Source organism: Mesorhizobium sp. BR1-1-6 (assembly GCF_020165355.1).
Classification (GTDB): Bacteria; Pseudomonadota; Alphaproteobacteria; order Rhizobiales; family Rhizobiaceae; genus Mesorhizobium.
In genome coordinates, this window is sequence record NZ_JAIUHZ010000022.1 from 1 (window position 1) to 84274 (window position 84274).

Consider the following 84274-nt stretch of genomic DNA (forward strand, 5'->3'; position numbering starts at 1 on the left):
TGCTGCTCATCGTCAACCTGGCGCAGACATGGAGCCGCAAGCGCTATGGCTGATCCGGAGATCAAATCCTACGAGCCGCATCACGACAGCCGCTCGGCGGCGGTGACCGAAAGCCGCCCGGCGCAGGCCGTGCTGATGGCGATCGCCTTCGCCTTCCTCGGCATCTTCCTGCTGTTGCCGCTGATCATCGTCTTCAACGAAGCCTTCGCCAAGGGCGTCGGCGCCTACACCGAGGCGCTCGGCAATCCCGATACGCGCTCGGCGATCCGGCTGACGCTGCTGGTGGCGGCGATCTCGGTGCCGCTCAATGTCGTCTTCGGCATCTCGGCCGCCTGGGCGATCGCCAAGTTCGAGTTCAAGGGCAAGGCCTTCCTGACCACGCTGATCGACCTGCCTTTCTCGGTCTCGCCGGTCATCTCGGGCCTGGTCTACGTGCTTCTGTTCGGCGCCCAGGGGCTGCTCGGCGCCTGGCTGAAGGCGCATGGCATCGTCATCCTGTTCGCCGTGCCCGGCATTGTGCTGGCCACCGTCTTCGTCACCTTCCCCTTCGTGGCCCGCGAGCTGATCCCGCTGATGCAGGAACAGGGCAATGGCGACGAGGAGGCCGCGCTGTCGCTTGGCGCCAATGGCTGGCAGGCCTTCTGGTATGTGACGCTGCCCAACGTCAAATGGGGGCTGCTTTACGGCGTGCTCTTGTGCAATGCGCGCGCCATGGGCGAGTTCGGCGCGGTCTCGGTGGTGTCGGGCCACATACGCGGCCTGACCAACACCATGCCGCTGCATGTCGAGATCCTCTACAATGAATACAACGCCGTCGGCGCCTTTGCCGTCGCCTCGCTGCTGGCCGGCCTGGCGCTGGTGACGCTGGTCCTGAAGACACTGCTCGAGATGCGTTACGGCGCCGAGATCGCCGCCGCGCGTGGACATTGATGCATGTCGCCCAAAAGCGGGACCCGGTTTTGGGATAACGGCATGCAGCCACTACAAAGGGACTGTTGATGGAAGTTCGCGTTGCCAATGTGCGCAAGGAGTTCGAGCGGTTTCCCGCGCTCCATGACGTGTCGCTCGACATCAAGTCGGGCGAGCTGATCGCGTTGCTGGGGCCGTCGGGCTCGGGCAAGACGACGCTGCTGCGGCTGATTGCCGGGCTGGAGCGGCCGACGCGCGGCAAGATCTTCTTCGGCGACGAGGACGCCTCGCACAAATCGATCCAGGAGCGCAATGTCGGCTTCGTCTTCCAGCACTACGCGCTGTTCCGGCACATGACGGTCTCGGACAATATCGGCTTCGGCCTCAAGGTCCGGCAGGGCTCGACGCGGCCGCCGGCGCAGGAGATCCGCCGCCGCGCCTCCGAGCTGCTCGACCTGGTCCAGCTCTCGGGCCTGGAAAAGCGCTATCCGGCGCAGCTTTCCGGCGGCCAGCGCCAGCGCGTCGCGCTGGCGCGCGCCATGGCGATCGAACCCAAAGTGCTTCTGCTCGACGAGCCGTTCGGCGCGCTCGATGCGCAGGTGCGCCGGGAACTGCGCCGCTGGCTACGCGACATCCATGACGCCACCGGCCACACCACCGTCTTCGTCACCCACGACCAGGAAGAGGCGCTGGAGCTTGCCGACCGCGTCGTGGTGATGAGCCAGGGCCGCATCGAGCAGGTCGGCACCGCCGATGACATCTATGACAGGCCGAACTCGCCTTTCGTCTATGGCTTCATCGGCGAATCGAGCTCGCTTCCCGTCAAGGTCGAGAATGGCGAGGTCTGGCTCGCCGATCGCCCGATCGGGCTGTCGGCGCCGGACGCCGCCAGCGGCAATGCCAGGCTGTACTTCCGCCCGCACGACGTCGAATTGCTGAGCGGCTGCTCTGGCTGCATCGCCGGCACGGTGGTCGCCAGCCGCCGCGTCGCCGGCACCCGCCGGGTGGAACTCGAGATCGGCGGCGAACGCCAGCGCGTCGAGATCGAGCTGCCCGTCGACCATCCCGCGGCCCAGAAGAGCCGGGTAGCATTCCGCCCGGGCCGCTGGAAGCTGTTTCCGGCTGCTTGATATTAGACCGAGCACTACTCCAGCCAGTTCTCGATCTTGAGGTTGCGGATTCGGATGAACTCGCCCGTATTGGCCGTTACCAAAGTGATGCCCACAGCGCAGGCGTGCGCAGCAATAAAAAGGTCGTATAGTCAATGGGTTGGCCGGCGGCCTCCAGTTCTGCACGAAGGGCGCCATACTCTGCATCCGCCGGCACATCGAGCGGCAAGACCGGAATCTCAGCCAGCAATTGCTCGACTTTTTTGAGCAGCTTGGTTGATCCCTTCCTGGCACAGCCATATCGCAATTCCGAGGCAACCACGATACTTGTGCAAATGGCGTCGTCTCCCTCGCGGTCCACTGCATTGGCGGCTTTGCCAGCCGGATTTCGGATCATGTCACTGATGATGTTGGTGTCCAGCATGAACCGCATCAAAAAATGTCCTCGGATTCGACTGGCGCATCATTGATTCGGGAAGATCGTCCTCGGGGCCGAGCGGCGGCTCGTTTGCCCATTGGGCGAGCAACGCGCCGAGCCCAGCTTTGCGGATCGGCTCAATGACAAGGCGGTCGCCTTCACGGCTGATCAGGACCCTTCTCGCCGGGGAGCTCGAACTCGACAGGAATGCGCACCGCCTGGCTGCGGTTATTGCGAAACAGCTTCGCCTCCTTCGACGGCCGCGTTGTTGAATGGCGGTGTTGGGGCATGGTTGCCTCCTTTGCATATGCATATTGGGCGGAACAAAATTCTAATGACAGCGTTCATGACGACATTTTTTCTTACGGTGGCACCGCGAAACTATTGCACGTGCCTCGTCGGGCAACTGGCGCAGGACTATGGTGAGGTGATTAAGCACTACACGGAGCCTTATTTCATGAAGCGATTTCTCCTCGGCGTCGCCACCGTCGCCGGCCTGTTCCTCGCATCTTCCCAAGCCTGGTCTGCCGACAAGCTGCTCAACGCCTCCTATGACGTCGGCCGCGAACTGTTCGTCCAGGTCAACAAGGCATTCATCGAGAAGCACCCGGGCGTGAGCATCGACCAGTCGCATGCCGGCACCTCGGCTCAGGCACGCGCCATCGCCGAAGGGCTCGGCGCTGATGTCGTCACCTTCAACCAGGTCACCGACATCGACTTCCTGGTCAAGAAGGGCCTCGTCTCGGCCGACTGGCAGAAGGATTTTCCCGACAACGCCTCGCCCTTCTATTCGCTGCCGTCCTTCCTGGTGCGGGCGGGCAACCCCAAGCACATCAAGGATTGGAACGACCTGGTGCGCGACGACGTGCAGGTGATCTTCCCCAACCCGAAAACCTCGGGCAATGCGCGCTACACCTATCTGGCGGCGACCGCCTACGCCAAGGAGGCCTTCAAGGGCGACGACGCCAAGGTGAAGGAATTCATCACCAAGTTGTTCAACAACGTGCCGATCTTCGACACCGGCGGGCGCGCAGCCACCACCACTTTCGTGCAGCGCGAGATCGGTGACGTGCTGATCACGTTCGAATCCGAAACCCGCGGCATCCGCAAGGAGTATGGCGACGACAAATTCGAGCAGGTCACGCCTTCCGTCAGCCTGCTGGCAGAATTCCCGGTGGCGATCGTCGACAAGGTCGCCGACGAACATGGCACGCGTGATCTGGCCAAAAGCTATCTCGATTTCCTCTATACGCCCGAGGGGCAGGACATCGCCGCTGACAATGGCCTGCGCGCCCGCGACACGGCCGTCGCCGCCAAACACAAGGCCGACTTCCCGGACGTGCGCCTGCTGACGGTGGAAAACGTCTTCGGCGGCTGGGACAACGTCCAGAAAGAGCATTTCGCCGCCGGCGGCCTGCTCGACCAGGCCTATGGCAGCCGATAAGGTTTTCGCGGCGCGATAGCACGTTACGGTAAGCAAATCAGGAAAGCCGGCGCTTTGCCGGCTTTCGCCGTTTGCGGCAAAATATGGCAAATACGACGCCAGCCGCGCAAAAGGTTACGAAGAATCAACGCGTTTGCGCCTAACGTGCCGACAAATCGGCTTGTTCGCGAAACGGCAGCGCTCCACAAGCCCCGTCATCATTTGCACACAAACAGCCGCCAGATGCGGATTGTTGGGGCTTCATGGGTTGACTCGGGCATGCTGACTAAAAAAGGCAAATACGGCCTCAAGGCCCTCGTGCATCTGTCCGGCTTGCCGGCTGGCCAATTGGCCTTCGTCAACGACATCGCGGTCGCCAACAACATCCCGAAAAAATTCCTCGATGCCATTCTGGGCGAGCTGCGCAATGCCGGCTTCGTCCAGAGCCGCAAAGGCAAGGAAGGCGGCTATCGCCTCGCCCGCCCGGCCTCGGAGATCAAGATCGGCCATGTCGTGCGTGTGCTGGACGGGCCGCTGGCGCCGATCCCATGCGCCAGCCGCACGCAGTATCAGCGCTGCGAGGATTGCGACGAAGCGACGTGCCAGGTCCGGCACATGATGCTCGAGGTGCGCCAGGCAATCGCCGAGGTGCTGGACAACCGCAGCCTTGCCGCCATGCGCGATGCCGACAATGATGATTTTCCGGTCGAGTTGACGTCCCAGATCTAGATCCTGCGCATGCGCCGCACTTGCCGGCGTAAGTCGCATGCCGGTATGGCGCCGATCAAGGTTCAGAACCGCCGCGTCACGCGCACCGCCTCGGCTACGAGATCGGCGATCGGGTGCGTCGCATCGAGCGTCAGCGCCCGCTCATCCGCCGCCGGCGGCTCGAGAATGGCGAACTGGCTGTCGACCAGGCTTGCCGGCATGAAATGACCCTTGCGGCTGGCGACCCGCAGCCTAGCCATGGCCGGATCGATCTCCAGATAGAGGAAGACGATGTCTCGGCAAATGCCACGCAGGCGCTCGCGGTAGCTTCGCTTCAACGCCGAGCAGGCAGCGACCACGCCCCGCCCCTCACCGGCCGACGCTGCGATGCGCTCGCCGATTGCATCGAGCCAGCCTTCGCGCAGTTGATCGGTAAGCGGCTGACCGCTTGCCATGCGGGCGACGTTCTCGGGGGGATGAAGACGGTCACCCTCGATGAAGACCGCGCCCAGCGCGGTTGCCAGCGCTGCACCGACGACCGATTTGCCGCATCCGGCGACACCCATAACCACAATGGCTGGGGGTACAGAGCCGGGGGCGGCCTCCGCCATCCGCTGAGCCTTTTCGTCCACTGTCAGCGGCTTGCCGGCGCGCGGCCGTAGAGCAGCAGCATGGCGACGATGACGACGCCGTAGATGATCTGCCTACCCGCCTCCGGCATCTGCATGACCGACAGTATGGATTGCAGGAGCGTGATCAGGATGACGCCGGCGACAGTGCCGAGATAGGAGCCGCGCCCGCCAAGGATCGAGGTGCCGCCCAGCACGACGGCCGCGATCGACGGCAGGAGATAGGCGTCGCCCATCGACTGCGCCGCCTTGGAGGCGTAGCCGGCAAGCAGCACCCCGCCGAAGGCGGAGAGCCCGCCGGAGACGGCAAAGGCGATCATCACCACGCGCCTTGTGTCGATGCCGGAGAGGTAGGCGGCACGCTCGCGGTTGCCGATGCCGTAGACGGTGCGGCCAAAGCCGGTGCGGGTCAGAACGAACACCATCGCGGCGCCGATCAGCGCCCAGATGATGACCGCGTTGGGAACTCCCGGAATGGCAAAGCCGGTGGCCAGGTAGCGCATGGCGCCGGTGGCCGAATCCTGGGGCGAGAAGCCGCCGGTGTAGACCACCATCAGCCCTTGCGCGACGGCGTTTGTGGCGAGCGTAATGATCATGGAGGGAATGCGCAGATAGGCGACGCCGATGCCGTTGACGATGCCGATCAGCACCCCGCACAGGATGCCGAATGGAATGGCCAACGCAACGCCGGCCGGGCCATACGCGGCAGCGGCGCAAGCCATCATCGCGCCCGCCGCCACCGACCACGGCACCGACAGATCGATCTGGCCGAGCAGGATGACCAGCATCATGCCGGTGGCGATGACGCCGAGAAACGAGGCCACCTTGAGCTGCTGCAAGAGATATTCAGGCGACAGGAAGCTGCGCGAATAAAGACTGCCCAGCAGGAGCAGGACCACGATGCAGGCAAAGGCCGTCAACACCGCGGGGTCGGCGCGGCGAATGAATTTCGGCATGCGGCCGGCAATGCCGCCCAATGTCGTCTCGCTCACAGGAACCACTCCAGCCGGTTGCGGACTCGAAACAGGGCGAAGGCGCCGAGGCTGACGGCGATCAGCAGGATAACGCCCTGGAACAGCGGCTGCCACAGCGGATCGAAATCGAAGACGAACAACAGATCGCCGATGGTGCGGAAGGCGAGCGCGCCGAAGATCGCGCCAATGGCACTCCCCTTGCCGCCGAACAGCGAGACGCCGCCCAGCACCACGGCGGCAATGGAAAACAGCGTGTAGGAGTTGCCGCTGGCATAGGCCGCTTCGCCCGTATAGGTGAAGAACGTCAGGAACAGGCCGCCGATCGAGGCCAGCAGCCCCGCCAGCGTATAGGCTGCGAACTTGCCGCGCCGGATGGGCACGCCTGACATGTAGGCCGCCATTTCCGACGACCCTGCCGCATAGGCCGCGCGGCCAAGCACCGAACGGCTGAACGGCACCCAGATCACCAACACGACGGCCAGGAGCACAACCATGCTGGCCGGCACCACGTCAAACACACGGCCCGTCAGCGCGTCAGCCAGATCCTCGTTGACCGATCCGCCCGGGAACGGCCGCAGTAGAAGCCCGATGCCATAATAGACCGCGCCGGTGGCGATCGTGGCGACGATCGGCTGCAGCCGCCCGTAGATGACGATGGCGCCGTTGATCGCCCCGCACAGCAGTCCGACGGCCAGTACCGCCAACACGCCAAGCGCCGTCTGCACCGGCGTGCCCACCACCAGCCACGAGGCCAGGCAGTTGGTCAACAGGAAGATCATGCCGACGGAAAGGTCGATGCCCGCGGTGATCACCACCAGCGTCTGCGCCATGGCGACGAAGGCCAGCAGCACGCCCTTGTTGGCCGCCGTCTGCACGACATTGGCGGTGAAGCCGGCCGGATGGTTCGCGGTGTAGATGACGAACATGACGATGAAGATGCCAAGCGCCAGCAGCGTTCCGCGCTGCTCCGCCAACCAGTAGCGCCAATCCTTCACGCCAAAATCCCTTTCACGCGTTCGCTCCCCGGTTCACCGGGCTATCCCCGCCAGGCATGTTGAGCGCGCTTGATATCAGAGCCCGTTCGGTGATTTCGGCGCCCACCAATTCGCGCTTGACCGCCCCGTCATAGAGCACCAGCACACGGTCGCAGCAGCCGATCAGCTCGTCATAGTCGGTCGAATAGAACAGGATTGCCGCCCCCGCGTCCGCCAGCTTGCGCATCAGCTGATACAGCTCCTGCTTGGTGCCGACATCGATGCCGCGCGTCGGATCGTTGAGCAGGATGATGCGCGGCTGGCGCATCAGCCATTTGGCGATGACGACCTTCTGCTGGTTGCCGCCCGACAACGCGCCGACCGGAATGTCGAGGCCGGCCGTCTTGATCGCCAGCAGGCCGACCATGTCGTCGATAAGCCGCTGCTCGGCGGCGCGGTCTATTATGCCGCCTTTCGACAGCCGGTCGAGTGCGGCGAAAGACAGGTTCTCGCGCACCGTCATCGGCAGCATCAGGCCTTCGGTCTTGCGATCCTCGGGAATGAGCGCCATGCCGATGCCGTTCTCGCGTGCGGCGGCGGGGCTGGCGATGCCCACTGGCTTACCGTCGACCAGGATCTGGCCGGAAAGGCCACGCAGGACGCCGAAGAAAGCGAGCAGCAATTCGCGTTGGCCCTGCCCGTCGAGGCCGCCGAGGCCGACCACCTCGCCTGCCCTGACCGACAGCGAGATGTTGTGCAGGCGATCCGTCCAGGAGAGCTTGCGGGCTTCGAGCACCGGCGCGGTGGTGGCCGGCGCGAATGTCGGCTTGGGCGGGAAGATATGGCTGTATTCGCGCCCGATCATCAGTTCGACGACTTCACTGTCGCTCTTCGAGCCGGCGGGATAGCTGGCGACATTGCGGCCGTTGCGGAACACCGTGCACTGGTCCGCCAATTCGGCGATCTCGTTCATGCGGTGCGAGATGTAGAGCAGCGCCAGCCCTTCCGAACGCAGCCGCTTCAGCACGGCGAAGATCTTCGACACATCCGCCGCCGTCAGTGCCGAGGTCGCCTCGTCGAGGATCAGGATGCGTGGCTTCCTGGCCAATGCCTTGGCGATCTCGACCATCTGCCGGCGTGACAGCGGCAGGTCCTTGACCAGCGCCAGCGGATGAATGTCGGATGCTCCCGCACGCGCCAGCGCGTCCTCGGCGATGCGCCGCTGCGCCTTGCGGTCGATCATGCCGAAGCGTTTCGGCGGATCGGATATGACGATGTTGTCGGCGACGCTGAGTTCGGGAATCAGCGACAACTCCTGGAAGATGCAAACTATGCCGGCCTTGTTCGCGGCGCCCGGCGAGGCGAAGGTCGCCTCTCGCCCGTCCAGCACCATGCGGCCCTCGTCGGGCGCAACGACGCCCGCCATGATCTTGATCAGCGTCGACTTGCCGGCGCCGTTTTCGCCGAGGATGGCGTGGATGCTGCCGGCCTCGACCGACAGGTCGGCCTTCTCCAGCGCCCGCACGCCGCCATAGCGCTTCGATATGCCTTCCATGCGCAAGAGCGGAGCCGCACCGTCCATCAACCCTCCCAGGGCGCTCGAACATTCAAGAACCGGGGGCCCCGAAACGATATCCACTGGAAACTACTGATTTTCCTTGGTCTGACCCATGATTTCCTGGGCGCTGAAGTTGATGCCGCAGGTTGGGAAGGAGTTGCCGACGAAGAAATTGTCCGACTCTTTCGGGAAGTAATCCGTGCCTTCCTTCATGTTCGGATCTTCGGCGATCGCCAGCGGCAGCTTCACCTCTTGCGGCACCACTTCGCCTTCGAGCGCTGCAATCGCGGTCTTGATGGCGACGGCGACCTGGGCCGGGCCCGAGCCCGCGGAAGAGCACTTCAACCCGTCGGCCGAATGCGCCGCGCAGAACTTGCGGAAGCCGTTTTCGGTTTCACCGCCAAAGGGCACGAACGGATGCTTGGCATCGATCATCGCCTGCACGATGCCGGTGTCGCCGCCCTGGCCGGTGATGCCGTCGAATGGCCCGTTGGTGGCGATCGCGTCGGCGGTGACCTTCTGTGCCACGCCGTCGTCCCACTTGCCGGCGACTTCGGTGACGTCCCATTTCTTGCCGGAAGCGTCGAGCACCTCGTGGATGCCGTTGTGGCGATCGGTATCGACGGAGGTGCCGGCAACGCCGCGCACTTCGAGAATCTTGCCGCCATTCGGCACCTTCGCGACCAGCCATTTGGCCCACAATTCGCCGAGGCCCTTCTGGTCCACATTGACGTTGATGGCATCCTTGGTGTCGAGGATGTTGTCGAAGGCGACCAGCACGATGCCAGCCTGCTTGGCGCGCTTGATGACCGGGCCGAAAGCAGTCGGGTTCTGCGCGTCGGTGACGATCGCGTCATAGCCGGAATCGATGAAGTTGTTGATCGCCGAGATCTGCGCCGGCACGTCCTCGCCGGTCGAGACGACCTTGAATTCCTTGATCTTGGCTTTGACGTCCGGCTGGGCGGCATAGGCCTTTGCGGTCTGCACCATCTGGATGCGCCAGGTGTTGGCGATATAGCCATTGGCGAAGGCGATGCGGTATGGGCCTTCCTTTTTGGGATATTTGAAGAATTTCGTGTCCGCGCTCCAAGGCGCGAAGCAGTCGGCTTGGGCGGCCGGGCCCGGCACGATCTCGGGGCCGGCGGCCATGGCGGCCGAGTTGAGCATGACGAATGCGCTGGCGGCAACGATGCCACCTACCAGTGACTTGATCATCGATAATCCTCCCATTTTGTAATTCTGACGTCGTTTCGCGATGTGAATTTCGCACGGTCGGCTCCGGCTCCTCTTGCCTTGCCGTACCTGCCTTTCCGATGGCCAATGGTCTATGCGATGCCTCCTCCCCCGTCGTTCCCAGGCTGCTGGGAAAATAGCATATTATACATAATAAACAAGAATTAGTTGTCGCTTATGTATAATAGACAGGCGCCGTACCGTTGCATTTCTCTTTCCTGTCCGACGACGACGGTAGCGCTACCATGAACGGTGTGTAAAGCGCCCTTTCTCTTGATCGCGAAAGCGTGTTTAGCGCGCCGTGCTCTCGCGGCGCATGAGTTCGAAACCGAGATCCACGACGCGCTGCTGCGGAGGCTCGCCTCCTATCGCCGCCAGCGCCATGGCCACTGCCCGCCGTCCGATCTCGTAGCGGGGCGTGCGGATGCTGGTGACGGAGGGAAACGCCACCTGCATCATGTCGAGATCGTTGAAGCCGACGATGCCGATCCTCTTGGGCACACCGATCGAAGCGCGATGACACTCGAACAGCGCGCCTAGCGCGATGTCGTCATTGTTGCAGAATACGCCGTCGAGCGTCGGCATCTTGGCCAGCGCGTCGCGGAAAAGTTCGCGTCCCAGCGTCACACTGGACGGCACCGGCGTGGTGGTGATCAGTCGTGGATCGAATAGGCCGGCTTTCTCCACTGCCATGCGGTATCCGGCCAAGCGCCGCTGCGAGCGCGGATCCATGCGCGCACCGATGAATCCGATGCGGCGGTAACCCGCTTCGAGCAGATGCTCAGTCGCCGCCCTGCCCCCGTCCAGATGCGAGAAGCCGACCATCATATCGACCGGATCCGGGCCGGTTTCCATGACCTGGACCACCGGGCAGCCTGCATTCTCCAGCAGTTTTCGCGAGGCCGGCGTCTGGTCGATGCCGGCCACGATCAGCGCCGCCGGCCTTTGCGGCCCGAACACCTGCAGCAGCCGTTCTTCCTCGAGGCCGGAATAGTGGGTGTTGCCGAGCTGGATGCGGAAGGCGCTATCCGACAGGCTGTCATAGATGCCACGCACCACCTCGGCAAAGACGTTGTTGGTAAGCGACGGCACCAGCACGCCGAACACCTCGGCGCGGGCCGAGGCCAGCGCCCGCGCGTTGGGATCCGGCACATAACCGAGCTCGTCGACGGCGGCCTGGATCTGGCGGCGCAGGTCCTGCGAGACCCGCTCCGGCTCGCGCAAGGCGCGAGACACGGTGATGGCGCCTACGCCCGCCTTGCGCGCGACGTCTGATATGGTCGGGCGGCCGCCGCCTCGGCGCGAGCGCGGCTTGATCAAGGACAGGCTCCATGCGGTGCGTGGCCGCCAAGGCGCTGCCGCAATACGATCGACGTTGCTGTCGCCATTTCACCAGCCTGTGCCGCACCACTCACCTCTGGCGTCGCGCAGCCCCGGCCCGTTGTCAAGCCGAGGCGCTTGTGGGCGAGTGCTTCCGCTTTGCCTCAGGCCATCGCCGTCGCGCCGCGTCTTGCCTTCCAAAGCACCAGCACCATCACCAGGATGTTCAGCAGGTTCCAGGCGATGCCGTTCAGGAATGCGGCGGCGTAGGAGCCGGTCAGGTCGTAGATCCAGCCCGACATCCAGCCGCCGATCGCCATGCCGAAAATGGTCGCCATGATGACGATGCCGACGCGTTGGCCGGCCTCCCTGGCGGGCATGTATTCCCGCACGATGATCGCATAGCAGGGCACGATGCCACCCTGCGACAGGCCGAAGACCAGCGAAACGACATAGAGCGAGGCAAGCCCGTCGAAGGGAATGTAAAAGAACAGTGACAGGCATTGCAGCACCGAGCCGATAAGCAGGGTCTTCACTCCGCCGATGCGGTCGGCAACGAAGCCCGAAGCCACGCGGCTGACCACGCCGGCCGCCATCATGATCGACAGCATGTCGGCGCCATGCGCGACGCCGTAGCCAAGATCCATGCAATAGGCCACGATATGCACCTGCGGCATCGACATCGCCACGCAGCAACCAAGACCAGCAATGACGAGCAGCACCTGGAGTGCCGTTGGCGACAACGAGATCGGCTGCACCAGCCGGCTGCCCGCGGAACCGGCGGCCGCGATCGGGGCGCCGCGCCGCAGCATCAGCACCAGCGGCACCATGGTCGCCAGGCAGAAGATGCCGATGGCCACATAGGTGAAGCGCCAGCCTTCCGCCTTCATCAGGGGTGGCATGACGGTAGGCCAGATCGTTCCGGCGAGATAGCTGCCGGCCGCGGCCGCCGCCACGGCGACGCCGCGCCGGCGGTTGAACCAGTGCGAGATGTCAGCGATCAGCGGCCCGAAGATCGCCGATGTACCGACCCCGATCAGCAGGCCCTGGGCGAGCGTGAACTGCAGGATCGAGGTCGACAGCGCCGCCAGCAGGAAGCCGGCAACCAGCGCCATCGAGGAAACAAGCGCCGGGATCCAGTAGCCGACACGGTCGATGGCGCGCCCGACCAGAACGTTTCCGGCGGCAAAGCCGACCATGGTCGCGGTGTAGGGCAGAGCGGCGTCGGCCCTGTCGACGCCGAACTCGGCCTGCACGGCCGGCAGCACCACGACCACGGCCCACATGCCGACGCCGCCGACTGTCGACAAAAGCATCGACACCGCCAGCCGTATCCATGCATGCGAGCTGTCGACGACCGCATTGCCGGCTGCTGGTGAGGAGAAGATCGAGGCCAAGCTGTTTCCCATTCCGTCATCGACATTGACCATTGTCGCGGTCATGCGGCCTAGCGGCCGACGGTCCTTCCACCACTATCGGCGCATTCGCGGCGCCGAGCAGCGCCACGTGGGTAATTCCATGGTTCCAGGGTTTGCCGGTTCCGGGCTCACCGGAACGTGCGACGATGAAGGACGTTTTGCAATCGGCTCAACGCGAAGGAGATTGCCATGACCGCGAAACGGAAATGGTCGGCTGAGGTGACCGAGCACAGCAATGCCATGGATCTCGAAGACCATGTCTTCGAATCCCACGACCCGAAGAAGATCGCGGCTTCGCTCAAGCGGTCGGCCGAACACAGCGACCGGCGCAAGGCCGAACCGTTCCAGTCCGCCATGTCGATGCTGAACTTCTACATCAACCGTGCCGGCAAGAACCTGCCGGCGAAGCAGAAGAAGGTGCTCGAGGATGCCAAGGACGAACTGCGCGCGGCGTTCGGACGTGAGAAGGAAGAGTAGGCAGAAAGCCGCGTGACGGATTCCTGGAACGGCTTATCGTGACCTGATCACGCCGTCTGTGTTGGCGAGCAGCTTGCGCACCGCGGCACGCGCCGCGTCGGGCCGCTGCAGGCGGATGTTCTTCTCGATCGCCTCATGCATCTTCTGTGCGTGCTGCAAATCGTCGAGTTCCCGCGTCGTATAGGTGAAGAGATGGTCGAAGGCGGATTCGATCAGCACCCCGAGCGGCACCAGCAGGTCGTTGCCAGACGCCCGCAGGATCGCGAGATGAAAGCGCGTGTCGGCGCGGGTGCGCTCCTGCAGGCTTGGTGCCTCGCCCATCTCGCGGCAGGCCTGGCTGATTTCGGCCATCTGCTCGTCGGTCCGCCGCATGGCGGCAAAAGCCGATGCCTCCGGCTCGATGATGTGGCGGAATTCCTGCACGGTCTTCAGAAATACCTCGCGGTCCGGCGAGGTCGCGTACCAGGCAAGCACGTCGCGGTCGAGCAGATTCCAACGCTCTTTCGGCTCGACCCAGCTGCCGATCTTCGGGCGCGAGGCGAGCAGGCTTTTGGCCATCAGCATCTTGATCGCCTCGCGTACCGCCGAGCGGCTGACGCTGAAGGTCTCCGACCATTTGGCTTCGTTGGGCAGGATGGTGCCGGGCGGATAGTCGCCGCGCACGATCCTGAGCCCGATTTCGCTGGCCAGCGAGGTGTGCACGCTGGAACCCGGAATGCGCGCCGCATCGGTGCGGCGAACGCCGGCCTGACGCTCGGCCGATGCCGCTTTTGCCGGCGATTTTTCCTTGTTCGGCTTCGCGTCCCGCATAGGCTCCAGAAAGTCCGGATTGAGCAAGCTGTCAAGCACGGCAAGCGGGTTCACCCGCAAAGCCGGCTTCTGTGCACAGCTCAACCCCCGGCGGGGCCTGTTGAGATCCTCACGTATTTGCGCCAGCTGTGTTCCGGCCGAAAGCCCAACATGTCGCGCGCCTTGCGATTGGACAGCAGCGTCTCGAATTCGCCGAGCTCACCCTTGACCGGCACACCGGGATAGAAGCGCTTCAGCAGTTCCGCGGTCGGCAGGTCCGACGACGTGTCGTCATTGGCAGCGTTGAACACCTGGTAGCCGAGCCCATCCTTCTCGATGGCGCGCAGCGTGATCTGGCCGAGGTCGCGCGCATCGACATAGCTCCAGGCGATGCGCTTGCGGAAACCGGGATCGGCGAACCATTTCGGAAACAGGGAGTATTCGTGCGGTTCGATGACGTTGCCGATGCGCAATGCATAGATGTCGGCACCGTCGCGCTGCGCAAAGGCCCGTGCCGTCTTCTCGTTGACCACCTTGGAAAGGGCATAGCTGTCCATCGGATCGACGTCGTATTCTTCGTCGAGCGGGAAATATTTCGGCGTGCGCGGCTCGTTGGCGAAGACCAGCCCGTAGGTGGTCTCGCTGGAGGCGATTATCACCTTGCGGATGCCGAGCTTCACCGCCGCCTCGATGACATTGTAGGTACCGAGCGCGTTGATGCGGAACACTTCGTTGTCGGGCGTGATCATGATGCGCGGGATCGCGGCGAAATGCACCACGGCGTCGACGGGCTGGGGGCGCAGCGACGGGTCGAATTCATGCAAGCCCGCATAGCTCGACAGCGCGTTGAACACCTGCCCGCTGTCGGTGATGTCGGTGATCAGCGTGCGCACCTTGGGATTGTCGAGCGGCTTGGTGTCGATGTTGAGCACCTGGCAGCCCTGCTCCACCAGATATTGCACGACGTGGCGCCCAGCCTTGCCGCTGCCGCCGGTGAACATGATCCGCTTCATTATTCTGGTCTCCACGAAAGCTCAGGAATTATGTGTATTGTCAGACAATATTGCTTTCTGCAACCGCTTGCGGCTAAAAGAGCGGCGACATTATCGATAATCGCAACACAGGACAGACAGCATGAACACGACCGCCGCGAGCGAGAAGATCGGCTTCATCGGCCTTGGCCTGATGGGTCATGGCATCGCCAAGAACATCGTCGATAAAGGCTATCACCTGACCTTCCTCGGCCGCAAGAATCGCAAGCCGGCGGAGGATATGGCTAATCGCGGCGCCCACGAAGCCTCGACCTCCCGCGACGTGGCGGCGGCATCGACGATCGTCTTCATCTGCGTCACCGGTTCGCGTGAGGTCGAAGCCATCATTCGAGGCCCCGGCGGTCTCAAGGAAGGATTGAGAAAAGGCTCGGTCGTCGTCGACTGCTCGACCTCCGACCCGGTCTCGACCGTTGCGCTGGCCGCCGAACTCAAGGCGCTCGGCGTCAACTATGTCGATGCACCGCTCAGCCGCACGCCGAAGGAGGCTTGGGAAGGCACGCTCGACGCCATGGTCGGCGCACCCGACGCCGTCTTTGCCAGGGTCAAACCGGTGATCGAAACCTGGGCCGGCCGTATCGTCCATATCGGCGACACCGGCGACGGCCACCGCATGAAATTGCTCAACAATTTCGTCTCGCTGGGCTATGCGGCGATCTATTCCGAGGCATTGGCCTTGGCCGAGAAGGTCGGCATCTCGCCGCAGCGCTTCGACAGCGTCATCCGCAACGGCCGCATGGATTGCGGCTTCTACCAGACCTTCATGCGGTGGACGTTGGAGGGCGACCGCGACGCCCACAAATTCACTATTGCCAACGCCTTCAAGGACTTGACCTACCTCGAATCGATGGCGGGTTCTGCCGGCATTGCCAACCCCCTCGGCAACGCCACCAAGAACGCTTTCGCCGGAGCACACGCCACCGGACCGGCCGAGCAGTACGTGCCGATGCTGGCCACCCATATCGGCAAGGTCAACGGTGTCGATCTGATGCCGATGAAAGATGGAAAGAAACAGACGATTTAAGGGTGAGAAGCGGTCCGCGCACCGGATGAAAAGCCAATAGCTTGGCTTTTCGAGCTTCGAACGCCGGGAGCCTGCGAAAGGCCGCAGAAGGCTACGCATTGTCCATAGAAAGGTGATCACCAAGCGCGAGCGTCGATCACCCTCGCCCTCTTCCGATCCCTTCATCGGTATCGGCGAGTAGCTTGTGCACGGCGTTGCGCGCCGCTGAGGGGCGCTGCAAACGAATATTCTTCTCGATCGCCTCGTGCAGCCTCTGGGCCCGCCGTTGGTCGCCGACCTGCTGAGTCGTGAAGACGAAGAGATGGTCGAGCGCCGACTCGATGAGCACGCCGAGCGGCACCAGCAGATCGTTGCCGGAGGCCCGCAGGATGGCAAGATGAAAGCGCGTGTCGGCCCGGATGCGCTCCTGAAGGCTTGCCGCCTCGCCCATCTCGCGGCAGGCCTGGCTGATCTCGGCCATCTGCTCGTCGCTGCGCCGCACCGCGGCAAAGGCGCTCGCTTCCGGCTCGATGATGTGGCGGAACTCCTGTACCGTCCGCAGGAACACCTCACGGTCCGGCGCGGTCGCGTACCAGGCGAGCACGTCGCGGTCGAGTAGGTTCCAGCGCTCCTTCGGTTCGACCCAACTGCCGATCTTGGGGCGCGAAGCGAGCAGGCTTTTGGCCATCAGCATCTTGATCGCCTCGCGCACCGCCGAGCGGCTGACGTTGAACGTTCGCGACCATTGGGCTTCGTTGGGCAGGATGGTGCCTGGCGGATAGTCGCCGCGCACGATCCTGAGCCCGATCTCGCTGGCCAGCGAGGCGTGCACGCTGGCACCGGGAAAGTGCGCCGCATCGGGCCGGCGCATGGCGGCCGGACGGCGGCCGGCCTGTGCCTTGGTCCGAATGGCTCGCTTGTTTGACTTTTCGTCCGGCATCCACGTTCCAATGCGTCGGCCGTACCTGTTCCGGTCAGGAACTGTCGGGTGCGCCGATGCCATTGCCGAAAATTCGAACCACGGGCGCGCCAAAGCCGGAGCCGCTGCCCCTGAAATGCGTGTCCCTGTTCGTCAGCAGAGGTGGCGGGGCGCCCGTTGACGGGCGCCCCGATCGAGACGCCTACTTCTGGATGCAGGTGTCGACCGTATCCTTGGTGCATTCGTCGAGGCCGGTGAACACCGGATCGTCGACCTTCTTGCCTTCGACCAGGTCGATCATCACGGACGGCGCCTTGTAGCCCATCTCGAACGGCCGCTGGCCGACCAGCGCGGTGACAAGGCCATCCCGCGCGATCGCCACCTCGTCGCCGATCGTGTCGGCGGCGCCGATGACGAAGTCGTTGCTGGCCAGCTTGTCCTTCAGCGGTCCAACCAGATCGCGATAGGGCTGCGGCGCGCCGAACAGCGGCCAGCCGCCCATGATGCCGAACGCATCGAGCTTGGGGTTGGCGGCAAGGATGTCGGTCATCGCCTGCACGCCCTTGGCGCCGTCGTCATTGGTGAACACCGGACAGCCCGCCACTTCCGTCCAGCCGCCTTCGCCGGCAAGGGCTGCAAGTCCTTCCTTGCCCGACAGCGCATCACGCATGCCTTGCGCGCGGCGAAGGATGTTGTCGGCCGCCGGATTGCCCTCGATGGTGCAGATCGTGCCGCCCTTCGGCTTGGCCTTCTTTATGTATTCGCCGATCTTCTTGCCCATCAGATAGTTGTCGGTGCCGAGATAAGTCTTGCGAAGTGCTGCGTCTTCCTTGGCAAGATCGGCATCGACGGTCATGATCGGGATCGACGGGTTGGCGCTTTTGATCGTTTGCGCGATCAGCGGCGCGTTGGACGGCGAAATCGCCATCGCCACCGTGTCCGGCTTGCTCAGCATATCCTGCACGATCTGCGCCTCGCCGGCCTCGTCGGAAGTCGACGCCGGACCGGTGTAGAAGCACTCATATTCCGAGCTGGCGTTTTCCTTGTTCCATTTCTCGCAGCCCTGGTGGATCGCCTCGAAGAACGGATTGTCGAGACCTTTCACCACGATGACGAGCTGCTTCTTGGCCAAAGCCGGCCCGGCGCCCAACGCCATGGCGGCGACGGCGGCGAGCAAAACTGTTTTCCTCATGTCAGTCCTCCCTTGGAAACAGACGGACACGGCGTGCCCGCCACACAGATCGGCCGAATGCGAGATGACAGAAGCAAGCGCTCGTGCCGTCAGGCCAGGCCGATAAGTATTTTCAGATGCGACCAGCCCGGCAACGATGCCGGCACGGTCGATAATCCTCTACCGGTTGCGCCGCCAAACAACGTCGTCAAAGCCGGCATATCTTCCTCCGACGCTCAACTAATAACGGCTTGCCGCCAACGTCAATTGCTATTTGTCCTACAAAACGGATTTTTCCCGAAAGGCGGGATCTCATTCGTCCGACAATTGCCCAAATCTTATTCGTCAGACAATTGACGCCCATGCAGGCATTTGCGTAAATGACCGCGTCGCTGCTTCCGGGAGGAGCTGGGGTAGCGAACCGAAGCCGTCGCCCCTTCCGGGACAGACGGCCAGACATGGGAGGCAAAAGGCTGGTGGCGGTTCTCGAACTCACCAACATCTCGAAGCATTTCGGCGCCATCCAGGCGGTGAACGACGTGTCGCTGTCGATCGAGCCCGGCCAGGTCGTCGGCCTGATGGGTGACAACGGCGCCGGCAAGTCGACGCTGGTCAAGATGATCGCCGGCAATTTCCGCCCGAGCCACGGCACCATGCAGATGGACGGCAAGGATCTGATCCTGCACAAGCCGGTCGAGGCCCGCCAGCACGGCATCGAGATCGTCCACCAGGATCTGGCGCTGTGCAATAATTTGACGGCGGCGGCCAATGTCTATCTCGGCCGCGAACTGCGCCGCGGCGTCGGGCCCTTCCGTATCCTCGACTATGCCGCCATGTACAAGCGCGCCGGCCAGATATTCGCCGAGCTCAAATCCGAGACGCGCCCGCGCGACCTCGTCAAACAGATGTCCGGCGGTCAGCGCCAGGCGGTGGCGATCGCCCGCACCATGCTGTCGCAGGCCAAGATAGTGCTGATGGACGAGCCGACGGCGGCGATTTCGGTCCGTCAGGTCGCCGAAGTCCTCAACCTGATCCGCCATTTGCGCGACCAGGGCATCGCCGTGGTGCTGATCAGCCACCGCATGCCCGACGTTTTCGACGTCGCCGACCGCGTCATCGTCATGCGGCGCGGCAGGAAAGTCGCCGACAAGGCGATCGCCTCGAGTTCGCCCGAGGAAGTGACAGGGCTGATCACCGGCGCCATCGAGCAGGTGGTGTGAGAGCGGCAAAACCGGATTTCATTGCGCTGGCGCGTTTCGCTGCCGGCAGGAAAGGTCGATAATGGCAGTCACCCTTGATCAGACGATCGCGCAGAAACAGCACAGTTTTCTGTCGCGGCTGCTCTCCAGCCAGACGTTCTGGGTGGTGATCGCCGTCATCCTCGCCTGTATCTTCCTGTCCTTTGCCACGGATGCCTTCGCCACCCCGAAGAACCTCTTCAACATCACCCGCAACGTCACCTTCGTCGCCATTGTCGCGCTGGGCATGACCTTCGTCATCATCACCGGCGGCATCGACCTCTCGGTCGGTTCGGTGCTGTGCCTGTGCTCGATGGTGCTGGCCGTTACCATGCATGCCGGGTTTTCGATCGAAGTCGGCATCCTGGCTTCGATCGTCACCGCACTCGTCATCGGCGGCTTCAACGGCATTCTGATCGCCTATCTCGGCTTTCCGCCCTTCGTGGTGACGCTCGGCATGCTGTCGATCGCCCGCAGCCTCGCCATGGTCGCCTCCAACAACACCGTCGTCTTCCAGTTCGGGCCCGATCACGACAAGCTGCTGGCGCTGGGCGGCGGCGCCTGGCTGTTCGGGATCGCCAATCCGGTGCTCTACATGATCCTTTTGGCGCTGATCACCGGCTTCATCCTGCGCTGGACCAAGTTCGGCCGGCATATCTTCGCCATTGGCGGCAACGAGCATGCGGCGACGCTGACCGGCGTTCCGGTGCGCCAGATCAAGGTCGCCGTCTACATGATCTCGGCGCTGTCGGCGGGAATTGCCGGCATCATCCAGACCGGCTGGCTGGGCGCCGTCACGACCAATCTCGGCAACGGCATGGAGCTGCAAGTCATCGCCGCCACCGTCATCGGCGGCGCCAATCTCGCCGGCGGCGTCGGCACCGCCTTCGGCGCCATCGTGGGTGCCGCCCTCATCGAGGTGATCCGCAACAGCCTCGGCCTGCTCGGTATCAACGCCTTCTGGCAGGGCACCTTCATCGGCGGCGCGATCCTGCTGGCGGTGCTGTTCGACCGCATCCGCAACTTCAGGCGAAGCGACTAAAAGCCTGTCTTCGCCGAAGCGCCGTTCATTTCGGTCCTATCGCTCAGTCTGAAAATCGGCTGAAGCGGCCTGCCGCGAATACCGGGCGTGCGGCTATGCCTTGACGGATACGGAAAACCGGCCGCACAATCCCCAAGCAGGCGAAGGGAGGCCAGTCGCCTGCGGGAGGATATACCCATGACGGAAGCGATCAGGCTCTACTGGGGCCGGTTCGGACATGTTTCTGTCCTGAATGTCGCGAGCGACTTCGTCACCCATGCCCATGTCGAGGCACATCTCATCATCTGGCTGGAAGGCACCGCCGGCGAGATGACCATCGGCCGTGAGACGGTCCTGCTTGGACCTGGCACGGCTGCCGGCATCAACTCGCTGCAGCCGCATAGCCATGTGCTGTCGCACGACGGCACCCCAGGCCTGTTCCTCGCCTTTTACATCGACCCGGACTGGGCACGGCGGCGCCGTGACCTGCCCTCGTCCGCGCCGCTTTTCGCGCAGGCGGCAATCACGCTCGAACCCTGGCTGCACCAGGCTGCTGCCGGCCTGCTCGATCATCTGACCGACAATGAGAGCATCGACGATGTCGCCAATTACGAGATCGAGCGCTTCATCGACTCGGTGCTCGATGCCGCCGACGCTTCAGCTCCGCAGGAGCCGCGTGGCCGCGTGAACACCATGCAGGATTTCCGCGTCCGCAAGGCGATCCAGCTGATGAAAGCCAATGTCTGCGAGCGTATCTCCTTCGATGACGTGGCGCGCAGCGTCGGCCTGTCGCGGCCGCATTTCTTCGCCCTGTTCAAGGAACAGACCAGTTTGACGCCCAACGTCTACTGGAACACGCTGCGCATGGAGGAAGCGGTGCGCCAGCTCCAGTGGTCGCATGAGCCGCTGATATCGGTCGCCTGCAATCTCGGCTTCACCACCCAGGGCAATTTCTCGCGTTTCTTCCGCGACCATGTCGGCGTGCCGCCGACGCTCTATCGCGAAGCGGCGCGAGCAGTGTCCTGACGGGCCGGAAAGCGGCTATTTTCAGACTGATTGATACGTGCCCAAGACGCATTGATAAGCACCGCGACCACGATCGGCCTACCGTCCCAAGCAGAACGTTTGCAGGGGAAAGAGCATATGGCTGATGTCACCATCTCCACCGTCATCGACGCGCCGGTCGAAAAGGTCTGGGCGCGCATCCGCGACTTCAACGGACTGCCGAATTGGCATCCGCGCATGGTCGAAAGCCATATCGAGGACGGCAAGGACGCCACCACGATCGGCTGCGTGCGCAACTTCCAGCTGGCCAGCGGCGCGCGGCTGCGCGAAAAGCTGCTCGATTTCTCCGATGAGAATTTCCTCGTCAGCTATTCGATCCTGGAAACGCCGCAGCCGCTCACCAACCACAGGGCTACGCTGCAATTGCGGCGCGTCACCGACGGCGACCGCACCTATGCCGAATGGACCGCCAGCTTCGACGCAGCACCCGAAGAAGCCGACAAGCTGGCCGAGGGCATGGGCGCCAATGTCTTCCAGGGCGGCTTCAACGCCCTGAAGAGCCATTTCGCCGGCCAGGGTTGAGGAGCGGGCCGTGGCGCTGGCATTGCAGAGTTTTGCAACGGTGAAAGACGCCAGCGCGGCGCTGAAAGCCGCCGGCACGCGCTATCTCGGCGGTGGCACGCTCGTCTTGCGCGCCGCCAATGAGGGCGACGTTTCGGTCTCCGGCCTTGTCAGGTCGACCGACCCGGCCTTGTCGGTCATCGCGGTCTCCGGCGGCACGATCCGCATCGGCGCTTCGGTGACCATGGCGGCGATCGCCCGCCATCCCGAGCTCGGCCAGCTTGCCAAGGCCGCGCGTGCCGTTGGCGGTCCGGCGATCCGCAACATGGCGACCGTCGGCGGCAATCTGTTTGCGCCAAGCCCCTATGGCGATTTCGCAGTCGCCCTGCTGGCGCTGGACGCCATGGTGAGCACCAATGACGGCGAGATGCCGATGGAAGCGTTTCTGGCCAAGCGGGGCGGGAGCCGCGCGATCGTCACCTCGGTCAGCTTCACGCGGCCGGCACAGGGAAGCTTTCGATTCGTGAAGGTCTCGCGGGTAAAGCCCAAGGGCGTCTCGGTGCTCAGTATCGCCGCTATCCTGGAACAAGCCGGCGACGGCACGATATCCTCGGCGCGCATCGCGCTCGGTTGTATGGCCGACCGGCCGATGCGAGCCAAGACAGCCGAAAAAGCGCTGCTCGGCAGGACACTGGACGCGGACGGCATCGCTTCGGCACTGGCCGCCGCGGGCGACGGCACCGCACCAATCACCGACCCGATCGCCAGCGCCTGGTATCGCGCGCAAGTGCTGCCGGTTCATCTCGGTCGGCTGCTGCTCAGCTAGTCACATTCGGGGCGCGCGCTTGCCCTGCGGGGGCAGGCGCGCAAGGAGGAAGAATGGCAAAGGTTCCCGTCCAGTTCACGCTCAACGGTTCTGAGAAGGCCGAATTCGTCGAAAGCGGCACCACGCTGCTCAACGCCTTGCGCGACAAGATCGGCGACACTTCGCCGAAGGGCGGCTGCCATCAAGGCACCTGTGGCGCCTGCTCGGTGATCGTCGACGGTGAGCTCCGGCTGTCCTGTCTGACGCTCGCCGAAACCTGCAACGGCGCTGCCATCACCACCACATCGGGTCTTGCCGAAGGCGGCGTCCTGCATCCGCTGCAGCGCGCCTTTCTCGACGCCTTCGCCACCCAATGCGGCTTCTGCACGCCGGGCATGCTCATGGCGGCCAAGGTGTTGCTCGACCACACGCCCGATCCCAGCCGCGACGATGTCGTCGAAGCGCTGTCGGGCAACATATGCCGCTGTACAGGCTACGAGCCTATCATCCAGGCGGTGCTCACCGCCGCTCGCGCCAACTCGCAGAACGCGGCCTGAGGGAAGCAAGATGGAACTGCGCAAAAGCTATTTTTCGGACGTCCGCAAGGATGACCTCAACGAGATCGGCCAGCCGAGGCCCCGCTCGGATTCGCCCGGCCATGTCACCGGCAAAACCGCCTATTTCGCCGACCGCAACTTTCCCGGCATGCTGCATCTGAAGATGGTGCGCAGCCCGCACCATCATGCCCGCATCCGATCGATCGATACGTCCGAAGCGGAAAAACATCCGGGCGTGGTGAAAATTCTCACCGCCAGGGACGTCCCGCACAATGTCTACACCATCCTGATCCTGATCCAGATCGGGCCGGAGGACGAGGCGGTTCTGGCCGACGGCAAGGTGCGCTGGAAGGGCGAGGCCGTGGTGGCGGTGCTGGCCGAGACGGAGCGCGCCGCCCAGGAAGCCGCGGCCAAGGTCAAGGTCGACTACGAGGTGCTGCCGGCCGTCTTCGACATGGAGGAAGCGCTGAAGCCCGGCGCGCCCCTCGTCAACGAGTATCACGGCCAGAACTACTATCTCTATGACAGCGGCGAGTGCCGCAAGGTGCGCTTCGGCGATGTCGAGGCGGGGTTTGCCGAGGCCGACTACGTCCTCGAACAAAGCTACCAGTCCTCGCCGATAGAGCATGCGCCGACCGAGACCACCGGCTGTATCGTGGCACCGGAGGGCAATGACCGCTTCACCTGCTATACCAACACGCAGGCGATGTTCTTCACCCTCGACAACACGTCGATCATTTTGCAGATGCCGGGCAGCAAGCTGCATTTCGTCGGCGGCACGGTCGGCGGCGGCTTTGGCGGCAAGGTCGATGTCATCGTCGAACCGATCGCGATCCTCGGCGCCAAGCTAACAGGGCGACCGGTCTGTTTTACCTACAGCCGCGAGGAGGAGATGCAGATCTCGTCACCTCGCGCGGCCGAAAAGGTCGTCATCAAGGACGGCGTGATGAAGGACGGCCGCATCGTCGCGCGCAAAGTCACCGGCTACACCGACGCCGGCGCCTACTCCCGCCATTCGCCCTATGGCGCCCAGAAGGGCGCGGGGCACTATCCCGGCCCCTACACCATCCCCAATGTTTGGATCGACACGTACTGCGTCTACACCAACCGCACCCCCTCCTCCGCCATGCGCGGCTTCGGCGTCACCATCGGTGACTTCGCGCTGGAGGTGCAGATGGACAAGCTGGCGCGGCTGATCGGCATGGATCCGCTCGAATTCCGCTTCATCAACGCCTATCGCGACGGCGATATGAAGGCGCATCGCCAGCCGACCGAAGGGGCGGCCCTCATAGAGTGCATGCAGGAGGCCTCGCGCGCGGCCAACTGGCCCGTGGCTGAGAAATACATGGCAATGTCCTCCTACGCGAAGGGAGCTTGAAATGGCGATCAGGCGTGGACGCGGCGTCGCCGCGATCAATTATCCCACGGGCATGAACCTTGGCGGCGATCCCACCCAGGCGCTGGTGCATTCGACCCCAACCGGCAATTTCATGGTGACCCTATCATCGGTCGATCTCGGCCAGGGCATGAAGCAGATCATGGCGCAGATCTGCGCCGAGACAATCGGCGTGCCGACCGACCGCGTCGTCGTCGACACCGCCGACACCGACACCGGCCCGCACTGCATGGGCACTTTCGCCTCGCGCGGCACGCACCGCGCCGGCAACGCCGTCATCCAGGCGGCGAGGGAAGCCCGCCAGGTGATGCTGGAAGTGGCCGCGGAGGAGTTGGAGGTCAACGCCTCCGACCTCGAGACCGACGGTCAGGGCAACATATTGGTGAAGGGCGCGCCGCAGAAATCGATCTCGATCTTCGACGTCGCTCTGTCGGCGCATTTCAAGCGCGGCCGCTCGATCTCGGGACGCGGCATGTTCCTCATCCCGCGCTCCTATCCGGAGAAGGAGACCGGCGCGATGAAGCCATCGACCTGCTACGCGCATGCCTGCACGGTGGCCGAGGTCGAGGTCGATGACGAGACTGGCGAGGTGACGGTGCTGACAGTGAAGAACGTCTTCGAGATCGGCCGTGCGCTGAACCCCAAAATGGTCGAGCAGCAGCTGGTCGGCGGCTCCTGGATGGGCATCAGCCACGCGCTCTACGAAACGACCGAGCCCTATTATCCCAGCCGTGACCACGGCGGCACCGACTTCAACCAGTATCTGATGCCAGGTCCCGGCGATCTGGCCGAAACCGAGGTCATCGTGCTGGAGCGGCCCTCGGCAGATGGTCCTTACGGCGCCAAGGGGCCCGGCGAAATGTGCGCCAATCCACAGATTCCGGCGGTCGCCAATGCCGTTTTCGACGCTGTCGGCGTGCGCATCGACACGCTACCGATCACGCCGGAACGCATTTTGCGTGCGCTCAAGGCGCAAGCGACGACCTGAGGACCGACATGCCCGAGGTAAACGCCGAAACGGTCGCGACTTCGCCAGAAGCGGTCGCCGAGCGCCTCGCTGCCGCGCATTATCTGGCTGATGAAAGCCTGGCGACGGCTATCTTCCTGGCGATCCGGCTGGGCAAGCCGCTGCTGCTCGAAGGCGCTCCGGGCGTCGGCAAGACGGAAGCGGCCAAGGCAATCGCCGGGCTGCTCGGCCGCGATCTGGTGCGGTTGCAATGCTATGAAGGCATAGACGCCGCGCATGCGCTCTATGAGTGGAACTACCAGCGCCAGCTGCTCGCCATCCGCCATGCCGGCGAGCAAGAAGTCGATATCTACGACGACCGCTTTCTGATCGCCCGCCCGCTGCTGCAGGTCCTGAAGGCGCCGGAGCAGCGCATCCTGCTGGTCGACGAGATCGACCGTTCCGACCACGAATTCGAGGCGCTGCTGTTGGAGTTTCTTTCCGACTTCCAGATCAGCATTCCCGAGCGCGGCACCATCCGCGCCACCGCACAGCCGATCGTCATCCTGACCTCCAACCGCACCCGCGAACTCGCCGAAGCGCTCCGGCGGCGTTGCGTCTATCACTGGATAGGCTATCCCGATGCCGAGCGTGAGGCGGCCATCATCATGCTGCGCGCCGGCGATGTCGCAGAGGCAACGGCACGCGCCGTGGCCACAGCCGTGCAGACCATCCGCGCGCGTCCACTCGCCAAACCGCCCGGCATCGCCGAGGCGGTCGAATGGGCCAATGCCGCGACCATTCTCGAAAAAGGCGGCAGTCCATGGCCGGAAGCCTTCCGCCGCGCCATCGGCGTGCTGATCAAGGACGAGGAGGATCTGTCCTACATCGCGCCCGAGCTCGGCCGGATCGTCGACGAGGTGCTGGCGTGAGCCGCGACGTCATTCAGCAACGCGGGCGGGACAGCGCCCCCCTCTGTCCTGCCGGACATCTCCCCCGCGCCGCAACGCCCTTGCTCAGCTTCGCTCGCCTGCTGCGCCGCTACGGCTTCGCTATTGCCCCGGAACAAGTCTCCCGTTTCATGCAGGCCGTGACCCTGCTGGGGCCGCGCTCGATGGCGGACATCCGTGAGGCGGCCCTGGCCACACTAGCGCCGCCGCCTGACCGCCGCGACGAATTCGAAGCGCATTTCCAGAGCCATTTCTATGGCAACGCGTCAGCTGTGATCGAAGGCGATGCAGACGAGGAAACGCGCATCAAGGATGATGGCGGTGCCGACGACGAACGGATCGAGGCCGAGCAGAAACAGGAAGGCGGCGAGTTGTCTTCCGCCCTGGAGCAGTTGAGCTCGCGCGACTTCCAGCGCGACGACGACAGTCTGACCGCGTTTCGCCGAAAGCTGTCATCGGCCCTGCCCGCCCGACGTTCCTTCCGCACCGTGCGTACCCATTCGCGCGGCAAGCTCGACCTGCGCCGCTCGCTCAGGGAAATCGTCGGCGCAGATGGCGATGTCCCCTCGCCGCTGCTGCGCCGCCGCCAGACCGTGCCGCGCAAACTGCTGCTCTTGATCGATGTCTCCGGCTCGATGAAGCTGCACACCGCCGACTATCTCAAGCTGGCGCATGCCGCCGTGCAGGGCGCGGACCGCGCAGAGATCTTTACCTTCGGCACGCGGCTCACCCGCATCACCTCGGCATTGCGCATCCGCGACCGCGATCAGGCGCTGGCGCGCGCGGCGGCCCAGGTCGACGATTGGGATGGCGGCACCCGCATGGGACCGACCCTGCTGGCATTCCTCTCGGTGCCGCGCTTTTCGTCGTTCACGCGCGGCGCCGCGGTCGTCATTCTCTCCGACGCGCTGGAGCGCGGCGACCATGCCGAACTGGAGATTGCCATGCGCAGGCTTAGCGCCCGCGCCTTCCGGCTGTCGCTGGCGACCCCGCTGGCCGGCGATCCGCGCTTCCAGCCGGCGACAGCGGCGCTGCGCGCCATCCTGCCCGACCTCGACGATCTGGTCGACGGCTCGTCGCTGGCCGGCCTCACCGATTTCATCCTGTCGCTCGCACGCCCCGCCCCGGCGGCCGCGACCATCTGGAAAAGGGTATCGTGATGCAGAAAGCCATCGACGCGCATTTCCACATCTGGCGCCAGAAGGACCAACCATGGCTGGTCGGCCCGATGGTGCCGCGCATCTTCGGCCCTTACGAACCGATCCGCCGCGACTATCCGATCGATGAATTTTTGGCCGACCAAAAAGGTTCCGGCGTCGAAAAAGCCGTTTATGTCCAGACCAATTGGGCCAAGGAGGATTTCGAGAAGGAGGTCGCCTTCCTGCAGAAGACCGCTGACGAGACCGGCTGGCCGCACGCCATCGTCGGCTATGCCGACATGACGGTGGACGATGTCAGGCCGCAGATCGACCGGTTGATGAAATACAGGCTGCTGCGCGGCGTGCGCATGCAACTGCACTGGCACGAGACCCCGGCCTTCCGCTTCGCCGCCTCGGCCGACCAGGTGATCGACCCCAAGGTCCGCGCCAACGTCGCGCGGCTGAAGGATTACGGCCTGTCCTTCGACCTGCAGCTCTTCCCCGCCCAGATGAAGGACGGGCTGACGCTGGTCGGCGAAAACCCGGAGACGAATTTCATCCTGACCCACGCCGGCATGCTGACCGGCATGGAACCGGAAACCACCGAAGCCTGGAAGGCCGGCCTGCGCGCACTGTCGGCGGCGCCCAATCTCTACGCCAAGCTGTCTGGCCTCGGCACCTTCGTTCACCGCAACGACCCGGCGCTGATCGCCTACATCATCGACAATGCGATCGATATTCTTGGCAGCGACCATCTGATGTTCGGCTCGAACTTCCCGATCGAGAAGCTCTGGACTGGCCACGCCGAACTGATCAAGGCGCACCGCGATGCGGTGGAGAAGCATGGCACGGCGGCGGAAGCCGACATTTTCTGGAACGCGGCGGAGAAGGTTTACAGGCCGGTGTAGCGCGTCTTTCCTCACTTCACCTCGAACTGTGGATCGACCGGGATCTGCATTGCCGTCACCAGATGGTTGGTCTGTCCCGCCAACCCGATGATCGACACCAGTTCGCCATGCTGTGCGTCTGTCATGCCCTTGGCGCGCGCCGCCGCGGTGTGCGAATGGACGCAATAGGAGCAGCCATTGGCGGTCGACACCGCGATGTAGATCATCTCCTTGGTCAACGGATCGATGGCACTGTCTGCAACCATCACCGCCTTGAGCTGTTCCCAGATACGCTTCAGCGCCACAGGATCATTGGCCAGCCCGCGCCAGAAATTATTGACGAAATCGGATTTGCGCGTCGCGCGGATGTCGTCGAACACCGCCTTTAAGGCCGGGATTTTCTCCACCTCGGCATCGCTCAGGAGTCTGGTGGTGGCCATGGTGTTTCCTTTCGTTTTTTCAATGCCGGACGTTTGAATCGGACGCTGAACAGCCGCCGCCAATCCATTCACTTCATTCGCCTATTCGCCTTTTGCGACGCAAACAGCACCGCGAGGGTGTGTCGAGATTCAGGTCAGGCCGAGTCGAAAACGACGGGTTCCGAGAACCGGAGCGGAGCGTACTTGAAGTACGTGAGCACCGGGAGCGCAGGAAGCTGGCGTTTGCAGGCCGGCCTCACCTGAATACCGACACACTCTCTAATGCACCGCCGCATACATAATCTTCTCCTCCGTCGCCTCGGCCGGCGAAAACTCCTCGACGATACGGCCCTGGCGGCAGACCAGGATCCGGTCGGACAGGTTCATGATCTCCGGCAGGTAGGACGAGATGACGACGACGGCCAGACCCTCGTCGGCCAGCCGGTTGATGATCTGGTGGATCTCGGCGATGGCGCCGACATCGACGCCGCGCGTCGGCTCGTCGAAGATGACCACGCGCGGCTTCTGCACCAGCCCCTTGCCGATCACCACCTTCTGCTGGTTGCCGCCGGAAAGCTCGACCACGCGCGCATTGTCGTTGATCGCCCTGATGTTCAGCGTCTTGGTCCATTCGGCGGAGAGCGCGCGCATCTCCTGCTGATTGATCACCCAGCCTTTTTCGCGGCCGGCCGCCAGCAGCCCGCCGAACAGGTTCTCGGCAATGCCCATCGTCTCGAAAATGCCTTCGCTCTTGCGATCCTCCGTGACGTAGACGATGCCGTCGGCCACCGCTTCGCTCGGCACGAGATAGCGCACCGGCCTGTCGTCCAGCTCGATCGCCCCGCCGCGCAGGAAATCGCGTTTGTAGATGCCGGACACGATTTTGAACGTCTCGGTACGGCCGGAGCCGATCAGCCCGAAGACGCCGGTGATCTGGCCTTCGAAGATCGAGAACGAATTGTTGCGCACGACATTGCTCATTGAGATGTCCTGCACCGACAGAACTTTCTTGCTCGCCTTGCGCAGCCTGGCCTCGTCTCGCTGGCGATAGATCTGCCCGGACAGCATGCGCCCGACCATGGCGGCAACGATCCGGTCGCGATCGAAGGCCGACGTGTCGTCGGTGATGACCAACTCGCCGTCGCGCAGGATGGTGATGCGGTCGGCAATCAGCAGCGCCTCTTCCAGCGCATGGCTGATGAAGACGATGGAGACGCCGCGCGCCTTGAGCCGCCGGATCAGCGCGAAGAAGTGCCGCTTTTCCTCCGGCGTCAACGTCGCGGTCGGCTCGTCGAAGATGATGATCTCGGCATTGTGGTGCACGGCGCGCGCGATCTCGACCATCTGGCGCTTGGCCGCGCCAAGCGTCGCCACCATGGCGTTCGGGTCGACCGGAAAATTCAGCGACTGCAGGAACTGCTGCGCGGAAATGTAGGTGCCGCGCAGCCGGTTGAGGAATTTCTCGGTGCCGAGATAAAGATTCTGCGCCACCGTCATCGACGGCACCAGGCTGGTCTCCTGGAACACCATTGCGATGCCCGCCTCGAGCGCCGCATGCGGCGAGGCGTAAGCGATCTCGCGTCCCTTGTGGAACATCTTGCCCGAACTGGCGTCGACCACTCCGGCGATGATCTTGGTCAGCGTCGACTTGCCGGCGCCGTTTTCGCCGAGCAGCGCGTGGATCTCGCCCTTGCGCAATTCGAAGCTGACATTCTTGACCGCGGGCACGCCGCGATAATTTTTGGTGACATTCTCCAAGCGCACGATTGGTTCCATCAAAACCCCCCGGCATCGACAGCCAACACGCAGTCGCCGCCCTTCGAGGCGACGAACAGTTCGCCATCTTTTTCAACCACGCTGCAAATGCCGTGACGTATGCCGTTGGCGCGGCTGTGCAGGCTGAACCGAGGCTGCATGTTCTGGTCGAGCCTGACCACCAGACCGTAGGAGCGGCTCGGCGACCAGGGCTTGTGGATGCCCATCGTGCGGATGCCGCCGCATTGCAGCGGTTCGAGGAAGCTGCGGCTTGAGGCCAGAGCCGGTGCGATCCAATAGGCCGGCGGCACCTGCTCGATCATGTCCTGACGGTAATGCGTCTCCTGCAGCACGAATTCGATCAGCCGGTTGCGCGGCGCAAACAGGGTCAGCCAGGCGCCGCCATCGGCTGCCGGCGACAGCCGCGCGGGATAGCCGGGCAGATGGGTCAACACCGTCGAGCGGCTGCCGCTTGCCGCCTCGAAGCGGATGAGCTGATGGCGCCAGCTCTCGCTCACCAGCACATCCCTGCCGATGGGATGGAGCCCATAGGGAAAGGCGATGGCGCCGGCCACCTTGCGGAAGGTCCCGCCTGCCGCATCCTGCTTCCAAAGCGATCCGGACGCGCCTTTCTTCATCAGGTCGGCCGCCCATTGTGATGGTGCGAATTCGGCCGAGCCATTGGCCAGCCACAGCGCACCATCATCGGCATAGGCGAGCGCGGTCATGCAGCTGACACCAGCCGGTAGCGAAACATCCCTACCGCCGACCAGGAGCTTGCCGCTTTCCAATCCGACCGTCAGCTCACCCGATGGCGAGAACGCCAGCGCGGTAACGGTGGACGCAAAGGTCTCGACCAACTTGGGCGCGGTACCGGCGGCAATCGAATAGACGGCGTTGCCGCTGGAAGCGAGCAGCTTGTCGCCAGAGATCAGCAGATTGTCCGGCTCGGTCAGTTCGGCAAAAGCCGGCGCATCGTCAAGCTGCGTGTTGGGTCGGAAAGCGCCATCCAGCGGCGGGATCGTCACCGCCTTGCCGCGAAATAAATCCAGGATGGGATCGAGGATCATCGCTTTGCTCCCCAATAGGAAGCCGGGCTGGTCCAATTCGGGTCGGCGCTAGCAATCTTGTAGCGGCCGATGCGGTTGTTGAGGATGCCGCCGACGAAGAGATATCCCTTGTGCTCGCGCATCGAGGTGACCATCGGATGCGCGCCGCCCGAGAGGTCGCCCATCGCTTCGACGATGTCGCCCTGCTCCGTGAATTTCACCACGCCCCCGGTGTTGATGTTGGGGAACAGCCATTCGTCCTGCGGCAGCCGGCGTGTCATGCGCTTGCGCATGTCGGGATGGCGCAGCGACAGGTCGAAGCTCGGGGTGCGCATGCCGAGCCACGCCATCCAGTAATTGCCGTCGGAAGCGCGGTTGATGTTGTCGGGGTAGCCCGGCATGTCCCGGATGACGCATTCGGCGATGCCGGCCTTCGGCCCTTCCAGCCAGTAGCGATGCACACGGCAGGCCCAGCTCTCGGCGAAGAACAGCGACTTGCCATCATGCGCCATGCAGACGCCGTTGGTGTAGCGGTAGCCGTCGAGCAGCGTCCTGGTCGATCCGTCCTTCGGATCATAGACCAGCAGGCGGCCGGTGGCGCGGTTCTCGATCGAATCCAGCGCCCAGTCATGCGCGTCGTAGCGCTTGGTCGAGTCGGTGAAATAGATGCGGCCGTCCGGTGCTATGTCGCAGTCGTTGGGATCGCGCAGCCGTGCGTCGTCGACGACCGATGTCCAGGAGCGCGACGTTTCGGCCGACAGGCGTTTGACCTCACGATCGGGCGAGACGGAATAGAGCCCCATGGCGCCGACACAACTGATCAGATTGCCTGATTTGTCGAAGGCAAGGCCGAGCGGAAAGCCGCCGATATGAGCGAACACTTCCGACTTCACATAGCCCGGCGCGAAGAAGCGGACGATCTCGCCATGGCGCGTGCCGCAATAGAGGTGGTCGTCACGGTCGAGAATGACATCTTCCGGTCCTTCCAGTTCGCCGAGCCCGATATGGTCGGCGCCCGACAGCCTGTCGTCGAGTTCGTAGGATGTGCCGGAGCCGGGCGCCGCCGACTGCGTCTCGCCCATCCTGAGATAGACCGGCGCGACATAGACCTCGTTCAGCACCTTGTGGCGGTTCTTCAGCCAGCGGATGTCGATCGTCACCGCCACTGCCAGCATGATGCCCAGCACCATCTGGTTGGTGCCGGTGCCGTAGCCCAGCCTGATCAGGCCGTTGGTCATGGTCAAAACGATGATGGCGCCCATCAGCCCCTTGATCACCGAGCCGCGCCCGCCTCCGAGGCTGACACCGCCGACCACCGCCGCGGTCAGCGCCATGATCTCGAGGTTGAGGCCGGTGCCCGGCCCTGCTCCGCTCAGCCGGCAAGCTATGAGGAAGCCGCCGATCGAGGCGCAGAAGCCTGAGAAGACATAAGTCATGAACACGGTGCGGCGCACACGGATGCCGGCATTGTGGGCAGAGCGCCGGGAGCCGCCAACCGCCAGCACATGCCAGCCGGGCCGCGAGCGCGTCAGCGCGATATGAGTGACGATGGCGAGGATAATGGCCAGCCACATCGAGACCGACAGGCCCCAGAAGGTGCCGTCGCCGATGAAGTCGAGCACATCGGAGGTGGCTTGGGACAGCTGCACATCGGCGGCATAGGTGGTGACCAGGATGTCGAACAGCGCCCGCCCGAAAATGAAGGTCACCAGCGTGGTGAGGAAGGCGCGCAGCCTGAGGTATCCGACGAGATAGCCGTTGACGGCGCCGAAGACGAGGCCGGCGGCAAGCGAAGCGGCCAGCGCCAGCCAGATCGACTGTTCGAGGATGAAGAAGACATAGACGGCCGAAAAGCAGGACAGCGCAAAGATCGAGCCGACCGACAGGTCGATGCCGCCGCCAAGCATCACCACCGTCATGCCGGTGACGACCATCGAGAATTCACCGAGCTGGCGGGTCGATTCCTGCAGCGAGGTCAGTTTGAAGAAGCCCGGAATGATCGAACCGAACACGCCGAGTGTTGCCACCAGTGCCAGGAAGGGAATGGCATTGTCGGTCCAGCGCTTGGTCAGTATCTCGCCGACCAGATGGTCGGGCACGAGATTGTAGCGCCAGGCCTGGAGGCGTTCGCGAAAGGACATCAGGTCACTGCTATTGCGAGAGAAGAGAAAAAGGTGGCCGGGTAATCGCTCCGGAGCAATTCTCAACTTCGCCGCTGCCCCTCATCCGCCTGCCGGCACCTTCTCCCCGTGAAGACGCCCCCTCTCCCCGTTTTCACGAAGAGAGGGTAAGGTGAGGGGCAGCGCTGAGGTTGGCGATTGTCCACGTACAACCCGGCCGCCATGTTGATATCAGGCGTAAACTCGCGACCTACTTCGCCGCGGCTTCCGCTTGCAACGCCTTCAGGTCCCAGCAGCTGTCGGGCTTGAGGTCGGCCTTGGTCGTCGCCTTCTCCAGCGTGTAGATGTAGGTGTGCGACGTGCCGGCCGGCTGGCCGCTCTGCAGCAGGAACTTTATGATGGCATTCATGTCGCCCGACTGCCGGGCAAGGTCGGTCATGACAACCGCGCCATAAGTGCCGTCCTGCAGCTTGTCGCAGTCGGCCGCCTTTTCGCCGCCGCCGGTGGTGACCAGGAAAACCTTGCCGTCGAGCTTGGCGTCACGGATCGCGGCCGACGCGCCGGTAGCATCACCATCCCAGAAGTCGATGATCGAGCAGATGTCGGGGTTCTGCTGCAGCATCGTCGTCGTGACATTGCGCGAGGTGGTCGCATCCCAGTTGGAGTCGGGCTTGGCCACGACCTGAAACTCGGGATGCTTTTCCAGTACCTTCATGATGCCGGCGTACTGATAAAGGCTGGAGGAGTTCGCTTGATCGCCCTGCACAAGGCCGATCTTTTTGGACGAGTTCTCGCCGCAGCCCTTGATCGCGGCTTCCGCCTCGAGTTGGCCGAGCCGGTCCCAATCGCTGCCGACAAAGGCATCGGCCGGGAAATTGGCGGGATTGTCGACCAGGATCACGTAGGTGCCGGCTGCCTGCGCCTTCTTCATCAGCTTGGAGTAGGAATTGAGGTCGGGCGCGTGGATGATCAGCACGTCAGGCCTGGTGTCGGAGGAGATGGCATCGGTGATCGCCTGCGCGCCGGCATCGACGACCCAGTTCGGATCGCGCGTCTCGAACGTGCCGCCCCAGGCCTCGACTTCGGTCTTCAAATAGTGCGCCCAGCCCTGCGCCAGGTCGAAGCCCATCGCCAGCGGCACCAGCATGACGCGTTTGCCCTTGAGTGCCTGCGCATAGGCAGCGGGGCCCGGATCGTCGGCAGCGAAGCTCGGCGCCACGAACGCGGTGACCGCAAGCGCCGTCGCGGCGGCCATCAATGTTTTGATCAGTTTCATGTCACATCCTCTGGTTGGTCGTTGTTATTTACGGCCGGCCCCAACCGTCCGCTTTGGTCTAGTCTTCCTGTTTGAGCATGATCTTTTCCGAAAAGTTCCCACTTTTCGGGATCATGCTCTAGATGTCGCCCTGCTGCGCCGTCTGTTCGTCACGCGGATTGATGATGCCGTCGACGATGATGGCACCGAGCAGGATCGCCGCCTTGATCAGGTTTTGGTAGAGCAGCGGAATGTCGATGATGGTCATCGCATTGAGCAGGATGCCGATCAGCGCCGCTCCGACCAGCACGTTTCGCACCCCGCCTCGTCCGCCCGAAAGCCCGATGCCGCCGATCACCGCCACCAGCACGATGTCGTAGAGCAGCGTCGAGTTGACGACGCGGGTGTTGATCGAATGCAGGCTGGCCGCTGTCAGCAGGCCGGCGATCAGCGCGACGAAGGCGGAAAGCACATAGCGCAGCACCAGCATCGGCCGCACTGGAATACCGATGTTGCGCGCGGCGACCGGATTATCGCCGGCGAAATAGATGTAGCGGCCCCATTTGGTGTAGCGCAGGAACAGGAAGAACAGGAAAGCCAGTGCAGCGAAGACGAACACCTCGATGGGAATGTCGAGGAAGCGCAGGCCGCCAAGCAGTTCCACCCAATGGCCCTGCGGCACCGGAACCGCATCCTGCGTGATCAGTTGCGAGCGCACATAGCCGAAGACGAAGGAGCCGGTGGCAAGCGTCACGAAGATCGCCGGCACGTCGGCGTAAGCGACGAGAAAGCCGTTGAGCAGGCCGATGGCGAGCACGCTGGCCAGCACATAGGCGAAGGCGAGCCCGTCAGGCGTTCCTGAATTCATCAACTGCAGATACCAGGCGACCGACATCGCCATGATCGCCACCGCCGAGAGGTCGATGCCACGGCCAATGATGACGACCGCCATGCCCAATGCCAATATGCCCAGTACCGAAACCGAACGAACGATGGCAACGAGATTGTTCGGAGCGATGAAGCCCGGCAGGCCTATGGCCGCGGCAATGAACAGCATCACCGCTATGGCAAAGACAATACCTTCCTGGTTCAGGCTCTTGAAACTCGGCCGACCGATCGCGTTCATTGTCTGTCTTCACCCCGGCGGCAGCGCTGCCGCCCCTGGGAAGAAAGCTAATCGGCTCAACGTCGGTTCGTCAAATGAATCCGCGTTCAAAACACGGACTGCCGACGAGACTCGCGATGTGGACGCATTGATTGCTGATGCTGGCGCAATGCCTGGAAACTTCAGCACTTTTGGCAATTGTTTGCGCCATCCCTGCGTCTTGCGCAAGCACGACACCAAGGCGCAAGGCGAAGATGGAATTTAACCCTGCGGTGGATGGGAAAATTCGATTTCAGTTCCCGGCCATGTGGCCGGAAACCTCGGCGCCGGCGGTCCTCGGCAACACCAGGAAACGGAACGACGCCACCAGCCCGATAACGCCGATCACCAGAAAGGTGACTCGAAAATCGACGAGGTCCAGCGCCGGCTGGGCCCTGGTGATCTGCGACAGGTTGAGGATCGCCGCAGCTATCGCCACACCGAACAGCATTGCCACCTGCTGCAGCATCGAGGACAGCGTCGCCGCCGAGCTGCGCTGCGCCGCGGCGACATCGGCGAAGGCCAGCGTGTTCAGCGCCGTGAACTGCATGGAACGCGACAGGCCGGCGATCAGCATCAGCCCCACCACGAGCGCCTGCGGCGTCTGCGGCGAGATCGCCGCGCAGGCCATGATCGATGCGGACGCAATGACGCCGTTGACGACCATCACCGAACGAAAGCCGAAGTGGCGCAGCATCGGCGTCGTCACCGTCTTCATCCCGAGATTGCCGAGGAAATAGGCCAGGATCATCATGCCGGCATCGACCGGGCTCATGCCAAAGCCGACCTGGAACAAAAGCGGCAGCAGGAACGGCGTGGCGTTGATCGCGACGCGGAATATGGTGCCGGCCGCAAGCGTCGAGATGGCGAAGGTCAGCACCTTGAACGAGGACAGGTCGAGCAGCGCATGGGGCGCGCGCCGGAGATGCCGCACCGCCAACCAGCCGATGACGATCCCTGCCGCGACCAGCAGCACCGTCGGCAGCACGCCGTCGTCGGGATGCGCGATACGCTCGAGGCCGCAGAGAAGGCAAGCAAGTCCCGCCGATGTCAGGAAGAAACCCGGCCAGTCGAGTGGCTTGGGATCGGCTTCACGGTCACCGGGGATGAAGCGGGCGACCAGCGCCAGCCCGATCAGCCCAAGCGGGATGTTGATGAAGAAATTCCAGTGCCAGGAGAGATAGGTGGTGATGAAACCGCCAAGCACCGGACCAACGACAGGCGCGAACAGCGCCGGCCAGGTGATGAGCGCGGTTGCGTTGAGCAGTTCCGATTTTGACGCGTTGCGCAGCACCAGGATGCGGCCGACCGGCGTCATCAATGCGCTGCCCAGCCCTTGCGCGGCGCGCGCCGCGACGAACTCGGTGAGATTCTCGGAGAAGCCGCAGGCGAGCGAAGCCAGCGTGAACAGTGCGATCGCCATCAGGAAGATGTTGCGCGCGCCGAACCGGTCGGCGAGCCAGCCCGACAGCGGCACGAACACCGCCATGGTCAGCATATAGATGGTGATGCCGATGCTCATCGCCACCGCCGGCACGCCGAAGGAGGCGCCCATCTGCGGCAGCGACGTCGAGATGATCGTCGAATCCAAGAGCTGCATGAAGAAGGCAATGGCGACGATCAGCGCCACACGCCGCGAACTGCTGGCTGGGTCGGCTAAAACGTCAGTCTCGGGGATGGCAGTCATGACGGACCGCTTTGAACAGCATTTGGCCGGCGGCGTCCAGATCCGTGACCATTCGCGCCGGCCGGAAAAGCCGCGACGGCTTTGCCGCCAGGCTCTCCACCGATCTCGGCAAGCCGGTCAAGGCTGTGGCCGACTGGCAAAGTTGCGTCGAGGCGCCGACATCGTCGTCGAGGCCTCGCGGCTGCCGGAACCGCAGCCGCTGCTGAAGACCGAGTGGATCAAGCGTGGCACGCTGGTCGTGCCCTATGGCACGATGAGCGCGGTCCGAAATACCTGTCGCCGGTCGGCGGCGCATCGGCCGGCTTCGTGCCGCTGCAGAAGACGGTAACATCGATCCTGGCCGCCATCCGCCACAAGGCCAATCCGGTGATGCTCGATTTCCTGCCCGTCTCCGAGGGCGTCGAGGACCATGCCACGCAGACGCCGCTGGCCGTTTCGAAATGCGCCGCCATGATCGCACTGTGGCGCCGGTTGATCGCCTTCGAACTGATGGCGGCCGCCCAGGCCGTCGACCTGCGCGACGGGCAGACGCTGGCGCCGCGCATGGCCGCTATCCATAAGGCGATACGCGCGCTGGTGCCGGCGCTGAAGGAGGATCGGCCGCTCGGCATCGAAGCCGAAGCGCTTCATGCCGCGCTTGTCGATGGGAATTGGCAGCCGATCTTAGCCCAGGCCGACCTTGTCGAGGAACAGACGTAGCTCGGCCGGGTCCATGTGCACCACATGCCTGTCCTCGGGATAGACGCCGCTGTTGACGTCGGCGACATATTCGGAGAATGCGGCCACCCGCTCCGCCTGCAACCGATCATATTCAGCGGCGAAGTTGCGATAGACCTTGGAGTGTCGTGGCATGTGGCCCCGATTCTGCCCGAGGATATCTTCGGCGAACAGATATTGCGCGTCGCAACCGGTGCCCGCGCCCATCGACAGCATGATCAGCGAGGTACGCTCGGAGATCGCCTTGGCGACCTCGACCGGCACCACTTCGATTTCGGCGCCGATCGCGCCGGCGGCCTCGAGCTGTTTCACCGCTTCGAACACCTGCATGGCGGTGTCGGCGGTCTTGCCGACCGCCTTGAAGCCGCCGGTCCATGTCGCGCGGGATGGAATGAGGCCGACATGGCCGATGACGGGGATGGCATCGTCCGCCATCCGCTTTATGGTGGCGTAGCCCGCGCTGCAATAGACCGCGTCGGCGCCGGCCTTGTAGAGCCGGAAAGCCCAACGCAGGAAATCATCCGATGTGCCGATTTCGTAGAAATTGTCTCCCGGCATGGTGAACAGGCTCGGTGCCGCATCGCGGTATTGCGGGTTGAGCACGAGTTCCGGCGGCACGGAGACGATATCGACCCCTGCCCGCTCGGCAGCTTCCGCCTCGTCCAGGGTCAGCACGCGCAGCATGGTCAGCTGACGCTTGCCTTTCATGGCGCGCAGGTCGGCGACGGTCGGTCTCTTTCGGCTCATTAAACGTTCCTCTTTTGCTTGCCGCGGTGCCGGATCGGTGTGCCGCGCTTCAGATCTCGATCATCACCTTGCCAGCTTCGATCTTCACCGGATAGGTCGCAAGATTGACGCAGACCGGCGCGCCCTTGGCCTGGCCGGTCTTATAGTTGAAGCGGCCATTGTGCTTTGGACATTCGATGATGTCGTCCATCACCAGCCCGTCGGCGAGATGTGCCTTCTCATGCGTGCAGAAACCGTCGGTGGCGAAGAATTCATTCTCCGGGGAGCGATAGATCGCGAAGGTTCGGCCACCGTGGTCGAAGCGGATGACATCCTCTTCCTCGACATCGTCCACCCCACACGCTTCAATCCAATCGGCCATCTCTGTCTCCCGCAACCATTCGCGCCCCTTATTCAGCCGCCGCCGACATGTCGAACTCATGGAATTCGCCGCGATAGGGCCTGGCCGTCGGCGGCAGCTCGCGCTTGAGGTAGTAGTCCTCGTATTTCAGCTGCCTGAGCAGGACCGGCCAGACCTCGCGATAGGCATGCCACATCGACGGGTTCGGCACGGGCAGGTCGTGCTTGATCAGCTCATGCAGCCTGGGCAGCGCATGATAGGGCACCATCGGGAACATGTGGTGCTCCACATGATAGTTCATGTTCCAGTAGATGAACCGGCTGATCGGGTTCATGTAGACGGTGCGCGTGTTGAGCCGGTGGTCGACGACATTGTCGGCCAGCCCGATATGCTGCAGCAGGCCGGTGGTCACCATGTGCCAGGTGCCGTAGAGGCGCGGCAAACCAATCAGCACCACCGGTATCCATGACCTGAGGACGACCGCGACAGCGATCGTCGCAATGTACACGGCAACATGCCACCGCGCGGCCGTCACGGCCTTTGCCCATTCCATTTCCGGAACATAGCTCTTCTCCTCGTCGGACAGCTTGCCGAACGCCTGACGCACGAGCGTCGGCAGCGAATAGCGGAAATCGAGGATGCCGGTGAAGGCCAGCGCCGCCTTCAACAGGTCCGGCGGCCGCATGACGGCGATCTCGGCGTCGCGGCCGACGATGATGGTATCGGTGTGGTGGCGGGCATGGCTCCAGCGCCATTGCACGGGATTGCGCATCAGCATGAAGGAGGCGATCTGGTAGACGACGTCGTTCATCCAGCGCGTGCGAAAAGCGGTGCCGTGGCCGCATTCGTGCCAGCGCGAATCGCTCGACGAGCCGTAGAGCACGCCGTAGACGAACAGGAACGGCACCACCCACCACGAGCCCCAGAACCAGACGATGCCGGCGGCCGAGCCCAGGATCGCAACAACCCAGATGATGGTGTCGCGGATCGCCGGCCCGTCGGAACGCTGCATCAGCTCCTTCATGGCCTTGCGGGGGACATCGGTGTGGTACCATTCGGCGGAGGCCAGGCCGGTCTCGATCGCTGCCCTGGTGCTTTCACCAACCAGGCTGTAATCCCGCTTTTTTGCCATTGTCGTCACACGGGCCTCCAATCTTCTCGCACCGCCGGCAATCCGGTCCGCCGGGCGAAGAGCTTGCCTTGAATACTTGTCGCGCTCATGCCGAGCTCGCCAGTCTTGGGAAATTGCCGGAGGGGCGAGGATAATCCTGTTCGGGCTGGCGGGCGATCGCCGCAATCCTGGCTTCGGCACCGGCGATCGCCTCCTTGCCGTCCAGCACCCGGAACACGGCGTCATAGGCGCGGGCTTCGTCATGCTCCAGCCAGAGCATCTCGCCGCGTTCGCGCGCGGCGAGATCGCCCAGCACATGATGGGTCGATGGTTCGATGCCCATCGCATACTGCCCGGCCTGGAAATTCTGCCATTGATAGGCGCAGGGCAACTGGTCCTTGCGCGTCACCACTTCGAAGCCGAGACCGAGCCGGTCGTTGACGACGGCCACCGGCACCTCGCCCTTTGCGTCGGCGTCCATTTCGTGCTGCCAGACCTGCTCGCTGAACCCCATTTGCGGTTCCGGCACTGTGCGGTAGCCGACCTTCTGCGCCTCGTAACGTTCCCCGGCATGCGCCGCCCACACCACGTCCCGGATCGGTGCCAGATAACGCGAGCCCCTGTCCAGAAGTGGATGACTGACATTGACATGGTAGAAATACATATGCGGCGTGCGATTGAACCCATGGTTGACGACACGGTCGGAGAGCCGGATCTCGTTGCCGCCGACATCGGCCTCGATGCGGCGGATGAGGTGCAGGTCCTCGCCGAACACCGCCGACTGCTGCACGATGCCTTCCGCCCACAGCACGCAGCGGTCGCCATCCCAGCTCTCGCCATAGCCTGTCAGCCGCGCGGGGATCGTCCCGACGCGGCCGTGCAGCGAATGAACCACGGTCTTCTTGCCCGGATAGTTGTAGCTGTCGGCCGGAACTTCCTCACGGCCCAGTATGTGGTCGAGCCCGCAGGTCACAAGCAGACCGGAAAAGGAACGTGCCCAGGCCAGCCCCCCTTCCCCCTCATGGTCGTGCAGGCCCGGATGGCGGAAGCCGCTCGGCGAATGCCAGCCGATCGCCTGGCCGTTGAACTCGCAATCGGCGATGTCCAGTGCCCGGTCGACCAGCACCGTGAAACGCAGGCCGGAGCCGGTGCGGAATTCCAGCATGCGGATGCCGCGCTCAACCCCGTCGCCGAGCGTCATCAGACGCACCCCGGCGAATTGCGACAGCATGCCGGAGCGTTCCGAGACCTGCCGGCGCGAGAGCGTCTTGCCGTAAAGCTCTACCATGCCGTCACTGCGCCCTCTTCATCAGAGCCGACAGGTCGGCGCCGGTGATGATGCTTTCCACGGTCAGCAGATCGGTATCGGCGACCGTCTGCTCGGCAACGATCTCGCCGCGGCGCATGACGATGATGCGGTCGGCAACCTCGAACACGTGATGGATGTTGTGGGTGATGAGCAGCACCGAATGGCCGGCCTGACGCATCTCCTTGACGAAGCGCAGCACGCCATGGGTTTCCTCGACGCCGAGATTGTTGGTCGGCTCGTCGAGGATAATCACCTTGGCGGCGAACTGCATGGCCCGCGAAATGGCGATCGACTGGCGCTCGCCGCCCGACAGCGTTGAGACCAGCGCGTCGGCGTCGAGTTTCTTCGAGATGCCGACGCGCTTCAGCAGGGAGGAGGCAGCATCGCGCAGCTTGGCGAGATCGAGCGGCGCAAACACGCCCAACCATTTGAAATTGACCGGTTCGCGGCCGAGGAAGAGGTTGCGCGCGATACTGAGATCCGGCGCCAGCGACGTATCCTGGTGGATGGTCTCGATGCCGAGATCCATCGCGTCGCGCGTCGAGCGGATCGAAACCTTCTGCCCACGCACATAGATGTCACCGCGATCGACCGGGAAGACGCCGGAGATCGCCTTGATCAGCGTCGATTTGCCGGCGCCATTGTCGCCGAGCAGGGCCACTATCTCGCCTTCTCTCAGCGTTAGCGAGGCATTCTTCAGCGCGCGCACGCTGCCGAAGGATTTTTGCAGGTTCTGCAGCCGAAGCACTTCTTGCATCATCGTCAGCTCCTTGCCGCGTTTTTCTGCAGCAAAGCATGCAGGATGAGCATGGCGAGGATGATCATGCCGACGAAGATGTTGTAGGCGAGGCCGGGCACGCCGACGAGCACGATGCCGTTGCGGATGGCGCGCAGCATCAGCGCGCCGACGATGGTGCCCAGGATGGTGCCGCGTCCGCCGGTCAGCGCCGTGCCGCCAACCACCACCATGGCGATCACTTCGAGCTCATAGCCTGTGCCGGCCACCGGCGATGCGGCCGAAATACGAAAGGCGCTGATCATGCCGGCAAGCCCGGCCAGCACCGAGGTGGCGATGAACAGCCAGATCTTGACGGCGTCCGCCGGCACGCCGCGCGCCACCGCCGCGTTGCGGTTGGAACCGATGGCGCTGATCCAGTTGCCGAGCTTGGCATAGCGCAGGACGTAGATTGCGAGCAGCGACAGGCCGACGAACCACCACAGCGAGGTGTAGAAGCGGAACGAGCCGATATTGAAGCTGCCGGCAAGCAGCGTCACGAAGAAGCCAGGCTGGTCCCACGACTTCAGCGGGAAACCCTGGGTGATGTAGAGGGCCGCGCCGCGCACGATCAGCAGCATGGACAGGGTCACCAGGAACGACGAGATGCCGATCTTGGTGACGATCACCCCGTTGATCGCCCCGATCGCGATGCACAGCAAAAGTCCAGCCAGAAGGGCGACGCCGATATCCACCCCGCCGTTCTGCACCAGAAGCATCACGACCACCGGCGCCAGGCCGAATACGGCACCGACCGACAGGTCGAACTCGCCGGCCGTCAAAAGCAGCGTCATGCCGAGCGCGATGATGCCGAGCTCGGGCAGGAACGCCATCATGTTGGAGATGTTGAGCGGCGACAGGAAATTGCCGTCCGCGATCGCGAATACCACGAGAAGGACGACGAGGATGATGAACGAGGAAAATTGCGGCGAGCGCATCAGCCTCGACCTGCTCCTGGCGCTTGTTGCGCCTTCTTCCGCGGTGACTGCCATAACGTTCTGAACCATGCTGCTTGCAAGGCGCCCGCCGCCGGCGCGGCGGGCGTCCATTTTCACTTCTTGTCGTAGAGTTTGAGGATCGGCTCGACGCTCGACGCGTCGTAGAGACCGAAAGTGTGGATGTCGTAGCCGATCGGCTCGCCCGAGGCGGCAAGCCCGAGCAGTGCTACCGGCATGAAGCCCTGCGCCGATGGGTACTGCCAGGCCGCAGCGTTGACGAAACCGTCCTGGACGGCTTGCGCCGTCTCCCTGGAGTTGCCCCAGCCGACGACTGGGATCTTGCCGGCCGCAATGCCTGCGCCGTCGAACACCCGCTTGATGCTGGCCGCCACGGAATCGCCCAACGCGATGATCGCCGGCGGATTGTTGGCCACCATGTAGTCGGTCATCTTGGCGATGATGCCGGCCGGATCGGTGCCGCAATCGACCACGTCATACTTGATGCCGAGCGGGTCGAAAACGCTGGCGATGCCCTCGGTTTCCAGCTGCTGATAACTGGCGCCGGGAACCTCGACGGGCAGGAACACCTTGTCGCCCTGCTTCACCATCTTATGGTCGACGAGATATTTGGCCCAGATCACGCCGGCCTCCTTGAGGTCGGCCCCGACATAGGCCTGGCGTCCCGTCGCCGGATCGTCGGTGTTGAAGAACACGATCGGGATACCCGCGGCCTTGGCCGCCTTGACCTCCTCGGTCCACAGGCCCGGCTGCGCCGACGTGGTGGCGATGCCGTCGGGCTTGGCGGCAAGAGCCGAGTTGAACGCCTCCTTCTGCGCCGCCATGTCGCCGCCGCTGAAGGAGATTTTGCAGGTCACCTTGAGCTGGTCGCAGGCCTTGGTCGCACCTGCGTTCCAGTCGATCCAGAATGCATCCGACGGGCCGCCATGCGAAAGCAGGTAGAATGTCTTCTGGCCGTCCTGGGCTTGCGCGGCCGAACCGAAGGCAATGGCGGCAAACACGGCGGCTGCCAGTTTCAATCCGAATTTCAACATCTGGTTTTCTCCACTCAATTATTGTCATGCCGGCGCGCCGCTCCGAAAGTCGGCGCCGCGGCCTCAGAGCCCGTTGGCGCGGAACTTCCCGTCGAGGAACTTCTTGGCGCGCGGCACATCGTCCTCGGCCAGATGCTCGATGATGACGGGGATGTTCGGATGCTTTTGCGCCAGCCGCTGGAGATAGAGATCGTAGTTCAGCGAGCCCAGCCCCGGTGCCGGCAGCTCGATCTCTCCGACGCCGCGGAAAGTATGGCTCTCCATGGCATTGTCGTCGCCGATATCGGCATGCTTTTCCGACTTGTCGCTGCCCGAGCGCTTGACGTCCTTGGCGTGCGCGATCTTGATCTTGTCAGTCAGCGTGTCGAACACCTGGTTGAGGATCTGGTCCATCTTGTCGATGTTGTGGGTCTCGAAATAGTTGGTCGGGTCCATCAGCAGGCCGAGGCCGGGATGATCGACCTGCGCGAACATCCTCACCGTCTCCTCGACGGAGCCGACGACGTTGTTGACATAGGTTTCGAGCAAGAAGACCGCGCCGTGGTCATAGGCGGTCTGGGCGAGGTCCGCGATCACCTTGCGGCATTCCTCGAAACCTTCCTCGGTCTTGTTCCTGGGATGATGCACCCAGTCGGATTCGGTGTTGTAGGTGCCGGTTTCCGAGATCACGTAGGGCGAGCCGAAATGACGGGCGTTACGGATGATTTCCTTGAGATGGCCGACCCGCCTCTCGCGCTCGGCTTTGTCGGGGTGGACGATGTTGGTGTAGCCCGACACGCAGCAGATCGGCAGGTTGTGGTCGCGAAAGACGTCGCGCACCTTCTTGGCCTTGTCCTTGGTGATCTGTCCGGCCGACAGGTCGACATCCCTGAAATGCAGATCGAGCTGCACTGTGTTGAAGTCGAGCGCGCGGATCTTCTTCGCCGTCTCTTCGAGGCCGTACGGGAAATAGCCCGTGAAAATACCTGCCTGCATCATGATGTTAACTCCTCCCTGTAAGCGATTCGAGTTGTTTGCGATTTTGTTGCGGTGATCAGATGGCGATTTCGGAAAGCTTGACCGTGCGGCCAGACTCCATGGAGCGGTAGCCCGCCTCGACCAACGCCATGGTCTTGACGTTGTCGGCGACGGAAAGTGCCGGCGGCGTGCCGGTCTTCACCGCGTGCTGGAGCTGCTCCATCACGCCGATGAAGGCATGCGGGAACCACATCGTCTCCCAGCTTGGGCTGACCCATTCGCCGCCGGTCGTCTCGGCCGAAGCATAGGTCAGCGTCGAGGCAGCGCCCGTCGGCCAGCCGATCGTGCCCTTGGCGACGCCCTTGGTGCCGTCGACGCGCCAGTTGATGTGCTGGTCGTCCTTGTAGCCTTCTTGCCGCGGACCGGACCAGACATCCTCCAGCGACACGGCGAGCACGCCGGACGGGAAGCGCAGCGTCGAGACGGTGATGCCGTCGGTGTGTTCGAAAGTCGTGCGCGGATCCTTGCGCGTCAGCGTGGTGATCTCATCGGGATCGCCGAACAGGAAACGCAGCACGTCGAGATGATGCACGCTCATGTTGGCAAGCGTCAGCCGGTCGTACTCCTCGAGGAAGCCTTGCCAGTGCGGGATCGCATGCATGTCGATCTGCGCGAAGACGACGTCGCCGAGCGCGCCGCTGTCGATGATCTGCTTCAGCACGCGCATCGACTGGTCGTAGCGCATGTTCTGGTTGACCGAGAGGATCTTGCCCGCCTTCGCCGCCTCGTCGCGCAGCTTCACCGCTTCCTCGACCGACAGCGCCAGCGGCTTCTGCGCCAGGATCGCCTTGATGTGCTTCTGCTTCAGCGCGTGGCGGATCAGCGCCGGCTGCTGGTCCGGTGGGAAAGCCAGGTCGATGATCTCGACTTGCGGATCCTCGATCAGTCGTTCCGGCGTGTCGTGGACGGTCGGAATGCCCCAGCGCGTGGCGACCTTCTGCGCATTCGCCCTTGTACGCGAAGCGATCGCCACGACAGGAAAGCCTGCTTCCTTATAGGCCGCGAGATGGCATTCAGCCATGATCATGCCGGCGCCGACGCAGCCGATCTTGAATTCGCTGGTGCGAACCTTCACGTCCGGCTCGAAGCCTTTGCCTGCCATGTCTTCCTCCCAGAATTCTGTCTTCGCGGCCGTCGTCATCTCGCCAACGCGCCTCCAGATGCTGGCAACCGGAGCCGCGGCATGCGGATCGGATCAGGCATTGGAATTCCCTCCCTCGGGGCCAATGTTTCCTCCACGAGCCCATGAGGGATATTGACGGCAGTCACGGAAGGCTGTCAACATCATGAATAATCAAAACACCTCACAATCTAGCAGAAAGGCGAAGGAATGCGTCATACCGGAATCCATACACCGCTCCTGATGCCTCGATTTGATGGGAAATCTATCTTCCCACGGCGATGCGATCCTGCCGGGCGATCTGATTTAGCCCGGCGGCTTGCGCATCGGCCAAGGCCGGATACATCATTTCCCATCAGAATCGCGGATGGCGAAGAGCAGTCGCCACCCGGCCGGCGGTCGGCATTGCGTGATCCTGATGCATTGAGGAGATGAAAGACGGTGCGTTCCACCCTGACTGACATAGCCCGGGAAGCCGGCGTTTCCGCCGCCACCGTCGACCGTGTTCTCAACAACCGTCCGGGGGTGCGGGCGCGCACGCGCGAAATCGTGCTCGAAATGGCGCAGCGTCTTGGCTACATCGCCGAAGGCGCGAACGGGGCACCTCTCAAGCCCTTGTCCGGCGATGTCATCCGGCTCGACTTCGCGCTGCCGGCCGGCACCAATTCCTTCATCAAGATGCTGCATCGCCACATCGAAGCCCAAGCCTTGGCGCGGCCGGATCTCGATGTCCATATCGCCACCATTGAGGGTTTCAATCCCGACCGGCTCGCACGCCTTTTGCAGGATCTGCGCGGCCAGACGCAGGGCGTTGGGGTCATCGCGCTCGACCATCCAACGGTGCGCGAGGCCATCCGCTCGCTGTCGGCCAACGACGTCAAGGTGGTGACAATCGCCTCCGACATCCTGCATGTGCCAAGGGTCGCGTATATCGGCATCGACAACCGCGCCGCCGGGCGGCTGGCCGGCTACCTGCTCAACCGTTTCATGGGCTCGGAACGTCCTGGCAAGGTGGCGCTGTTCGCCGGCTCGCTCTCCTATCGCGGCCATGAGGAACGCGAGATGGGATTCCGGCACATATTGGCCGAGGAATCGCCCAATCTGGAGATCGTCGAAATGCGCGAGATGCTTGACGACCGCGAAAAGGCCTATTCGGAGGCATCAGCCCTTCTGGAGCGGCACCCCGACCTGGCCGCGATCTACAATGTCGGCGCGGGCAACACCGGCATTGCCCGCGCGCTCAAGGAGCGCGGCCGTGCGATATCGATGGTTTTCCTCGGCCATGAGGTAACCGAAGGCACCAAGGAGCTTCTGCTCGACGGCACGCTCGACGCGGTCATCGACCAGAACCCGCGCGTCGAAGCGCGCGAAGCGCTCAACACCTTGACCCATGCGGTCCGGAGACTGCCTTACGAATTGCACCAGCCGAGGCTCCAGGTGATCTTCAAGGAGAACATCCCGGAGATCTGACACTCTCTGAAATGGAGCGGCGCCGGAACCCCTGCCCGTTCAGCACGCCCGCTACTGGACGGCCGCGACTTCCGCGCCGGCCGCGTCGACAAAGCTCTTGTCGATCCATTTGCCGTAGTCGATCGAGCCCTTCAAAAGCCCGGCACCGGCCATGAATTTCTCTTCGCCCTTGAGCGCCTCGATCGCATCGTCGGTCAGCCTCGGATCCTGGTGGAAAACGCCGTCCGCATAGGTCTTGCGTACCGATTTCTCCGACGACTTGGTCGCCTCGACGAATGTCTTGATCGTCTCGTCGGGATGGGCATCGGCCCAGCGCGAAATCTCGATGTCGACCTTCAGCAGCCGCTTGACCAGGTCGGGATATTTCGCCGCGAAGGCACCGTTGACCGAAATAACGTTCGGCACGTTCCATTCCGGATGGGTGCTGGTGTCGAAGAGCACCCGTGCCTCGCCGGTGTCGACCAGCTTGGCCGCGGTCGAATCCGTTTCGACGAGGGCGTCGATGTCGCCGCGCAGCAGTGCCGGGCCGGATGCCTCGAAAGGCAGGTTCAATCCCTCGACATCACCGGTCGTCAGGCCGACGCTGTTCAGCGCTTTGCTGAGATTCGAGTGCCGCACCGTACCGGTGAGATAGGCGACCTTCTTGCCTTTGAGGTCCTGCAGCGTCTTCAGTGGAGAGTCGGATTTGACCACGATATACGAGCCGCCCGACCGCACATAGCTCGACAGGCCAATCAGCTTGACATCGGCGCCGGAGGCGGCGACGCGCAACGCGGGATTGTTGCCGGTATAGGTGAATTCGATGGCGCCTGTCGCAAGCGCCGTCGTCGCCTCGGAGCCGCCATTGAAGGTGACAAGTTCGACCTTGATGCCGTCCTTGGCGAACTCCTTTTCCCACCAGCCGTCCTTCTGTGCGAGGACGAATTTGAGGTGCCCCGGCGCGGTGCTGCCGATGCGGATGAATTCGGGCTTGTCCTGCGCGAAGGCGGGCATGCCGCCAAGGCCGATGACGACGGCAATGGCGCCCTTCAGGAACAGCCGGCGAAATCCGTCGAATGCAATGTTGGACATGAGGAAAATCCTTGCTGATTGGAATGAGTGAACGGCTCAGATGAGCGAGGACTCGGACTGGCCTTTCCAGGCGGTCGCCCAGCGCTCGAACCAGACGAGCAAATAGTTGACGGTGAGCCCGATGACGGTCAGCGTCAGGATGCCGGCATACATGTCCGCCGTTTCCATCATCAACTGCGAGTTCTGAATAAGGAAACCGAGGCCGGATTTGGCCGCCAGCATCTCGGCGCCGATCACCGCGAACAGCGACGACTTCACCGCCAGCCTTGCGCCGGCGACAACAGAGGGGATGCTGGCCGGCAGGATAACCTTCCGGAACAGGTCGAAGTCGGACGTACCCATCGAGCGCGCCGCCTTGATCAGCAGCGGATCGACCGACTTGACGCCGCTGATCGTGTTGACCAGCAGAAAGAAGACCGAGGAGTAGAAGGTGATTGCCACCTTCGATTCCTCGCCGATGCCGAGCAAAAGGATGAACACCGGAAGCAGCGCGAATTGCGAGGTGTTGCGCAGCGTCTGCACAAGCAGGTCAGAGACCTTCTCGAACAGCGAGTAGCGCCCCATCAGCAGGCCGAGCGGAATGGCCACCACCACGCCGAAAGCGAAGCCGATCGCAGCGCGCTGCAGGCTGATGCCGATATGTTCGACCAGAACGCCCGAGGCGAGCAGGTTCCACCAAGCGACCAGCACCTCGCTCAGCGGCGGAAAGAAGATGCGGTTCAGCCAGCCGAGCCGTGGCGCGATTTCCCACACGAGAAAGAACAGGCCGAGCAGCGGCAAGCCGTAAAGGAAAGTCCCGTGGCTCGTCCCTTTGCGCCGGACCTTGGCACTGTGGGCGGTGATGGCCGGGACTCTTGCGGCGGCCGCCGTCTCGCCGGCGCCGGCAAACAGATGAAGAGCGCCGGCAGGGCCGAACTTTTCGGTAAGATAAGCCATGGCTCTACCTCCTCAATGACTGAAGGCTGGCGACAGCGTCCAGTCCTTTTGCGCCTTGTTGACCTCATCGCGCAGCGCGTCCCAGACGCGGCCGCGATATCCGTTGAATCCGGCGCTGGCGCGGATGTCCCCGTCGCGCGGCCGTGGCAGGTCGATGTCTATGATCTCCTTCACCGCGCCCGGCCGCGCCGTCATCACCACCACGCGGTCAGCGAGGAAGATTGCCTCGTCGATCGAATGGGTAACGAAGATCACTGTTGTCTTGATCTTGCCCCAGATCCGCAGCAACTCGCCCTGCAGGAGCTCGCGCGTCTGCTGGTCGAGTGCGGCGAAGGGTTCATCCATCAAAAGCACTTCCGGGTTGCTCGCCAAGGCGCGGGCGATCGCCACGCGCTGCTGCATGCCCCCGGAGAGCTGGTTGGGGAAACGGTCCTCGAAACCGGCAAGACCGAACAACGACAACAAATGGCGCGCCGTCACCGTGCGCTCGGCCTTGGCGACGCCACGCACCTCCAGCGCGTATTCGATGTTGGCCAGCGCCGTGCGCCAGGGAAACAGCGCATATTGTTGGAAGACATAGCCGGTCTTAGGATCCGGCCTGGTGATGCGCCGGCCGTCGAGCTGGACATCGCCGCCGCTCGCCTGCGTCAGCCCGCCGATGATGTCGAGCAGCACAGATTTGCCCGAGCCGCTCGGGCCGACCAAAGTGATGAACTCGCCTTTGCGGATCGAAAGATCGACGCCGTCGAGCACGGTGACGCGGTCGGTCTCCTCGCCGTCGACGGTGACGAACTGCCCCGGCTTGAGCAGAAAGGTCTTCTTGATATCGCTGACGACGATGCGGTCCATGTCCTGTCGCTTCCTATTGCGCCACGCGGATGCGGTGCGTCGGGTCGAATTCAGAGCCGCCGGCCTTGCCGCGCTTCCAGCCGAGCGCGCGGGCGTAGCCGCCGAACAGTTGACGTGCCTCGACCTGCGCTTCCGTGATGCCGGTCGGCCCCTCGGCGAACTCGGCCACGTAAAGCGCGTCGGTCGGGCAGTAGATTTCACAGAGAAAGCAGGTCTGGCAGTCGTCCTGACGGGCGATCACAGGCGCGCCGTCCTTGGTAGCGTCGAACACATTGGTCGGGCACACCTTGACGCAGATGTCGCATTCGACGCAGCGCGCGGCCGAGACGATCTCGATCATGACGCCAGCTCCGCCAGGCGCTCCGGCGCCCCGGCAATGCGGAAGTCGTCGACGCCGGTGATGACCAGCCGATGCGCGAGGGCCGGGTTCTTGCTCTGCAGATCGGTGCGCCGATGCATGCCGCGGCTTTCTGTCCGATGCAGCGCGGCCGCCACCGACCAACGCCCCGCGGCGGCGATCGACGCCGCCTCGCGCGCGCGGACCCGGTCCACCCCTTCGCCCCGCAGATGGTCGCGCACGTCGCGCCAGACACTCTCCAGCCGCCCCCGGCTTTTCTCCAAGCTCTCGCCGTTGCGGAAGAAATTTTTGTCGAGCGGCGTCACCTCGTTGCGCACCGCCTCGATGACCTCGCCTGCAGCGATGTCGGCACGCGGCGAGGCCGCCGGGCGCAGGCCGGCCTGACCGAGTGGTTCGACGGTGTCGCGGAACGCCCTGCCGCCGCGACGCTTCGAATGGGTCGAGGCGCCCTTGCCCGCCCACCAGCCGCTGGCCAGCGCCCAGGAGGAATTGACGGCGCCGCCGCCCGATACCGCTCCGGTCATGATCTCGCGGCTGGCGGCGTCGCCTGCGACATAGAGGCCGGGCACGCCGGTGGCGCAGTCGTCGGAGACGATGTCGATGCCGCCGGTACCGCGTACCGTGCCTTCGGCGCGCAGGGTGATGCGGAACAGCTCGGTGAATGGATCGACACCGGCGCGGTCATAAGGCACGAAGCAGTTCGGCTGCCCTTGGCGCAACCAGCCTTGCAGCGCCGGCTCCGCCTGATCGAGCCGCGCATAGACCGGTCCCCCGATCAATGCGCGCGCCACCTCGTCCTCGCGGTCGCCGATGCCGTTGCGCAGCGGCTCACCGGCAGGGCCCAGGATCGGCGATCCATCCTCGCGATGGAATGAGGCCCAGCGGAACGGCAGCCCCTTGTTCAGCGAAGACCCAAAGGGCCCCAACGTGTATTTGCCGGTAAACTCCATGCCCGACAGGCTGGCACCGGCCTCCGCCGCCATCAGATAGCCGTCGCCGGTCAGTCCAGTCCCGCCGAGGATGCGCTCACGGAAAGCGCAGCCGCCGGTCGCCAGCACCACTGCGTTGGCGTCGACGCGCCAGTCCTGGCCGGCCTGCCGGCCGATACCGGCCGCGCCTACGACGGCATCGCCATCCGACAGGAGTTCCAGCGCCGGATGATGGTCGAGCACGGTAACGCCAGCCAGAAGCACACGGCGGCGCATGAAGCGCATGTAGTCGGGCCCGCGCAGATTCGCGATGTAGAGCCGGCCGTCATCCTCGCTTGGGAACGGATAGCCCCACTCGGAAAGCCTGAGCAGGTTGCGATAGGCCGTGTCGACGCAGCGCAGCATCCAGCGCTGGTCCGCAAGCTCGCCAGTGCGCTGCCAGCGTCGCTCGACCACCGCATGCCTGTTGTCGCCCGGCGGTACGCACCAGGTACCCGTATTGGACGGCGCGGTGGCGCCGCTGGTGCCGAGATAGCCCTTGTCGGCCAGCACCACCTGCGCGCCGCTTTCGGCAGCGGCGACCGCCGCCCAGGCTGCGGACGGGCCTCCGCCCAGCACGAGCACGTCGGTCTGGAGTTGCAGCCTGTCGGACGCGGATTTTTGAGGCATGGACATGGATGCTCTGCGAAGGAGTGCGAGGCGCTAAGCAGCGCGCGCAGCGCCCGAGAACCACGCCGGCTCATTGCCGGCGCTCCATTTGATGTTGCAGCCGATCGACGGCACCTGGCCGGCGGCGGGCCTGCCGCCCTCCAGCACCGCGTCGACCGCCGCGCGCAGGTCGTTACCCGTCACCGCCTTGCCATTGCCCGGCCGCGCATCGTCGAACTGGCCATGATAGGCAAGCCGCCGGTCGGCGCCGAACAGGAAGAAGTCGGGTGTACAGGCCGCCCCATAGGCTTTCGCCGTCTGCTGCGAGGCATCCTTGAGATAGGGGAAGGAATAGCCGAATTTCTCCACTTCCTCGCCGATGCGGGCCAGCGTCTCTTCGGGATGCGCCTCATGGTCGTTGGCATTGATGGCCACCACTTGCAGCCCCTTGCCCGCATATTCCCTGGCGAAAGCGGCAAGCTGCTCGCGGATCAGCACGACGAAAGGGCAGCGGTTGGAGATGAAGGCGACGAGCAAGGCGGGCTTTGCATCGAAATCGCCGAGCCGGTGCAGCACGCCTTGGGCGTCGGGCAGCAGGAAATCGGCCGCTTTGGTGCCAAGCTCGATCGAGTTGGATTCTGTCTTCGGCATTGATGCGCTCCCTTCTTGCTGCCGCTCAGACGGACCATGCCGTGCAGCGCCGGACGAAGTTAGTCTATGAATTTAGTAGAATTATAGGCTAGACAACCCGCCTCCGGTCAACCGCGCCGCTTGGAATATCCTGCCAATGTTTCGGGCCGGGCGAAAAGTTTGTTCGAACGGAAGGCCGTTTTGAAAGAAATGAGATTTGGCGGGGAGCGAAGCGCCAACTGCCTTCGTCGTCCGCGTCGAGCTTGGTCAGGAAACGGTTTCCTTGCGGACAATTGCCCTGTCCCCGCCGACATCGATCGCGATCCGCTCGCCGGAAACAATGCCGTCAATCTCGCAGACCACCAGCGGCATGCTGATCCCGTAGAGAAATTCCGCGACGATGGCGCCCACTGCCAGGATCGGGTCAGGCCGTTCCAGGAGGATGCCGGCCGGCGCCGTGCCCCTGCGGATTGCCTCGGCCAGCACCGAGGATGAGGACGAGGAGCCGCGCCCGCTCGGCATGATCAGGATTTTCCCGGCGACGTTCTGGCCGAGGCCAGGATGCGAGTGATCCGTTATGTCGCCTGTCGTGGCATCAACGCCGCCCCAGAAGCTCAGCGGTTGCGAGAATACCAACGCCCGACCCTCGGCACTCCCGGCCAGTTGGAAGGTGCCGGATCGCTGGACGACGCCCGGTTCCACCGGCGCGGTCATGACGCGCCCCGCACGACATGCCCCACCGCGGCGGAGCGGATGCAATCCGCCATATCCGCGAACGCAACCGTCACGCCGATATTGCCCGGAGCGTAATGCGCCCATTTGCCGGAATTGGTCATCACCACGCCGTCGAGCCGTTCCAGAATCGCAGTGACATAGGTGCAGGTGTCGGCGACGGGGATCAGGCCGAACGCCTGTGTGCCATCAAGCGCGCCCTCCTCCTGCAATCGCGTCAGCGTCGCGCGACCGGTGTTGACATAGATCGGGATGCCCCTGCCCGGCGCGATGGCACGCAGCAAGGGTAGCAGGCGCATCCATTCCGCATGCGAGAAATGCGGAGTGCCCAGCGACACGGCCGCCAGCGGCGCCCCGTCGGGTACGCGCGACAGCTTGGCCAGTGCATGATCGATATCGGCGCGCGTGATGCGGATCGTCTCTTCCGGCGCTTGACCATGGAACGCCTCGTCGAGCGTTCCCGCTTCGGGCGTGATGCCGACCGCATGGAACAGCGCCACGGCGCCGGTAGTCGCTGCTGCCGCGCCCAGCGCCTTCAGCTGGTCCTCGTCGCGCGGCCGTGGCAGACCTGTGACAACCGGAACGCGATCGCCGCTGGGTTGCCCGATGATCAGTCCGACGCCGACGAACAGGGCGTCGCTCGGCTCTGGCTCAGCAAAGTCCAGCTCGAACAGGATGCGGCCGCGCCGGTTCTCGCTCAGATGCAGGCCCCAGGCCGGCGCGCGGCCCGTCATGGCGCAGCACAGGTCGATGAAATCGCCATAGCGGTTGGTGCGCGCGCCGATCACCGAATTTGCAAACACGATGGCGTTGGATTCGCCCCAGGCGATCTGCTGCCCGAAACCTGGCCGGAACCGCGTCTGGTAGGGCGCACAGGTGAAGGTCGCCTGGCAGCCGAGCTCGATATGCGCCTTCATCAGCCGCCGCGCCGGCGCTTCCTCCGCCGCCGGCATCTTCACCATGCCGGGATGGATGAGATCGAATGAGCCGACATTGAGCGTCGTCGGCACCTGCACGCGGCCGCCGCCCTCGACCAGCCGTTCGACGAAATCGAGCCCTGCCGTGCCATGGTAGAGGCAGCCATCGATATGGGCGCCGGCAATGTCGAGGAGGCTGTCCGCTCCGACGGCTTTGGAAAAGGCGACGAGGATCTTCATGGCCGCGGCCGCCGACGGCCCTTGCTCGCCGTCGAGCATGGATTGGTCCTCGGCAGTCAATTCCAACGTCATTGCCGCTCTGGCCCCTACTCGATCTTATGGCGCGAAGGAACGCCAGCAGTTCAGTGAACTACCCCGCAGGGATCAACACCGTGCTCTGCGGGGACCAGCGTAGTACGACATGCTGACCTTCCGCCAGCCTGTCAGCGCCGGTGTTCTGGACGATGACCTTCAGCGTCTGGCCGGCACGCTCGACAAAGTAGGTGCTGTTGTTGCCGGCGAAGATGCGTTTGCAAACCTGGCCCTTCAGTATGTTGGCATCGCCGTCCGAAGTTCCGGCATCCAAGGCAATCCGAATACGCTCCGGACGCACGGCGCAGCTTGCCTTTGCGCCGGCGGCAAGCCTGGCGCCGGCCCCGGCGGCGATCGTCGTGCCGTCCGCCAAGCGGATGCCGTTGCCGGTGGTATCGCCGCGAAAGATGTTGGCATCCCCGAGGAAGATGGCGGCGAATTCGCTTTTCGGCCTGTCGTAGATCTCCTCCGGCGGCCCTTCCTGCACCAGCCGGCCATCGCGCAAGATACCGATGCGGTCGCTCATCGTCAGCGCCTCTTCCTGGTCGTGGGTGACGAAAATGGTTGTGATGCCGATCTCGCGCTGGATGCGCTTGAGCTCGATTTGCATGTCGACGCGCAGCGCCTTGTCGAGCGCGCCGAGCGGCTCGTCGAGCAAAAGCACGCGTGGCTTGGTGACGATGGCGCGCGCCAGCGCGACCCGCTGGCGCTGGCCGCCGGAGAGCTGATGCGGCTTGCGACCGCCGAGCGAGCCGAGCTGAACGAGGTCGAGCGCGCGTTGCACCTCGGTGGCAATCACCGCCTTGGCCTCGCCGCGCACCGACAGGCCGAAGGCGACATTGTCGGCGACGCTCATATTGGGGAACAGCGCGTAGTTCTGGAACACCATGCCGATGCGCCGCTTCTCGACCGGTACCCGCTCGACGCTCTCGCCGCCGATGGCGATGCGGCCGCTGTCGGGAAAATCGAAGCCGGCGATTTGCCTGAGCAGCGTGGTCTTGCCGCTGCCTGATGGCCCAAGCAGCGCGTAGAAGCCGCCATCGACGAAATCGATCGAGACGTCGTCCAACGCCTTGTGCGCGCCGAAGCTGCGCGAGACGTTTGATACCTGGACGCCCGCCATTATTTCTCTCCGCCGAATTTGAAGAAGCGCGCTGTGAGCAGCATCAGCGCCATCGACACCACGATGATGATGGTGGAGACCGCGTTGATCTCGGGCGTGAAACCCTTGCGGATCGCGGCGTAGATCTCGACCGGCAGCGTCGTCTGCCCCGGCGTCGCCAGGAAGTAGGACACCACGAACTGGTCGAACGACACGGCGAACGCAAACAAGCCGCCCGCGATCACACCCGGCATGATCCACGGCAGCGTAACCCGGTTCGTCACCTGCCACTGATTGGCCCCGAGCGAGCGTGCCGCCTCTTCCAGCTCCGGCGCGAAGGTTTGCAGCCGGGCCGAGACGACGACGATGACATAGGGCAGCGCCAGCGCGACATGGCCGAGCAGGATGGCGAACAGGCCGCGTCCAATGCCGATGCCGAAGAAGAAGATCAGCATCGCCGTGCCGGTGATCAGCCAGGGAATGGCGATCGGTGGGAACAACAGCGCCTGCAGGAATTTCTTGCCGCGGAATTCATTGCGGTAGAGCGCCAGGGACGCCGCCGAGCCGAGCACGGTCGAGATGACCGTGGTGATGACGGCGATCTCGATGCTGTTCCAGGTGGCGGCGATGAGCTGGTCGTTCTGCCACAGCGAGGCGTACCATTCCGTCGTCCACTCGAATGGCAGCTGGTAGAATGGCGAGACGTTGAACGACATCAGCGCCATGATAATGATGGGCAAATACAGGAAGGCGAGCAGCACCGCGATATAGAGGCGGCCGAGCCACTCCAGGATACGCGTCGTCGCCATCACGCCACCCTCCGCAGCACCGGTGCGGCCAGCGCCAGAATGATCAGCACGACGGCCAGCAGAATGAAGGAGAGTGCGGCCCCCAGCGGCCAGTTGAACACGGCGACGAACTGGTCCTCGATCACCGTGCCGTAAAAGGTGCCGCTGCGGCCGCCGAGGATCCGCGGCTCCATGAAGGAGCCGACGACGGGCACGAATATGAGGGCCGCGCCCGCCACCAGGCCCGGCATCGATAGCGGGACAATGACCCGCTTCAGCACCTGCAGCCGCGAGGCGCCGAGCGAGCGTCCGGCCTCGAGCAATGAATCGTCGATCGCCTGCAAAGTGAGATAGCAGGTCAGCACCATGTAGGGCACATAGGAGTGCACCAGTCCGATGATGATCGCCGGATAGGAATACATGAGGTCGATGTTGATCTTGAACGGCAGCACAGCGTTGAGCGCGGTGTCGAGAATGCCGCCTTCGCGCAAAACCATCGCCCAGGAGAAGATGCGCACCAGCCCGTTCGACCAGAACGGCAGGATGACGAGCAGGAAGATCGCCTCGCGGCTGCGCCCCTTCAGCACCTTGGCCAGTACATAAGCCGCGGGATAGCCGATGACGATGCACCACAAGGTCACCTCGAGGCCGAGGCGCAGCGAGGCCAGCAGCAGCGTCAGGTAAAGGTTCTGCGAGAAGAAGGCGGCGTAGTTGCCAAGCGTGAACGCCCACGGCTTTCCCGTCAGCGGCAGGTCGGTCATGAACGAGAAGAACACCATGGCCGACAACGGCAGGAAGATCGCCACCGTCAGCCAGAGATAGGCGGGCGCCAGCAGCGGCAGTGCCGACCTCAGCCCGCCGCGCACTGCGACCGCACCCTCTGCTGCCATGCTATCCTCCTCCCCGGATTGGAAGGACCAACCGGCGCGAACGCCGGCTGGCCCTGGCGCGGGTTTTACTTCACGTCGACCTTGAGCTGCTGCCAGAGCGTAAGATAAGCTTCGCGCTGCGCATCGGTGATCGGAGCCTGGAACTGGATGCGCTTGGCGACTGTGGGATCACCCATCACCTTGCGGTTGAACGAATCCTCGGGCAACGCTTCCACCGCCTTGGTGTTGGCCGACACCGGTGCACCGACCTTGGTGACCCATTCGACATAGAATTTCGGATCGATCATGTAATTGATGAAGGCTTCGGCGCCCGCGACATTCTTGGAGCCGACCGGGATGGAGAAGGCGTCCAGCCAGGCGACGGCGCCTTCCTGCGGGATCACGAGCGAGACCGGCAGCTTGAAATGCGTCTTGGCGCGGTCGGCCGAACCGCTCCAATAGGTGCCGATGTCGATCTGGTTGGAAGCCACCATCTGGTTCCAGTCGTTCTCCGAGCTCCAGAAGGTCTTGATCTGCGGCATCAGCGAGGTGAGCTTCGTCTTGACCGCGTCCATATCCTTGATGTCGTTGATGTTCTGGCCCGTCGCGATGGCGCCGAACTGCACCGCCTCGACGGCGTCGTCGCGGATGACGACGCGGCCCTTGTGGGCGGGATTCCACATTTCGGCGATCGACGTCGGCGGCTTGTCGAAGGACTTTTCGTTGATGGCAAGGGCGGTCAGGCCCCACACCCACGGCACGCCATAGACCTTGCCGTCATGGTCGAGCATCGGCGAGTTCGCCTTGTCCTTGCTGATATCGGCATAGTTGGGCAGCTTGGAGGTGTCGATCGGCTGGATCAGCTTTTCAGCCATCGCCTGGTCGTTGAAGGCGGCGTTGATCATGACGACGTCATAGAGGCCGGGATTGGTGCGGATCTTGGTCAGCATTTCCTGTTCGGAATTGAAGAAGTCGTTGACCACCTTATGGCCGGTCGCCTTCTCGAAGGCGGCGATCGCCCATGGCTCGTCGGCGCCGTAGCCCTTCCAGTTGAGCACGTGCACTTCATCGGCCTTGGCGGCAAAAGTAAGTGCGGAGGTGAAGACGGCCGTCGCCGTCAGCAGGGCAGTAAAGTCAGGCATGCGCATGTTCGTTCCTCTCTTTTGTTTGCCCGCTTCCCGGGCTTAATCAGGCTGTCTGATGGGCCTTCCGGTTCTGGCCTCGCGCGCCGGTCGAGGGACCGTCGGCACGACTCAGGAAAGTCTGGATTTCCGCGTCGGCGGGCGCGGATGAACCGCCATGGCGGGTGACCGAAATGGCCGCCGCCGCATTGGCGTAGCGCGCCGCCTCGAAAGGCAGCATGCCGCGCGCGAGCGCACTTACGAAGGCGCCAATATGAGTGTCGCCGGCGCCGTTGGTATCGACCGCCGCCACCTTGAAACCGGGAATGGTCCCGGCGGAACCGTCCGCCAGTCGGATATGGCAGCCCTTGGCGCCGCAGCGGATGACGACGCCGTCGGCCTTGGGACAATGATCGGCAAGCAATCGCGCCGCAAGGGCGTCGGCATCGCCCGGGCCGGCAATGTCGGCGGCTTCCGTCGTATTGCAGCTCAGCCAGGTCGTGCGGGCGAGCACCCGCGACAGGGTGGCGCGCGAAATGTCCGAAACGACCGGCGTCGGGTCGAAGACAAGTGGAATGTCCGCCGGCAGCGTCTCGATCCAGTCGGTGAGCGCGTCGCGGCTGCCGGGATAGCTCAGCGTATAGCCTGACGTGAACACCCAATCCTCGGTCGAGACCAGCACCGGAGCCATCATGTCGAGGCTGAGCACGCTCTCCGCCCCCGGCCACGACACGAAGGTGCGTTCGGCATCGCTGGAGATCATGGCGACGCAGTTGCCGCTATCCATCAGAGGCGAAGGCTGCGTCAGAATGTTGATATCTTCGACGGCGAAGGCGGCGCGCAGGAAGTCGCCATTGGGTCCGCTGCCGAGCTGGCCTGCGAATACCACCTTCATCCCGGTGCGGATTGCCGCGACCATCATGTTGAAACCGCCGCCGGCGACCTGGGCGTAGCTCGAAGCCGTCTTCTCCGTGCCCGGCGCCGGCAAGGCATCGATACGGTAGACATAGTCGACCACCGCGCTGCCGATATGGACGAGACGCGCGCTCATGCCGCCGCGTCCTTGCCGGGGCCGGCCTGCTCCAGGCGACTGTGCGAGGTCCGCGCCGCGACGAGATCGGCGGCGAGCGCACGAACGCCCGCCATGTCAAAGCCTTTGAGGCGGGCGATGCGGTCCTGCGGCAATCGTGAAAGGCCGGTGCAGGCGCCGGCCATGCCTGCGGCGATGGCGCCGATCGTGTCGGTGTCGCCGCCGAGATTGGCGCTGATGACCGCCGCTTGCCAAGCATCGCCGCCGGCGACCTCCAGCACAGCAAAAGCGGCCGGAACGGACTCCTGGCTGGCAACGCCGGTGCCGACCAGATCGGTGATCAGCCGGACCGCGTCTCGTGGCGCCTTGCCGCGGATCAGATCCTGCGCCCAGGCGACGCGCGCGGCGATGTCGCCGCCGGTCACCCAGTGGCCGTGTGTCGCCCCCCGCCTCGCCGCCGCGACGGCGCTGTCGGACGCGGCGCGCCAGTCGCCGCCGGCGATGCCGCGGCTGACGGCGGCCGCGACCGCCGCGGCGGAGGCAATGGCGATCGAGGTGTTGTGTGTCGCCCGGCAGGTTTCGGCCACCTTGTCGACGAGCGCATCCAGCGGCTCCGGCTGCATCATGATGCCGAGCGGCGCGATGCGCATGGCCGCGCCATTGGTGTCGCCGCCGCGCCCAGCCTCCTCGGCTGGCACGCCCTTGTTGATGGCGTCGATGGCGCGCTTGGTCGACGGTCCCAAAAGGTCGTAGCTGCCGCGCGCCTTGACCTCGCGCTCCCAGTCGAGCAGCGCGTTGACCCAGCGCGCATGGTCGAAGCGGTCGCCTGAGGCAACCAGGATGCGGCCGAGCAGCAGCGCCTGCTCGGTATCGTCGGTGATAGTCCCGGCCGGCAGCCCTTTCGACACCGGATGATCGGCAAAGGGCGAGACGAAATCCTCGACATGGCCGTAGAGCTCGGCGATGCGCTGAGGCGACAGAAGCTGCGTCGGCATGCCGAGCGCGTCGCCCAGCGCCCCGCCGACGAGCGCACCCATGGCGCGGTCCATCTCAAGCTCGTTCTCCGGCATCGCTCAGAACCTCATATGCAGCGCGAAATGGGCGGGATTGAGCAGGCTGGTGACATATTCGACCGGCCGCTCATCGGCCGCACGCGTCAGGCGACGGCCGCGCAGGAAGGGTGTGCCTTGCGGGCACCCGAGGATAGCGGCGTCATGGGCGTTCAACATCTCGATGTCGACCCACTCCTCGCCATGGTCGGGTACAAGCCCCGCTTCGCGTAGCGTCTGGTGCAGCGAGCCTTCGCGCAAGCCCCGCAGAGGCACGTCCTCCAGCTCTGGCGACAGCGGCAGGCGGCTGCGTTCGATGGAGATGGCATGGCCGTCGCTGGCATTGGTGCGGACCCGGTCGACGGCGATGAAGAGCGGACTTTCGACGTCTAACAGCACGGCAAGGTCGTGGTCTTCGATCACCTCCAGCCGCAGCGTCCGCGTTTCGGCGTTGGCGCCGGCATTGGCCAGCGCGCGCGACCAGCCGATCGCATCATCGACCGGCTTGCCGTCAAAGGTGACGAAGGAGCCGATACCGACCTTTGTGGTGATCAATCCGCGGCTGGAAAGTTCCTCCAAGCCTTTGCGCACCGTGTTGCGGCTGACGGAGAAACGCTGCACGAGTTCGTTTTCGCTTTGCAGACGGTCGCCGAAACCCAGCACGCCGGAGCGGATCTCGTATTCCAGAACGGTGGCGATCTGCTCGGGCTTGCCCGTGCCGGGAGACAGTTTGATCGCGCTCCGCTTCATATTCGTACCTGTATAGTGAACCTGTCTAGTCCTGTTTAATCTCTCCTCGTATAGCGGACTTGTCAATGGGACGGGTCATGTGCCCCGATGCACTGCTTTCGACGATCCGCCGGCCGCAGGCGGCAACGAAGAAGGAATTTCCCCAGTGCTGGACGCGTCGCACCGTGTCGCGATCCTGCTGCGGTGACCCTACCGGCAGAAGAACGAAAGCCCGCTCCGGGAACCGGGGCGGGCCTTGGAGGAGGACAAGGGGTGGGACCTCTCCTCTTGCTTTCCACGGGGGGTGTGGACCGAAATCACCTTACGGGAGTTTCGCCAGAGGCCCGATCACAAGCCTGTTTGCCCGCATCACGATCCGGTGCGCACCGGCATCGACATTGGTCACGGGATCGCGATCAGCGACCAATGCATGTCGCCCAAACAATGCATGTCGCCCAAAAGCGGCTCTCGCCTTGTGAGAACGACGTGCACGACGCGCTTTAGATGCGTCCGAGCACGACCAGAATAATGACGATCAGCAACACAAGCCCCAGCCCGCCGCCACCATAATAACCGGTTCCGTAGAACGGACCGCCGCCGAGGCCACTGAAGCCGCCGAGCAGGGCGAGGATAAGGATGATGATAAGGATGGTTCCAAGACTCATGGCTTCCACTCCCGCAGGCACTTGCGCGCCGGTTCGGCACTTCTGGGTTGAGAATGTTGCTCACAGACAACGCTTTGAACGCGTTCGCGTTCCACCTAATGCATGACGTCGAGAAGGCGACGGCGCAATTCGTGCAGCAGTCCTGCCGCAATGGCGGGGCTTTCCGACCGGCCGACGCGCAGGATACGATAAAGCTGAAGGAACGTGACTACGGCGTAAACGGCGAGATTGTAGAAGGATAAAGCCGACAGCAAAAACAGGCGGTTGAGCGTCAAGATCGGATCCACTTCGACTTATCTCGATCTTGCATCGTCAGATCTGTGAGAGCGGATTTGCAATTCATGCTTGCATTTCTGGAACAAATAAGGAACAGTAGGGAACCTAGCTGCCAAGGCGGATTAAAGTTTTGGGGGGACCAGCGATATGATGAGGTGGAAGGATGCGGGGCTCCTCGCCGCCGCGATCGCGCTGACAAGCCTTGCGCCCGACCGGTGGCCCTCAGCCGGGCTTGGCGCCGCTCTCGCCCGGAACACGCCTGCGCTCGCAGCCGAGAAGGATTATGCAACCTGCTTCGGCGAGGACATCGAGTCGGACAAGCGCATTGTTGCCTGCTCCGCGATTGCGGAGGACGCCGCAGAGCCAGCGCGCAGCCGCGCCACAGCCTATTTCCAAAGGGGCGTCGCTCTCGGCGACCAGAAGCAATACGACCGATCGATCGCCGACTACAGCGAGGCGATCGCGCTCGATCCGAACGACGCTTCCGCGTATCTCAACCGCGGCGCCGACTGGTTCAGCAATGGAGACGACGACCGTGCGATCGCGGACTTCAACATCGCCATCAGCCTGGAGCCGTCCTCCAGCGATGCCTACAGCAACCGTGGCCTCGCCTTCCTGCACAAGGGCAAGACCGACGCGGCCATCATCGATTTCCAACAGGCAATCGAGGCGGACCCTCAGAATGGCAAGGCGCATGCGGGCCTGGGCATCGCCTGGGGCAGGATGGGCGACCCGAAACAGGCCCTGGCCGAGTATGACGAGGCGGTCCGTATCGATCCCAACAACATATTGGCCAATGTCAAACGCGGTATCGCCCGCGCCGCCGAGAGTGAGTTCGATCCCACTGTCACCGATGACGATGCTGAACAGGCGCCCGGCGAGAACTTATCCGCCGCCAAGGATACGACCAGCAATCGCGCAGCCGCAAAGACCTTGATCGAGCGTGCGGGGATGCGGCTGTCGAAGTATGGCCTCGAGGGCGCGCTTCTCGATTTCGACAAGGCGATCAGCCTCGATCCCGACAATGCGGACGCCTATCTCGGGCGCAGCCGCGCAAGGACACTCAAGGGAGACAGCGCCGGAGCGGCGGCGGATTGCCTGCGCGCCATCGAGCTTGATCCGACGCGGGCAGGAAGCTGCGGCGCTCAGCTTGCCGCCGACCAAAGCAAGCCGGCACCGTTGCCGGACACCCAACAGCAAAAGCAGCGAGCCGTCGTTCCGGATATCACTGCCACCCAAGACACGCTGGCCGCAAGGGTTCTGGAGGCGACCGATCCGCGCGCCCTCGAAGCGATCCTTGGCGGCGATGCCTTCCTGGACATGGGCAAGTACGATCAGGCGATCGGCGCCTACAACAAAGCGATTGCGCTCGATCCGAACAACCGGTTCGCCTATTACGGCCGCGGCAAGGCCCAGGCCGCCAAACGCGTTTACGAGCAAGCGATCGCCGATTACGACACGGTCATCCAGCTCGCCCCCAATTTTGCTGCGGCTCATTCTCGCCGGGGCCTCGCCAAGATCACGTCAGGCGATGCCGAAAGCGCTCTTGCCGATTGCAGCCGGGCTTCAACACTCGATCCAAAGGCGCGCGACGCCTACTTCTGCATCGGCATGGCCTGGCACGCCAAGGGCGACGCGGGGCGCGCGATTGCCGCCTATTCGATAGCCATCGAGATCGATCCGAAAGACGACGCCAGCTATTATGGGCGCGGCATGGCGCGTGCTGACATGAAGGACTATGACGAGGCAATCGCCGACTTCGGCCAGGCGATCAAGCTCGATCCCGACAATCGCGATTACGCGGTCGCCCGCAAGGCGGCTGTGGCTGCGAAGGGACAGGGCGATATGGCGGCCGCCACGCTCGGCGCCGTCAGCTCGGCGGCGGCCACCGCCAGTTCAGCCGCCGGTTCGGCCGCACCGAGCGATACTGATTCGGCCGCCAAGGCGCTTTTCGCCAAGGGTCGGAGGCTGTATGAGAAAAATGACTATGACGGCGCCATAGCCCTGTATGGCAAGGCGATCGCACTGGTCCCGGCATTTCATGACGCCTATCTGGCCCGGGCCATGGCTTGGGAGGCGAAGAACGATTATGCTCATGCTGTTGCCGATTACACGCAGGCGATCGCGATCAATCCGAAGATAGCCGAGACCTACTACAGTCGCGGCCAGAACCTCAGTTTCCAGGAAAACTACGACGGGGCGTTTGCCGACTTCGAAAAGGCCATCAATCTCAACCCCGCGGACGCAAGGGTCTATGCCGATCGAGGCCTCCTATGGATGGGAGGGCACGAGGACGTCGCCGCGCTGCACGATTTCGAAAAGGCCATCAGCCTCGATCACAAGAACCCCTTTGGCTATTTCGGTCGAGGCGTGATCCGAACCAGCAGAGCGGACTATGAAGGGGCCATCGCGGATTTCAGCCAGGCGATAAGGCTTAAGCCGGATTTCGCAACCGCCTACGAGGCGCGGAGCCGGGCGTGGGAAGCCAAGGGCAACCGCAAGCGTGCTCAGGCCGATCGCAAGAAGGCACTGAGCCTTGGGGTAGATTAGACGGGCTTTTCGGGAGGGCGCGGATTTTGCGTTGGAGTGGTTTGGGCGTAATGGCAGTCGCCGCTCTGTGCTTTATTGCGGTAAAGGTTTTGCCTTGGGCGCAGCTCTGACGAGGCTGACGAAAGGCAATCAGCTTGAGCAGCGCTGGCGCCCGATGCGGTTTGATCCCTACCCCAAATAGAAGTTACTGAAATAGTTGCCAAAATCCGGTTGCCGGGCAACGGGCTCGCCGTCCCCGTTCCGGAGGATGCCGGCGGCGAAGAGATAGGAACCGATCGCTTCCATCTTGGCCGGGTCCATGCTGCCTATGGCGCCGTTTCGTCGGCGCAGATAGTGCCCGTCGATCAGCGTCTTCAGCGAGGCGTGGATCAATGCCGGATTGGTCAGGGCGTCCTTGTTGGCGGCGATCAGCAGTGTGGCCGCTTCTTCGGGATGATCGACGGTGAACTGGTAGCCGCGCCGCGTTGCCCGTATGAAGCCCGACGCCAATTCCGGATTTGCACGCAGATACGCATCGCTAGAGGAGATCAGCGTGGTGTGCTCGTCGGGCACGCCGTAGTCGGCATAGACGAAGCTTCGCTGTTTGACGCCTTTCAGTTCTGCCTCGACGCCTTCCCAGGTCGAGACCTCCAACGTGAAGTCGACCGAACCGTTGGCCAGCGCCTCATAGGCGGACGTGCCGAGCGTCACCGTTTCGAAAGCCCCCTTGCCGCCGTCGTGACGGATGATGGTCGAGATCAGCGCGTTTTCCCAGGCACTGCCGAAACCGCCATAGGTCAGGCCGTCAAGATCCCTGGGGGTTTTGATCTCGTCACGCGCTGCATTGAACACCAGCCGTCCGGTTTCGGACTGCACCACGGCATAGACCGCCTTGAGATCGGCGCCGGCGGTTTTCTGGGTGAAGAGGCCGATGGAGCCGTTGATGCCGAAATCGGCAACGCGGTTGGCAACCAGCGTGCCTGCACCGGTATCGCTGTAGGGCAGGATGTCGACCTCGAGGCCGGCCTCGCTGTAAAACCCTTTGTCGCGAGCGACGAACAGGCCGATATGGTTGGTGTTGACCGTCCAGTCCAGCGCCACCGTTACTTTCCGGGCGGCCGCCTGGGCAAGAGATCGGCCTGGCCGGGCTAAAAGGGGAAGGCCGGCAGCGGCAGTGAGCAGCAAGGCTTGCCGGCGCGTCAGGTCAGTCATGGTCCATGTCCTTCTGGTGGCTCGGGTTGAGGAGGATGTCGAGGATCTGGGCTTCGAGGGTGCCGGCCTGCCGTGCAGCGCCGCCGGCCAGTTCGCGTGGACGCGGCAGCGGCACGGTGATCTCAGCGACGACGCGCGCCGGCCGCGCCGAAAGCACATAGATGCGGTCGGACAGGAACACAGCTTCGCGCACGTCGTGGGTGATCAGCAGCGCCGTCCAGCAGTGGCGCCGCCACATCTGTTCCAACCAGCGTTGCATGGCGGCGCGGGTCAGCGCATCGAGTGCGCCGAACGGCTCGTCGAGCAGCAGCATATCGCGTTCCTGCACCACGGTGCGCAGCAAGGCCGCGCGCTGGCGCATGCCGCCGGAAAGCTGCGCCGGAAAATGCCGTTCGAAACCGGCAAGCCCGAATTCCTCGAACAGCGGAGCAACGCGAGCGCGGGCAGCCTTGCGCCTGACACCTTGCACCTCAAGCCCGAGCGTGGCGTTGTCGAGAATGCGCCGCCAAGGCATCAACGCGTCGCGCTGCGGCATGAAAGCGAAATGCCCGCCGTGGTCATCGAGCGGCTTGTCGTCGAAGAATATCTCGCCCTCGCCGTGAAGCGCGCCGGTCAGAAGCTGGAACAGCGTCGACTTGCCGGCGCCGGAAGGGCCCAGAATGGAGACGAAATCGCCGGCGCCGACGCTGAGCGAAATGTCGGCAAGCACGTCGAGTCCTTCGAAGGCCTTGCGCACATGTCGCAGTTCGAGCCGGTTCATCGCCAAGGCCCCTTTCCTGCGGCCTGCCCGCCGGCGGTCCGTTCCCATGGCATGGCAAGGCGCTGGACCAGTACCGTCAGCCCGAACAGGACGAGCGTCAGCACGGCGCTGACGGCGACGGCGGCCAGCACCAGGTCCGGGCGGAAGTTGTTCTTGGCGTTGAGCATGTAGATGCCGAGGCCCTTCGCCGCGCCCGCATATTCGGCGAAGATGGCGCCCACGACAGCATAGGTGATCGAGATCCTGACACCGGCGAAGAAGTAGGGCAGCGCCGAGGGCAGCCGCGCCAGGACGAAGACACGCCAGCGCCCTGCCCCCATGGCGCGCAGCATTTGGCCGATCTCAGCCTCCGTCGCCTCATATCCTTCGGCCAAAGCCACCAACATCGGAAAGAAGGTGACCAGCGCCACCAGCATGATCTTGGGCATCAGCCCAAAGCCGAACCACAGCACCACCAGCGGTGCAATCGCCACCAGCGGCAAGGTCTGGCTGACCACGAAGACCGGAAAAAGGGCGCGCCGCAATGGGTGGGAGAAGTCGATCAATATCGACAGCGCAAAGGCACCGCCGAGCGAACAGGCAAAGCCTGCGAGCGTGGCACGGAGGGTTGGCACGGCGTTATCGGCCAGCGCGTGCCGGTTGAGCATTGCCTGAGCGAAGACGCGCGATGGCGCCGGGAGGATTGTCGGCTTGATGCCACCAAAGCGCGCATAGAGTTCCCACGCGGCTAGCAGCAGCCCCACCGAAAGCATCGCCGGAGCGGTTCTGGCGATGAGGTCCACGATCGGACGCGAAGGGGCGGACGGGGAGGACACGCAGGTACCCGGAGCGGATGGCGCGGGGCGCGCCGTCAGACGGCGGTGGGGCTGTTGGCCGAGACGGTGACGTCGAGCGTTACGTGGCCGGCACCTGGCCCGAAGCGACAAAAGGCCTCGTTGAGTGCGGTAAAAATGGCGCCTGCGTCGCCGCGCAACTTTGTGCAGAAATGCTTGGAGCGCTCATATACGCCCGACTGCTTCAGGAAGTCGATGCAGCCATAGATCTCGTCCATGTGGTCGTCGGTGCCCATGACATAAAGCGAGAACTGCGCCGCCGCCGGCTGGCCGGTGGCGGCCACGCCGCGCACGGCGGCGATAGCGGCTTCCTTGCGCGGGCCGAGCGGCCCGGCAGGTCCGCCAAACGCGTCGGAGCGGCAGATCGGATCGTCCGGCTCGCCCGGGCAGCCGCGCGAGATGGCGGCCGAAAGCACGCAATGCTTGCCGCTGCGCGCTGCCGCCACGAACAGGTCGCGCATGGCAGGAAACAGCACCTCGGGCGGTCCGACCAGCAAGGTCGAGATATCGTCGGTCTCGATCCGCAGTCGATCACGATAAGGGTCCAGTGCCCCGAGCGCGCCAAGGATGACGCCGACAAAATCGCTGGACATGGGATATAGGGAAATCTGTGCGCCTGAAAACATCGCCCGCCTCGCTCCGCTGGTATTACCCAGATCAGCTTCTAGGGTCTGTGGGCTTGCCGCCCCCGTCTCAGCCCCGACCGTACGGAGCACCCCTGTGGATGGACGCGTTAAAGCACCAATCGGGCGGCTATGAAAGCTGTTTTTTCAGGACCATCGCCGGAAATGCATTGCGCCAGGCCTGATTTATGGGCGGTTCCGTCGGGCCCGGTCTTGAGGGAAATTTGTCCGGAACCTTAGCCACGACGAGTGGTTGTCCCTATAGTCGCAAACGCGACGAACTTCGTGGAAACGAGCGAAGACTTCACAGAAATGGAGACAAACCATGCTCATGAAAATCCTCGCAGCTTCGGCTCTTACCATTGGTCTCGCGACTTCGGCGATGGCGCAAAGTGCTGGCGGAAACGGCGCCAATAATGGGCCCGGCAGCGGCCAGTCGGTCACGGTCGACCCGAACACGCCGGCATCGCCGAACACGGTGGATCCTGGCACGACCGGCAGCACGACCGTCATGCCCGACGGCATGAATTCGAACGCGGACCGGAACTGTCCGGCCAGCCCACAAGGTGCTCAGCCGGATGCCAGCCACACCGCTCCGGGCGCCGCTTCGCCGACCGTTAATGACAAGCATTGCGGCAAGTAGCCATTCGCCGAAACTGCTGGAGAACGCCACGGGGCGTCTGTTCCGTGGCGTTTCCGTCTCTTTATGTTTCACCCTCGCCGAACAGGCAGGCGCCTGAGACGTAAACCGCCATCGGCCTTCGTCTCGGTTCGGGCGCCGTCTACGAAACAGCCTTTTCGCGAACCGGCAGCTTCCAGCCCGGCCTGACGAAATGACAGGTGTAGCCGTTCGGGTATTTCTCCAGATAGTCCTGATGCTCGGGTTCGGCTTCCCAGAACGCGCCGGCCGGAGCCACCTCTGTGACCACCTTGCCGGGCCACAGGCCCGAGGCGTCGACGTCGGCGATGGTGTCTTCGGCGACGCGCTTCTGCTCATCGCTGGTGTAGTAGATCGCCGAACGGTAGCTCATCCCCACATCGTTGCCCTGGCGGTTGCGTGTCGTCGGATCATGAATCTGGAAGAAGAACTCCAGCAGCGTACGGTAGCTCACCCTGGCGGGATCGAAATTGATCTCGATGGCTTCGGCATGGGTGCCGTGGTTTCGGTAGGTGGCATCAGGCACGTCGCCGCCGCTGTAGCCGACGCGCGTGGACAGGACGCCCGGGATGCGTCGGATCAGATCCTGCATGCCCCAGAAACAGCCGCCGGCAAGCACCGCGCGTTCGCTTGAAGTCGCCATATCAAATCTCCCCAAAGCAACTCCGGGGAAAGGTTGTAGCCGTTTCCGTCCGGAATTGCGCACGATAAAACTGGAGGCCCGGCGCTATGACAGCCGCTCCAGGATTTCCCATAGATGGGCATTGTCGTCGGCTTCGTCCAGTCGACGGGCGCGTCCTGCTGCCGATCACCACGGACGCGCGGCGTCACTCCCCAGGCCTGAACCTGCGCACCACGACCTCGAATACGATATCCGATATCCACATCGCGCAGACGCCGATGAGGAATGCGGCCGCCAGGGTCGTGGTGTCGTCATTGGCCATCGGCAGGCCCATAGCGCGGGAATACTGGACCACGGGCAGCGTCAGATAGGCGGCGGCTAGCGCGCCGCAGATCGGCGAGGCCACCATCTCGCGCGGTTTGTAGCGGTGGCGCGACAGCGCGCGCAATATGCCGCCGGAAAGGCCGGCGACCACCACCGGCACCTTGATACCGAGCAGGTCGAAAAGATCATGCATCATTTCATTGTCTCGCGATCAGGAAACAGAATGACCGATCCGGCACCGAAGATGAGCGGTCCCCGAGCAGCAGGGCCCGAATCGAGCGGCAACACGATCGTCATGGCTTCCACCCGCACAGTTTCTCGCCCTTGCGGTTGTGCGCCAGCAGCGTCCGGACTTCCGCATCCGACAGTGCTGCGACGGCGGATGCGGACAAGCGCAGCGGGCTCGAGACCGCGCAAAATCCGCCGGTGACGGTGGTGCAGCCGGCTACCGCGACAAGTGCTGCGGCCGCTGCGACAATCAATCCCTTGCCCATGACCTGAGCTCCTTTCGGGCAGTGGCGGCGGGTAGCGCGCCGATGTCGTTGTCAACCTGGTCGGCGACGTCGCGCGCCGCCGCCTCGGCCGCGGCCTGCCGACTACGTTCGGCGCGCTCGCCGGCAAGCCGCTGGCGAACACCCCAGCCAAACGCAGCGACGATGGCTGCGCCGATGCCGAGAACGGTCGAATTGCTGAGCAGGAAGGAGAGGAGCGCGCTCATTGGTTTGGCGCGTCCTTGACGAGATAGCCGACGGCAAAGACGGCTAGCGGCAGCAGCGTGGCCCATGTCTCGGCATCGTACCAGGATGGCCAGACATTGCGCACGAAGACGCCGGAAATCGAAACGGCGGCGGCGGCGATGGTCGCGGCCGTCAGTTTGTTGGTCGGGCGGATGGTCGGCTGGGTTGTGGTGGCCATGATCAGAACATTCCTTGCAAGGCGGCGGCGATGTGGTGCCAGGCGGCGTAGGCGACGAGCAGGCACGCGACAATGATCCCGCCCGCCTTGGTGGCAGCTGGGATGTTGGCGCCGGCAGGCGCCGCCGCGACCGGTTCGACGGCATCTACGGCAGCAGCGCCGCCCGGCGCCGCCGCAGCAGCGGCCGGTGCAGGATCTGGCCGCGTGGCCGATGCCTCGCCTGCCCCGACAGCCGTCAGCAGCAGCGCCTGTGCGCGGACGGATCCGACCCGCCTCGACCAGCCTTTGCCGAAAGTCGGCCAGGTCGGAAGCCGCTTCAGGAAAGCCAGGCGGGCATCGCAGAGATTGTCGATGACGACGGCGGCCGGTCTGGAACCGACGGCAGCGAGCGTCTCGGGCCCGATGCGGCCGTCCTGGGCGGTGCCGACCACTGCTTGAAGATATTTCGCCGCCCTGCTTGGCCCACTGTTCACGGCATAGTCGAACACCGCGTAATCCACGCCGTCGGGCAACTCGGCGCCAGCCACCGCATCCCAGTAGAAGCGGCGGTACACCGTGGCGAGTTGGGCATCGCTGATCTTCCTGAGATCCGCCTTGGCGGCATCCGCCTTCACGTAGCGGCGGAAATTGGCGAGCGTGACGCCCTTCATGGTGGCGCCGCCCGGATCGGCCGGATTGTCCGACCAGCCGCCTTCGGATTTGAGGACGAGCGCAAGCGCCCGCGTAAAATTGCGGTCCATGATATCCCTTTCGATTTCTTGGTGGATGAGGTGAGTGGGTGATCGCCGGCAGCACAGGGGTGCGGATAGTCGCCGTTGCGCGCGGCTGGGTGCCTACTTGCAGTGCGTCAAAACCGGAGGTCGCCTTGCGCGCCGGCCGGCGCATGGTTAGAAAAAATACAATTTTGGGACGAACAGGTCTGGGATGAGAGACTTTGTTGGCGCCGCGCGGCGCCTGGCCTTCAACAGGCTGTCGGCCGCCATCGATCGCCGCTGGAACGTCGACCCGCTGGGCTCGGCGCCGCGTGCCCCAAAAGAGGAATATCTGAGGCTGTTCGAAGCCACCCGGCGCGTCTCATTCCCTGAGATCGACAGGCTCGAGGCCGAAACCGGCTTTGCCGTCGATCGCGACTGGCTCGACGAACTGGCCCTCCACACCCAGATCACCATCAAGACCAGCGCGCTCGCCTACCCGCACGGGCGGGTGCTTTACAGTCTTCTTCGCCGCCAGTTGGCCGACAGCCCAAGGCCGTTCACCACCGTCGTCGAGACCGGCACCGCGCGTGGTTTCTCCGCGATCTGCATGGCCAAGGCACTCGCCGATGCCGGCGCCTGCGGGCATGTCGTCACGCTCGACGTCCTGCCGCACCATCATCGCTTCTACTGGAATTGCATCGACGACCATGACGGCAGGAAGTCGCGCGCCGAACTGCTTCGGCCGTGGCAGCCGCTGGCCGACCGGATCATTTTCCTGCAAGGCGATTCACTCCTTCAATTGCCCAGGGTCGGCGTGAACCGGATCCACTTCGCCTTCATCGACGCGCAGCACACCAGGAAGAACGTGCTGGCCGAGCATCGCTGCGTTTCGGGCGTTCAGCGCGAGGGCGACATGGTCGTATTCGACGACGTCACGCCAGGGTCCTTCGATGGCGTGGTCGAAGCGGTCGCCGAGATCGAGCGGCAGGGCCGGTACGAGGTGCGCCGTCTGAACGCGTCCAAGCAAAGAACCTATGCCTGGGGCATCAGGCGGTGACGAGACGACAGCCCGGATAAACCATCGGAGGCGAGACCTTGCTCAGAAATATCGCCCGCAGGCTTTATCTCGGCATGCGCCGGAACATCGATATCAGCCCCATGGCGGCCGATGACTACCTGAAGGTGCAGTACTTCCCGATGGCGACGAAGCATTGCTGATCCTGCGCAAGAAACCGACCTAGCGCGCCACCCAGCGATTGAGCCTGACCGCGCGGCCGGCAGCGGCTGCTGCCGGCAAGGCATTGGTCAGTGTCACCGTGTTACCCGAAGGTGCGCCGTTCACAGTTGTGTGGTGCCATTGGAGCTCTGCTCCGGTAATCACAGTGTCAAGTTCGATTCCAATACGGTCGCCAGCCGTGATTCCCGCGACGCTTGCTATGCCAATCGTGGTGGCACCGGAAATGGCGGCGGTGGAGATGGTGGTCTTCAATAGGAATGTATTTCGATATCCACCAAATTGTGCCCGCTCGATGGTCGCTCCAACGGGAAGATAGCTTTCCATAAGGAAGCTATAGCAAAGCCGGCTGATGTCGGTCTCTTGATCACGCAATCGCAGGATGGGCGCAGCGAAGCCTTGTTCAAAATCGATACTTTCAATGATCGTTGCGCCAATCCATCCGGACGCCCCAACGAAGAATGAGGCGACAGATGGGTGTATCCACAGCCAGTTGGTCGAAAATTCATAAACCGATGCACCGGTCCGAGCGATTGACTGGCCGTTGCTGCCTTTTGCATAGTACGGGGCATTGCCTGACATCACGGTGCCAGAGGCGTCGAAACAGATGACCGTAATGGCGCGCGAACCGTTAAGGAAGTTGAGGAACGCGTGCTGTGTGGTGTTGGCTTTTTTGTAGATGTGGCCGACAGCCTGGCCCGAGCTTGATACCACAAGTTGGCCGTCGCCGTTGGCCCGCGACGTGCGCGCCGTGACACCATTGGTCAGGAAGGGCGATGGAGCTGCATAACCGCCGGTCGCGCTGTCGTACAAAACGACGCCAGGTACCGTGATGCGGCCCTCGGCCTGCACCGGAAAGAACCGCTCGCCCTGAAAGCGCCTCACCAAGTTGGCCCCGCCAGTCGGCCTATTCGACATATCTCGCAGCGAGACAAACAGGCGCTTCAGATCAGGCGAAAGGATGTTCGCGTCATCGATGCCTGACGCGCTCAAAAGATCAATGTTGAAGGAGGCGAAGCCAGTCGCGGATGGCACGTTGACGAGGGCAAGTGTGTTGGTGAAGGCGCTGTAAGTTTCGATGCGCGCATTCTTGAAAAACACGGTGGTCAGGTTGCTGGTGCTGCCGAGCGCGGCGCAGATGAAAGCTGCATGGCCGACGCCGGCCGAGCCGCCATCAATGCCGATTTGAGGGCTGTCGATCAACACCTCTTCAACGGCAGCGGTCCCGGCGAGCGTCAGCTTGAAGGTCCCGCGACCCGCCGCTTTCTGGTTGGTGCCGACGTACCAGGTTCCACCGCGGAACTGGTTGTTTACGAAATAGCTCGCGCCAGCCAGATCGCAATGCACATGGGAGCCGTTGTTGTAGAGAGTGATGATGTTGAATTCGTTGCTTACCCAATTTGTATTTGCCGCCAGGCCGTCGAAATAGAGCCCTTCGTCATAACCACGGGCAGCAAGCCAGAGCTTGCTCTCAGCCATGCCGCCGAAGTGAATGCCTCGCGTGTTGGCGACAACAGATTTGTCTGGTGTATTCTGGACTTCCAACCAGATCTTTGCGCCGCGCAAAACATTGGTTCCGGTCCCACCGATGCGGACCGCCGAAAGGCCGTCGAAAGCACCGCGTATCAGCGCCCCCTTGCCATTGATCTCGCTGATGTCGCGCCAGTCGATAGAAGAGCCAACGGCGTAGTATGTTGCTACGGCAGGCAGGACGAGCACGGCCTTGGTAATCCGGCAATAGGAGCCGAGCGCGTTTAACGCAAGCGCGTTGTCGGCAAGGCCTTCACGGGCGCCAAACATCGTGGCGGTGGCGACGCTTTCATTCAACACCCAAAACCCGCCATTGACCGCATCGGTCGTCCCGTCCGGCATGAAGCGGTCGGCGGAGCGGAAATAGGCCAGCGCCGGGTAGCCGCCGGCGGTGATCGCCGCGCGCGACATGCGGGCATAGTTGGCGCCGCCCACCAGGGTTGCCGGGGTCGTGAAGACCGGGGCGTAGAATTGGGTCCTGATGCTCTTGACGCCGGCAGCGATCGTCGAGCCCGATGCTGTCGCCACGGATGCGTAGATCGGCACGTTGACGCCCGAAACCTGCGCGGCGTCGGCGGCATATTGCTGGGCCAGGTCGCGCGCGAGTTCCGCGATGTGGATGACTGCCGCCAGCGCTCCGCCGATATCCCCGAGCGGATCATCCGACAGATAGTAGGAGATCACGATGTCGCTCGTGCCGATCACAGGATTGAGGGTCTGGAAAGCGTAGACCAGGCCACCCGAAGCAACCCCCTCCTGCACGTGAACGGTCGTTCCCTTCTGCATCGTGCGCGCGGTGCGGGCGTCCGCCGCGCGGTACCAGTAGCCCTCGCTCGCCGTATAGATGCCGTTCAGCCGGGCGTCCGACTGGTTCTTGACCAAAACCCGGTCGCCGACGGCGGTCAAAACCCCGTCGATCGTCTTCAGGCCGAGGATCCAGGCAACGCCGTCGACGATGACCGTCTCCAGGTTTGCCGTCGTCGCCAGGCGCACGGGTTCGCGCTCGCCAGTCAGAAGACGAACGGCGGCAGTTGCGGGTCGGGCCATGAGGCTTGCTCCATAAAAAAAGCCTCGCGAAAGCAAGGCTTGGAATTCGGGTTGGTTGGCGGCGTGGCGATGGGTTCGGAGGGGATAAGCGCTGGCCCGTGCGGCCACGGCGCCACGGTCATTCAGGTTCTTCCTTGAGAAGTTTGGTCACGATCGCTCGGCCAGGCGAGAGACAATTCAGCGGTCGGTTTTCTGTCCTTGGGCACGCACTTCCTGAACAAGCAGCAATGCCGGCTTGCTCCCGGACTGGCTGCCGTGTTAACACCCGCGCACTGCGGTGGCTTGCGCTATGGGAGCGTCAATGTCGCAGCGCTTCCACAAGGTGTGATTTCCGATGGAAAAATCCGCGATTGTCGTCGCTGCAAACGACAACCGCACGGCAGAAGAAAGGCCGTTCGCTTCCCGGTACAAATCCGTTGGAGCGGTAGCGGCGCCGGCGGATTCACAGGCAGCAGGCGAAGAGCCGACCGAGGCCCGCGCCCTGACGGCTTTGCAGATGTTCTGTCGCGTAGCGGGCGTCTAGATCGCCTTTGAGGCTTCATCCAGACGGCAAGGACAGGCTCTAAAGTCCCGACCCGCTGTATCTGGTGGCCTCCTTCCACAAGGCGAGCGCAAGGGCGGGTGTCCGCCCCTTCACCGCATAGTCGCGGTCCCGGTAGCTTCCGGCCGCGATCCACACCGTTTTCGAGCGTTGGTAGATCGTAATGCCCCGCTCGCTCGCCCGCGCGAACAGTTCTGTGTCATTTCGATACATCGGTTCCAACCCCTGTGGCCCCCTCAAGGGGTAAGGTGCAACGAACATGCCAAAGTTTACGCCTAGCTAATATTATACATCGCAGAGCTGCCAGCTGCGCCATCGAAGTGCACTGGCAGCCCTAAAGCCAAGGTGTTCCGTGGGTGTTTCCGCTGTATTGCACCTGAACTGCCCCCAGGTAACAGAATAGACCAATCCGGAAACATTTGCTTAAAATTGTATTCTTTGGCCATCGGTGCCGCCATCGTCGGTCGAGGAGTTCGTGGAGCGCCGACTACCTGTTCAACAAGCGCTGGCCGGGCGGCTTCACATGCCCATGCTGCGATTCCGGAAAAGCATGGCGCCTCGAGGCTCGGCCGTGGCTTCGGATGCGCAGGCAAAGGGACAGGCCTGGGTGCTGGAAACAGCCTTCATGATCGCTGGGACCGTCATGCAGGGCAGGCACCCACCGCTGCGCAAATGGTTCCTATCTGAGGGCGCCGCACTCCAACTCCATTTCAGCGCTGCAGCTCCAACCTGAGCCGGGTGTCTCCTACAAAACCGCCGGCTGGTGCTCCGCAAGCTCCGGCGGGCAATGGTGAACCGGACACCGCTTTTCGGAACTGTCGACGTGGACGAGTCCGCCATCCCATATCGGCGCAAGGAGAACGCGGTGGAGATGGGTTGGCAGCAGCAGCAAAGCCAACCAGATATGGATTGCCGGAGCGGTCGAGACGGTCGGCAACCATGGTTTGGACTACTAGGGAGACGGCGCCGCCACTTCGTCCTCCATGTCGAGCGATTTTTCGACTGCCTCCGGATTCCGGGCGATGGTCCAAAGGAGAGTATTCGCAGCTGCATCCGGTTCCGAGCGGCCTTGCTCCCAGTTTCGAAGCGTTGCCAGATCGAGGCCATACCTCACGGAGAACGCCTCCTGGGACAGCTTCGTGCTATCCCGAACTTCGCGAACGCTTATCGGCCGCGGCGCATGAACCTTCGCGATCACTCCTGCGGACGAGAGTTCGTCCTTCAGTGCTCGCAGGTCGTCGACGCAAGGAACGGTCACGAACGCCTTGCCGTGATCGACCATCTCAGTGAGGACCGCATGGGCCGTCCTCAGCGGCAGATGCCTCCTGACGAGAACCCGAGCAGCTTCAGGAGTATTCGCGCCGTGTAGAAAGCTGAGGCTCAGCCGGACGGGAGAGCCTGACGACACCCGGACGACGTCCCGGGTTCGCACCCGTTGTCCGAACCGCTCCATGAACTTCGATGTAGTCGACATTAAGCTTCTCCGCGATCACTCGGCCGAGCCTGCGCAAGTTGGACCAACCCCATTGGACCTGGGCATCGCCCCCAATATGGAGGTCACGGACGACCAGATGGTTGCCGCCCATTTCCACTTCCCAGCTGAAGCACGCCATCCGGCGTGACGACATCAAAGAGGAGGCATGGGTCCTCCGAGATGTCGGCGTCCAGAATGAGTTCCACGTCATCGGGCTGCAAACGCGATCCCTACGCAACTTGCTTATAGAAAGTATGTCTGGTGCTGGCGAGCGTCAAGACCTGACCGATCTCCGAGTTGGCGGGATACTGGCAACACCCGAATCGTGCCAACTTAGCCCCAGCCTACGCTAGTCGACCGGGAGAAGGGGACAGACGCAGCACCATATATTGTGGCTACCAAAATTAGGTCGCCTTGATCAACTTCAGCTTCATCTCCGTAGAATTGCCACGACTCATCATCGGCATCATGTGAGGCCTAGGCAACCCAGCCGCCACCACCAAATATTTTTCGGGTCGATATGACGGCCAAATTTTCTGGACCTTCGAACTTCCATTTATCCATATCTTAGGCTCTTCTGCTTGCCGAGACATCATTCTTGAAGCAGCGGCAGAATCTTTTCGTCGAGGAATTTAAGCCGTCCACTCAACATCTCGGCGTTGGCGGGATTCGCCGGGACATTAACGGGAATGAGCTTCGCCACGGACTTCCCTTGCCGCGCAGCTTCAACCCACTCATCCATTGCACCGATATATCCGTCCAGCGCCTCGTACGGGGTCTCCAAATCGTCACCGGGCATGTACGCTGGGGGTACATCACCGACGAGCACCCATATCCATCGTGGCACATCTGGTTTCCCGGGTGAAATCTCGAAGAGAAAAATGTATATTATCCCTTCGGCACCATATCCGAAATACTCGCCTTCGATTCTCCTTACCCAGTCGTATGATTTGATATATTCACGAGCTTCCAGAAGGGCGCTGTCAAGGTCATCATCTGCACCTGGGTCGTCTGCTGGTAGAGGAAGACGGCTTACTTTACCGAGATCCGGGGTAATTTTGCTCACAGTTTCTCTCCACTACTTATCTTAGTCCGCAGCCATCGTCTCCTAGCCCAGCGCTGAAAATCGCCGGCTTCCATGTGGAGCCTTATGTGCTCTTCCCTGGTACGAGGCTTAATATTTGATACGTGATCTAGCCCACCATTGGCGACGATAAGATCTTTTCGTCGAGCCCGGCTGACATTAAACCGAAGGCAGATGTGTGACGCTGCTCAAAATTGGATTTGGCATTGATCGTCATGATTAACTCGACACTTATCCGAGGCGCTTTAACGTTCGTCGGCAACGACGCGGGCGACCCCACTACTTATTGCCGACGTCGAACCGTTGGATGGATGCGGAAGGAAGTCCCAGTTCATCAAGCACATCGAAGGCGCGCTCCGATATCACGAGGTTCAGTTTCTGATTGACGCCGAAATCGTCGTGACCTGCTCTACCGTCCACCTTGAGCCAAACAAACGGAGGGAGTTCGACATCGGGCTGCAGCTCCAGAAAATTTTCGGATTTGGTCACTTCGGCAGGAGCGAATGTAGCGCCGGAGATGCCAATATCGAGCAATCCGCGCTTGGCTTCTTCCGTCACCAGGAAACAAGGAAAAGTGGTGACAAGCGCGTCGCCGAACCATCCCTCAACCTGATAGTGGAGCTTGCTCACGGCAGGCGGATGGACGCTGGTGTCCATAACAGTGTTCTCACCGAGCCCACCAGCCACGTCAGGCCTAACTTCATAATATCGCATTATTCACCTATCGGTGGGTCGAACAGATGCCCATATTTCTTGTCTAACTCAGTTGCGTAGTCAAGCACTTGCTGCCGGGTTGCCGTGATGTGCGTCTTATAGAATTCATCCCACTCGGCTCGAATCACTTTTAAATGCAAATTTACGTCGAATTCCTTTCGGACACCACGGAGATTTTCGAGTGAATGTATCTCTTCACTTGCAAAAAGCCCTGGGTATCTATCAAGAACGTTTTGCTCGACACTATGATGAACAACATAATCTCCCTCGTTGAGTGCGGGATTCGCTTTAAAGAACGTTTTTCGGTAGTTTTTTGATTTCGTCCACCCAACCTTTGCACCGGCATATTTAATCATGGAGGCGTCCCTAGAAAGCAGAGAAGCCAGCATTGCAGCTTCAAAAGCACTTTCGGATATCTCACCGGATCGCGTTCTACGGCGTCGAGACTGCCGAGAGACCGACCGAGCAATGGCTTGTTGGGATCGAAGGGTTTCGGCGTCGACGCCACGAACAAGTATCTCGCCGCCTTTGGCAAGTTCAGCCGATCGCTTCGAAAATACGGAAGAGCTCTCGACCCAGGACTTGGCAATACTTTTGGCGCCCTGGAAAACCTCACCCACCAACTTTTCGCCGGGAAAGGTACCTAAGGCGTCGAGCACTGCATCGCTGTAGTTTCCATCCAGGGCGGCATTCAGGGCTTCGTCGAGCGCCAACGAAGCTCCCACGACAGGTGTGAAGTCGGCTACCGAAATACCGTCATTGCCGAGGCCCTCAGAGCCTACAAGCTTTTGCGCGGCGAACCGCCACAGACTTCCCGGTTCACTATCGCCAGCTATTAGGTTCCCTAACCGCTCTCGAGCCGTCAGGTACCGGTTGGTTGCGTACCCAGTTGGTACCGACCATCCCGACTGGACGGTGTTCTGCAAGTCGAGCACGCCCATCGGGTCGACGCCTGCTGCCCGAAGCGAGCTGTTCGCGGCATCGTTGTCTGCTTGCGACGCACTGGCCTGCAAAAGATGGCCAAGCACCGCTTCAAGCGCCTCTTGATTCGGCAGAGCGGCAAGCACATTGCGCAGCTCTGTCTGCTGAGATTTGGGCGGGTGAGCTTCGTCTTTAAATTTCCCTACAACGCCTTTTGCCACAGAATTCGGCAACGGCTGGACGGGGTTGAGGCCCAACTGCTGTTGGGCGGCAATCGAGCCAACGATCGCGGTCTGATAGTCCTCCGGCTTCGAAAGATTATTCCAAGCTGCGTCGAGGGCCGCGAATGTCTTGCGTACATAACCGCCCGGATCGCCTCGCCTCGCTTGAAATGTCAGGTCCGCCGCGGCGGCTATTGCATCATAACGCGCCCGATCCTCTTCTGGCGTCGCACTATCGGCCTTGGGCGCAGACTCTTTGACCATGGCCTGTACGGCGTCATTGGACATTGTGCGCATGCCGTGGAACTGGCGACTGACATCAAGCGCTTGATGGAGAGCCTGAAAACGCCTGAACCCTTCCGTCGCCCCATAGAGCCCCACGAACTGTTCTGGCGTGAAGGTCGGGCCCGAATAGCTGCCAGTGTCCCTGATCGCCCTAGGTGCGTTCTGTTCGGCGAGGCCAATACGGGTGCGCATCTCAACTTGCTGAGAAGCGTGAGCCGCCTGCGCCTGTTGGAGCAGCGCCGGCCGGTCGTCTTGTGGAATGTCTTCCCCAAATGCTTGTGCCACAATTTCATCCGGCGCGAGCTTGCCAACACGATTGCCTTTCGCTGCCGCCGTATCTGAACTGCCGGCAAGACGGATCCAGCTAACGTCGGAGGCATCGCTGCTGGAAGAGTCTGCCGGCGCCCCGCCCAACATCTCGGCGGCCCGCTTCGGATCCTGGGCGATCATCGCCTGAACCAGTGCCTTGGCCGTGTTGCTGCGCCAGGCCACTTCCGCCGCTTGCCTGATAACCGGGTTTCCGATCTTGGCGATCAGATCGGACCCGTTCTGCCGGATCGCCTCGAAAGCTCCGATGTCGTTCGGGTCGCCTTTTGCGATGGAGCTGGTGGACATGGTGTCGACCTTCGCCCACTCCGCCAGCTCATACTCATCGCGCTGCTCCTGCTGCCGCTGCGCCATGCGCGGCGAGCCGGCCGCGCGCATCGGCTCCTTCTGCCTGGCGAAATCGGCCCGCCGGCTCTCAGGCATGTCAGGCAGAGCCTCGTCGAACAGCCTGTCGAACAGGCCGGGCTTGACCACCTGCCCGCTGCGCGGGTCGACCTCGCCATACATCGCATCGTGCAGGCCGCCGCCGTCGGCCGGCGCATTCGCCGCCACCTCGTCTTCCGCCTGCGCGACCCGCTCGGCGAACCGGCGGCGCGCCAGCTCCGCGTCGAACGCTTCCTGCCGCTCCTTCATCTGCCGGTAGCGCTCGGCGACGGCCGAGAGCTCGTCGCCAAGATCCTGCATCGCCCTGCCGGCCGGCGACCCCTCGGGATAGGAAACGCCATTGCCGGCCTCGAGCCGGCGCTGGGCAAGCTGGAGTGGAATCGTCGCCATCAGTAGAGGCCCCCCTTGAAGGCGCCGCCCGGCGCCTGCGGGAAGGCGCCCTTGCCGAAGGTCACGGCCTTGGTCGGGTCGTAGAGACGGGAGAGACCGGACACGAGGCTGCCGCCGGCCTTGAAGATCGACGCCGCCGCGGCCTGCCTGCCGGAGTAGCGCGCGAGCGCCGCCTGGCTGTCGAGAGTGTTGCGGCGCAGCGCCGAGCCGTACTGGATCGCCTTCAGGTCGAGCTGGCCTTGCCTGGCATTGGCCGCCAGCACCTCGGCCGGCGAGCCCGATAGGCTGACGCCGGAGGCGCCCGCCCGGGCCCGCGCCTGCGAAAGCAGCAGATCCTGCCTGTGGCGCTCCTGGCTCTGTTCGAAGGCGGCACTCTGCGCATCGGCCTGCGCCTGCTGCCCGTAGGCCTTGGCCTGGTAACCGGCCATCTGGCTCTGCTGCCGGCCTTCGATCAATGCGCCACCCACCGAGATGGCCGTGCCGAGAAGGGCTAATGTGCACATGGTCAGCCTCGCTGGGATGCGGCAATGGGAGTTTTCCTGGCCGCCCGCGCGCCGAGCGCCGGTCGCGGGTCGAGCGCGCCGCCGGGGTTGGTGAACGACAGAAGCAGCCTGTCGGCCTGGATTGCCGGGCGGCTGAGGCGCGCCGGCGCCGCCGCGCGCGGCCCGGCCATGGCGGCGCGGCGGGCAACGGCCAGGTTCACCTTCAGGTCGGGCATGCCGGCGGCGTCGAAGAGGCCGTTGGCGGTGGCGAGCGCGCGGGCGAGCGCATCGGCCTCGAACAGGTCCTGACGCAACAGCTCGACCAGGCGGCGCACGGCGCGCCAGCGCTCGGTCAGTACCTCCGCCTTGGCTTTCGCTTGCCCGCCCAGCGCCTCGACGGCGGCGCGCGCCTCTGCCGCGGCGGCTGCGGCACGGCATTTGTCCGCTGCCGCGATGATCTTCTCCAGCAGCGCGACGACGTCGTTGCAGTCGTCCAGCGCGATGCGCGCGGCGGAGAGATCGCCGTCGCCGAAAACGGCGCGGTCCTCGGCCTGTTCGCAGCCGCGCCGGCGGGCGATCGCATCGTTGAGGTCGGCATCGAGCAAGGCGATGACGGCAGCATATTCGGCAGCCGTCCGCGCCCTGCCGAGCTGTTCGGCATGGGGGGATGTGGTCACGGGATGGGTTCCTTGTGGTGGGCTGGAGGCGGTGGAGCGCCGATCTCCCCCCTTGTGGAGGAGATTGGCAGGGCAGAGGGAGGCGCGAAGGATCGCGGCGTTGATTCAGCCTGGGTTCCTCGCCCACCAAGTGGGGAGAGGTGGCTCGGCGAAGCCGAGACGGAGTGGGG

Annotated in this window: 86 protein-coding genes, 3 pseudogenes and 1 riboswitch; of the genes and pseudogenes, 25 read left to right on the forward strand and 64 right to left on the reverse strand. The window is 63.3% G+C overall.

Annotated features, from left to right (window positions below):
• Positions 1 to 45 precede the first annotated feature (45 nt).
• Positions 46 to 930, forward strand: coding sequence for a sulfate ABC transporter permease subunit CysW (gene cysW, locus LB545_RS26760; RefSeq protein ID WP_140673436.1), 885 nt, complete (start codon positions 46 to 48; stop codon positions 928 to 930).
• Between the two features lie 68 nt (positions 931 to 998).
• Positions 999 to 2039, forward strand: coding sequence for a sulfate/molybdate ABC transporter ATP-binding protein (locus tag LB545_RS26765; RefSeq protein WP_140580039.1), 1041 nt, complete (start codon positions 999 to 1001; stop codon positions 2037 to 2039).
• A gap of 14 nt (positions 2040 to 2053) precedes the next feature.
• On the opposite strand, the pseudogene LB545_RS26770 reads toward LB545_RS26765, so the two are convergent.
• Both LB545_RS26770 and LB545_RS26775 read right to left on the reverse strand, forming a co-directional pair.
• A pseudogene (locus tag LB545_RS26770) lies at positions 2054 to 2451 on the reverse strand (type II toxin-antitoxin system VapC family toxin).
• A pseudogene (locus tag LB545_RS26775) lies at positions 2451 to 2726 on the reverse strand (antitoxin). The pseudogenes LB545_RS26770 and LB545_RS26775 overlap by 1 nt, the downstream one beginning before the upstream one ends.
• A gap of 167 nt (positions 2727 to 2893) precedes the next feature.
• Here LB545_RS26775 and LB545_RS26780 point away from each other — a divergent pair.
• Both LB545_RS26780 and LB545_RS26785 read left to right on the forward strand, forming a co-directional pair.
• Positions 2894 to 3880 carry a sulfate ABC transporter substrate-binding protein gene (locus LB545_RS26780; RefSeq protein ID WP_140567538.1) on the forward strand — a complete coding sequence of 329 codons (987 nt, stop codon included), beginning with the start codon at positions 2894 to 2896 and terminating at the stop codon, positions 3878 to 3880.
• Between the two features lie 258 nt (positions 3881 to 4138).
• Complete coding sequence (locus tag LB545_RS26785) at positions 4139 to 4588, forward strand: RrF2 family transcriptional regulator (RefSeq protein WP_013530871.1); 450 nt, start codon at positions 4139 to 4141, stop codon at positions 4586 to 4588.
• Between the two features lie 62 nt (positions 4589 to 4650).
• Here the strand turns inward: LB545_RS26785 and LB545_RS26790 are convergent, their stop codons facing one another.
• The 7 genes from LB545_RS26790 to LB545_RS26820 all read right to left on the reverse strand — a co-directional run bounded on the left by LB545_RS26790 (position 4651) and on the right by LB545_RS26820 (position 12664).
• Positions 4651 to 5178 (reverse strand): gluconokinase, encoded by a 528-nt coding sequence (locus LB545_RS26790; protein ID WP_181167663.1) that lies wholly within the window; start codon positions 5176 to 5178, stop codon positions 4651 to 4653.
• A 23-nt stretch (positions 5179 to 5201) separates the two neighbouring features.
• Positions 5202 to 6188 (reverse strand): ABC transporter permease, encoded by a 987-nt coding sequence (locus tag LB545_RS26795; protein WP_140553852.1) that lies wholly within the window; start codon positions 6186 to 6188, stop codon positions 5202 to 5204.
• The gene (locus LB545_RS26800) at positions 6185 to 7165 is read right to left on the reverse strand and encodes an ABC transporter permease (RefSeq protein WP_140499841.1); all 981 of its coding nucleotides are present in this window, start codon (positions 7163 to 7165) and stop codon (positions 6185 to 6187) included. The genes LB545_RS26795 and LB545_RS26800 overlap by 4 nt, the downstream gene beginning before the upstream one ends.
• Before the next feature lie 13 nt (positions 7166 to 7178).
• Entirely contained in the window at positions 7179 to 8726 is a 1548-nt protein-coding gene (locus LB545_RS26805) for a sugar ABC transporter ATP-binding protein (RefSeq protein ID WP_140515833.1), read from the reverse strand.
• Between the two features lie 63 nt (positions 8727 to 8789).
• Positions 8790 to 9917: a sugar ABC transporter substrate-binding protein gene (locus LB545_RS26810; protein ID WP_140515835.1), complete on the reverse strand. Its 1128-nt coding sequence runs from the start codon at positions 9915 to 9917 to the stop codon at positions 8790 to 8792.
• 309 nt (positions 9918 to 10226) lie between these two features.
• Positions 10227 to 11255, reverse strand: coding sequence for a LacI family DNA-binding transcriptional regulator (locus LB545_RS26815; protein WP_140499846.1), 1029 nt, complete (start codon positions 11253 to 11255; stop codon positions 10227 to 10229).
• 164 nt (positions 11256 to 11419) lie between these two features.
• Positions 11420 to 12664, reverse strand: a complete 1245-nt coding sequence (locus tag LB545_RS26820; RefSeq protein ID WP_140500151.1) for an MFS transporter — start codon at positions 12662 to 12664, stop codon at positions 11420 to 11422.
• A 198-nt stretch (positions 12665 to 12862) separates the two neighbouring features.
• On the opposite strand from LB545_RS26820, the gene LB545_RS26825 reads away from it, so the two are divergent.
• A complete protein-coding gene (locus tag LB545_RS26825) occupies positions 12863 to 13150 on the forward strand; it encodes a DUF3175 domain-containing protein (RefSeq protein ID WP_140499848.1) in 288 nt (95 codons plus the stop codon).
• A 33-nt stretch (positions 13151 to 13183) separates the two neighbouring features.
• On the opposite strand, the gene LB545_RS26830 is transcribed toward LB545_RS26825, so the two are convergent.
• Both LB545_RS26830 and LB545_RS26835 read right to left on the reverse strand, forming a co-directional pair.
• Positions 13184 to 13960, reverse strand: a complete 777-nt coding sequence (locus tag LB545_RS26830; protein ID WP_140500153.1) for a FadR/GntR family transcriptional regulator — start codon at positions 13958 to 13960, stop codon at positions 13184 to 13186.
• 80 nt (positions 13961 to 14040) lie between these two features.
• A complete protein-coding gene (locus LB545_RS26835; RefSeq protein ID WP_140557980.1) occupies positions 14041 to 14955 on the reverse strand; it encodes an NAD-dependent epimerase/dehydratase family protein in 915 nt (304 codons plus the stop codon).
• Between the two features lie 118 nt (positions 14956 to 15073).
• Here LB545_RS26835 and LB545_RS26840 point away from each other — a divergent pair, with 118 nt between their 5' ends.
• Entirely contained in the window at positions 15074 to 16012 is a 939-nt protein-coding gene (locus LB545_RS26840; RefSeq protein ID WP_140666837.1) for an NAD(P)-dependent oxidoreductase, read from the forward strand.
• Between the two features lie 136 nt (positions 16013 to 16148).
• Here LB545_RS26840 and LB545_RS26845 read toward each other — a convergent pair whose 3' ends face one another.
• Both LB545_RS26845 and LB545_RS26850 read right to left on the reverse strand, forming a co-directional pair.
• The gene (locus LB545_RS26845; RefSeq protein WP_140499852.1) at positions 16149 to 16931 is read right to left on the reverse strand and encodes a FadR/GntR family transcriptional regulator; all 783 of its coding nucleotides are present in this window, start codon (positions 16929 to 16931) and stop codon (positions 16149 to 16151) included.
• 181 nt (positions 16932 to 17112) lie between these two features.
• Positions 17113 to 18102, reverse strand: coding sequence for a sugar-binding protein (locus LB545_RS26850; RefSeq protein ID WP_140499854.1), 990 nt, complete (start codon positions 18100 to 18102; stop codon positions 17113 to 17115).
• A gap of 455 nt (positions 18103 to 18557) precedes the next feature.
• On the opposite strand from LB545_RS26850, the gene LB545_RS26855 reads away from it, so the two are divergent.
• The 11 genes from LB545_RS26855 to LB545_RS26900 all read left to right on the forward strand — a co-directional run bounded on the left by LB545_RS26855 (position 18558) and on the right by LB545_RS26900 (position 28607).
• Entirely contained in the window at positions 18558 to 19301 is a 744-nt protein-coding gene (locus LB545_RS26855; RefSeq protein WP_140500157.1) for an ATP-binding cassette domain-containing protein, read from the forward strand.
• Between the two features lie 61 nt (positions 19302 to 19362).
• Positions 19363 to 20361 (forward strand): ABC transporter permease, encoded by a 999-nt coding sequence (locus tag LB545_RS26860; protein ID WP_224706087.1) that lies wholly within the window; start codon positions 19363 to 19365, stop codon positions 20359 to 20361.
• 177 nt (positions 20362 to 20538) lie between these two features.
• Positions 20539 to 21366, forward strand: coding sequence for a helix-turn-helix domain-containing protein (locus LB545_RS26865; protein WP_140630792.1), 828 nt, complete (start codon positions 20539 to 20541; stop codon positions 21364 to 21366).
• A gap of 117 nt (positions 21367 to 21483) precedes the next feature.
• Entirely contained in the window at positions 21484 to 21927 is a 444-nt protein-coding gene (locus LB545_RS26870; protein ID WP_140515847.1) for an SRPBCC family protein, read from the forward strand.
• Between the two features lie 10 nt (positions 21928 to 21937).
• Entirely contained in the window at positions 21938 to 22732 is a 795-nt protein-coding gene (locus tag LB545_RS26875) for an FAD binding domain-containing protein (protein ID WP_140897010.1), read from the forward strand.
• Positions 22733 to 22785: 53 nt separating this feature from the next.
• A complete protein-coding gene (locus tag LB545_RS26880; protein WP_140499861.1) occupies positions 22786 to 23268 on the forward strand; it encodes a (2Fe-2S)-binding protein in 483 nt (160 codons plus the stop codon).
• Between the two features lie 10 nt (positions 23269 to 23278).
• Positions 23279 to 24646 (forward strand): xanthine dehydrogenase family protein molybdopterin-binding subunit, encoded by a 1368-nt coding sequence (locus LB545_RS30910; protein WP_140499863.1) that lies wholly within the window; start codon positions 23279 to 23281, stop codon positions 24644 to 24646.
• Between the two features lies 1 nt (position 24647).
• A complete protein-coding gene (locus LB545_RS30915) occupies positions 24648 to 25652 on the forward strand; it encodes a xanthine dehydrogenase family protein molybdopterin-binding subunit (protein ID WP_140567550.1) in 1005 nt (334 codons plus the stop codon).
• Between the two features lie 8 nt (positions 25653 to 25660).
• Positions 25661 to 26542 (forward strand): AAA family ATPase, encoded by an 882-nt coding sequence (locus LB545_RS26890; protein WP_224706088.1) that lies wholly within the window; start codon positions 25661 to 25663, stop codon positions 26540 to 26542.
• A 101-nt stretch (positions 26543 to 26643) separates the two neighbouring features.
• Positions 26644 to 27720, forward strand: coding sequence for a vWA domain-containing protein (locus tag LB545_RS26895; RefSeq protein WP_181165282.1), 1077 nt, complete (start codon positions 26644 to 26646; stop codon positions 27718 to 27720).
• On the forward strand, positions 27720 to 28607 hold the full coding sequence (locus tag LB545_RS26900; protein ID WP_181170942.1) for an amidohydrolase family protein: 888 nt from the start codon (positions 27720 to 27722) through the stop codon (positions 28605 to 28607). The genes LB545_RS26895 and LB545_RS26900 overlap by 1 nt, the downstream gene beginning before the upstream one ends.
• 11 nt (positions 28608 to 28618) lie before the next feature.
• Here the strand turns inward: LB545_RS26900 and LB545_RS26905 are convergent, their stop codons facing one another.
• From LB545_RS26905 to LB545_RS26935, 7 genes are all read right to left on the reverse strand, one after another.
• A complete protein-coding gene (locus LB545_RS26905) occupies positions 28619 to 29026 on the reverse strand; it encodes a carboxymuconolactone decarboxylase family protein (RefSeq protein ID WP_140557944.1) in 408 nt (135 codons plus the stop codon).
• A gap of 258 nt (positions 29027 to 29284) precedes the next feature.
• Entirely contained in the window at positions 29285 to 30781 is a 1497-nt protein-coding gene (locus LB545_RS26910) for a sugar ABC transporter ATP-binding protein (protein WP_224706089.1), read from the reverse strand.
• On the reverse strand, positions 30781 to 31830 hold the full coding sequence (locus LB545_RS26915; RefSeq protein WP_140557942.1) for a hypothetical protein: 1050 nt from the start codon (positions 31828 to 31830) through the stop codon (positions 30781 to 30783). Before LB545_RS26915 ends, LB545_RS26910 begins: the two co-directional genes overlap by 1 nt.
• A complete protein-coding gene (locus LB545_RS26920; RefSeq protein ID WP_224706090.1) occupies positions 31827 to 33950 on the reverse strand; it encodes an ABC transporter permease in 2124 nt (707 codons plus the stop codon). The genes LB545_RS26915 and LB545_RS26920 overlap by 4 nt, the downstream gene beginning before the upstream one ends.
• Before the next feature lie 229 nt (positions 33951 to 34179).
• The gene (locus LB545_RS26925) at positions 34180 to 35205 is read right to left on the reverse strand and encodes a sugar ABC transporter substrate-binding protein (protein WP_140562376.1); all 1026 of its coding nucleotides are present in this window, start codon (positions 35203 to 35205) and stop codon (positions 34180 to 34182) included.
• Positions 35206 to 35323: 118 nt separating this feature from the next.
• Positions 35324 to 36310, reverse strand: a complete 987-nt coding sequence (locus LB545_RS26930) for an ABC transporter permease (RefSeq protein ID WP_140515863.1) — start codon at positions 36308 to 36310, stop codon at positions 35324 to 35326.
• A 271-nt stretch (positions 36311 to 36581) separates the two neighbouring features.
• Positions 36582 to 38015: a DHA2 family efflux MFS transporter permease subunit gene (locus LB545_RS26935; RefSeq protein WP_140657760.1), complete on the reverse strand. Its 1434-nt coding sequence runs from the start codon at positions 38013 to 38015 to the stop codon at positions 36582 to 36584.
• A 40-nt stretch (positions 38016 to 38055) separates the two neighbouring features.
• Between LB545_RS26935 and LB545_RS26940 the strand changes: the two are divergent.
• A pseudogene (locus tag LB545_RS26940) lies at positions 38056 to 38280 on the forward strand (ornithine cyclodeaminase family protein); the annotation flags it as partial.
• 41 nt (positions 38281 to 38321) lie between these two features.
• Positions 38322 to 38714 (forward strand): aromatic amino acid lyase, encoded by a 393-nt coding sequence (locus LB545_RS26945; protein ID WP_411971094.1) that lies wholly within the window; start codon positions 38322 to 38324, stop codon positions 38712 to 38714.
• Here LB545_RS26945 and LB545_RS26950 read toward each other — a convergent pair.
• From LB545_RS26950 to LB545_RS26990, 9 genes are all read right to left on the reverse strand, one after another.
• Positions 38679 to 39479, reverse strand: a complete 801-nt coding sequence (locus tag LB545_RS26950; RefSeq protein ID WP_140515867.1) for a 3-methyl-2-oxobutanoate hydroxymethyltransferase — start codon at positions 39477 to 39479, stop codon at positions 38679 to 38681. The genes LB545_RS26945 and LB545_RS26950 overlap by 36 nt on opposite strands.
• Positions 39480 to 39528: 49 nt before the next feature.
• Positions 39529 to 39840: a MocE family 2Fe-2S type ferredoxin gene (locus tag LB545_RS26955; protein ID WP_140651064.1), complete on the reverse strand. Its 312-nt coding sequence runs from the start codon at positions 39838 to 39840 to the stop codon at positions 39529 to 39531.
• Between the two features lie 28 nt (positions 39841 to 39868).
• Positions 39869 to 40951 (reverse strand): fatty acid desaturase family protein, encoded by a 1083-nt coding sequence (locus LB545_RS26960; protein WP_224706105.1) that lies wholly within the window; start codon positions 40949 to 40951, stop codon positions 39869 to 39871.
• A gap of 85 nt (positions 40952 to 41036) precedes the next feature.
• Positions 41037 to 42218, reverse strand: coding sequence for an aldose 1-epimerase family protein (locus tag LB545_RS26965; protein ID WP_224706091.1), 1182 nt, complete (start codon positions 42216 to 42218; stop codon positions 41037 to 41039).
• 4 nt (positions 42219 to 42222) lie between these two features.
• Positions 42223 to 42999: an ATP-binding cassette domain-containing protein gene (locus LB545_RS26970; protein ID WP_140499887.1), complete on the reverse strand. Its 777-nt coding sequence runs from the start codon at positions 42997 to 42999 to the stop codon at positions 42223 to 42225.
• Between the two features lie 2 nt (positions 43000 to 43001).
• Complete coding sequence (locus LB545_RS26975; protein WP_224706106.1) at positions 43002 to 44021, reverse strand: ABC transporter permease; 1020 nt, start codon at positions 44019 to 44021, stop codon at positions 43002 to 43004.
• Between the two features lie 44 nt (positions 44022 to 44065).
• On the reverse strand, positions 44066 to 45004 hold the full coding sequence (locus LB545_RS26980) for a substrate-binding domain-containing protein (protein ID WP_224706092.1): 939 nt from the start codon (positions 45002 to 45004) through the stop codon (positions 44066 to 44068).
• Positions 45005 to 45067: 63 nt separating this feature from the next.
• Positions 45068 to 45982 (reverse strand): sugar phosphate isomerase/epimerase family protein, encoded by a 915-nt coding sequence (locus LB545_RS26985; RefSeq protein ID WP_224706093.1) that lies wholly within the window; start codon positions 45980 to 45982, stop codon positions 45068 to 45070.
• A 55-nt stretch (positions 45983 to 46037) separates the two neighbouring features.
• Positions 46038 to 47123 (reverse strand): Gfo/Idh/MocA family protein, encoded by a 1086-nt coding sequence (locus LB545_RS26990; RefSeq protein WP_224706094.1) that lies wholly within the window; start codon positions 47121 to 47123, stop codon positions 46038 to 46040.
• A 459-nt stretch (positions 47124 to 47582) separates the two neighbouring features.
• Here LB545_RS26990 and LB545_RS26995 point away from each other — a divergent pair, with 459 nt between their 5' ends.
• The gene (locus LB545_RS26995; RefSeq protein WP_140557930.1) at positions 47583 to 48611 is read left to right on the forward strand and encodes a LacI family DNA-binding transcriptional regulator; all 1029 of its coding nucleotides are present in this window, start codon (positions 47583 to 47585) and stop codon (positions 48609 to 48611) included.
• 51 nt (positions 48612 to 48662) lie between these two features.
• On the opposite strand, the gene LB545_RS27000 is transcribed toward LB545_RS26995, so the two are convergent.
• From LB545_RS27000 to LB545_RS27080, 17 genes are all read right to left on the reverse strand, one after another.
• Positions 48663 to 49682 (reverse strand): aliphatic sulfonate ABC transporter substrate-binding protein, encoded by a 1020-nt coding sequence (locus tag LB545_RS27000; RefSeq protein WP_224706095.1) that lies wholly within the window; start codon positions 49680 to 49682, stop codon positions 48663 to 48665.
• Positions 49683 to 49718: 36 nt separating this feature from the next.
• Positions 49719 to 50618 (reverse strand): ABC transporter permease, encoded by a 900-nt coding sequence (locus LB545_RS27005; protein ID WP_140561053.1) that lies wholly within the window; start codon positions 50616 to 50618, stop codon positions 49719 to 49721.
• 12 nt (positions 50619 to 50630) lie between these two features.
• Positions 50631 to 51467 carry an ABC transporter ATP-binding protein gene (locus tag LB545_RS27010; protein ID WP_140499899.1) on the reverse strand — a complete coding sequence of 279 codons (837 nt, stop codon included), beginning with the start codon at positions 51465 to 51467 and terminating at the stop codon, positions 50631 to 50633.
• 13 nt (positions 51468 to 51480) lie between these two features.
• Positions 51481 to 51807, reverse strand: a complete 327-nt coding sequence (locus tag LB545_RS27015) for a ferredoxin family protein (protein WP_140499901.1) — start codon at positions 51805 to 51807, stop codon at positions 51481 to 51483.
• Entirely contained in the window at positions 51804 to 53429 is a 1626-nt protein-coding gene (locus LB545_RS27020; protein WP_224706096.1) for an FAD-binding protein, read from the reverse strand. The genes LB545_RS27015 and LB545_RS27020 overlap by 4 nt, the downstream gene beginning before the upstream one ends.
• A gap of 27 nt (positions 53430 to 53456) precedes the next feature.
• Positions 53457 to 54053 (reverse strand): thioredoxin family protein, encoded by a 597-nt coding sequence (locus tag LB545_RS27025; protein ID WP_140515885.1) that lies wholly within the window; start codon positions 54051 to 54053, stop codon positions 53457 to 53459.
• A gap of 246 nt (positions 54054 to 54299) precedes the next feature.
• Positions 54300 to 54746 (reverse strand): aconitase X swivel domain-containing protein, encoded by a 447-nt coding sequence (locus LB545_RS27030; RefSeq protein ID WP_140521548.1) that lies wholly within the window; start codon positions 54744 to 54746, stop codon positions 54300 to 54302.
• On the reverse strand, positions 54743 to 55993 hold the full coding sequence (locus LB545_RS27035) for an aconitase X (RefSeq protein WP_140582300.1): 1251 nt from the start codon (positions 55991 to 55993) through the stop codon (positions 54743 to 54745). Before LB545_RS27035 ends, LB545_RS27030 begins: the two co-directional genes overlap by 4 nt.
• 58 nt (positions 55994 to 56051) lie before the next feature.
• The gene (locus tag LB545_RS27040) at positions 56052 to 57116 is read right to left on the reverse strand and encodes an ABC transporter ATP-binding protein (protein ID WP_140657746.1); all 1065 of its coding nucleotides are present in this window, start codon (positions 57114 to 57116) and stop codon (positions 56052 to 56054) included.
• Positions 57116 to 57904: an ABC transporter permease gene (locus LB545_RS27045; RefSeq protein ID WP_140499911.1), complete on the reverse strand. Its 789-nt coding sequence runs from the start codon at positions 57902 to 57904 to the stop codon at positions 57116 to 57118. The genes LB545_RS27040 and LB545_RS27045 overlap by 1 nt, the downstream gene beginning before the upstream one ends.
• Positions 57904 to 58773 (reverse strand): ABC transporter permease, encoded by an 870-nt coding sequence (locus LB545_RS27050; protein ID WP_140499913.1) that lies wholly within the window; start codon positions 58771 to 58773, stop codon positions 57904 to 57906. The genes LB545_RS27045 and LB545_RS27050 overlap by 1 nt, the downstream gene beginning before the upstream one ends.
• Positions 58774 to 58838: 65 nt before the next feature.
• Positions 58839 to 59900 (reverse strand): ABC transporter substrate-binding protein, encoded by a 1062-nt coding sequence (locus tag LB545_RS27055; protein WP_140499914.1) that lies wholly within the window; start codon positions 59898 to 59900, stop codon positions 58839 to 58841.
• A gap of 40 nt (positions 59901 to 59940) precedes the next feature.
• Positions 59941 to 60924, reverse strand: a complete 984-nt coding sequence (locus LB545_RS27060) for a PfkB family carbohydrate kinase (protein WP_224706097.1) — start codon at positions 60922 to 60924, stop codon at positions 59941 to 59943.
• Positions 60921 to 61973 carry an ADP-ribosylglycohydrolase family protein gene (locus LB545_RS27065; RefSeq protein WP_140499917.1) on the reverse strand — a complete coding sequence of 351 codons (1053 nt, stop codon included), beginning with the start codon at positions 61971 to 61973 and terminating at the stop codon, positions 60921 to 60923. The genes LB545_RS27060 and LB545_RS27065 overlap by 4 nt, the downstream gene beginning before the upstream one ends.
• Positions 61974 to 61976: 3 nt before the next feature.
• Positions 61977 to 62702: a GntR family transcriptional regulator gene (locus LB545_RS27070; RefSeq protein WP_140623046.1), complete on the reverse strand. Its 726-nt coding sequence runs from the start codon at positions 62700 to 62702 to the stop codon at positions 61977 to 61979.
• A gap of 479 nt (positions 62703 to 63181) precedes the next feature.
• Entirely contained in the window at positions 63182 to 63346 is a 165-nt protein-coding gene (locus tag LB545_RS27075; RefSeq protein ID WP_023757858.1) for a DUF3309 family protein, read from the reverse strand.
• A 95-nt stretch (positions 63347 to 63441) separates the two neighbouring features.
• Positions 63442 to 63621, reverse strand: a complete 180-nt coding sequence (locus LB545_RS27080; RefSeq protein WP_224619446.1) for a hypothetical protein — start codon at positions 63619 to 63621, stop codon at positions 63442 to 63444.
• Positions 63622 to 63769: 148 nt separating this feature from the next.
• Between LB545_RS27080 and LB545_RS27085 the strand changes: the two genes are divergently transcribed.
• Positions 63770 to 66172 (forward strand): tetratricopeptide repeat protein, encoded by a 2403-nt coding sequence (locus LB545_RS27085; RefSeq protein WP_224706098.1) that lies wholly within the window; start codon positions 63770 to 63772, stop codon positions 66170 to 66172.
• A gap of 168 nt (positions 66173 to 66340) precedes the next feature.
• Here LB545_RS27085 and LB545_RS27090 read toward each other — a convergent pair whose 3' ends face one another.
• The 4 genes from LB545_RS27090 to LB545_RS27105 form a co-directional block, all read right to left on the reverse strand.
• The gene (locus LB545_RS27090; RefSeq protein ID WP_224706099.1) at positions 66341 to 67363 is read right to left on the reverse strand and encodes an ABC transporter substrate-binding protein; all 1023 of its coding nucleotides are present in this window, start codon (positions 67361 to 67363) and stop codon (positions 66341 to 66343) included.
• A complete protein-coding gene (locus tag LB545_RS27095) occupies positions 67356 to 68123 on the reverse strand; it encodes an ABC transporter ATP-binding protein (protein WP_140663789.1) in 768 nt (255 codons plus the stop codon). The genes LB545_RS27090 and LB545_RS27095 overlap by 8 nt, the downstream gene beginning before the upstream one ends.
• Positions 68120 to 68875, reverse strand: coding sequence for an ABC transporter permease (locus tag LB545_RS27100; protein WP_224706107.1), 756 nt, complete (start codon positions 68873 to 68875; stop codon positions 68120 to 68122). The genes LB545_RS27095 and LB545_RS27100 overlap by 4 nt, the downstream gene beginning before the upstream one ends.
• Positions 68876 to 68973: 98 nt before the next feature.
• A complete protein-coding gene (locus LB545_RS27105; protein ID WP_224619442.1) occupies positions 68974 to 69582 on the reverse strand; it encodes a Ykof family thiamine-binding protein in 609 nt (202 codons plus the stop codon).
• A riboswitch (TPP riboswitch) is annotated at positions 69573 to 69686 on the reverse strand. Its footprint overlaps the gene before it by 10 nt.
• A gap of 218 nt (positions 69687 to 69904) precedes the next feature.
• On the opposite strand from LB545_RS27105, the gene LB545_RS27110 reads away from it, so the two are divergent.
• Positions 69905 to 70222 (forward strand): hypothetical protein, encoded by a 318-nt coding sequence (locus tag LB545_RS27110; protein ID WP_224706100.1) that lies wholly within the window; start codon positions 69905 to 69907, stop codon positions 70220 to 70222.
• Between the two features lie 139 nt (positions 70223 to 70361).
• On the opposite strand, the gene msrA is transcribed toward LB545_RS27110, so the two are convergent.
• From msrA to LB545_RS27140, 6 genes are all read right to left on the reverse strand, one after another.
• Positions 70362 to 70880: a peptide-methionine (S)-S-oxide reductase MsrA gene (gene msrA / locus LB545_RS27115; protein ID WP_140644372.1), complete on the reverse strand. Its 519-nt coding sequence runs from the start codon at positions 70878 to 70880 to the stop codon at positions 70362 to 70364.
• 184 nt (positions 70881 to 71064) lie between these two features.
• On the reverse strand, positions 71065 to 71376 hold the full coding sequence (locus tag LB545_RS27120; RefSeq protein ID WP_140500166.1) for a hypothetical protein: 312 nt from the start codon (positions 71374 to 71376) through the stop codon (positions 71065 to 71067).
• Positions 71377 to 71476: 100 nt separating this feature from the next.
• On the reverse strand, positions 71477 to 71677 hold the full coding sequence (locus LB545_RS27125; protein WP_140499930.1) for a hypothetical protein: 201 nt from the start codon (positions 71675 to 71677) through the stop codon (positions 71477 to 71479).
• Positions 71662 to 71901: an ABC transporter permease gene (locus LB545_RS27130; RefSeq protein ID WP_140499931.1), complete on the reverse strand. Its 240-nt coding sequence runs from the start codon at positions 71899 to 71901 to the stop codon at positions 71662 to 71664. The genes LB545_RS27125 and LB545_RS27130 overlap by 16 nt, the downstream gene beginning before the upstream one ends.
• Complete coding sequence (locus tag LB545_RS27135) at positions 71898 to 72098, reverse strand: hypothetical protein (protein ID WP_140499933.1); 201 nt, start codon at positions 72096 to 72098, stop codon at positions 71898 to 71900. The genes LB545_RS27130 and LB545_RS27135 overlap by 4 nt, the downstream gene beginning before the upstream one ends.
• A gap of 2 nt (positions 72099 to 72100) precedes the next feature.
• A complete protein-coding gene (locus LB545_RS27140; RefSeq protein WP_140499935.1) occupies positions 72101 to 72838 on the reverse strand; it encodes a glycoside hydrolase family 108 protein in 738 nt (245 codons plus the stop codon).
• Positions 72839 to 73022: 184 nt separating this feature from the next.
• On the opposite strand from LB545_RS27140, the gene LB545_RS27145 reads away from it, so the two are divergent.
• A complete protein-coding gene (locus LB545_RS27145) occupies positions 73023 to 73850 on the forward strand; it encodes an O-methyltransferase (RefSeq protein ID WP_140630744.1) in 828 nt (275 codons plus the stop codon).
• A 38-nt stretch (positions 73851 to 73888) separates the two neighbouring features.
• Positions 73889 to 74011, forward strand: coding sequence for a hypothetical protein (locus tag LB545_RS30920; protein WP_263494129.1), 123 nt, complete (start codon positions 73889 to 73891; stop codon positions 74009 to 74011).
• A gap of 19 nt (positions 74012 to 74030) precedes the next feature.
• Here the strand turns inward: LB545_RS30920 and LB545_RS27150 are convergent, their stop codons facing one another.
• Together LB545_RS27150 and LB545_RS27155 are read right to left on the reverse strand one after the other, a co-directional pair.
• Entirely contained in the window at positions 74031 to 76604 is a 2574-nt protein-coding gene (locus tag LB545_RS27150; RefSeq protein WP_224706101.1) for a hypothetical protein, read from the reverse strand.
• Between the two features lie 562 nt (positions 76605 to 77166).
• The gene (locus tag LB545_RS27155) at positions 77167 to 77358 is read right to left on the reverse strand and encodes a hypothetical protein (protein ID WP_140499940.1); all 192 of its coding nucleotides are present in this window, start codon (positions 77356 to 77358) and stop codon (positions 77167 to 77169) included.
• Between the two features lie 206 nt (positions 77359 to 77564).
• Between LB545_RS27155 and LB545_RS31230 the strand changes: the two genes are divergently transcribed.
• On the forward strand, positions 77565 to 77774 hold the full coding sequence (locus LB545_RS31230; protein ID WP_181172151.1) for a transposase: 210 nt from the start codon (positions 77565 to 77567) through the stop codon (positions 77772 to 77774).
• A 323-nt stretch (positions 77775 to 78097) separates the two neighbouring features.
• Here LB545_RS31230 and LB545_RS27165 read toward each other — a convergent pair whose 3' ends face one another.
• The 6 genes from LB545_RS27165 to LB545_RS27190 form a co-directional block, all read right to left on the reverse strand.
• Positions 78098 to 78619, reverse strand: a complete 522-nt coding sequence (locus LB545_RS27165) for a helix-turn-helix domain-containing protein (protein WP_140499942.1) — start codon at positions 78617 to 78619, stop codon at positions 78098 to 78100.
• A 592-nt stretch (positions 78620 to 79211) separates the two neighbouring features.
• The gene (locus LB545_RS27170) at positions 79212 to 79685 is read right to left on the reverse strand and encodes a hypothetical protein (RefSeq protein ID WP_140499943.1); all 474 of its coding nucleotides are present in this window, start codon (positions 79683 to 79685) and stop codon (positions 79212 to 79214) included.
• Positions 79686 to 79982: 297 nt separating this feature from the next.
• Positions 79983 to 80360, reverse strand: a complete 378-nt coding sequence (locus LB545_RS27175; protein WP_224519111.1) for a hypothetical protein — start codon at positions 80358 to 80360, stop codon at positions 79983 to 79985.
• 56 nt (positions 80361 to 80416) lie between these two features.
• On the reverse strand, positions 80417 to 82945 hold the full coding sequence (locus LB545_RS27180; RefSeq protein WP_224706102.1) for a hypothetical protein: 2529 nt from the start codon (positions 82943 to 82945) through the stop codon (positions 80417 to 80419).
• A complete protein-coding gene (locus tag LB545_RS27185; protein WP_224706103.1) occupies positions 82945 to 83448 on the reverse strand; it encodes a hypothetical protein in 504 nt (167 codons plus the stop codon). Before LB545_RS27185 ends, LB545_RS27180 begins: the two co-directional genes overlap by 1 nt.
• A gap of 2 nt (positions 83449 to 83450) precedes the next feature.
• Positions 83451 to 84104: a hypothetical protein gene (locus LB545_RS27190; RefSeq protein ID WP_224706104.1), complete on the reverse strand. Its 654-nt coding sequence runs from the start codon at positions 84102 to 84104 to the stop codon at positions 83451 to 83453.
• Positions 84105 to 84274: the final 170 nt, after the last annotated feature.

Excerpts from the sequence above, each read along its gene's own strand:
- cysW (WP_140673436.1), top strand. The coding sequence starts at position 46 with ATGGCTGATCCGGAGATCAAATCCTACGAGCCGCATCACGACAGCCGC.
- LB545_RS26765 (WP_140580039.1), top strand. The coding sequence starts at position 999 with ATGGAAGTTCGCGTTGCCAATGTGCGCAAGGAGTTCGAGCGGTTTCCC.
- LB545_RS26780 (WP_140567538.1), top strand. The coding sequence starts at position 2,894 with ATGAAGCGATTTCTCCTCGGCGTCGCCACCGTCGCCGGCCTGTTCCTC.
- LB545_RS26785 (WP_013530871.1), top strand. The coding sequence starts at position 4,139 with ATGCTGACTAAAAAAGGCAAATACGGCCTCAAGGCCCTCGTGCATCTG.
- LB545_RS26790 (WP_181167663.1), bottom strand. The coding sequence starts at position 5,178 with ATGGCGGAGGCCGCCCCCGGCTCTGTACCCCCAGCCATTGTGGTTATG.
- LB545_RS26805 (WP_140515833.1), bottom strand. The coding sequence starts at position 8,726 with ATGGACGGTGCGGCTCCGCTCTTGCGCATGGAAGGCATATCGAAGCGC.
- LB545_RS26810 (WP_140515835.1), bottom strand. The coding sequence starts at position 9,917 with ATGATCAAGTCACTGGTAGGTGGCATCGTTGCCGCCAGCGCATTCGTC.
- LB545_RS26820 (WP_140500151.1), bottom strand. The coding sequence starts at position 12,664 with ATGGGAAACAGCTTGGCCTCGATCTTCTCCTCACCAGCAGCCGGCAAT.
- LB545_RS26825 (WP_140499848.1), top strand. The coding sequence starts at position 12,863 with ATGACCGCGAAACGGAAATGGTCGGCTGAGGTGACCGAGCACAGCAAT.
- LB545_RS26830 (WP_140500153.1), bottom strand. The coding sequence starts at position 13,960 with ATGCGGGACGCGAAGCCGAACAAGGAAAAATCGCCGGCAAAAGCGGCA.
- LB545_RS26840 (WP_140666837.1), top strand. The coding sequence starts at position 15,074 with ATGAACACGACCGCCGCGAGCGAGAAGATCGGCTTCATCGGCCTTGGC.
- LB545_RS26845 (WP_140499852.1), bottom strand. The coding sequence starts at position 16,931 with ATGCCGGACGAAAAGTCAAACAAGCGAGCCATTCGGACCAAGGCACAG.
- LB545_RS26850 (WP_140499854.1), bottom strand. The coding sequence starts at position 18,102 with ATGAGGAAAACAGTTTTGCTCGCCGCCGTCGCCGCCATGGCGTTGGGC.
- LB545_RS26860 (WP_224706087.1), top strand. The coding sequence starts at position 19,363 with ATGGCAGTCACCCTTGATCAGACGATCGCGCAGAAACAGCACAGTTTT.
- LB545_RS26865 (WP_140630792.1), top strand. The coding sequence starts at position 20,539 with ATGACGGAAGCGATCAGGCTCTACTGGGGCCGGTTCGGACATGTTTCT.
- LB545_RS26870 (WP_140515847.1), top strand. The coding sequence starts at position 21,484 with ATGGCTGATGTCACCATCTCCACCGTCATCGACGCGCCGGTCGAAAAG.
- LB545_RS26880 (WP_140499861.1), top strand. The coding sequence starts at position 22,786 with ATGGCAAAGGTTCCCGTCCAGTTCACGCTCAACGGTTCTGAGAAGGCC.
- LB545_RS30910 (WP_140499863.1), top strand. The coding sequence starts at position 23,279 with ATGGAACTGCGCAAAAGCTATTTTTCGGACGTCCGCAAGGATGACCTC.
- LB545_RS30915 (WP_140567550.1), top strand. The coding sequence starts at position 24,648 with ATGGCGATCAGGCGTGGACGCGGCGTCGCCGCGATCAATTATCCCACG.
- LB545_RS26890 (WP_224706088.1), top strand. The coding sequence starts at position 25,661 with ATGCCCGAGGTAAACGCCGAAACGGTCGCGACTTCGCCAGAAGCGGTC.
- LB545_RS26900 (WP_181170942.1), top strand. The coding sequence starts at position 27,720 with ATGCAGAAAGCCATCGACGCGCATTTCCACATCTGGCGCCAGAAGGAC.
- LB545_RS26905 (WP_140557944.1), bottom strand. The coding sequence starts at position 29,026 with ATGGCCACCACCAGACTCCTGAGCGATGCCGAGGTGGAGAAAATCCCG.
- LB545_RS26910 (WP_224706089.1), bottom strand. The coding sequence starts at position 30,781 with ATGGAACCAATCGTGCGCTTGGAGAATGTCACCAAAAATTATCGCGGC.
- LB545_RS26915 (WP_140557942.1), bottom strand. The coding sequence starts at position 31,830 with ATGATCCTCGATCCCATCCTGGATTTATTTCGCGGCAAGGCGGTGACG.
- LB545_RS26920 (WP_224706090.1), bottom strand. The coding sequence starts at position 33,950 with ATGTCCTTTCGCGAACGCCTCCAGGCCTGGCGCTACAATCTCGTGCCC.
- LB545_RS26925 (WP_140562376.1), bottom strand. The coding sequence starts at position 35,205 with ATGAAACTGATCAAAACATTGATGGCCGCCGCGACGGCGCTTGCGGTC.
- LB545_RS26930 (WP_140515863.1), bottom strand. The coding sequence starts at position 36,310 with ATGAACGCGATCGGTCGGCCGAGTTTCAAGAGCCTGAACCAGGAAGGT.
- LB545_RS26935 (WP_140657760.1), bottom strand. The coding sequence starts at position 38,015 with ATGACTGCCATCCCCGAGACTGACGTTTTAGCCGACCCAGCCAGCAGT.
- LB545_RS26950 (WP_140515867.1), bottom strand. The coding sequence starts at position 39,479 with ATGAGCCGAAAGAGACCGACCGTCGCCGACCTGCGCGCCATGAAAGGC.
- LB545_RS26955 (WP_140651064.1), bottom strand. The coding sequence starts at position 39,840 with ATGGCCGATTGGATTGAAGCGTGTGGGGTGGACGATGTCGAGGAAGAG.
- LB545_RS26960 (WP_224706105.1), bottom strand. The coding sequence starts at position 40,951 with ATGGCAAAAAAGCGGGATTACAGCCTGGTTGGTGAAAGCACCAGGGCA.
- LB545_RS26965 (WP_224706091.1), bottom strand. The coding sequence starts at position 42,218 with ATGGTAGAGCTTTACGGCAAGACGCTCTCGCGCCGGCAGGTCTCGGAA.
- LB545_RS26970 (WP_140499887.1), bottom strand. The coding sequence starts at position 42,999 with ATGATGCAAGAAGTGCTTCGGCTGCAGAACCTGCAAAAATCCTTCGGC.
- LB545_RS26975 (WP_224706106.1), bottom strand. The coding sequence starts at position 44,021 with ATGGTTCAGAACGTTATGGCAGTCACCGCGGAAGAAGGCGCAACAAGC.
- LB545_RS26980 (WP_224706092.1), bottom strand. The coding sequence starts at position 45,004 with ATGTTGAAATTCGGATTGAAACTGGCAGCCGCCGTGTTTGCCGCCATT.
- LB545_RS26985 (WP_224706093.1), bottom strand. The coding sequence starts at position 45,982 with ATGATGCAGGCAGGTATTTTCACGGGCTATTTCCCGTACGGCCTCGAA.
- LB545_RS26990 (WP_224706094.1), bottom strand. The coding sequence starts at position 47,123 with ATGGCAGGCAAAGGCTTCGAGCCGGACGTGAAGGTTCGCACCAGCGAA.
- LB545_RS27000 (WP_224706095.1), bottom strand. The coding sequence starts at position 49,682 with ATGTCCAACATTGCATTCGACGGATTTCGCCGGCTGTTCCTGAAGGGC.
- LB545_RS27005 (WP_140561053.1), bottom strand. The coding sequence starts at position 50,618 with ATGGCTTATCTTACCGAAAAGTTCGGCCCTGCCGGCGCTCTTCATCTG.
- LB545_RS27010 (WP_140499899.1), bottom strand. The coding sequence starts at position 51,467 with ATGGACCGCATCGTCGTCAGCGATATCAAGAAGACCTTTCTGCTCAAG.
- LB545_RS27015 (WP_140499901.1), bottom strand. The coding sequence starts at position 51,807 with ATGATCGAGATCGTCTCGGCCGCGCGCTGCGTCGAATGCGACATCTGC.
- LB545_RS27020 (WP_224706096.1), bottom strand. The coding sequence starts at position 53,429 with ATGTCCATGCCTCAAAAATCCGCGTCCGACAGGCTGCAACTCCAGACC.
- LB545_RS27025 (WP_140515885.1), bottom strand. The coding sequence starts at position 54,053 with ATGCCGAAGACAGAATCCAACTCGATCGAGCTTGGCACCAAAGCGGCC.
- LB545_RS27030 (WP_140521548.1), bottom strand. The coding sequence starts at position 54,746 with ATGACCGCGCCGGTGGAACCGGGCGTCGTCCAGCGATCCGGCACCTTC.
- LB545_RS27035 (WP_140582300.1), bottom strand. The coding sequence starts at position 55,993 with ATGACGTTGGAATTGACTGCCGAGGACCAATCCATGCTCGACGGCGAG.
- LB545_RS27040 (WP_140657746.1), bottom strand. The coding sequence starts at position 57,116 with ATGGCGGGCGTCCAGGTATCAAACGTCTCGCGCAGCTTCGGCGCGCAC.
- LB545_RS27045 (WP_140499911.1), bottom strand. The coding sequence starts at position 57,904 with ATGGCGACGACGCGTATCCTGGAGTGGCTCGGCCGCCTCTATATCGCG.
- LB545_RS27050 (WP_140499913.1), bottom strand. The coding sequence starts at position 58,773 with ATGGCAGCAGAGGGTGCGGTCGCAGTGCGCGGCGGGCTGAGGTCGGCA.
- LB545_RS27055 (WP_140499914.1), bottom strand. The coding sequence starts at position 59,900 with ATGCGCATGCCTGACTTTACTGCCCTGCTGACGGCGACGGCCGTCTTC.
- LB545_RS27060 (WP_224706097.1), bottom strand. The coding sequence starts at position 60,924 with ATGAGCGCGCGTCTCGTCCATATCGGCAGCGCGGTGGTCGACTATGTC.
- LB545_RS27065 (WP_140499917.1), bottom strand. The coding sequence starts at position 61,973 with ATGCCGGAGAACGAGCTTGAGATGGACCGCGCCATGGGTGCGCTCGTC.
- LB545_RS27070 (WP_140623046.1), bottom strand. The coding sequence starts at position 62,702 with ATGAAGCGGAGCGCGATCAAACTGTCTCCCGGCACGGGCAAGCCCGAG.
- LB545_RS27075 (WP_023757858.1), bottom strand. The coding sequence starts at position 63,346 with ATGAGTCTTGGAACCATCCTTATCATCATCCTTATCCTCGCCCTGCTC.
- LB545_RS27085 (WP_224706098.1), top strand. The coding sequence starts at position 63,770 with ATGATGAGGTGGAAGGATGCGGGGCTCCTCGCCGCCGCGATCGCGCTG.
- LB545_RS27090 (WP_224706099.1), bottom strand. The coding sequence starts at position 67,363 with ATGACTGACCTGACGCGCCGGCAAGCCTTGCTGCTCACTGCCGCTGCC.
- LB545_RS27095 (WP_140663789.1), bottom strand. The coding sequence starts at position 68,123 with ATGAACCGGCTCGAACTGCGACATGTGCGCAAGGCCTTCGAAGGACTC.
- LB545_RS27100 (WP_224706107.1), bottom strand. The coding sequence starts at position 68,875 with ATGCTTTCGGTGGGGCTGCTGCTAGCCGCGTGGGAACTCTATGCGCGC.
- LB545_RS27105 (WP_224619442.1), bottom strand. The coding sequence starts at position 69,582 with ATGTTTTCAGGCGCACAGATTTCCCTATATCCCATGTCCAGCGATTTT.
- LB545_RS27110 (WP_224706100.1), top strand. The coding sequence starts at position 69,905 with ATGCTCATGAAAATCCTCGCAGCTTCGGCTCTTACCATTGGTCTCGCG.
- msrA (WP_140644372.1), bottom strand. The coding sequence starts at position 70,880 with ATGGCGACTTCAAGCGAACGCGCGGTGCTTGCCGGCGGCTGTTTCTGG.
- LB545_RS27120 (WP_140500166.1), bottom strand. The coding sequence starts at position 71,376 with ATGCATGATCTTTTCGACCTGCTCGGTATCAAGGTGCCGGTGGTGGTC.
- LB545_RS27125 (WP_140499930.1), bottom strand. The coding sequence starts at position 71,677 with ATGGGCAAGGGATTGATTGTCGCAGCGGCCGCAGCACTTGTCGCGGTA.
- LB545_RS27130 (WP_140499931.1), bottom strand. The coding sequence starts at position 71,901 with ATGAGCGCGCTCCTCTCCTTCCTGCTCAGCAATTCGACCGTTCTCGGC.
- LB545_RS27135 (WP_140499933.1), bottom strand. The coding sequence starts at position 72,098 with ATGGCCACCACAACCCAGCCGACCATCCGCCCGACCAACAAACTGACG.
- LB545_RS27140 (WP_140499935.1), bottom strand. The coding sequence starts at position 72,838 with ATGGACCGCAATTTTACGCGGGCGCTTGCGCTCGTCCTCAAATCCGAA.
- LB545_RS27145 (WP_140630744.1), top strand. The coding sequence starts at position 73,023 with ATGAGAGACTTTGTTGGCGCCGCGCGGCGCCTGGCCTTCAACAGGCTG.
- LB545_RS27150 (WP_224706101.1), bottom strand. The coding sequence starts at position 76,604 with ATGGCCCGACCCGCAACTGCCGCCGTTCGTCTTCTGACTGGCGAGCGC.
- LB545_RS27155 (WP_140499940.1), bottom strand. The coding sequence starts at position 77,358 with ATGTATCGAAATGACACAGAACTGTTCGCGCGGGCGAGCGAGCGGGGC.
- LB545_RS27165 (WP_140499942.1), bottom strand. The coding sequence starts at position 78,619 with ATGTCGACTACATCGAAGTTCATGGAGCGGTTCGGACAACGGGTGCGA.
- LB545_RS27175 (WP_224519111.1), bottom strand. The coding sequence starts at position 80,360 with ATGGACACCAGCGTCCATCCGCCTGCCGTGAGCAAGCTCCACTATCAG.
- LB545_RS27180 (WP_224706102.1), bottom strand. The coding sequence starts at position 82,945 with ATGGCGACGATTCCACTCCAGCTTGCCCAGCGCCGGCTCGAGGCCGGC.
- LB545_RS27185 (WP_224706103.1), bottom strand. The coding sequence starts at position 83,448 with ATGTGCACATTAGCCCTTCTCGGCACGGCCATCTCGGTGGGTGGCGCA.